Genomic DNA, 115,343 nt, shown 5'->3' with positions numbered 1-115,343 from the left:
TTACCCAATCACACACGAAGGTTTGGTTAATCATGAAGAGCGAACAGGTAGAAGGCGTTGTAGAAAAGGTTGCTGGCAAAGCGCAGAGCGCAGTCGGGAAACTTTTTGGTGATTCGAAGTTGGAAGCTGAGGGCGCTGGACGCCAGGCTGCGGGTCAACTGACGCAAACCTATGGTGACGCACTGGACAGCGTTTCTACATTCGTCAAAGAAAAACCGGTTGCTGCACTGGCAATCGGGGCTGTTGCTCTACTGGTGCTGAAGAGATTGCTTGGTCGCTGAACAGCAGTAGCGTCAATAAGATTGCTAACGCGGTAGAAACGATGGTGAACGCTAACCAGAATCAGGGGCAAATTTCTGCAGTTTCTTGCAGGCGTGGTAGGGCGTGAAGTGGAGCGGGGTATCTGCCTGTTCCTTGGGTAGCCAAGTCATGCTGCCTGGCAATCGACGCGGTCTCTATGCCCTTTGCCGAGCTTGATGGGCTGAAAAGCCCTTATGTTTTCCAGGTCCCAGAAAAGCCAATGCCCCGACAAGTCGGGGCATTGGCTTTTTTACGAGCGAGTGGTCGGTTTGTATCGTTTTGTATCTGCGCTTTGGATAGATACACAGCGATTCCTTTAAGTCGGTTGATGACACATACGGGATACCCGCGGGGCTTTAAATGAACCCATCGAGAAGGCGCAAACCTTTTCCAATGGATGACTCATTTAACTCGCGGTTATCCCTGCGCGTTTCGCGACGTTGTCGACCAATGACTTATAGGAAATTCAAAATGCCTGCAGCTACGTTCGGTTACACCTGGCGCCATTGTCTGGCTTCTTCCGTGAGAATGGGCGCTTTGGGGTTGGCCCTGATAGCCAGCAGCGGTGGTGCCTGGGCTGCTGGCCCGGCCGCCGATGCGTCAGTTGCCAGCTCGGCCTCGACCCATCCCGAATCGATTAGACCTTATCGAATTCACGTCGATGAAGCGCAATTGACCGATCTGAAAAAGCGCATTGCGGCGACCCGCTGGCCGGACAAAGAGACCGTCAATGACGTTTCCCAAGGCGTGCAGTTGGCCCAGGTCCAGGCGCTGGTGAAGTATTGGGGCAGCGGCTATGACTGGCGCAAGGCCGAAGCGAAGCTCAATGCGCTGCCTGAATTCATCACGACTATCGACGGCGTGGATATTCAATTCATCCATGTTCGCTCGCCAAACCCCAACGCGATGCCGCTGCTTCTGACACACGGATGGCCTGGCTCACAGTTTGAGTTCCTGAAGACGATCGGCCCGCTGACGGATCCCGTTGCTTACGGCGGTAAGGTTGAAGATTCGTTCGACGTGATCATTCCATCGATTCCGGGACACGGTTTTTCCGGTAAGCCAACTGAATTGGGCTGGGGGCCGGATCGGGTCGCGAAGGCTTGGGATGTGCTCATCAAGCGTCTGGGTTATACCCACTATGTTTCCCAGGGCGGAGATCACGGTTCGGTCATATCGGATGCATTGGGCCGCCTGAGTCCGCCGGGGCTGTTGGGCATTCACTTGAACATGCCGGCCACCATCCCGCCCGAATTGGTCAAGCCGATCAATAGTGGTGACCCGGCCCCTGTCGGGCTCACTGAGCCTGAACGCAAGGCGTTTGATTCCTTGAGCACCTTCTTCGGCCGCAATGCAGCATACGGCGCGATGATGGTTACGCGCCCGCAGACTATCGGTTACCTGCTGGCCGATTCGCCTACCGGAACTGCGGCGTGGATGTACGAAAAAATCGCCGCGTGGACGGACAGTGATGGCCAGCCTGAACGGGTATTGAGCCGTGACGAGATGCTGGACGATATCAGCCTGTACTGGCTGACGAACGCAGGCGCATCGTCATCGCGTTTCTACTGGGAAAACAACAACAACAATTTCAGCGCTGCCGCGCAGAACACCGCAAGCATCAAGGTGCCGGTGGCGATCACGGTCTTCCCGCACGAGATCTATCAGGCGCCAAAGAGCTGGGCGCAACGCGCTTACCCATCACTTTCCTACTACAGCGAGGTTAACAAGGGCGGCCACTTCGCTTCCTGGGAGCAACCTCAATTGTTCAGCGAAGAGTTGCGGGAGGCCTTCCGGCCGCTGCGCGCCAAGCTGAGCGCAACGAAGACAGCCCAGTAGCTCACACGCAACCCAGCCAACACACCTGGCCGCTATTCGGCGGCTCGCTACGGAGAAATACCATGGAGATGACCTTGCTGAACAATCAAAATAAATCCAGCCGCCTGCGGGGTCTTGCCCCATCGCTGTTGGCAGCAGCGGTGCTGCAATTCGCGGCGGTGGCTGTCGGTTTTTCCCAAGCCAGCGCGGCTGATGTACCCGCGTCCACCGTTGGGGCTATCACCCCGGGAGCTCACACCTCTCTCGGCGCACTTAAGCATGTGAAAGCGGGGCTGCTGAACGTTTCTTACGCGGAACTCGGCCCAGCCGATGGTCCTGTGGTCATTTTGTTGCACGGCTGGCCCTACGATATCAACGCATACGCTGATGTCGCTCCTGCTTTGGCGGACAAGGGATATCGAGTGTTGATCCCTTCTGCGCGTGGTTATGGCGATACGCATTTTCTCTCGGCCAAGACCATTCGCAATGGTCAACCTGCTGCGCTGGCGACCGACCTGATCGACTTCATGGACGCGCTGAAGATCAAGACCGCGGTGCTGGGTGGGTTTGACTGGGGCGCCCGCACTGCGGATATCGTTGCCGCACTGTGGCCGGAAAGAGTGAAAGCCCTGGTCGCTGTGAGCGGTTATTTGATAGGCAGCCAAGAGGCGGGCAAGGCGCCATTGCCGCCAGCCGCCGAACTGCAGTGGTGGTACCAGTTCTATTTCGCGACCGAGCGCGGGCGCCTGGGCTACGAGAAAAACACCCATGACTTCGCCAAGCTCATCTGGAAGCTGGCGTCGCCACAGTGGAATTTCGACGACGCCACTTATGAGCGCAGCGCGGCATCCTTGCAAAACCCTGATCACGTGGCCGTGTCGATTTTCAACTATCGCTGGCGCCTGGGGTTGGTCAAGGGCGAGGCCAGATACGCCGCGCTGGAGAAGAAACTCGCGGCATTTCCATCCATCAGCGTGCCCACCATCACCCTGGAAGGTGATGCGAACGGCGCACCGCACCCACCTGCCGAAGCGTACGCCAAGCGCTTCACTGGCAAGTATGAGTACCGATTGATCACCGGTGGTGTAGGCCACAACTTGCCGCAGGAAGCGCCGAAAGCCTTCTCCCAGGCGGTGATCGACGCCGATCATCTTTGAAAACCGGCTGAGAGGATGGCGAGAATGAAGCTGAAATTTCTGGCCGCGATGTCGGCTGCCATTGCAATCGCAGCGTTGACGGCTACCGGTGTTGCCGCGGGCGACGCCAGTAAGGGCGACGCCTCGCCGATCTATGGCGTGAAACTGCCTGAAAACTACCGCCTATGGCCGCTGATTGCGCCGGCGCAGGAAGCGGCCCCCTTGAACGAACTGCGAGCCGTGCTGGGCAATGACTTGGCCATCAAGGCTTATCAGGATTCAACGCTGCCATTCCCTGATGGCACGGTGCTGGTAAAGCTGGCCTGGAAACATGTGCAGTCCCCGGAATTCGAGCCGGCGTCCATCCCGGGGCCGGCCACGACCGTGCAGGTGATGGTCAAGGACTCGAAAAAATATGCAGCAACCGGTGGTTGGGGATTCGGGCGGTTTATCAACGGTAAACCGGCCGATGAAGCCCAACACCAAACCTGCTTCGCCTGTCACCAGGCGCGAGTGCGTAATCACGATTTTGTCTTCACGCGCTTCGCTCCCTGATTTCCCGTCAAACCCGGAGTCAACAATGAAAAAAGTATTAACCGCACTGGCCGTCGCCGTCAGCCTGAGCATGGCGACACACGCCTGGTCGCAAACTGAAAAACCCACGATTGTGCTCGTACATGGCGCCTTTGCCGATGCGTCGAGTTGGAATGGCGTCGTGAAGATTCTCGAGAAGGACGGTTACCCGGTGGTTGCCGCTGCCAACCCATTGCGCGGTGTAAAGAGCGATGGTTCAGCAATCTCGGCATTGCTGACGAGCATTCATTCGCCGGTGGTGTTGGTCGGCCACTCCTATGGCGGCAACGTTATCAGTGATGCGGCCAACGATCATGCAAACGTCAAAGCCCTGGTTTACGTCAGTGCGTTTGCACCTGAGGCCGGGGAAACCGTCGCCGGGCTGGCCGGCAAATTCCCGGGCAGTACTCTGGGCCCAACGCTGGCTGCGCCTGTACCGCTGGCCGATGGGGGCAAGGACTTGTACATCCAGCAGGACAAATTTCACAACCAGTTCGCCGCTGACGTCCCCGCGAAAGAGGCGGCATTGATGGCCGCCACCCAACGCCCGGTAACGGAAGCGGCGCTCAACGAAGCGTCCGGCAGCCCTGCCTGGAAGCATATACCGTCCTGGTACATCTACGGCGACAAGGACAAGAACATTCCCCCGCAAGCCATGGCATTCATGGCCAAGCGCGCCGCTGCCAAAGCCGTGGAAGTGGTCAAGGGCGCTTCACATGTGGTGATGGTTTCGAACCCGGAACCGGTTGCCCGCCTCATCGAAAAAGCCGCCACGGCGAAATGACACGCCAAGGGCGAAGCGGCGTTTTCAGCGCTCTACGCCGAGGCGAGTTTTGCACGTCGCCCGGCGGGTTTCGTTTTGAAGTTGTGCAACGCTGAGACTCGGGAGAGGGGGATTCGACGGGGCCAACGCCTGGGCATACCGGGCGTTGTGCTTATCGCAGGCAACCGCAATCAATCAGGTACGCCACGATGTGGAAGATCAATCACAGTTACATTGACGGAGCATTCGTTCCCGTTCAGGGCAATGAAACGGTGCAATGCATCAATCCGGCTACCGAGGCGGTCATCGGTACGCTCACTCTGGCTGATCGTGAAGATGCCAGGCGCGCGGTCGCGGCGGCTTCGCATGCTCAAGTCGCGATGGGCCGCACTTCCAAGGCCGAGCGTATCGACATGCTCGAGCAGTTGCAGGCTGCCGTGCTGGCGAGCACGAATGAAATTCGCGATACCGCCATCGAAGAGTACGGTGCGCCGTTTGCCCGTGCGCAATGGGTCAGTCGCTACGCTTCGCAGTCATTTGCCAATGCGGCGCAGGTGTTGAAACACTTCGACCTGAGTCGTTCGGTCGGTGACGCTACCGTGGTGATGGAGCCGGTCGGAGTCGCGGCGCTGTTTGCCCCCTGGAACAGCACCGCCGGGACGATATGCAGCAAACTGGCATCGGCCATCGCGGCGGGTTGTGCCTCGGTCATCAAACCGAGCGAGTTGAGCCCGTTGCAAACCACCGTGCTCGCCCAAGCGATGCATCGCGCAGAGTTGCCCAACGGGGTTTTCAATATTCTGTTGGGACGCGGCAGTGATGTGGGTGACGAAATCAGCGCCAGCCCACTCATCGCGAAAATTTCATTCACCGGGTCCACCGCCACCGGAAAGATCATTGCACGTGCCGGAATCGAGACCATGAAGCGAGTGAGCCTGTCGCTCACGGGGAAGTCGGCCTCTATCATCCTGGATGACGCCGATCTCGACATCGCCATTCCCCTGGCTCTGAATGCTGCGTTCATGAACAACGGTCAGGCATGTGTCGCTGGCACACGCCTGCTGGTGCCACGCACGCACGCCGAGGACATTATCAAGCGCGTGAAAAGCCTGGTTGAAGCGATGGTCGTCGGCGATCCGCAGGATCCGGCCACGGCTCTCGGGCCGCTGGTCAATCGCGCCCAATTCGACCGCGTACAAGCTTTCATCCGCCGCGGGCAGGCGCAAGGCGCGACGTTGATTATCGGCGGGGAGGGCAGGCCGACCGGCTTGAACAGGGGCTATTTCGTCAGGCCTACGGTCTTTGCCGACGTCAGCAGTGACATGGACATCGCGCAAGAGGAGATTTTCGGCCCGGTGCTCTCGATCATTGCGTATGACTCGCAAGAACAGGCGATCGCTATTGCCAATGCCAGTCTCTACGGTTTGCAGGCTTATGTGTTTACCCGGCAACCGGAACGTGCCCAGCGCCTGGCGGCCCAGCTGCAGGCCGGCTCGGTGTTGATCAACAGAATTTCGCCAGAGCTGCTGGCGCCGTTCGGCGGGGTAAAGCAGTCCGGTGTCGGCCGGGAGTTTGGAGTCTTTGGGCTGCAAGCATTTCTTGAGGCCAAAAGCATCGTGTCGGATTAGCCTGGGGTTGGCGGGAGAGGGTGGTCGCGCAACCCAGGCCGCAGGAGAAAAAGCTAATGGCCCACAGCACGTTGCCTGTGGGCCATGGGTTTTCAAGGGTTACGCGGCTGGAGCTTTCGCCTCCTGCAGCAGTTGCTGAATCATCTTTTCCTGCGTCTCATAGCGACCTTCTCCGAAGTGGGTGAAACGCACTTGCCCTTTGGCGTCGATCAGGTAGTGCGCGGGCCAGTACTGGTTATCGAAGTTGCGCCAGATCGCGTAGTTGTTATCGATGGCGACCGGGTAAGTGATGCCGAGCTTTTTCACCTCATCCCTGACATTGCTGGTGATGCGTTCAAAACCGTATTCCGGGGTGTGGACGCCGATTACCACCAAGCCATCCTTCTCGTACTTCTGCGCCCAGTCCTTCACGTACGGCAGGGTGTGCTGGCAATTGATGCAGTCGTAAGTCCAGAAATCGACGAGCACCACTTTGCCTCTGAGCGATTCACTGGTCAGTGCGGGCGAATTGAGCCATTCCACCGCGCCGGACAGCGACGGCATCGGGCCTTGGGCGTTGTCGAGGGTGGGTTCAGCCTTGGCCTTGCTTACCAGGTACTCGACGACTTTGGGGACGCTTTGCAGCACGCCTTTTTCCAGCACGCTGACGCCTTCGGACGACGCCCCGGCCAACAGCGTCTTGTCGGCACCGGTAGAAATCATCAGCGCTGCGGCCAGAACCGCAAAACCGGTGACACGCCGCAGCCAACCCGTGACCGGAATCGAGGCCTTCAGGCGATTGACTAAACCGCGTCCGGCGAAAATCAGCGTACCCAACGACAGTGCACTGCCCAGGCCGTAGGCCACCAGCAGCAGGCTGGTTTGCGCATTGGCGCCTTGCAGCATGGCGCCGGTCAGGATCACACCGAGGATAGGCCCGGCGCACGGCGCCCAGAGCAGGCCGGTGGCGACGCCGATCATCAGCGAACCCAGCGGCCCGGACATTTTGCGCGTCTGGGGGGCAAGGCGATTGCCCAGTAACACGAACGGGCTGGCCAGCCAGCCACTGATTCGCACCGAGATCAGCGACAAGGCAAACAGCGCCATCACCACCAGTGCCACATGACGCCCGGTGTTGTTGGCCTGAATCACCCATTCACTGCTGACCACGGCCAGGCTGGAAACCAGCGCGAAGGTCAGGACCATGCCACCAAGGGTAAGCAGGATCGAGGAGCGTGTGCGGTCGATACCGGCGAACAGAAACGGCACGACCGGCAGGATACAAGGGCTGAGGACGGTCAATAAGCCGCCCAGGAATGCGATGAGGAACATAAGGGTCTCCTGATGAAATGTGGGCCGGGCTCAGTTATCGCTGTGGCACTCGGCAAATTTTCGGTAGTTCAGGATCTCGGTCTTGCCCTGCGAATTCAGGTAGGTCAGTTGGGCATCGACAATGCCGCAGGCCGCCCCGGCATCCTCTGTCAATGCCACGACTTTCTGGATGTCCAGATGCGTGCCGTAGGTGTAGGTTTGCGGCGTGACGTCGGCTTCGGCGCGGGCCGAGAAGGTGCAGATATTCAGGGCGGCAAACAGGCAAGTGGCATAGAGGGTATTGGTGTTCATGGTCGTTTCCTCAAGGCTTCAAGGGTTGGGTCGTTCAGTTGAGCCGAGGCGCTTGGGTTGGCCTCGATGTGGCTCATTAGAAGCCCGCGAGGTATCTCGCCTGTGTCAAAAACAGGCGCGGATAAATCGGTTCGTATCAGGACCCCGTCCCGATACACAGCCATACAAAACCTAGGAAATTGTTGTTTTTGCCTCTGCATGTATCCTTCGCCACAGCAGATACACTGCAATACAAACCGCCGCGGGCGAACGGGCTCAGCCTCTATAGACTGAGCCGCAATTTCCAATGACAGAGGCTTGGCCCATGGAACACGTTGATCACATCCTCATCGTGGACGATGACCGTGAGATTCGAGAGATGGTAGGCAACTACCTGAAGAAGAACGGCCTGCGCACGACCCTGGTTGCCGATGGCCGCCAGATGCGCTCGTTTCTCGAGGCCACGCCGGTGGACCTGATCGTGCTGGACATCATGATGCCCGGCGACGATGGCCTGGTGCTCTGCCGCGACATTCGCGCCGGCAAACACAAGGCCACGCCGGTGCTGATGCTGACCGCCCGCAACGACGAAACCGACCGCATCATCGGTTTGGAAATGGGCGCCGACGATTACCTGGTCAAGCCGTTCGCCGCCCGTGAATTGCTGGCACGCATCAATGCTGTGCTGCGCCGTACGCGCATGCTGCCGCCCAACCTGGTCGTTACCGAAACCGGACGGTGGCTGGGGTTCGGGCGCTGGCGCCTGGACACCTCCGCCCGCCACCTGCTTGATGAAGACGGCACCATGGTCGCCCTCAGCGGCGCTGAATATCGCCTGCTGCGGGTGTTCCTCGACCATCCGCAACGGGTACTCAATCGCGACCAGTTGCTCAACCTGACCCAGGGCCGTGACGCTGACCTGTTCGACCGTTCCATTGATCTGCTGGTCAGCCGCCTGCGCCAACGCCTGCTTGACGATGCCCGCGAGCCGGCTTACATCAAAACCGTACGCAGCGAAGGGTATGTCTTCTCGCTGCCCGTGGAAGTGCTTGGAGCACCGGCATGAAGCCTTCGCTGCATTGGCCTCGTACCCTCATCTCGCGGCTGTCGCTGATCTTTCTGGTGGGGCTGACCCTGGCGCAGGCCTTGTCCTTCGGCGTGCAGTATTACGAGCGTTACGAAACCGCGAAAAACACCATGCTCGGTAACCTGGAAACCGATGTATCGACGTCCATTGCCATCCTTGACCGCTTGCCCGCCGAGGAACGCATGAGTTGGTTGAAACAACTGGATCGACGCAATTACCGCTATTTGCTCGACGAAGGCTCGCCAGGCGTCGCTCTGCGTGACACGCCGATTGCAGTGACCTCGATCAAGGAGGCCATCGGCAAGGATTACCCGATGACCGTGACAGACATTCCCGGGCCTATCAAACATTTCCAGGTCCATCTGAAACTGGCCGACGGCAGCCCGGTGACCATCGACGTGCGCCCCTCGATGGTGCCATTGTCGCCGTGGCTGCCGGTGGTTTTGCTGGGCCAGTTGGCCTTGATGATTCTATGCGCGTGGCTGGCTGTGCGCATTGCCATACGCCCGCTGACCCGCCTGGCCCAGGCCGTGGAGAACCTCGATCCTAATACTCACCCGGTGCATCTGGATGAACAAGGCCCGACCGAAGTCGCACACGCTGCCATCGCCTTCAATGCCATGCAGGCGCGCATTGCGGCCTATCTGAAAGAACGCATGCAACTGCTGGCGGCGATTTCCCACGACCTGCAAACCCCGATCACGCGCATGAAGCTGCGTGCCGAATTGATGGACGACTGCGGCGACAAAGACAAATTGTGGAATGACCTCGGCGAGATGGAGCATCTGGTGCGTGAAGGCGTTGCCTATGCCCGCAGCGTGCATGGCGCCACCGAGGAAAGCCGCCGTACCGATCTTGATTCATTCCTCGACAGCCTCGTGTTCGACTACCAGGACATGGGCAAGGACGTGCAGCTCAGCGGCAAAAGCAACGCAGTGATTCACACGCGGCCCCACGCGCTGCGCCGAGTGCTAGTAAACCTCACGGATAACGCGCTCAAATTCGCCGGTGCAGCGCAACTGCGGGTGGAGCCGAAGGAGGGCGACAGCCTCTCGGTGACCGTGATGGATCGTGGTCCCGGCATTGCCGAAGAGGAGCTGGCCCGTGTGATTGAGCCATTTTACCGCGTGGAAAATTCGCGCAACCGCAGCACCGGCGGCACGGGCCTGGGCCTGGCTATCGCCCAGCAACTGGCACAAGCCCTCGGCGGCACCCTGACCTTGAGAAATCGCGAAGGCGGCGGACTGTGCGCTGAACTGAGATTACCGACGCGCTTCTCGTAGGAGGCGCGAAGAGGCGCTAGTCAACTGTGCTTTGAATCTGGATGTGGAAGAGTTGATCAACGCGAGTTTCATCAAGCGCTCAGCGGTAGTCGTTGACCTGAAGAGAAACGGCATTATGGACATGGCCCGTTGAGAGAGTAGACGTCACAAACGAATTCGTCGAATCAGTGACTTACGTAGCTCATGAACCTATAAGGCATAACACTTCATTTAACAAGTGGGCGATGTCAGATGTTCATAAGTCGATCAAGGGCTCGAGATTGCTGACTCAATGGTCTCTAAATCAGCGCGACTGTTCATCGATTAGTGTTCATAGACCTAGCTTTCCCCCGTCATTAGTCTCGTCGCCCCGACCGTTATCCGTCCATCCAGTGATGGTGGAGGTATGTTCGACGGCGGCACGGGGTGCGCTTGCGTGGTGTTTCGTGACCGAATATGTCATATAGCCGCTATTGGATTTTGTTGCAGCGCCACCGCTGCATATTATTAGCGGCCATTCGCCTGCTCGGCGGGACACGGAAGGCCATTGCATGAGATCTGGGTAGATGCTGGGAGCTATCAAAAATCGTCTAGGCTTGGCGTGGGAAGCGCTTGTGGTTGGAGGGGGAGCTGCGTGGAGGGTGCTGTCCACACGGCATCAGAGAGGCAACGTTGATCCTTTCTTTGAGCCGTTGACCCCCGTCATTGTCACGGACGGCCGATCGGCCCGGTATGAGCGCGAGTTGCTACATGCCCTGGAAAACTCCGATGTTCTGAACATCGCGCTCACAGGTAGCTATGGCGCGGGTAAGAGCAGCGTGCTGAAGACATTCTTCAGCAACCATCCACAGTTCAACCACACCTATGTGTCCCTCGCGACCTTCAGCAAACCCATCTTGGGTTTGACTCCTCAGCCTAGTGGCCAACCTCCCGACCCTGACTCCGCACCTGAGGCCCCGGCTGTTACCGGGGGCGAGCACTCACCTGGGGATGTCGATCTGGTCAATCGCATTGAAGAGACCATCGTCCAGCAACTGCTCTACGCGGTGCCCGCAGCGAAAGTGCCCAAGACTCGACTGAAACGGATAGCCCAGGCCTCAAACTTCAGTATTAGCATGCGCACCCTGGGGTTCACTTTGCTTGCCGTCTGCGCCTTGAGGCTCTATGTACCCAAGCTTGCGATGATAAAAACCGTGTCGCTTGAATGGCTGATCAAGGGCTTAATGGTTCTTCCCGAGTCTGCAGCGCTGGCTGGAGTGGCGATTGGTGCAATCTATCTGTTGTACGCCGGGTTGAGGTTCATGTCCCTGTTTACCATCGATGGGCTGACCCTCAAGGGAGGCAAGCTTGAAGCGACTCACCATGGCTCGGTGCTTCATAAGAACGTCGATGAAATCATCTACTGCTTCGAGCGCAGTGATATCAACGTGGTGGTCATTGAAGACCTGGATCGCTTCGACATCCAGGACATCTTTTTCAGGCTGCGAGAGATCAACTTCATCATCCAGCGATCACCCCAGGTCAAGCGTTCTGTCCATTTCGTCTACGCCATCCGTGATGAGCTGTTCACGGTCACGGACAAGACAAAATTCTTCGACCTCATTATCCCCATCATCCCTGTGATCAACTCCGAGAACTCCAGGGAAAAGCTGGTCGAGCTCATGAAGGCCCGCCAGGTGGCCGGCAAACCGCTCGATGATGGCTTGAATCTCAAACTCATCGAGACGGTGTGCTACTACATCGACGAAATGAGGCTGATCAAGAACATCGTCAACGAGTATGACGTCTACGCGAACGTACTGGCTAAGGACGGTCTGGAGCTGGATCCAAACAAGCTGTTTGCGATGGTTGCGATCCGAAATCTGCACCCCAATGCCTATGCGGACTTGGTCAAGCGGCGTGGCACGATCTATAGCGTCATTGATGGATACGCGAAGTGGGTAAAAGCCGAAACCGACTTACTCGAAACGGCAGCTCAAGCGCTAGAGGATCAGCGGGCAGCACGTGAAGACGAGGTGGCCGATAGCGTGGAGCATCTACGTTTGTCCGTCTGGTTTGAGATTTTGAAACTTGGGAACAAACCCACTGCAAACCACGTGCGGCTAGATGGCGGGTCTGCGGTCACGCTACTGGACTTTGTATCGGATCCTGTATTCGCCCAGGTAGTAGCATGTCGAAGCGTGCAACCAACTGTGATTTCAAACTGGCAAGATAACGGCCAAGCTGTCCTGTCTAAAAAGGCTTTGCAAGAGGCACGTTACGATGAGCGCCTGCAACGCTTTCAGACCTCGCTCGATGAGTTGGATGAGCAACTTGAAACGAATCGAAGCAAAGTGCTACGCCTCAAAACGGCAGGTTTTCGGCAGATCGTTTCACTTGGGTACGGCGCAGAGCTTGCCAAACGCCTAAAAGGGCTAGAGCTCATAACGTTCCTCGTTCACCGCGGTTTCTTCGACACGGATTACGTCGATTACCTCGGATATTTCTACGAGGGATCACTCACTCAATCGGATAAGAACCTCATCATGGGGCTTGTCAGGGGGGAGGAGTACGACGTGACCACTCCAATACATAATCCGGAGCTTGTGATCAGGAAGTTGGATCTGGATTCGGTAGATGGCGGGCGCGGCATTATGGTCGATCTTATTCATGAGCTTTTGCAGTCGCGTAAGGATGAGGTGGTTGCCAGAAGGGACAAACTTCGCTTGATCCTCCGAAACGGTCATGATTACAAGGAGCGTTTCGCCGAGGCGGTAGCACCGATTGTTCCTGGGACGTACGGTTCTGTGCTTATGAGAGCAATGTATGGCGCAGACCGCGATCTCATTTCGTTACTGCTCAGCCATGATCGATTCAAAACATCCACCCTGCGGCAGCAGTTCCTCATTGCTCTTCTGGATTCGCTGACGCCTAAGGAGATGCAGACCCTCGACGATAAGTCAGGCCGGTTGAGGAAGGCTATCAATGAGCTGCGTGATACTTCGATTCTTGCGGCGAAGCTTGCGAGTAGTCAAAACGGATGGAGGTGGGTCAGGGAGTTGCCAGCGCAATTCTCCAAGCTTGATGCGAGTGCCTCGTCTGGAGATTTGCGGCAAATGGTGGAGTGGGGTTGTTTGGCACTTAATCTCAGAATGCTGCAATTGCTCTGCCAGATACTGGATCCGAAAAATCAGAGCGTTAGGGTAACGTACCATCGGCTTAGCAAGCTGGAAATCACTGGCCTGGACAGCCTGATCGAGGGAGACCCGGACAGTTTCGTGGCGCAGCTCGTGAGCCAGGAAGGATCGCTCGAAGAGACACCGGAATCGCTCGTGGCCTTGTTCGGACTTTGCAAGTTTGAAGCCTACACACTGCAGGTATTGCTCGAGCAGACAACCTGCAGTTTGACTGACCTTGACACGGTACCTACCTCGTTATGGGCGCAAATCATGATGGCGGGACGTGTTCGGCCTGTGGGCAGTGCAGCTTGGACGTACTTCAATCGCGCCCTGGTAGCAGATAAAGAATCCGAAGATTTCGTCGATTTGGGCGAGTCGGCGCTGGATAATTTCGCGGAGTTTCTCAAGCACAACACTCAAGACTTGGCTGAAGAGTTGTGGCAGGACGCCAGCCGCAACGCTGGCTTGCAAACTTTCCTCGTTCGCACGCCGCAAGTCGAGAATGCAACCCTACGAACGCTTTTCTCGAAGGTGGTGTTGAGCCCACGCGTTGTCATGGACACCGCGGCGCCACGCAATCGGTGGGCGATATTCGCCAATGGTGACATGGTCGAGTACAGGGAGGAAGTTCGGGCCTTCATCGCCGATCACGCTTTCTCTTATCTAGGGACTTACCTCATCCGCCGGTGGGGTGTCGCCCGTGAACATATGGACATGTCGGCGTTGCCGGTGTCGTTGGCCCTTGAACTGACCAACGCACAGGTGTGCTCGACTGCTGAGAGTATCAAGATATGGTCGGGCATTCCTTGCGACGCCTATGAAACGTGCGACGGTGCCGTTGAAGCATTGGCTAGAGCGTGTGATCGCGCGACCCGAGATGGATTGCGATTCCCAGAGGCCTACCTCCCGACGCTGCTGAAGTTGCTTCTGGACGGGGCGCTCTCTAGAGAGCAAAGGATCAACATGCTGATCCATGCTCTCTCGATGGGCTGCAGTTGGCCAGAAACGGCTGGAGTATTGCCGCTCGTGGGCGAGGAGTATCAGGCGTTACTCAACAAACGGCGCGTGAACCTGCCGGCTCATGATGTAGATCGCCGACTGATCGATACCCTCGCTGCAAGAGGTTTTGTGGGGGCTATTAAACCCGAGGCCAAGTGCATCGTGGTCTGGAGCAAGCGTAATTGAGTCGCCATTGGGTGGCTATTCCGTCCACCTTCACATAAGTCAGGAACTCGGCCGCTCTATGAGGCTTGGAACGTCTACGAAACTAGGGGCGATTCAGATGGATGCTGATTTTCGAAAAACAATGCTATGGGATCTGGCTGGGAATCGGGTAGTCCCTGGCAGGCTCAGTATTGAGCAGTGTGGTTTTCCCCCTGAGCTGGTTGCTCATGTCCCCTCCTAATAGCCTCAATTGTGAGGCTCGGAGGTCTCTAGGGAAGTGGCCTATTCACGTTTACTCACATCACGTGCAATAGACTCGCATTTGAAATCAGCTAACATGCCATACAATCGCCATCCTTGCCGAGGCAATTGCAGGAGCTTGTGGCGCCGGCGTGTTTGTTAATCACGCAGGTCATGAGGCAGCAGCCCCATGGTTCTGGCAGCGACGCGGTCTGGCCGTCCGGGCCGAGCTTGATCAATAAGGAGTGAGACATGAGGGATCAGGCCCATCCTTTCCCGTTTGATGCGCAGGCGGAGCTCGTCATGAAAGCGTTCATGAAAGCGACGGGGGAGAGGCTCGATCAAGCGCGCAGACAAGTGGGTGGCAGCGATGAGGTCCAGCGCTTCAGCCACGGAGGATCGTGGCAGTCACATCACAGCTACGCCCCTGACCGTGTCGACCAGATGCAGAGGATCGAGCACGAAACAAGGTTGTGCTTCGAGGACATCATGGAAGGCCGGCTCGACGTCATTGAGCGCACAGTCGATGAGATTTCCAACAGCATGGCGGACAGCTTTGCCAAAGCCTTTTACCAGATGATCTCCGATACGTGCGAAGAGAGCGGCAACGTCATTGATGGCTCCACGGGGAGCTTGGGCGAGCAGATGCTTAAGGCCATCGAGCAAGTCGAATATTTGGTGGATCGGGATGGTCAAGTATCGCTTCCAGAGTTTCGCATGCACCCCAGCCTCGCGAAACGCCTCCACTCTGACCCTTCGCTCCAAGAACCCGCACTGCTGGCGAGAGTAGAAGAGGTCAAAAAGCTTAAAATCGCCCAGGCGTTGGCAGAGGAAGCCGCGCGCAAATCCAAGTTTCGTAGCAGGGAGCAGTGATGGCCAAGGTTTTGTTGTGCATTGGTTGCGACGATTATCAGTCCCTCAATAAGCTGTCTGGGGCCGACCGTGACGCGCGCTCTATCCATGCAGCGCTTTCCACGGGGCCATTGAGCAGTATCCAGCCAGCGGATGCCTACCTGCTTAGCTCTCCGGCCCGGCATCAACTGGACGCGACGCTGCTTGATATCCAGGACCGGTACGATGAAATCGAGAGTTTTACGCTCTTCTTTGCGGGCCATGGCGGAGAAGCCAATGACAGTTATTTCCTGTGCCTGAGCGACACTCGAGTTGATCGCCTTTCAACCACTGGCTTTGCCCTCAGTCGTTTGTTCGAATACTTCAACGAGCTCAAAGCTGCGCACTGTAATGTCATCATCGATGCCTGCAACGCCGGCGGCATGGTTTCTAATCTGGGCATCCTGCTGAAGCCTGAAGTGATCGGTAAGGCCAAGACATTCGGCGTCTCATTTTTTGTGTCGTCTGCGGCAGATCAGTACGCCGGCGAGACCAGTGGTGGTGGTTATGGAACCCTCGCGTTGCTCAAGGTGCTGGATGGAAAAATCGATACGGGTTCGCGAGCCAGGATGCTCGATCTGGTGGATATAGGCCGACCCGCTGCGCAGTATGTGGCAGAGCAGACCCAGGGGGGGCAAATGCCATCCGTATGGGGCGTCAACCTATACGGTCACATGCCGCTGTTTGGTAACCCGCATGCTTCCGACAACCCAACATCCTCGTTGCTGGGGCTCACTGGGATCTTACCCACATCTCCAGCTGGACAAGCCATCAGCAGTCATTCCGCCGAGCTCTACACGCTCATGTTCGCGCCAGAGCACGAGCTTACTCCGGACAAGCTTTTTCCTGTCCTCACCAAGTTCGTTGATCGCTTGATCGACATACCCAACTCAGTCGGGGCGTTCATTGGCGGGATCTGGCAATCACTGGAGAAGAGCACAGGGCGTCATGCCAATAGTTTCTCAAGGATAGAGCTGAGCGCGACCTGCGTAGCGCTGCTTCTCCAGTCCTCCCAAAAGGACAGCACCTCACGTGACTGCATGTGGGGGCTTTCCCACGAGATAGTAAGAGAGGTTGAGCACCTGCTTTGCGATATCGTTAATGGACTTCGTGAGAATCCCGGCTCGTTGTGCCGTCATGGCATTCCCGACCTGTTCTACCTTCCGCAGCGCATATCACGGATTTTGGGCTGGGCCGGCGCAGCGCTGCACCTGGCCCGCGAGCTCGGGATTAGTGACGCTCCACTCAGAGAAACACTGGAACACCTGAGCGTCCTTCTGCTGGAGCACTACGCAAGCACGTGTGCTGGTATGAGCGAAGACGAAGCACCGTACTGGGCAGTTTTCCTTACAGCCATCAAAACCGATGACCTCAATGGCCTTGGTGAATTGGTCGTCAGCACGTTAATCAATGCGCTTGTTGAGCATGAGGGGCGGCTTGCCCGGCCCTTGCTGCCGGCGGAGGATGTGTACGCGTATATCAAGGCACGCGCAGACAAGGATTCAGTTGCCTTGAGCCCCTTGAGCAACTCACCCTCTGAAACGCTGGCCCTTGTCCTGCTTATCAGCAGGCGACACTCGCTGGAGGAAGAGTTGGATTACAACCTGGCGAGTCTCGATCACGCTCACCTCAACATTTTCATCCCGCAAAGTTACCTGGAGTTCAGCCAGCCCTTCGTTCCTAATGGCATAAACCATGTGTTTCAGATCGGCCACAAGGTTTGGACGGTAGCAGATGTTGCTCAACGTTGGGCGGAGGTGTGCAAACCGCAGATGGATAATGACCTGTCGCTTCGAGACCCTGCGACGCGGATTGGCGCCATTTGCGCGTCACTGCTTTTCCCGAATCGAGTGCCCTGGTTTCTACTCAGCGATTAAGGCCCCGAACGAGTTACGCTGAGTAGACGCCGTTTTCGCCAAAGGAATGACGATCCATGATTACCAGAATTCACATCCGTGGTTACCGCATCTACAAAGATTTCAACCTTCTCCCAAACCCGAAAATGAATATTTTGGTTGGGGGTAATGACGCCGGTAAGTCTACCCTTATGGAAGCGGTCTCCCTGGCCCTGAACGGCCGGATCGGAGGCCGGAGTGTTCTTGAAGAATTGAACCCGCACTGGTTTAACACCGAGTTCGTGCAAGAATTTCTAGCGCAGCGAGCCGCTGGCAGGAAGCCCGCACTGCCCGAAATCCTGATAGAGCTGTACCTCCGCGATGATGATGAATTGCAGGTGCTATGTGGTGCCGTGAACACAGCCGTCCCAACCCATGCATGCCCGGGCGTGTTTTTGAGGATCTACCCCAACGAAGAGTACCAAGACATGCTTGATGACTGGCTCAAGGCACCTAACGCCTTGCTGCCCGTTGAGTACTACACCTGCGAATGGCGCTCATTTGCTGACCGGGAACTGACCAAGCGTCCGCGGGTGCTGTCGGTAGCAACCATCGATTCCAGGACAGTCAAATCATCAGCGGGGGTGGATTACCACCTTCGTCAGATTTTGAGTGATCACTTAGAAACCAACGAGAAGGCTGAGATCTCGTTGGGCTTTCGGACGGTCAAAGCGTCGATGACCGATGGGGCACTGGCGACCGTCAATAAGCGTTTCTCTGCACTGGGCGCATCTTTGCAGGCTGAGCCCATTGCGTTGGCTATGGATCAGACATCCCGCACTTCCTGGGAAAGCGTTATTACGCCTCATGTAGACAATGTTCCCTTCTCGATGGCCGGCCAAGGTCAGCAGGCAGCGATCAAGATATCGCTCGCGATGAAGCGTCACTCGGCCAAAGTGAAGATCGTCATGATTGAGGAACCCGAGAATCATCTGTCACACACCAGCCTGAGTACGCTGCTTGAGCGAGTGGAGAAACTCGCCACCGACGACCAGCAACTGTTTGTATCCACCCACAGCACGTATGTGCTTAATCGCCTGGGCTTGAATGCTCTGCACCTACTGAGCCGGAACCTAGTATCAAAAATCACTGAGCTCGACCCCAGCACTGTCAGGTACTTTCAGCGTCTGCCTGGTTACGACACGCTCCGTCTAGTACTTGCGAGGAAGGTCGTATTGGTAGAGGGGCCGTCCGACGAAATCATTTTCGAAAGGGTGTTTTATGACTTGTATGGGTTGACGCCCATGGCAGCCGGCGTCGATGTCATCAGCATGCGCGGACTTGCACTGGCGAGATGTCTTGAGCTGTGCGCTGCCGTCGATAAGCCGGTCGCGGTGATGAGGGACAACGACGGCGTCGAGCCAGCCGAACTGCGTGTGGCGGTCGTGAAATGGCTGGATGGCAAGAAGCGCGAGCTTTTCATTGGCAAGGTAAGCGATGGTCATACTCTCGAACCGCAGCTGATTACGGCGAACGGCGAAGATCAACTCAGAGAAGTGCTTGGAATCACTGACAGAGCTGAACTGGTTACGTGGATGACGCGGGAGAAGACTGAAGGTGCTCTGCTTATCGCGGAGTCCGACAAAGCCCTTAAAGCCCCGGCTTACATGAGAGAGGCGGCGGGGTTCATTCAGAATGCCTAACCATCTGACGCTGGCCGTCGCGGGCGGCAGAAAGACGCAGGGCTTGGTGGATTACTGTCGGCAAGCAACTGATCGTAAGATCGCAGTGCTCACTTTCACGCAAACAAACCAGCAGGAAATCCGCTCGCGTTTAGCGAGCCAGGCGGGCGATAGCCGCACGCTGGAGGTCATGGGTTGGTACACCTTCCTGCTTCGTCATTTTGCTCAGCCATTCCTACGGTTCAAATTCCCTAAGGATCGAGTCAAGGGCTTTGACTTCGAAGGCAGACCATTCGAGCGTGCTGTGGGCAGAAGCAGGTTCATGGACTCAGGAAATCGGGTGTACGCATGCGAACTCGGCAAGCTTGCCTTTGAACTCATGGACGCGACGCCAGCGCTCCTACGCAGGCTAGAGTGCATCTACGACGAAATTTTGATCGATGAAGTCCAGGATCTCGCCAGCTTCGACTGGGAAATCCTAGAGGTGCTGCTCAGCTCTAAAATCGATGTGCGGATGGTGGGGGATGTCCGGCAGGCAGTTTTGTCTACAAATCCTCGTGGCAAAAAGAACAAGAAATTTGGATACGCCGCATCTCTTGAATGGTTCAGAGATAGAGAAGCGGAGGGGCTGCTCACCATTACCTACGCGACCATAACCTATCGGTGCAGAGGCGAGATCGCTGCTTTTTCCGACACCATTTTCGACGTGACCTGGGGCTTTCCTGGCACCACCTCGGAGAACCTCGACGAAACTGAGCATGATGGCGTATTCCTTCTACACACCCAGCATGTCGATGAGTACGTCGGCCGATATAGACCGCAGTGCCTAAGGCATTCGGTGAGCTCGGCGAAACACCTCAATCTGGATTTTCAGAATTTCAAAGGAGTAAAGGGGGCGACGTTCGACCGAGTCTTGCTCGCACCCACTGCCAACATCGAAAGCTTCATCAAAAAGGGCACAAACTTGGAGGCCACGGCTGCAGCGGCGTTCTACGTCGCGGTAACTCGCGCCCGACAAAGCCTGGCCATCGTTATCGACAAGGTTGGCACGTCGACGCTGCCGGTATGGACTCCATAGGTTTATGGCGGCTGGGTCGTAGGTTTACAGGCCTTTGGAAGGCTCTGCAGAACTTTGCAGAGCCAACGGTGGTCAGGGTATGAGACTGTCCTACTTATCGTATTTGGACGGCAGGGGGCAGTCGTAGTTGACATCGATCATGTCAAGATTTCTCAGATTGAAATTTGCGTAGTCACGTCCTTTCGACGTACGTACTGCGGGCTGGCCGTAGAGAAAAACGAACGCTGTCGGCTTGTCCTTCTCGACGATCTGGGAAAGCCGCACCGCCATTAGGTTTTTAAGCTTGTAATTTTCGATGAACGCGTCGGAGACGAAGCAGGAGGTTATAAGGCTGTCGTCTCCTCGCTTGAAATTTTTTTTGAATTTGATTCGATAGCCATTATTGGCTTTCGTGCGGTCGACATATGCCCAGCCGTAGTAAATGATGGGATGATCAGGCAGGTCGTCTAGATCCTGCTCCCAGACGCATTTGAAGATGCTGGCATAGGGCACGTCCTGCCCGGCGATGTTCAGCCGCCGAAACTCAAGGGTCTCATCGGAACGGTACCGTATGTATCTGCTAACCACAGAGCGAACCGAGTAGATGGGCCCGACTATGCCTGACTCCCCTAGCTTCGAGCTGTAGGGTCTGGTGCTTTTTGCCCGCTTTTTCGCAACATGAACGTCCGCGCCTGGCTCGACCGAATGCTCGTCGTAGTAAGAGGCAGGACGTTCGAGCTTGAAGACGTCCACGATGGATTGGTCGACTGTTCTGCGTTCCTGCCCGTCCATTTCAGCGGGCTGGAACTCTAGGTCGACGGGGTCGCCATTAGCGATTCCGCAAGCTTCACTGTGGGTTCCATAGACTTTGAAATGAGGGACTACTTTCATATTCTGGACGTCTTTGTCCAGATTCGCGCAGGTCACCTGGGCGGAGCAGTCAGCAGCTGGACACACGAATGCGCGCTTGTCAGTAATTACTCCTGACCAGAACAAATCATAGGCGCGATCAGGGTCGACGAAATCGTTAGCCTCAATGCTGTAGGCCACATCCAATGACATAGTTCACCAAGTCCTTTTGAGCTGTCTGAAGAGTGGTCACTAGTATCGGCTATTGCCCCGTTAATGAGCCAGTGCCTTGATGCGTGGCCATGGTCTAATGAGCTCGGCAGGGGCGTGGGGGGTAGCCGCGCTGCCGGAGATGGGCAGGACAGGCTTACCCAAAGCCCAGTCAGAAGTCTGACTTTGAAGTTGATTGATCTGCTAGGAGAGCAATATGCGAGTCCTTGAACCTATCGTTAAAAATGGATTTTTCTTCTCGCCTGCTAATCCTGAGAAGCGCTATCCCGGAACATTGAAAATTCTTGACGGAGGACGGATTGAGCTACATCTCACCGCAGACGAAAACGCATTCGTCTCATTGGACGAGATGTTCATAGGTCGGCTGATCGGCAAGATCGAGGGCGGGTATATGACGCTTGAGGAATGCTCCTACGAGAAGATGAACCTCTCCCTCAGTGGAGGAGCCTCAACGTCATTGATTTCCGCCCGGATTGCATTTATCGGCATGGGAATGCCTGAAGAATGCCTGTTCGATGAGCTTGAGTTTGCTGTGGAAGAGCTCAGTGAGTGGTATGGAAAATCGGTGTTCAAGCCCCGAGTTGGTGCTGACCCTTCAGACTGGACGATCGACTTCAAATTGTCCGAGCCATTTGAATGCAAGCTGCATGACGACTCAAGACTCCAGCTTCACCCAGCTCGTGTTTGAGACCTGAACCGATTTCGCTAACCGAGAGACGCCTTCCACAAGGATTGACAAATAATGGTTCACAGTCACTACCAAAACGGTGTTGAATTTCTAAAATGTGGCGTGAGATTTTCACCCCCAGGCGCGAGGTTATTTTACGGGGGCGCCGCTCAGGTTTGCGTTGGCCAACTTTTTTGGCCATGGGTAGCCATAGGGTGTAGTACTTCTCGTGATCAGCGCTTTCAATAAACTCAAAATCAGCAATGTTTAGCGAATGAAATTGAATCGATCGAGGTGCGAGTTCTAAACCTATGTGAAGTACGATATTAAACTGGACATCCTCCCAAGAGTCAGTCAAAGATTGTCGTTCAATGCGTTTAAGCAATAGAATTTCCTCATCGAGTTCCAAGCCTGACTGAGAGAGAAAAATTCGAGAGTAGGGAGATGAGCGTTCGGTTTTGAAGTCCTTGATCTTTAGATAAATATCGTTACTAAATCCGGCAATTCCTCTATCCATTACCCAGCGATAAAGCGTGCGAAAGACGACTACGTATTCTCTCGAGCTGTTCCAACTGTTGAATGCACTAATAATTTCGTCGGCTGCCCAAGGGAATTTCAAGGAAATATCAGTTTCCGAAACCCGATGGAGCATTCTGGCGGCCCTATATGCAGTTGAAGGGGAGTATTTCTCTAACATATGGGCCATAAATGCCTTTGCTATTTCGACAAACTCCGAGCTCAACTTTAGACCAGACCAGTCAATATTCATTGCCGTTCCGCCGTCGTACCACGTCCAGACGTTCAATCGAGTATCGACATACTTTGGCTGGTCATTAGTGCGAGTCCGAATCGTAACGTAAGCGGGCCCCCTGAACACGTAAGCTGGTAAAGAGGAGGGCGGTGACGCGTGTTCTTGAGCGGCTGATTTGGTCACGGCGAATCTCCTTAACTGTCAAGTCGGCTCCAGGCTGCCGAGGTGCGCTGGGCATTGTGGAGGTTGGCCGACTCGGCTAGATAACGACCTGCGTAACGACGTGGCATAGTCGAGGTCTCAGACCAACCGCAGACTCGCCGGAGTTCGTCCGTGGCCCGTTCGAGGTCATGCCCACGCTTTTCGACTAGGTAAGCCAAAAAGTGGTCTGCAAAGGTATGGCGAAAGTCATGCGCAGAAAGTGTAGGTAACAATCCTGGATGAGCCAGCTCAATGGTCAGAAACAGCTGATCAAGAACTTTAGACAACGCGCGGATCGACAGCGGGCGGCCACGATCCGAGATGAACAAATAGCGATACAGCAATTTCATCGGTTTACCATCACGCAGAGGGCGCCTGTCGCTCTGGATAAAGCGCTCGTAGACCTCATACAACTGTGCGGAGATGCCTACGGTCCGCCCATGTGTTTTGAGCGCAGGCTCTTCAACGCGCGGGTCGGGGGATCAAGTTCGCGATCATTGATGCTGACATAGGCGTGCTGAGAACCTTTATTGATATCTGTGGTGTAGAGCTTCAGAAGCTCTCCGCGACGGATGCCGGTCTCCAAGAGCAATTCAATCATTAGCCAGTTACGCAGTTGCAAACGTTCCGGGAACGGATTCTCCGCAGCGCCAGGGCGAATCAGTGTGCGAACGATCTGTAATTGCGTATCTGTCAGGCTGCGGTAACGAGTGCGGTCGGGACGAGCATTGATGATATGGCTCTCAAAGCGCCGCTCAATGACGTCAGCAACATCGGCAAATACCACGTTGATGTCTGCCTGTGTGGCTGGATTCTGACGGGCGCGCGGGATGTAACGGGTGACGCACCAAGACAGGTATTTCTTCAGCAGGCGCAGGTACTGGTCACGTGCTCGTGAACTGATCTGCTGAAAAAGTACAGTGCCAGGTTTGCCGATTCGGGCGATCAGATTATCGGCATGACGGCCACTTTGGAGCCAAATAGCGTAACCGTCCAGCAAAGCCAGACTCGCCTCAAAGTGGCAGGCCAAAATGGCCTCATCGATATCCAGATCTCGGCTTTTGGCATAGGCGTAGAAAGCCTGGATGGCGCGCAGGTGCGCCGCAGCCGTGTTGTAAGCGCGGTGCCTGAGTTTGAGTTGGACGTAGATGAACGGAATGAGTATGGGCAACGGCGTCGCATCACCAGCTTGTACAAGCAGCGGTAGTCGTTGACCTGAAGAGAAACGGCACTGAATCAGTTTCATCGCCAGCCACCTCATTCAAGGAATCGTCATGAACACTATGGACATGGCCCGTTGAGAGAGTAGGCGTAAAAACGAATTCGTCGAATCAGTGACTTACGTGGCTTATGAACATATCTGACATAGCAGCTCGTTTAACATAATATACATTATGCGTACCATCATGTACGGGACTGGGGGGCTCTGGTGATGAGATTTCGAGCCTGGCACAGGCTTCGATCACTTGGCAGCACCCCGTACCTGGATATCAGTAAAGCGTGAGTCAAACAGGCTCGCGACACCTGACGACAACTCCGTCACGGTTGGCTTATCCGAGCACGTCATGAGAATCTACACGCTCAAACCACAGCTACCGATAATTGAGGTCATGGATGAAATTCAAGTTGTCCTTCACGCGCAAGAACAAATCAGACTCAATGGAAATGGACATTTTCACACTTGAAGTCGATGCTCATGTTGAGCCAAAACGAATCGCTGATTTTGATCAAGGCACAGCTTCAGTTAGCTTTGGATACCCAGGAATCACTGAGGAATACAGTATTGTCAGTCCACCTACCCAAGATGACCTAGTAGTTTTGGAGCTGGCCGGCAAACCGATTTTCAGGCTTTGGCAGCGAGATTCGGATGATTTGAGCATTGGTGCACCGATTACGGTGAGCCAAGGCGAATTCGACCAGACTCAGGGCCGTGTTACCCGACGAACCTGGTGATACACGCATAAATTAGATGGAGGGCCATGAATTCTGGTCCCTCCGCCTCCGTACATATTCATATGCATTATAACTAAACTAAATAGTTATTTAGTTTAGTTATATATGGGTCGTCATCCATCAAAGCCTAAACCGATCCACCGACTGCGAAAGCTTCCCCGCCAAACTCGACAATTCATCCGTCGTCGACGCCGTCTCGCCAATCACCCGACTGTTACTTTCCGACATCCCCGCAATCCTCTCCACCTGATGAGCAATCTCATTACTGGCCAGGCTCTGCTCACTAATAGTGCGGGAAATATCGTTGACCAATTCAGTGGTGCTCAGCGTGGCTTGGAGGATCTCGCGAATGGCACGTTCCACTTCGGCAGTCACCGCCATGCCCTTGTCCACTTGGGCAACGCCCTCCTCCATGCTGATCACCGCTTCACGGGTGTTCTGCTGGATACTCCCGACCATGCTGGCTATTTCCTGGGTGGAGGCGCTGGTGCGTCCGGCCAGGCTGCGCACTTCGTCGGCCACGACCGCAAAGCCGCGCCCTTGTTCACCGGCGCGGGCGGCTTCGATGGCGGCGTTCAGGGCCAGCAGGTTGGTCTGGTCGGCAATCCCCTTGATCACCTGGATAATGCTGTAGATCGCCTCGGACTCCTTGTCCAGCGTGCGGATCACTTGGGCTGACTGTTGGGCAGATCGGGCGATGCCATCCATGTCGCTGACCACCTGGTGGATGACCCGGCCGCCGTCCTTGGCCAGGGTTTCAGCCTGGCTGGCCATGTCCAGGGCACGTTGGGCGTGGCGGGTGATTTCTTCGATGCTGGCGGTCATTTCGCTCGCGGCGGCGGCCATGGTGCTGGCGGCGACGCTTTGTTGCTGGCTGCTGCCTGCCACTTCATGGCAACCCTGGCTGAGGCGCTCGCTCATGCCATTCACGCCATGGGCGTTGCTGCGAACCACTTCGATCATGCCGCGCAAATCCCGCTGCATCGTCGCCAGGCTGCGAATCAGTGCACTGGCTTCGTCCTGGTTCTTGGGTTCGACAATCGGCTCGCTCAGGTTGCCATGGGCAATGCTTTGGGCAATACGGCTGGCGGTGCGCAACGGCCCCATGATGCTCAGGGTCACCCAACGCCCTTGAGCAAGCAGCAATAGCAGGCTGGCACCCAATACGATAATCAAGGTCCAGTTAGCGTTACTGATGGTTTGCCGGGTACCGGTGCTGGTGAGTTGGGTATTGTTTTCGATCAGTTCGCTCAACGCCGCCATTTGTTCTTCCAACTGGCTGAACGCGGCATTGAAGGTCTGCAGTTCCCCTCGTGCGGCCTCTGGATTCTCCAGGGCCAGCGCGACGATGCGCTCGCCGGCACTGATGTAGGTGTCCAGGCTGGGTTTGATTTTTTCCAGGCTGGCCTTGATCGAGGCGTCCAACGGCAGCTTGAGATTGTCCGCCAGCACCTCGCGAAAGTGCTCGGCATGCTCCTTGATCGAGCTGTTGACCTCGGCCGCCGTACTGGTGCTTTTGCCCAGCCCGACCAACATGGCTGACAGTACATCCGCACGCAGGGCGTCGTGCATCATGTCGGCTTCCATGTGGTTGCGCAGTACCGTCATGCTGACGTCGTTGTCCTGTACCGCATCGGCCATCCGTGTATTGCCCAGGTAGCCAGCCAGGCTCATGATCAAGGCGGTGAGCAACCCGGTCGCAATCAACAGCACCAAGCGTAATTTGATCGTCATAGTGATATCCCTGTGCCAGGACCGCCGGTTGGGAGCCCAACCGTTTCAGTGTCGTTGCTAGTTGTATCGGCAGCTGTTGCTTGTTAGTGAAGCCTAAGTTTGCGGATCTGCGCGGTTCCCTTAAGCTGACCGTCCGTTGCTCTACCTGGATCTGCCAAATGCCTCAACGTATCGCCCGCCTCGCCCTTTTGCTGGGCTTGATCACCGCCGTCGGCCCGTTTGCCATCGACATCTACCTGCCGGCGCTGCCGACCCTGGGCGCCAGCCTCCAGGCCTCGCCGGCCGCCGTGCAGATGAGTTTGACGGTGTTCTTCATGATTATCGGCGTGTGCCAGTTGTTCTACGGCCCCCTCAGCGACGTGTTCGGGCGTAAACCACCGATTTATGCGGGTTTGGTGATCTTTGCCATTGGCAGCGTCGGCTGCGCGCTGGCACCGACCATCGAAGTGTTGATTGGTTTTCGTGCGGTGCAGGCGTTCGGTGCTTGTGCGGGCATGGTGATTCCACGGGCGATTGTCCGTGACCTGTATACCGGCCATGAAGCGGCGCGTCTGATGGCTTTGTTGATGCTGGTGATGAGTGTTTCGCCGATCCTCGCGCCGCTGGCCGGTAGCCTGGTGATTTCGATCTGGAGCTGGCGCGAAGTGTTTGCCGTGTTGGCGGTGGTGGCCGTGCTGTGTCTGGTGATGACCGCCGTACAACTGCCAGAAACCCACCCGGCCGAGCGCCGCCTGGGCAAGACACTGGGCCAGGCGTTCGGCAGTTATGGCGCCCTCCTCCGCGACCCGGTCTTTACGGGTTTGTCGGTGGTGTGCGGGTTTGGCCTGGCCACCTTTTTCGTGTTCATCGGCAGCGCGCCCTTCGTGTACATCGAATTTTTTGGCCTGACACCGACCCAGTTCAGCCTGTGCTTTGCGCTCAACGCGGCCTCGTTTTTCGCCATGAGCCAACTGACCGCCCGCCTCAGCGCCCGCTTTGGGCTGGCGCCGTTGATTCGCTGGTCGGTGGTAGGCGTGGCGGCGGTCATGAGCTTGCTGGCGGGCACTACGCTGTGGGGTGACAGCCTGACCTTGATGATGGGCCTGCTGTTTATCGGTTTTGGCTTTCTTGGCCTGCTATTGCCGGCGGCCGGGGTGCTGTCGCTGGAGGATCATGGTGCGGTGGCAGGTTCTGCGTCTGCACTGCTGGGTGCGATCCAGATGGTCACAGCGGCTGTGGCGATGACCTTGGTGGGTATCTTTGCCGACCATACACCGGCGCCGATGTTGATCGGTATTGCGCTGTGTGCGCTTGCCGCGATGCTGACCACCTTGTGGACGTTGCGGCGCTTACCGGCTCACTTGACCTCAAGCGTCCCGCCTTCCTCTTGAGCACAGGAACAGGCAGATTCAACATTCTGGTTGCCTGTGAGGCCCTCTTCGCAGGCAACCCAGCTCCCACATTTGAATCGTGGTGTATCCACAAGCCTACAAATCAAATCGATCCACCGCCCGCCGCCGCTCATTGTCGTCACGCACGTCATAGCTGGCGGTGGTCTGGATATTGGTGTGATGCGCCAGTTTCTGCGCAATCGACAAATCATGCTCCTCGATCACCCGGGTGATGAATGAACGACGGAAATCATGGGGCATGATCTTGACCCCCACCTGATCACCGCGCTGGCGTGCGATGTAGTAAATCGCATGCTTGGTGATCCGCTCTCGGGTGATATGGCTGCCTCGCCGGATGCGGTTGAACAGGAAGCTATCGTCTTGCTCGCCTTCCTTGAGGTGCTCGCGACGAAACGCCAGCCAGGCCTGCAGCTTGGCAAACGCCCAGTCCGGCGCGTACTTGACCAGCTCTTTGTTGCCCTTGCCGATCACGCGCAAGCTGCGCTCGTCAAAGTTGACCTGTGCCAGGTCCAGGTTCACCGACTCCGACTTGCGCATGCCCGAGCCATATAACAGGCCGATCACTGCGGCATCCCGCAGGCCCTGAGGCCGAGGGTCGGCGGCGCAGACGTCGAGCATCTCGCGGATCAAGGTGCGGCGCAGATTGCGGCCCTGGCTCAGGCGCGTACCGGGTGTGGCCTTGACCGAGCGCATCTTCAACAGGTGGTCCTGGCTGATCAAGCTCATGCGCCACGCTTCATTCATGACCCCGCGCACCGCATTCACATACAGCGACGAAGTGTTCGGCGCTAAGCCGTCCTCGCGCAAGGCAGCCACCAGTGCGATGACGTGTTCAGGCTGCAGCAGGTGCCAGTCAATCTCTTCGAGGTTGAGGTCTTCGAAACCCAAGCGGTCGGCGGCATCCTGCAGCACGTAGCGCATGGTCAGTTGGCTGGAAGGCGCCAGGCGTGTGAGATATAGGGTCAGTGGGTTGCAAATGGACTCGGTCAAGGTAGATCAGCCTTTGGATTAAATACACCGACCAACTATTTGATTAGTCGATGTATTTAGTGGATTGGCGAAGGCCGAGTCTAACCCAGGACCGGCCCTGGCACAAAATCACGGGGCCGATTCGTCGTCTTCGCTGGCTGCCTGGGGTTGGGCCTGGGATTGGCTCCAGTCAGCGTCCTGTTGCTGCATCAGCGCGAACCACTGCTGGCGCATAAAGGCGAGGTAATGGTCCGGCGCCTTGGCAAAGTCCTTCTCGTCACCATAGCAACCCGGCAGGGGCAGTTCGGTGCCCTGCTCCTTGTATTGGCTGACCAGCGCTTGCTGCGCCGCGACGCTGCAGTCGGTGGGCAGGGGCATGCCGCGCAAGGCACCAGCGTCCTCGTCCCACCAACTGGCGCCCACGCGGTCAAGGCCACGCAGACGATACTTCTCGGACTTGCCGGCATGCATGATCAACTTGAATTCGTTGGGGCTGACATCACTGGTGCAGGCCCGCGAATAACCGACCGTGGCCTGGGTATTGCCGTCGCCCAGCAGGTCGGTGACCTTGGTGGCAGCCCGGTCAAAGCGCAGCCCTGCGTCGAATTCGCAGTGCTGCACATCGTCGTACAGCATCCACACGCGCTTGGGGCGCTCGCCACTCAGCACATATTGCGCCGCGTAGACAAAGGCCGATTGGGTACCATCGTCATCGCGCTCACCGACTTGCTCGGCGAGTACCAGCAGGTTTTTGCCTTGGCGGTCATCCCAGGTATAGGCGGCGACCTGCTTGCCGCGCACTTCCACCCCGTCCGGCACCTGGTCCAGTGGGGTCAGCGCGACGCCCTGATCAGCCCGCACGCTGGTGACACAGGCCACCGTCATCAACAATCCCATCAGCGCTGGCCGCAACTGGCCGCGTAAAAGCTGCACGCTATTCATCCGAGTACCCTGGCAAGAGAGGGCTTACTTTACCGGCACTTGAGCGCTAATGCAGAGAAGATTGTTGAAGGGCGAGCATTGGGCTGATCGCCTCGCTCAGATTGAACCAAGCGTCTTGTACGAAGCTCCGATGTCGCCCTGTGAGACCTACATGTAACGCCTTGAGTACTTAGCTGAACCCTAGCTGTCTGCCTGTCAAATAAACGAGTTTTTCATCCGCCTTTCATATTCGTTGCACATTTTTGCGCTTAACCTTATGGGCAACACTTAAGAGCAATCCGTGGATTATCGACTAACCTATTGAAAACGCATCATCTTTAGCCCCGTTTTGTAATCTGCGGGCTGTAGTTTTGCCCAATGAACGCTGCCGTTTTCACGCTTGAAGTCGCTTTAGCCCGAGGTCATGAATCTTTGAAACCCTACCCTATTCATTGCGTGTCGATCGTTATCCCGGTCTACAACGAACAAGAAAGCCTGCCTGAGTTGCTGCGTCGCACCACGGCAGCCTGCAAGCAGCTGGCCTACGAATACGAAATCATCCTGGTGGATGACGGTAGCCGCGACAACTCGGCCCAACTGCTCGAAGACGCCGCCGCGGAAGACGGCAGCAATGTGGTAGCGGTGATCCTTAACCGCAACTACGGCCAGCACGCGGCGATCATGGCCGGCTTTGAACAGTGCCGTGGCGAAGTGGTGATCACCCTTGACGCCGACCTGCAGAACCCGCCGGAAGAGATCCCGCGCCTGGTCGAGCAAGCTGCCCTGGGCTACGACGTGGTCGCCACCGTGCGTAACAACCGCCAGGACTCGGCCTTCCGCCGCTGGCCGTCGCGCTTGATCAACCTTGCCGTGCAGCGCTCTACCGGCGTGGCCATGACCGACTACGGCTGCATGTTGCGCGCCTACCGCCGCACCATTGTCGACGCCATGCTCGCCTGCCGTGAGCGCAGCACGTTCATTCCTATCCTGGCCAACGGCTTCGCCCGCCACACCACGGAAATCCTGGTGCACCACGCCGAACGTGAGCACGGCGAATCCAAATACAGCGCCATGCGCCTGATCAGCCTGATGTTCGACCTGCTGACCTGCATGACCACCACGCCCTTGCGCCTGCTGTCCATCGTTGGTTTCAGCCTGGCGGCGCTGGGCGTGCTGTTTGCCTTTGCCCTGATCGTCATGCGCCTGGCCTTCGGCGCCGACTGGGCCGGTGATGGCCTGTTCGTGTTGTTTGCGGTGTTGTTTGTGTTCACCGGTGGCCAGTTCATCGGCATGGGCCTTTTGGGCGAATACCTGGGCCGCATGTACAGCGATGTCCGCGCCCGCCCACGCTTCTTTATTGAAAAAGTGCTGCGCAACCAACCGGCAGCACCGGCTCCAGTCGTCGTGGTCGACGGCCTGGTGTCGTCCCATACTTCTACTTCTTCGGATCAGGTCCAGTCATGAGTTCAAAAGCTGTTGTATTCGCCTACCACGATATTGGCTGCGCAGGCATTGAAGCGCTGCTCAGCGCCGGTTACGACATTGCCGCCGTGTTCACCCATGCCGATGACCCCAAGGAAAACAACTTCTACGGTTCCGTCGCCCAACTCTGCGCCCGCAATGGCATCCCGGTGCATGCACCGGAAGACGCCAACCACCCGCTGTGGGTCGAACGCATCGCCAAGTTGAACCCGGAGTACATCTTCTCGTTCTACTACCGCAACCTGCTGAGCGAGCCGCTGTTGGCCACCGCCCGCAAAGGCGCGTTCAACCTGCACGGCTCGTTGCTGCCTAAATACCGTGGCCGCGCGCCGGCCAACTGGGTGCTGGTCAACGGCGAAACCGAAACCGGCGTCACCCTGCACCGCATGGTCAAGCGTGCCGATGCCGGCGCCATCCTGGCCCAGCAGAAAGTCACCATCGAGCGCAGCGATACCGGCCTGAGCCTGCACGCCAAGCTGCGTGAGGCGGCCACGGCGCTGCTGCGTGATGCCCTGCCACAGCTGGCCCAGGGCAAGCTGAGCGAAACCGCCCAGGACGAGAGCAAAGCCACCTACTTCGGTCGTCGCACCGCCGCCGATGGCAAGCTGGACTGGAAAAAACCTGCCGAGCAACTGTTCAACCTGGTACGCGCAGTGACCCAGCCGTACCCGGGCGCCTTCTGCGCCGTGGGCGAGCACAAGCTGATCGTGTGGCAAGCCGACGTGGTCAAGGGCAACGAAGGTCTGGCGCCTGGCCGTGTAATCAGCGTCAACCCGCTGCGCATTGCCTGCGGTGAAGATTCCCTGGTGGTCAAGTTCGGCCAGCGCAACGAAAACGGCCTGTACCTGGCCGGCCCGTCCCTGGCCGATGAACTGGGCCTGGTGGATGGCTCCGTGCTACGCGGCGCCGAGTCGGGTCGCAAGCCGCGCCGTACCCGTGTGCTGATCCTGGGCGTGAACGGTTTTATCGGTAACCACTTGTCCGAGCGCCTGCTGCGTGACGACCGCTACGAAGTCTATGGCCTGGACATCGGCTCCGACGCCATCGAGCGCCTGCGCAGCCACCCGAACTTCCATTACGTGGAAGGCGACATCAGCATCCACACCGAGTGGATCGAGTACCACATCAAGAAATGCGACGTGGTGCTGCCGCTGGTGGCCATCGCCACGCCGATCGAATACACCCGTAACCCGCTGCGCGTATTCGAACTGGACTTCGAAGAAAACCTCAAGCTGGTGCGCTACTGCGTCAAGTACAACAAGCGCGTGATTTTCCCGTCGACCTCCGAAGTCTATGGCATGTGCCAAGACCAGTATTTCGACGAAGACACCTCCAACCTGGTAGTGGGCCCGGTCAACAAGCAACGCTGGATCTACTCCGTCTCCAAGCAACTGCTGGACCGCGTGATCTGGGCCTACGGCGACAAGGGCCTGAAGTTCACCCTGTTCCGGCCATTCAACTGGATGGGCCCGCGCCTGGACCGCCTGGACTCGGCGCGTATCGGCAGCTCCCGCGCCATTACCCAGCTGATCCTGAACCTGGTGGAAGGCACGCCGATCCGTCTGTTCGACGGCGGTGAGCAGAAGCGTTGCTTCACCGACATTGCCGACGGCATCGAAGCCCTGGCGCGCATCATTGATAACGACAATGGCGTCTGCGACGGCCAGATCATCAACATCGGCAACCCCGAAAACGAAGCCAGCATTCGCCAGTTGGGCGAAGAACTGCTGCGTCAGTTCGAGGCTCACCCACTGCGCCACAACTTCCCGCCGTTCGCCGGTTTCCGCGACGTCGAGAGCAAGGCGTTCTACGGCACAGGCTACCAGGACGTGGCGCACCGCAAGCCGAGCATCGAAAACGCCAAGCGCCTGCTGAACTGGGAGCCGAGCGTGCAGATGAGCGAAACCATCGGCAACACGCTCGATTTCTTCTTGCGTGAAGCCATGCTTGAAATTGCGGATAAAAAGTAATGCAGGCAGGTCTTCGCATCGACGTCGACACCTACCGCGGCACCCGTGAAGGTGTGCCACGGTTGCTCGACTCCCTGGCCGAAGCCGGGGTCAAAGCGACGTTCTTCTTCAGTGTCGGGCCGGACAACATGGGGCGTCACTTGTGGCGCCTGATCCGCCCGCAGTTCCTGTGGAAGATGCTGCGCTCCAACGCAGCCGGCCTGTATGGCTGGGACATCTTGTTGGCCGGCACTGCCTGGCCAGGCAAGCCGATTGGCCGAGACCTGGGGCATTTGATGCGCCAGGCCAAGGCGGCCGGGCATGAAGTCGGCCTGCACGCCTGGGACCACCATGGCTGGCAGGCCAACACCGGGCGTTGGAGCGAGGCACAACTGGTCGAGCAGATTCGACGCGGCGTAGACACCTTGAGCGACATCCTCGGCGAGCGCATCGACTGTTCAGCGGCCGCCGGCTGGCGTGCCGATGAGCGTGTGGTGCAAGCCAAGCAAGGCTTCAACTTTCGCTACAACAGCGATTGCCGGGGCACCAGCCTGTTTCGACCAACTCTGGCCGATGGCAGCGCGGGCACCCCACAAATTCCGGTAGACCTGCCGACCTTCGACGAAGTCGTCGGGCCGGTGGTGGCTGCCAACGATTTCAACCGCTTCATTCTCGAGCGCTTCAGCGCGTCGAAGCTGAACGTCTACACGATCCACGCGGAAGTAGAAGGGATTCTGATGGCCAATGAATTTCGCCAGTTGCTCGCCCAGGCCGGGCAGCGCGGCATCGAGTTCAAACCCTTGGGCGAGCTGTTGCCCACGGATGTGACCACCCTGCCCCAGCAACAGTTGGTGCGCGGCGCATTGAGCGGCCGCGAGGGTTGGCTGGGAGTACAGCAGGCATGATCCGCCGCTGGGCTTTGCCCTTGCTCCTGCTGGCGTTTGCCGTGTTCTACCTGCTGCCATTGGCCACCCATGGCCTGTGGATTCCAGATGAAACCCGCTATGCGCAAATCAGCCAGGAAATGCTGCTGACCGGCAAGTGGGCCGCGCCGCACTTCATGGGCATTCGCTACTTCGAAAAGCCCGCCGCAGGCTATTGGATGATCGCGCTGGACCAGGCGATCTTCGGGCAGAACCTGTTCGGCGTGCGGTTTGCCTCGGCATTGAGCACCGGTTTGAGCATTCTGCTGGTGTATCTGGTCTCTCGCCGGTTGTGGAACGACCCGCAAAAAAGCCTGGTCAGCACGCTGCTCTACATGAGCTTCGTCAGCGTGGCCGCGCTGGGCGGCTATGCCAACCTGGACCCGCAGTTCACCTTCTGGGTCAACCTGACAGGCGTGGCCTTGTGGTTCTGTTTCGACAGCACCACGCGGCGTGCGCGCTTGTGGTCATGGGCCTTGCTGGGCCTGGCGTGCGGCATGGGCTTCATGACCAAGGGCTTCCTGGCCTGGTTGCTGCCGGTGCTGGTCGCCCTGCCCTACGCCGTCTGGCAAAAACGTTTTGGCGAGTTGTGCAAATTTGGCCCTGTTGCCGTGGTGGTGGCGATTGCTGTCAGCGTGCCGTGGGCCCTGGCCGTGCACCTGCAAGAGCCGGACTACTGGCATTTCTTTTTCTGGCACGAGCACATCCAACGCTTTGCCGGTGAAGACGCCCAGCACGCCGAACCTTTCTGGTATTACTTGCCGCTGCTGGTCGCGTTCGCGCTGCCGTGGGTTGCGCTGTTGCCGTCCGCGTTCAAGCAGGCCTGGCTGCAACGGCGCGTGCCGAAAACCGCGTTCCTGCTGCTGTGGCTGTTGATGCCCCTGGCCTTTTTCAGCCTGGCCAAAGGCAAGCTGCCCTCCTACATCATGCCGTGCATGCTCCCCCTGGCCTTGCTGATGGGCTCGGCCCTGAGCGACAAACTGGCTCAAGGCCACGGCCGCGTGCTGCGCATCAATGGCTGGTTGAACCTGGTGATCGGCGTGCTGGTCTTACTGGCCCTCAGCTGGTTCCAGTTGAAGAAGCCGGTCTACGAACCGGGTGAGGAAACCCTCAGCCTGGTGCTGGTGTTCATCTTTTTGTTCGGTTGGATCGTGGTCAATCTGCTGCAAGCGGCGCGCCCTTTGGCATTGTGGGCCGCGCCGCTGATCGGCAGTGGATTGCTGGTGCTGCTGGTGCCTGCGGCGTTGCCCCATTCGGTGGTTTACAACAAGACCCCGGACCAGTTCATCATTGATCACATCGACGAATTGCAACCCAGCGTTGCCCTGCTGAGCAACGACCTGGGCGCCGCCTCGGCGCTGTCCTGGCGCCTCAAACGCCCGGATATCACGCTGTACAACACCTCGGGTGAGGTCAAGTACGGCTTGGCTTACGAGGATACGGCCCTGCGTCTGGTCGACCGTAACCGCATCCAGGCATGGATGGCCGAAACCCGTCGTACCGGCGCGGTGGGCGTGGTGATGCGCGTCAATAGCACCGGCGAAAAAGAAGAACTCGCACTGCTGCCCACTGACGGCAAGCGTTATGCGCAAGGCAAGATCGTGATCCTGATTTTCCCGCAGGTCGCGCCATGATCACCCTGCTGCTACTGCTCACGGCCTGCCTGCTGACCTGCATGGGCCAAGTCTCGCAAAAATTCGCCGTGGAAAGCTGGCGCGGCCTGCCGGACGGCTGGGCACCGAAACTGCGCTCGCCGTGGTTGTGGTCGGCGCTGGTGTGCCTGGGCCTGGGCTTGCTGGTGTGGCTGCTGGTGTTGCAGCGCCTGGAAGTCGGCATTGCCTACCCCATGCTCAGCCTGAATTTTGTGCTGGTCACGCTGATGGCGCGCTTTGTGTTTCACGAACCCATTGATGGCCGTCACTGGCTGGGCGTGGGGCTGGTGATTGCCGGCGTGGTCTTGCTGGGGCGCCAGGTATGAGTCGCGTGCGGGGTTTCGCCCTGGCTTTGGGCAGTGTCGGCCTGGTGAGTGGCGCCCAATTGGGCATGCGCTGGAGCATGACGCGCCTGCCGCTGCCCACCCAATGGCTGGCTGCCTTCACGGATAACAGCATCGACCTGGGCGCCCTGGGCGTGGTGATCCTGGCGATCATCGCCTATGCGCTGTCGATGCTGTGCTGGCTCGGCGCACTGAAGCACTTACCCCTGGGCCGCGCCTATTCGCTGCTCAGCATCAGTTACGCACTAGTGTATTTGCTGGCCGCCAGCCTGCCGGTGTTCAACGAAGATTTTTCGCTTTCAAAAACCCTGGGGGTGGCCTTGGTCATCCTCGGCGTACTGGTTATCAACTCTCGTCGTGCTAGCACCTCAAGTCCCAGGAATACCCCATGAAAATCAGTGTATTTGGTAGTGGTTACGTTGGTCTGGTCCAGGCCACTGTATTAGCCGAAGTCGGTCACGATGTTATTTGCATGGACGTTGACAAGCACAAGGTCGAATCGCTGCAGAAAGGTCACGTGACCATCTTCGAGCCGGGCCTGGCAGCCATGGTCAAGGACAACCTGGAAAGCGGGCGCCTGCGCTTTACCCACGACGAAAAACTCGCCGTCGAGCACGGTGAAGTGTTGTTTATTGCCGTGGGCACGCCGTCGGATGAAGACGGCTCGGCCGACCTGAAATACGTGCTGTCGGTGGGTGATGCGGTAGCCCGCCATCGCGTGGCGCCGGTGATCCTGGTGGAAAAATCCACAGTACCGGTCGGCACTGGCGACACATTGCGCGACCACATCCTCAATAACCTGCGCGCCGCCGGCCGTGAGCTGCAGTTCGATATCGTCTCCAACCCGGAATTCCTCAAGGAAGGCTCCGCCGTTGCCGACTGCCGCCGCCCGGACCGGATCATCATCGGCTGCGAGCGTGAAGAGGTGCGCGACGTGATGCGCGACCTGTACGCACCGTTCAACCGCAACCACGACCGCATCATCTTCATGGACCTGCGCAGCGCAGAACTGACCAAGTACGCCGCCAACTGCATGCTGGCCACCAAGATCAGCTTCATCAACCAGATCGCCGAGTTGGCTGAACACCTGGGTGCCGACATCGAGTCGGTGCGCCTGGGCATCGGTGCCGACTCACGCATCGGCTACCACTTTATCTACCCTGGCTGCGGTTATGGCGGCTCGTGCTTCCCCAAAGACATGCGCGCCCTGATCCACAGCGCCAAGCAGGCCAACTGCTCCAGCGACCTGCTCGAAGCCGTGGAAGCCATCAACCAGCGCCAGAAGAGCAAGCTGTTCGAGCGCATCAACGCGTTCTTCCAGGGCAACCTCAAGGGCAAGACGTTTGCCCTGTGGGGCCTGGCCTTCAAGCCCAACACCGATGACATGCGTGACGCCCCCAGCCGCGTGCTGATGGAAGCCCTGTGGGCTGCCGGCGCCAATGTGCGCGCCTTCGACCCTGAAGCCATGCAGGAAACCCAACGCATCTACGGCGATGACCCGCGCCTGATGCTGATGGGCACCCCGGAATCCACCTTGGGCGGCGCCGATGCGTTGATCGTGTGCACTGAATGGCAGCAATTCAAGGCGCCGGACTTTGACCTGATTCACCAGCGCCTGAAAACCCCGGTGATCTTCGACGGCCGTAACCTGTACGACGGCGAGCGCCTGACGCGCAAAGGCTTCAAGTACTTCCCCATCGGCCGCGGCGACTCCTGCGAGTTACCGATCCCCCAGCAAAACTGGGTGGAACAGGTCAAGGACGCTTGCTAAGTGAACATCGCCTTACCGTCCGGGCAGCGTGCAACGATACGCCGCCAGTCCCTGGGGCTTGGGCTCTTGGCGCTGGTGCTGTTTATCGTCGGCAACTGGCACCAGGCGATCATCGGCTTCGATTCGCGCTTTGTGCTATTTGCCCAGGAAATGCTGCGCCATGGCCCGAGTTTCTTTCCCACCACCTATGGTCAGCCGTATGCCGATTACCTGGCGACCTCGACCCTGCTGACGTGGCTGCTGTCGTTGCCCCTGGGCCAGGTCACCAGCCTGACGGCGTGGCTGCCCACGGCGGTCGCTTCGGCGCTGATTGTGGTGCTGGTCTATCGCCTCACGGCGCCCTACTCGCCACGTTGGGGCCTGCTGAGTATTGCGATGCTGCTGCTCAGCAGTACGTTCATCAGCGAAACCCGTGCAGTCTCCCTCGACCAGATGCTCGCCGCCGTGGCGTTGGCGGTGTTCTACCTGGGCTACGCCCATGATCATTTTGCCGCAGCCAAGCGCCTGCATTGGGTGTTTTTGCTGTTGCTGCTGGGGTTTGCCATCCGTGGCCCGATCGGCCTGGTGATCCCTACGGGCGTGTTGTGCAGCTACTACCTGATCAACCGCCAGTGGCGCCAGCTGTTCAGCTTCGGCCTGCTGGCACTGGCGCTGCTGGCAGCCTGCGTCGGCCTGTTGCTGCTGCTGGCCAAGCTCAGCGGCGGCGAAGATTTTATGCATGACGTGATTCGCATGCAGTTCCTGGGGCGCATGGATGGCAGCGAAGGCTCCGGCGGCGTGCTGTATTACTTCACCAGCTCCCTGGGCAACTACGCCCTGGCCTATCCAATCGCGTTGTTGGTGCTGCTGGCGGTGCTGATGGGCGGTCGACGTGCGCCGGACCCGGCATTGAAGCTGGTGCTCTACTGCGCGGCAGCCGGTGTGTTGGTGATGCTGGGGCTGTCGGTGCCCCAAGCCAAGAAAGCGCGCTATATCCTGCCGATGTTGCCGATGGCCGCGATCATTGCCGCGTATCCCTTCGCGGTCACGCAAGGGCGACAGTTTGCGTGGCTACGCGCCTTGATGCTGGGCATCTGGACGCTGTTGCCAACGCTGTTGGCCATTGGCTTGATGGTGGCGCGGCGGCGCTATCCGGAACCGCTGGCCGACCTTGAGCTGATCTTCGTCGTGCTTGGCACGCTACAGATGCTGGCCCTGATGGCATTGCTCCGCTCGCGGCTGCGCACCTACGGGCCCGCCTTGGGCGCCGTGCTCGCCCTCTGGGCCACCTACATCATGGTGGTTGAACCCCTGGAACGTCAGGTGTACGACACCCGCACCTTCAGCCTCGCCGTCAAGGCGCAAGTTCAGCAACAACCGGCGCCGCTGGTGTTGCACGCACTCGGCAAAGACGCGAAAGCCATCAAGTTCATGGTCAACTTCGATTGCGACAAGGTTCCGCTGTTTACCCAATTGCCCGCCGAATTGAAACCGGTCCAGGCGCCGGCATGGTTGGTCATGAGCCAGGCTGATTTCCAGGCGCTGGACGATCCGCGCCTGCGTTCAATCACGCCAACGCTTACCGCAGCGTTCGACAAAACCCCCTATGTGTTGCTGCATTTGGCAAAAACCTCGACGCCTTGAGTGCTTTTCCGGCTGCATTGTCAGAAGAACGCCCACTCCCTCCACGAGTGGGCGACTTTCATCATAGGTACCAAGAAAACACCTACATTTGTTTGCGTAATGGCTGGTGCACTTTCCCTTCCGGTGCTCGGAGCCCAACTGTAGACTCGCTGCCACGTGCACTTACTATCTACCACCCGATCGTCAGGACTGCCCTGAAACGCTTGGGTCAGGGCACTTCACAACAAGGACGTTGTAGGCTGCCCGCGCGCGATGGCTTACTTCATTGAGAGGACAATGCCGTGCGAGAAGACCTGTTAACCGTACCCTTACCCAGGCTGGATCGTTTGATGGCATTGCGTGACGCACTGGTGGCGTTAAAGGGGCCGTTGGCCGACGACCCCAGGCTGCGCGAAGACTTGCAAGCGCGCCTGTTCAACGAAGAAACCCATAGTCGCGTGCTGGGCAAGATCAACCCCGCTGCATCCGCGTCCACCGGGGAGATAACCTATGGCGAAGCCGGTTAACTGCATTTATATTGCATTCAATGTTCATTAATATGCAGTGGCGCCACCAGATCAAGCGCGGCACACTGCGCAGGTTCCTTCCCCCAATGTTGGAACCTTCAAAGGGCTGTTCCGGGAAACCAGGCAGGCCTTTTTTTTCGCCCGCTGTTTATGGACCGTCTTTCAATGCTCGCTCGCTGGTTACCCGCTGCAATCAACACCCGTCCCGCCGAATGGAGCCGTGCAGCCATCGGCATGGCCCTGGGCACGATGCTCAGTGTCTGGGCCTGTGCCCAGGTGTTCGGCATGGAAGTGGCCCTGCACCTGCTCGGCCCTCTTGGCGCATCGGCCGTACTGCTGTTTGCCGTGTCGTCGGGGGCGCTGGCCCAACCCTGGTCAATCATGGGCAGTTACCTGTGTGCAGGCGTCGTCGCGTTGCTGGTCGCCAGAGTCTTGGGGCGGACCCTGGGCAGCGCCTGCCTGGCGGCGGGCATGACCGTGGTCCTCATCTGCTGGCTGCGCTGCCTGCACCCACCGGCCGGCGGCCTGGCCATGACCCTGGTGCTGGCCGATCCGGCATCGGTCGGCCTCGGCTGGTACGAGCTTGCGCCGGTGATGCTCGGCGCCAGCGCCCTGCTCGCCTGCGCGCTGGCCTATAACAATGCCACGCGCACGCGTTATCCCAAGGGCCTTGCCGAGCCTGCCCCGGTTATCCTGGGCTCTGCCACCGCCGTGAGCGAGCCGAGCATCACGGCAGCCGACCTCAAGCTCGCGTTGGCCGAGATGGAGCAGTTCTACGATGTCGAACCGACAGAGCTTGAACAACTGATCCACGCCGCCGAGAGCCATGCCCGGCGTCGCAGTATCGGTGAGGTTCTGGCCAGCCGGGTGGTTTGAGCGACACTGCATAAATGCAACAACGACCTGCATGATTCCAAGTTGTACGAGGCAAATTTGCACTGGTACGATCACGAGAGAGTTCGCCCGCGAACGTCTTGATAAAGAACAATAAAAGCAGGGAGTTAGAGATGACTGCTCAGGTTTCATCCCAAGCAAGCCACGCCGAGATCCAGCAGGATGCAGTTCTGGCACAGGTGCGTAACCATATCGGCCACCTCACCCTCAACCGCCCCGCAGGCCTTAACGCCATCACCCTGGACATGGTCCGTCAGTTAACCGCGCATTTGCAGGCCTGGGCCGACGACCCCGAGGTCTACGCCGTGTTACTGCGCGGCGCCGGTGAGAAGGCCTTTTGCGCCGGTGGCGACATACGTTCGCTGTACGACAGCTTCAAGCAAGGCGACACCCTGCACCAGGATTTCTTCGTCGAGGAATATGCCCTTGACCTTGCCATCCACCATTACCGTAAACCCGTACTGGCGTTGATGGACGGCTTCGTACTCGGCGGTGGCATGGGCCTGGTGCAAGGCGCGGACCTGCGGGTGGTCACCGAACGCAGCCGCCTGGCAATGCCGGAAGTGGCCATCGGGTACTTCCCGGATGTGGGCGGCAGTTATTTCCTCTCGCGTATTCCTGGCGAACTGGGCACCTACCTTGGGGTGACCGGCGTGCAAATCCGCGCGGCGGATGCCTTGTATTGCGGGCTGGCGGACTGGTATATCGACAGCGCCAAGCTGGTTGAACTGGATCAGAAGCTCGACCGTCTGCAATGGAGCGAGTCTCCCCTCAAGGACTTGCAAGGCGCACTTGCCAGGCTGGCCGTGCAGCAATTGCCCGACGCCCCGCTGGCGGCCTTGCGCCCGGCCATTGACCACTTTTTCGGGTTGCCGGACGTGCCCAGCATCGTCGAGCAACTGCAGCAAGTAACCGTGGCCGATAGTCACGACTGGGCACTGACCACCGCCAACCTCATGCAGACGCGCTCGCCCCTGGCCATGGCCGTGACCCTGGAGATGCTGCGCCGTGGCCGCCACTTGCCACTGGAACAGTGCTTTGCCCTCGAACTGCATCTGGATCGCCAATGGTTCGAGCGCGGCGACCTGATCGAAGGGGTTCGCGCCCTGATCATCGACAAGGACAAGACGCCGAAGTGGAACCCGCCCACCCTCCATGCGCTGGATGCCAGCCATGTGGAGAGCTTCTTCCGCGACTTCGCGCAGATTGAGAAATAAGCCATGCAAGATCTTGAATACACTGAAGAACAAGTGATGATCCGCGACATGGCGCGCGATTTTGCCCGTGGCGAAATCGCCCCCTACGCCCAAGCCTGGGAAAAAGCCGGCTGGATCGACGACGCCCTGGTGGCGAAGATGGGCGAGCTGGGCCTGCTGGGCATGGTGGTCCCGGAAGAATGGGGTGGCACCTATGTCGATTACGTCGCCTACGCCCTGGCCGTGGAGGAAATATCCGCCGGTGACGGCGCCACTGGCGCCTTGATGAGCATCCATAATTCAGTGGGTTGCGGGCCGATCCTCAACTACGGCACCACCGAACAGAAACACACCTGGCTGGCCGAACTCGCCAGTGGCCAGGCCATCGGTTGCTTCTGCCTGACCGAACCCCAGGCCGGTTCCGAAGCCCATAACCTGCGCACCCGTGCCGAACTGCGTGATGGCCAATGGGTCATCAATGGCGCCAAGCAGTTCGTCAGCAACGGCAAGCGGGCCAAATTGGCCATCGTGTTCGCCGTGACCGACCCGGAACTGGGCAAGAAAGGCATTTCGGCGTTCCTGGTGCCCACCGACACCCCAGGTTTCGTGGTCGACCGCACCGAGCACAAGATGGGCATTCGTGCGTCAGACACCTGCGCCGTCACCCTCAACCAATGCAAGGTTCCCGAAGCCAATCTGTTGGGTGAGCGCGGCAAGGGGCTGGCCATCGCCCTCTCCAACCTGGAAGGCGGCCGTATTGGTATCGCCGCCCAGGCCCTGGGCATCGCCCGCGCCGCGTTTGAAGCCGCGCTGGCCTACGCCCGTGATCGGGTGCAGTTCGACAAGGCAATCATCGAACACCAGAGCGTGGCCAACCTGCTGGCCGACATGCAAACCCAGCTCAACGCTGCGCGCCTGCTGATCCTCCACGCCGCACGCCTGCGCACTGCCGGCAAACCGTGCTTGTCCGAAGCCTCCCAGGCCAAGCTGTTCGCCTCGGAAATGGCCGAGCGGGTCTGCTCCAAGGCGATGCAGATCCATGGTGGGTATGGGTATCTGGAGGATTACCCGGTGGAGCGTTACTACCGGGATGCACGGATCACGCAGATTTATGAAGGAACCAGCGAGATTCAGCGGATGGTGATTGCCAGGGAGTTGAAAAACTACCAGCTCTGATAGGCATGACCCAAAGCCCCGTGGGAGCTGGCTTGCCTGCGATGCAGACACCTCGGTCCATCAGCTAACCGAGGCGATGCCATCGCAGGCAAGCCAGCTCCCACCTTTGCTATGCGGGGTTTGGCAGGGTTATTTATCCTTGAATTCCGGCGCCCGCTTGGCCACGAATGCGGCCATACCTTCCTTCTGATCCTGGGTCGCGAACGCCGCATGGAACACCCGGCGCTCAAAGCGCACGCCTTCGGACAGGCTGACTTCAAACGCACGGTTCACGCTTTCCTTGACCATCATGCTGATCGGTACGGATTTACCAGCGATCAGGGTGGCCACTTTCAGCGCTTCTTCCAGCAATTCATCGGCGGGCACGATGCGCGCCACGATCCCGCAGCGCTCGGCCTCTACCGCGTCGATAAAACGCCCGGTCAGGCACATTTCCATGGCCTTGGCCTTGCCCACTGCGCGGGTCAGGCGCTGGGTGCCGCCCATGCCCGGCAGCACGCCGAGGTTGATTTCCGGCTGGCCGAATTTGGCGGTGTCGCCGGCAAGGATAAAGTCACACATCAGGGCCAGTTCGCAGCCACCGCCCAGGGCGAAGCCATTCACGGCGGCGATGATCGGCTTGCGGCGATTGGCCACGCGATCGCTGTCGCTGAACAAGTCGTCCATATAGATCTGCGGGTAGGTCAGCTCGGCCATTTCCTTGATGTCGGCACCGGCCGCGAAGGCTTTTTTCGAGCCAGTCAGCACGATGCAGCCAATTTCAGGGTTGGCTTCCAGGCTGTCCAGCGCCTGGTTCAGCTCACTGACCAGTTGTGCATTCAAGGCGTTCAGGGCGTTGGGGCGGTTAAGCGTGATCAGCCCCACACGGCCCTGGACGTCAAGCAGGATGGTTTCGTAACTCATGTATCGGCTCCTTAAAGATTGCGTGAGATGACCATGCGTTGAATATCGCTGGTGCCTTCGTAAATCTGGCAGACCCGCACATCGCGGTAGATCCGCTCCAGGGGGAAGTCGTTCAGGTAACCGTAACCGCCCAAGGTTTGCAAGGCGGCCGAACAGACTTTCTCGGCCATTTCGGACGCAAACAGCTTGGCCATGGACGCTTCCACCAGCGCCGGCTTGCCACTGTCACGCAGGGCGGCGGCGTAATGCACCATCTGCCGGGCGACGGCGATCTGGGTGGCCATGTCGGCCAGGCGAAAGGCCACGGCCTGGTGTTCGACCAACGGCTTGCCAAAGCTTTCACGCTCACGGGCATAGTCGCGGGCCGCTTCAAAGGCGGCACGGGCCATGCCCACCGACTGGGAGGCGATGCCCACGCGGCCACCTTCCAGGTTGGCCAAGGCGATTTTGTAGCCCTCGCCCTCCTCGCCCAGGCGGTTGGCCACCGGCACTTTCACGTCTTCAAACAGGATCTGGCAAGTGTCCGAGGCATGCTGCCCCAGCTTGTCTTCCACCCGTGCCACGGTATAACCGGGCGAATCGGTGGGCACGATAAACGCGCTGATCCCACGCTTGCCTGCGGCGGGGTCGGTGACCGCAAACACAATCACGATCCCGGCGTTTTGCCCGGAGGTGATGAACTGTTTGCAGCCGTTGAGTACATAGTGGTCGCCTTCCAGGCGCGCACGGGTTTTCAGGCTGCTGGCATCGGAGCCGGCCTGGGGTTCGGTCAGCGCGAAAGCACCGAGCATGGCGCCACTGGCCAGGGGCGTGAGGAACTGCTCTTTCTGCTGGTCATTGCCAAACTTGAGGATCGGTACGCAACCCACCGAGTTGTGCACGCTCATGATCGTGGAGCAGGCACCGTCGCCTGCTGCGATTTCTTCCAGGGCCATGGCGTAGGCCAGGTAGCCGGTGTCGCAACCGCCCCACTGTTCCGGGACCAGCATGCCGAAAAAGCCCAGTTCGGCCATTTGCGCGACGGCCTCCTTGGGAAAGCGATGCTCGCGGTCCCACTCGGCGGCGAAGGGTTTCAAGCGCTCCTGGGCAAATTGCCGGGCGGCGTCGCTGATCTGCAGTTGTTCGTCATTGGGCAACATAGGTCATCCTCAATACAGGCATTCAACGGCCATGGCCGTGGCTTCACCGCCGCCAATGCAGATAGCGGCGACGCCACGCTTGAGCCCCTTCTGGCGCAGGGCCGCGAGCAATGTCACCAGGATGCGTGCGCCGGAGGCACCAATGGGGTGGCCCAATGCGCAGGCGCCGCCGTGCACGTTGACCTTGCTGTGGGGAATCTCCAACTTGCTCATGGTCACCAGGCTGACCACGGCGAAGGCCTCGTTGATCTCGAACAGGTCCACCTCGTCCAGGCTCCAGCCGGTCTTGCTCATCAGTTTGCGAATCGCCCCCACGGGCGCCACCGGAAACAGCCCAGGCTCATCAGCAAACGCGGCGTGCCCGTGGATCACTGCCAACGGCTTGAGGCCGCGCTTGAGCGCCTCGGACTCACGCATCAGCAACAACGCCGCGGCGCCATCGGAGATCGAGCTGGAGTTGGCTGCTGTCACTGTACCGCCGTCACGGAACGCCGGTTTCAGGCTGGCAATCTTGTCCAGCCTGGCTTTCGGCGGTTGCTCATCGTGCAGAATGGTTTTTTGTTCTTTGCCCACGGTGACCTGCACCGGGACAATTTCACTGGCAAAGCTGCCGTGGGTAATGGCCTCTTGTGCGCGGGTCAGGGAAGCGATGGCAAACGCGTCCTGGGCTTCCCGGGTAAAACCATTGTGCTCGGCGCAGTCCTCGGCAAAGGTGCCCATCAGGCGCCCCTTGTCGTAGGCATCTTCGAGGCCGTCGAGGAACATATGGTCGAGCACCTTGCCGTGGCCCATGCGGTAGCCGCTGCGCGCCCGATCCAACAGGTACGGGGCGTTGGACATGCTTTCCATGCCGCCTGCGATCACCACATCCACGCTGCCAGCGCGCAGCGAGTCGTGGGCCAGAATCGTCGCTTCCATACCGGAACCGCACATTTTGTTGAGGGTGGTGCAGCGCGTGCCCTTGTCCAACCCGGCGCCCAGGGCAGCCTGGCGGGCAGGCGCCTGTCCAAGCCCGGCGGGCAGCACACAGCCAAACAGCACTTCGTCAACAGCATCGGTGGCGATACCGGCACGCTCGACCGCCGCACGAATGGCGGCTGCGCCCAGTTGCGGTGCGGTCAGGCTTTTGAGGTCGCCCTGGAAACCGCCCATGGGCGTGCGCACGGCGCTGACAATAACAATAGGGTCGTTCATAGCCATTGCTCCTTATTTGGCGGCCATGCGCAAGGCACCGTCGAGACGGATCACCTCGCCATTGAGCATGCTGTTTTCAATGATGTGGCGTACCAGCGCGGCATATTCAGCAGGTTTGCCCAAGCGTGGCGGAAACGGCACGCCAGCAGCCAGGGAGTCGCGCACCTCCGGGGTCATGCCGGCCATCATCGGGGTTTCGAAAATGCCCGGTGCAATGGTCATCACGCGGATACCAAAGCGCGCCAGTTCCCGTGCGGCAGGCAAGGTGAGGCTGGCGATCGCGCCCTTGGACGCTGCGTACGCAGCCTGGCCGATCTGCCCATCGAATGCCGCCACCGAGGCGGTATTGATGATAACGCCGCGCTCGCCGTCGGCATTCGCCTCGGTTTCAGCGATAGCCGCAGCGGCCAGGCGCAGCAGGTTGAAGCTGCCAACCAGGTTGACGTTGATCACCTGGGCGAAGCTTGCCAGGCCGTGCGGGCCATTCTTGCCGAGGATCTTCTCGCCACGCACCACGCCCGCGCAGTTGACCAGGCCATGCAAGCCACCAAAGGCCTCGACCGCTGCCTTCACCGCCGCTTCTGCAGCGGCTTCCTGGCTGATGTCTGCTACGGCACTGCGGGCGTTGTCGCCCAGTTGCTCGGCCTTGGCGGCCACAGCGTCAGCGTTCAAGTCCACCAGCATCACCTTGGCACCTGCGGCGACCAGCATTTCAGCCGTGGCCGCGCCGAGACCCGACGCGCCGCCGCTGACCAGGAATACCTTGTTTTCAATCTGCATCGTTGTTTCCTTTTAAAGGGATCAAGCCACGGCCGTCTGGGCCTTGGCTATTTCCTGATTGCGCAAAATAAAGCGTTGCAGCTTGCCGCTCGGGGTCTTGGGCAAGTCGCTGACAAATTCGATTTCCCGCGGGTACGCATGGGCGGCCAGGCGCTGACGCACATGCAGGCGCAACTCTTCAGCCAGCTCCGGGGTGGCACGGTATTGCTCACTGATCACCACAAAGGCTTTGACCAGCTCAGTGCGCTCCGGGCAAGGCTTGCCGACCACGGCAGCCTCGACCACCGCAGGGTGTTCCACCAACGCGCTTTCCACATCGAAAGGGCCCACGCGGTAGCCGGATGTAGTGATCACGTCGTCGCTGCGCCCGACAAAGCTGATGCTGCCGTCCGGGTTCAGCTCCACGGTGTCGCCGCTGAGGTAATACTTGCCGACGAACGCCTTGGTTTTCACGCCGTCGTACCCGGCAAACCAGCACATAGGCGATTGCTCGCGGTCGATGGCAAGGATGCCGGGTTGGCCGGCTGGCAGCTCCTGATGGTTGTCATCCAGCACCACGATGCGATGCCCTGGCGAGGCAAAACCCGCCGAGCCGACATGCACCGGATGCGCCAAACCATGGTGATTGCACAGCACCATGCCCAGCTCGGTCTGGCCGTAATGGTCGTGGATGGTCACGCCAAGGTTGTCGGCGAACCAGCGGATCACCTCCGGGTTCAATGGCTCGCCGGCGCTGCTGACGATGCGCAGCTTGCCCTTGATCGAACGGGCGAACTGTTCGCCACCGGCAATCAACAGCCGATACGCCGTGGGCGAACCGGTCAGGTTGGTGATCGCGTATTTATTGATGACCCGGCAGGTGCTTTCCAGGGTGAACGGGCCATCGTAGAAGGTGATCGGGTGCCCCATGGACAACGGCCCGGTCACGCCGAAATAGATGCCATAGGCCCAGCCAGGGTCGGCAACGTTCCAGAATGCGTCCTCGGGGCGCAAGTCCACGGCGTCGCGCATGTAGCCCTGGAACGCGACGATGGCCTTGAGCGGTACCGACAGCGCCTTGGACGGGCCGGTGGTGCCGGAGGTGAACATCAGCAGGAACGGCTCCTCTGCGCCCAGCAGCACCGGCTCGCAGTGAGAAGAGTAGCTGGGCAGTTCGGCCCAGAAGCTGTAGTCGCCCCGCACGATACCTTCGCCCTTGGCCCCGGCAACCGTGACGATGGTCGGGCAGTCGGCGACTTCCGCCAGCTTGGGACGGTTCACTGCATCGGTGACCACCAGCGCTGCGCCCGAGCTGTTCAAGCGATGTTCAATTGCCTTGGGTCCGAACGCGGTAAACAGCGGCTGATAGACCGCGCCGATGCGCCACGTCGCCAGCACGACCACCAACAATTCGGCAGTGCGAGGCAACAGGCCCGCCACCTTGTCACCGCGCTTGACGCCCTGGGCCAGCAGGAAGTTGGCGAAACGTGCAGCCTGCTCCTGCAGTTCGGTAAAGGTAGAGGTGGCGCTGCGCCCGTCCTTGCCCTCCCAGAACAACGCGATGCGCCCCGGCAGCGCGTGACGGTCACAGCATTCAACACAGGCATTGAGCGCCTGCAGATTGCCGGCCAGTGCGGCGTCGACGGTATGCTGGTAATCAAACTCGGTGGTGGCAGCCAAATACTCACGCATCGCTTCCTATCCTTCTGTGTTTTTATTTTCAGGACGTTTACAACTCGATAAACCGCTGAAATAGTCGCTCCAGAGCGGCGCAGCGGCAATGGTCAAAGCCTTCAACTTGGCTGACTGGTTTGGCCAGTCCGTAGCGAAACGCGGGGGCTTTTTCGCTTTTCTGTGGGAGCGGGCTTGCCCGCGAAGGCGGTGGGTCAGTCACCCCGACTGTCACTGCACCGCCGCTTTCGCAGGCAAGCCAGCTCCCACAGGATTATGTTCTGCCGGCTCCCACGTCAGTCATTGAGTCGACTGATCAGACGGTCGATCCAAGTGATTGGACGCGATGCATAGCAGCTTCTAATCTGACAGCCTGCTCCGCCACAGAAGCCCTCCATGATCGTTCGCCCTAAACCCAACGTCCTGGGTATCCTGTTCTCCCTCAAAGGCTCCATTGCCAAGCGCATTGCCTGGCGCAGCCTGCTGGTCACGCTGTTGGCCTCGGTCATCGTGCTGGTGGAAACCCTGCACCCCGCCTATTTTTCCAAGGTCAACGCTACGCCCTTCACCTTGTTGGGTCTGTCACTGTCGATCTTCATGAGTTTTCGCAACAACGCCTGCTACGACCGTTGGTGGGAGGGCCGCAAGCAACTGGGGCAAATGGTCATTGACGTGCGCTCGCTGATTCGCGAGACCCAGGTGCTGGGGGACACCGCCGAGCGTGCTGGCCTGCTGCGCGGCCTGTGCGGTTTTGCCCATGGCTTGGTCGCGCATTTGCGCCATGAAGATCAAGCCCCGGCGATAAACCCTTGGATCAGCGTGCCAGCGGGCCACCCCAACCTGCCGGACAGCGTGCTGCAAACGGTCGGTGCGCGCTTTTCGGTCCTGGCACAACAGGGCATGATCAGCGAATGGCGCTACGCCCAACTGGAAGGCCGGCTAGTCAGCCTGAGCCAGGTGCAGGCGGCATGCGAGCGCATCAAGACCACGCCACTGCCCTTTCCCTACACCCTGCTGTTGCACCGCACCATTTACCTGTTTTGCATCTTGCTGCCATTCGCCATGGCCGAGCCACTTGGCTGGTTGACGCCAGTGTTCACCGCGATTGTCAGCTACACCTTCTTCGGCCTGGATGCGATTGGCGATGAATTGGAAGACCCTTTCGGCTTCGACGAAAACGACTTGCCGTGTGATGCCATCCTGCGGACATTGGAGCGCGAGATCCTCGCCGCCTTGGGTGAAGTCAACCTGCCGCCAGCGTTGGAGCCAGCGGACTACGTGCTGACCTGACGCGGGTTTGACACTCGCCTCGCACTGACCGAAGCTTGGAACTTTGCTGCCCAAGCTTTCGGACGCCTGCATGTCAAAGTCACGCCGTTACTCCATCATCGGCCTGTGCGCCCTGTTGTTGATCGTACTGATCACCTGGTTTTTCTCCCGTACCCCGGCCGTGGCCGTCCCACCGGCCATCGCCCATGGCTATTCCAAGGCCTTGAAGCAGGCGCATAACGGCGAGCCCGGCGCCGCACGTGTGTTGTACCAACAGTTGGGCCGGCCGGACCTGTCGCCCGAGCGCCGCGCCGCCTTGCATGCTGAGCTGCCCAATTACCCCAGCCCCCAGGCGCTGAAGCTGGCCGATAAAGACCTCGCCAATGAGTCGGCGCTGGTGCGCGAAGCCGCGATTCACAGCATCGTCGGCCTGGTGCCCACTGGCCAACGCACCTTACTGCTCGGCCCGGTGCTGGACGATCCGGAACAATCGGTGCGCTTTGCCGCCGCCAACGCCTTGCTCGGCCTGTCGCCCGATACCCTGGGTTTGTACTTTGGCCCACTGCAGCAGGTGCTCGACGAATTCGTGACAACGCTGAAGGCCCAGCCCGAAACGGCTGAAGGCTGGATTCAATTGGCGCGCCTGTACATCCACAGCGCCCTGCTGCCGGAGGCGCAAAACGCCCTGGAGCAGGCAATGCGCTTGCAGCCGGACAACCTGCAAGCGGTGGTATCGCAAATCGAACTGCTGGACAAGCAAGGCAAGACCGACGAGTCGCGCCAACTGCTGGCCCGGCAACTGGCGGCGCATCCGGAGTCGGCCTACCTGCAACATGCCTTGGGCATGTGGCTGTTGCACCATGGCGAGCGCCCCTACGCCCTGCTCGGCCTGTCCAAGGCGGTGGAGCTTGCGCCAGACAACCCGGATTATCGCTATGACCTGGCCACCACCCTGCACGCCCAGGACGAAGTAGAGGCGGCCCAGCGCCAGCTGGAAGAAATCGTCCAGCGGCATCCCGCCAATCGCAAAGCCCGCGTGTTGCTGGTCAATTACTGGAAAGAGACCGGGCAGTTGCAGAACGTTCAGGTGCTGCTCGCCCAACTGGAGCAACAGAACCCGGATGATCCGGCGCTACAACAGGGCCTCTGATAGGCGATCAGCTCAGCACCGCAAAAACGTGTAAAGCGACCTCTCTTCGTACAATTCATCCAAAACGTTGAACCGCTAGTGGCCACTACGGTCAAGTGAATATGGCGCGTCCCAGTCGGCGTGCCCCTCTACTTGTACGTGACCTGAGGGCACTTCTTGAGTACATCCAAACAGCTGTTGAGTGAAAAGGCGGCCACCGGCGTCGAAGGTCTTGATGACATTCTTGCCGGGGGGCTATCGCGAAGCCACGTGTTTTTGCTCGAAGGCGAACCCGGCACCGGTAAAACCACCGTGGCCTTGCATTTTCTGCGGGCCGGTGCGCAGAACGGCGAACGTTGCTTATATATCACCCTGTCCGAAACCGAGCACGAACTGCGCCAGGGTGCCAAATCCCACGGCTGGGACTTGGATGAGCATATTCATATCTTCGAGCTGACCCCTCCGGAAAGCCTGCTCAACGCCGATCACCAGCAAAGTCTGCTGTATTCCTCCGACCTGGAACTGGGTGAAGCCACCCGCCAGATCTTTGAAGTGGTAGAACGGGTCAAGCCGACCCGCGTGGTGGTCGACAGCCTGTCTGAGATCCGCCTTCTGGCGCAAAGCTCCTTGCGCTATCGCCGGCAGATCCTGGCGATCAAGCACTACTTCGTACGCTATGACGCCACCGTACTGCTGCTGGACGACCTGACCACCGAGTCACTGGATAAAACCGTGCACAGCGTGGCCCACGGCGTGATTCGCCTGGAAGAACTGACCCCCACCTACGGTGCCGAGCGTCGGCGTATCCGCGTAGTGAAATACCGTGGCCAGAAATACCGTGGCGGCTTTCATGATTTCACCATCATGGGCGACGGCATTCACGTGTTCCCGCGCCTGGTAGCGGCCGAGCATCGCGGTGGTTATAACCGTCAAACGTTGAGCAGTGGCATTGAGGAGTTGGACTCTTTGCTCGGCGGTGGTATCGAGACCGGCTCCAGCAGCCTGATTCTCGGCCCGGCGGGCACCGGCAAGTCGCTGATCTCGATGATCTTCGCCGCCGCCGCCGTGGCGCGAGGCGAAAAGGCTGCGCTGTTTATCTTCGATGAAGAACTGGGCCTGCTGTTCGAGCGCATGAAAAACATGGGCATTGATCTCGCCGCGCTACGGGACACCGGCAACCTGCTGATCGAACAGGTAGACGCCGCTGAACTCTCCCCCGGCGAATTTTCGCACCGGGTTCGTCGCTGCGTGGATGAGCGCGGCATCAAGACGGTGGTCATCGACAGTATCAACGGCTACCAGGCCGCAATGCCTGAAGAAAACGCGTTGATCCTGCATATGCATGAGCTGTTGCTGTACCTCAACCGCCGCGGTGCTGCGACCTTCATGACGGTGGCCCAGCACGGCCTGGTGGGCGACATGCAGACCCCGGTCGACATCACCTACCTGGCTGACACCGTGATCCTGCTGCGTTACTTCGAGGCTCTGGGCAAAGTTCGCCGGGCCATTTCGATCATCAAGAAAAGGACTGGCTCCCATGAGTCGACTATCCGCGAATATCGCATCGGCAGCCGTGGCATGACCGTGGGTGTTCCCCTGGATAACTTCCAGGGTGTGCTGCGCGGCATTCCAACCTATATGGGCGCCGGCTCCCCTCTGCTCAAGGATGAGGGCTAGTGCCGGCCCTCTCCCCCATCTCCGAGCGCGCCATCGTGCTGGCGCCCATGGGCCGCGATGGTTCATTGGCGCTGATGATGCTTAACGAAGCCGGCTACAGCGGGATCGTCGCCAGCAACCTGGGGCAAGTGTGCGAAGAACTGGCGCAAGGCGCCGGCCTGCTCATCATTGCCGCCGAGGCGCTGCGTGGCGTAGACCTTGAACCACTGCTCGAGCAATTGCACCAGCAGCCGGCGTGGTCCGACCTGCCGATCGTACTGATGACCCATCATGGCGGCAAAGAGCAGAACGGCTCCACCCGGCTCAGTGGCTTACTGGGCAACGTGACGTTTCTGGAGCGGCCTTTCCACCCCATTACCCTGATCAGCCTGGTGAGCGCCGCGCTGCGCGGCCGGCGCCGCCAATACGAAGCACGGGACCGGTTGATTGACTTGAGCGAGAGTGAACTGCGGCTGCAGCGCACCCTGGAAACGCTTGAGCAGCAAGTGGAAGAACGCACGGCTCAACTGCGCCACAACGAAGAGGCTTTGCGCCAGTCGCAGAAAATGGAAGCCGTCGGACAGTTGACCGGCGGCATTGCCCATGACTTCAACAATATGCTCACGGGCATTATCGGCAGCCTGGAACTGCTGCGCAGGCGGGTATCCCGAGGCAAGCTGGATGACCTGGACAGCCTGATCGACCTGGGTGTGACCTCCGCCAATCGCGCGGCCAGCCTCACACACCGGTTGCTGGCGTTTTCGCGCCGACAGTCGCTTGACTCCAAGCCCGTGCAGATCAATCAACTGGTGGCAGCCATGGGCGAGTTGCTGCAACGCAGCATCAACGAAAGCATCAGCCTGGACATGCGTCTGAGCGATGCCCTGTGGACCGCCGAAGCCGACCCGAACCAGCTCGAAAGCGCCTTGCTCAACCTGGTGATCAACGCGCGCGACGCCATGCCCACGGGTGGCACGCTAACCGTGGAGACCACCAATCGCCACCTCGACAGTGTCTTTACCGCCGCCTACGGCACCTTGACCCCGGGCGACTACGTAGAGCTGAGTGTCAGCGACAACGGTTGCGGCATACCGCAACATCTGATGGGCCGGGTGTTCGATCCGTTTTTTACCACCAAACCCATCGGCCAAGGCACCGGTCTTGGGTTGTCGATGATCTACGGCTTCGCTCGTCAGTCTCGTGGGCATGTGACCATCCACAGCGAAGTCAACCAAGGCACGACGGTCAGCCTGTTTCTGCCGCGCTTCATCGGTGAGCCCCAGGCACAGGCGCCGCTCAACCCGACACTGCTGCCGTTTGCCAATGCTGGGGAAACGGTGTTGATTGTCGAGGATGACCCCGCGGTTCGGGTGCTGGTCAGCGCTGTGCTCAAAGAACTGGGGTATGGGTTTATCGAGGCTGGGGATGCGAATACGGCGGTGCCGATCATTGAATCCGAACAGCGCATCGACCTGATGATCAGCGATGTCGGCCTACCCGGCATGAACGGTCGGCAACTGGCGGAAATCGGCCGGCAGATTCGTCCTCAACTCAAGGTATTGTTCATCACCGGCTATGCCGAGCACGCCGCCGTGCGAGGGGGGTTCCTGGATCCTGGCATGCAGTTGATCACCAAGCCGTTTACCTTCGATTTGTTGACCGCCAAGGTCCGAGAAATGATCAGGGCCTAGGGCGGTCACGCCACTTGATAAAAGGAAAACGTCGAGATGCGCAGGGTCTCAAGTTGTGGGGTATTACGCCAATAAACGCTGGATATGCTCCTGCAGCGTATCCAGATCGAACGGCTTGGCCAGGATCGGCGCATTGCGCGTGATGGGGCTGTGGCAGTCCAGAATTTCCTGCGGGTACCCGCTGATAAAGATCACCTTCAGCTCCGGACGCAATTTGATTGCCGGCTCGGCAATCTGCACGCCCGAGATCCCACCCGGCAGGCGGTAATCGGTGACCATCAAGTCCAGGTGCGGTTTGGTCGCAAGGATTTCGAAGGCCTGCTCCCCGTCGATCGCCTTCAAGACCCGGTAGCCCAAGCCTGCCAGGTACTCGCCCAGCACAAACATAATGGATTCGTCGTCCTCGACGATCAGTACGACATCTTGTGCATCTTCACTCATGGGAAGCCTTTGTCCGGTCAATTGCTGCAGTTACGACCATGGGGTCACGCAGAGGTTGCGTCGGGGTGACGATTGATTTCACTCGGCCACTTCCAAAGGCAGGCATACCCGGAACAGGGCGCCCTCACCTATCTGACTCTCGACCTCAATCGTGCCGCCATGGGCCGCCACGATCTGCTCGGAAATAAACAGGCCCAGGCCCAGGCCGGCTGCGGAATGGTTGGCCGAAACCCGTTCGAACTGTTGGAAAATACGCTTCTGGTTCTCCTCGCTGATACCAATGCCATGGTCGCGTACCTCTACCCGCGCTTCGCCATGCTCGGTATACACCCGCACCTGCACCGGGCTCTTGGCTCCGTAGCGCAGGGCGTTGGTCAGCAGGTTGGTGATCACCTGCTCGATACGGAACTCATCCCAACAGCCTTCCACCGGGCTTTCGGCCTGCAATTGCATGGACGACTCGGCGGCTGCCACTTGCGGCGCGAAGTTATCCACCAGGTTGCGTACCAGTTGCGCCAGATCGATGCGTGCCGGGCGAATCGACAGCTTGCCGGTACGGATACGCGACACGTCGAGCATGTCCTCGATCAGGCGGATCAAGCTCTGGATCTGGCGCTCATCGCGGTCAACCATGGCGCGCATTTTGTCCAGGGTAAACGCCGCGGCGTTGTCCCGGGCCAGGTGCATCTTGCGCAGTTGGGTCTCCAGAATCAGCCCGTTGAGGGGCGTACGCACTTCGTGGGCGACAATCGACATGAAGTCGTCACGCATGCGCACCGCCTGTTCCAGCTCGGCCTGGGTGGCCTGCAGGCGCGTGAGCAACAGCTCCTGCTCACGGCGGCTGCGCTCCAGCTCTTCAACTTGCAGCTTCATCGCCTTGCTTTGGCGATACAGGTCGACGAACACATTGACCTTGCTCTTGACCGCATGGATATCCAGCGGCTTGTGCAGGAAGTCCACCGCGCCGCTTTCATAGCCCTTGAAGGCGTAGTTGAGTTCGCGGCCAGCGGCGCTGACGAACACGATGGGGATGTTCTTGGTCTTTTCGGTGCCGCGCATCAGTTCGGCCAGTTCGAAACCGTTCATGCCAGGCATCTGCACGTCGAGGATCGCCATGGCGAATTCATGTTCCAGCAACAGGGACAACGCCTCGTCGGCACTCAATGCCTTGAAGACCTGGCGATCCTCACGCTTGATCAGCGCCTCGAGGGCCAGCAGGTTTTCCGGCAGATCGTCGACGATCAGCAGTTTGGCCTGGACAGTACTTAACATGGGAAGGGTTCCAGGGAAGCCAGCAATGAGCCGATTCGGCTCAAGGAAAGAATATGGTCAGGTGTATGCAAGGCCAGGGCCGCCAGGGGCATGACGGCAATGCGTGCCTCTTGTGGGTCCTGCACGATGGTAATGCCACCCGATTGCTTGACGTGGGCCAGCCCGCTTGCGCCGTCCTGGTTGGCGCCAGTCAACAAAATGGCGAGCAGGCGCGGCCCATACACATCGGCCGCCGAGGAAAACAGGTAGTCGATGGCGGGTCTGGAATGGTGCACCCGGTCTTCCTGGCTCAGGGACAGGCTGCGGTCCTGCTCTACCGACAGGTGATAACCGGGCCCGGCAAAGTACAAGGTGCCCGCCTCCAGCGCTTCTTTGTCCCTGGCCTCCTTGACCGGGATGTTCAGGCGCCGGGCAAAGACTTCTGCCAGTTGGCTGCGGCGCTCGTCCGGCAGGTGCAGCACGGCAATGATCGGCAGCGCGAAGGTGCTCGGCAACTGGCCGAAAATACTCAGCAACGCCTCTACGCCGCCGGCGGACGCGCCGACGACGATGGCTTCGATCCCCGAAATCGGGGTGTCTGGCGCGTCGCTCATGATTTCCGGTAAATCCGTTCCTGCTTGACCAAGGGCTCGAATTGCTTGCTGTAGGCGGAAAAATCCAGGGTTTCCTTGCTGCCCAGCACCAAAAAGCCGCGATGACACAGCGACTCATGAAACAAGCCAAACGCTCGATCTTGCAATTTTTTATTGAAATAAATCAATACGTTACGACATGAAATTAATTGAGTTTCTGAGAATACGCTGTCGGTTGCCAGGCTGTGGTCGGCAAAGGTCACGTTCTCGCGCAATGTCTTGTCGAAGATCGCGTAATCGTAAGCCGCTGTGTAGTAGTCGGCAAATGAACGTTGCCCGCCGGCCTGCTGATAATTGGCGGTGTAGGCGCGCACGTTCTCCAGGGAAAAGATGCCCTGCTTGGCTTTATCCAGCGACGCGGGGTTGATGTCCGTGGCGTAGATGATGGTGCGTTCCAGCAAGCCTTCTTCACGCAGCAGGATGGCCATGGAGTACACCTCCTCGCCCGTGCTGCAGCCGGCAATCCAGATCTTGATCGACGGGTAGGTCTTGAGCAGCGGCACGACTTCCTGGCGAATCGCGAGGAAGTGCGACGGGTCGCGAAACATCTCGCTCACCGGAATGGTCAAGAATTGCAGCAACTGCATGAACGCGGCCGGGTCGTGCAACACGCGCTCTTGCAGTGCGGAAATGGTCGCGCAGTCGAACTGACGCAAGGCATGGGCCACACGGCGTTTGACCGACGCGCCCGAGTAGTCGCGAAAGTCATAGCTGTACTTGAGGTAAATCGCCTCGATCAACAGGCGCAGCTCAATATCGCTGCTCTTATCCAAGAAACACTGCTCCACTTAAATGCGTTCCATCTTCGGTAGCCATACGCGAATCAGTGAGAACAGGCGGTCCAGGTCAATCGGCTTGGCCAGGTAATCGTTTGAGCCTGCTGCCAGGCAACGTTCCTGATCGTCCTTCATGGCCTTGGCCGTCACGGCAATGATTGGCAGTTTTTTCCAGCGTGGGTCCTGGCGGATCAAGGCGGTGGCCTCGTAACCGTCCATCTCCGGCATCATCACGTCCATCAGCACCAGGTCGATATCGTCCACTTCATTGAGCTTGTCGATGGCTTCCTGGCCGTTACGCCCGATCACCACCACAGCGCCTTTGTGCTCCAGGGCGCTGGTCAGGGCGAAGATATTGCGTACGTCGTCGTCCACCAGCAGGATCTTGCGCCCCTCGAAGACCTTATCGCGGCTGCGGGCAGTCTTGAGCATCTTCTGACGGTCATGGGACAACTGGGATTCGACTTTGTGCAGAAACAGCGTGACTTCATCCAGTAGACGCTCGGGCGAGCGCGCACCTTTGATGATGATCGAGCGTGAATACTTGCGCAGTTCGGCCTCTTCATCCCGGGTCAGGTTACGCCCGGTGTAGACGATTACTGGCGGGAACGAGCAGATGTCCTCGGTGGCCATACGCTTGAGCAGCTCGTTGCCGAGCATGTCCGGCAGCTTGAGGTCGATGATCATGCAGTCGTAGATAGTGGTGCGCAGCAGGTCGAGGGCTTCCTGGGCAAAGCCTACGGCGGTGATCTCGATGTCATCGTCGCCGATCAGGCGGGCAATGCTGTCGCGCTGCAGGTCATCGTCTTCCACCAGCAGGATGCGCTTGACCTTCTGGGTCAACTTGGCTTCCAGGCGCGCAAACACGTCCTTGAGCTCTTCGCGGGTAGTGGGCTTGACGGCATAACCGATGGCGCCCATGTGCATGGCGGCTTCGACGCGGTCTTCCACGGAAATCACATGCACGGGGATATGGCGCGTGTTGGCGTGTTCCTTGAGGCGTTGCAGCACGGTCAGCCCGGAATGGTCTGGCAGGCGCATGTCCAGCAGGATCGCGTCGGGGATGTACTGCTCGGCAAGGCTATAGCCCTCGTCGGCACCGTGGGCTACCAGGCAGTGGTAACCCAGTTCGTGAGCGAGGTCGAACAGGATTCGCGCAAAATTCGGCTCGTCTTCCACCACCAGGATGCAGCGGGTGCTGAACGGTGCTTTTTCTCGGTCGTCGGCAAAGCGTGGGATCAGCTTGGCGTCGGCCACCGGCAATGGCGACACCTTGACGGGCGCCGGTGCCGGCGCGACCACCACTTGGCGGGGAGGCTCGATCGGCGCTGCGTCCTCGTCGCGTTCGACGTACTGTTCAGGCAGTACAAGCGTGAAAATACTGCCTTTGCCCGGTTCGCTGGTCACACTGATATAGCCGCCCAGCAAGGTGGCCAGGTCACGGGAAATCGACAAGCCCAGGCCAGTACCGCCGTAACGGCGATTGGTGGTGCCGTCGGCCTGACGGAAGGCTTCGAAGATGCTTTCCTGTTGATCCGGGGCGATACCTATGCCGGAATCGCGCACGGTAAAGGCAATGCCCTCCCCTGGCGCGCGGGACACCGACAGGCTGACCTCGCCCTGTTCGGTGAACTTGATGGCGTTGGACAACAGGTTCTTGAGGATCTGCTCCAGGCGTTGGCGATCAGTAAACAGCAGGGTTGGCGAGCCTTGCTGCACGTCCACCTGGAAGCCCAGTTTGCGGTCCATTGCCAGCGGCTCGAACATGCCGCGCAGGCCATCCACCAGGCGTTCGACGCTAGCGTTTTCCGGGCGCACTTCCAGCTTGCCGGCTTCGACCTTGGAAATATCCAGGATGTCGTTGATCAGGTTGAGCAAGTCATTGCCGGCTGAATAGATCGATTCGGCAAACTTGACCTGCTCGGCGCTGAGGTTTTCCTGGGGGTTATCTGCCAGCAGTTTGGCCAGGATCAGCGAGCTGTTCAGCGGTGTGCGCAGCTCGTGAGACATGTTGGCAAGGAATTCGGACTTGTACTTGCTGGAACGCTGCAGCTCATCGGCGCGGTCTTCCAGCTCCAGTTGGGCCTGGTTCAGCTCGATGTTCTTGCGGTCCATGGCGTCGCGCTGTTCGGCCAGGGTCTGGGTCTGTTCGGCGAGTTGCTCGTTGGTCTGCTCCAGCTCAGCCTGCTGGGTTTCCAGGTGGGCCTGGGATTCCTTGAGGATGCGCGACTGTTCTTCCAGCTCTTCGTTGGCGGTCTTGAGCTCTTCCTGCTGTACTTGCAGTTCTTCGTTGAGCTGCTGGGTCTCGGCCAGCACTTCCTGCAAGCGCTGGCGATAGCGCGCGGCTTCGATGGAGGTGCCGATATTGCCGGCGATCAGTTCCAGCAGTTCGATATCACGCTCATCCAGCGGGCGCAGGAAACCCAGCTCGACCACGCCATTGACACGGTCATCATCGCTGGTTGGCACCACCAATACGCTGCGGGCGGCCCCTTCACCGAGGCCGGAACTGACCTTGAAGTAATCCACCGGCACATCGTCCAGGCGAATCAGGCGATCGCGCTGGGCGGCCTGCCCGACGATGCCTTCGTCGCTGTAGATCGACTGTTCCTGTTGTTCCTGCTCGCGGGAGAAGCCATACGTGGCCACACGCTTGAGGCCGCCGTGTTCTTCGCGCACGTACAGCGCCGCGACGGCCGAGCCCATGTACTGGGCGAAGAACTGCAGGATATTGCGTCCCAGCATGTTCAGGGTCAGTTGGCCCAGCACTTGCTCGGCCAGCTCGGTCTGGCCATTGCGCAGCCAGGCGGTTTGCTCCAGGCGCCGTGCAATCTTCTGTTGTGACGCGAGGTTTGCGCTGTAACTCTTTGAAAGTGAAATTAAATTCTTCCTGCCGATGTAGGCCAGAAAACCACTCAGCCCCAGTACAAACGCCAGGTACAACGTGACACTGATCACCGTCGTGCGGGTAACCTCTGCGTTACGGGTGATACGGAACTGTTGTTCCATCGCCACCGCGTCCTCATATTCCTTGCGAATTTCATCGGTGAGCCGCTTGCCCCGGCCCGCCTTGACCGCGCCCCGGTAATCACCGCTGTTGCGCTGCAGCTCAATCATCGACTGTGCGTAGTTGTTCCATTCGGTTTGCAAGGTTTCCAAGCGCTTAAGTCGGTCGACCTGCTGCGGGTTGTCGGCCACAAGATCCTGCAAATTGCGCAGGTCGGCAATGATCCGCGGCTTGGCCACTTCGTACGGATCAAGGAAGTGCTCGTCACCGGTGATCAGGAACCCGCGCATACCCGTTTCCAGGTCAACCGTCAGTTTGGACGTCTCATTGAGGTTGTTAATGACGCGGTCGGTGTGCTCCACCCACTGGATCACCGAGAGCAAATAGGTAATCAGGCAGACGAAAAACACCGCGCTGAGCACGCCCACGCCCAAGGGCAGGGCCACGTTTCGGCTCAGCAAGGTACGAAAGCTTTTTTCATCGACGGACGACGCGGGTGTCATGGGCATGCCTTGGCCAAATGCGGGAAAACCGCAAGTTTGCCCGAATAACATCGCTCAACGCTATGTTTGTGCGTTGATTGGCAGCGAATGCGGTCAAGCGCATGGCGCCGGTACCTTTGTGAGTCATTACGCAAGCTGACGGGACTTTTTGCCTCGCTAAGGTCACAATGCCAGCAATTGCTTCGGAACTTGCTGGCATTGTTATCACTCCCAATCTAGTTGCCTTTAAGCCCAGCGCTCTCACTGTTCAGGAAAGTTCACTATGTCCCACACCTCCACCATCCTTGTAGTCGAAGACGACGCCATCGTGCGCATGCTGATCGTCGATGTCCTCGAAGAGTTGGAGTTCAAGGTGCTCGAAGCCGCGGATGCTGGGGAAGCACTGGCGCAGGTGCAAAATACCGACCAGATCATCGACCTGATGATGACCGACGTTGGCCTGCCCGACATGGACGGCAAACAACTGGCAACCAAGGTCCGCGAACTGCGCGCTACCCTGCCTATCCTGTTTGCCAGCGGCTATGCCGAAAACATTGATGTACCTGACGGCATGCAGGTGATTGGCAAGCCGTTTTCGATCGATCAGTTGCGTGACAAAGTCAAATCCATGCTCTAACGCCCCTTCCCCATGGTCCTTTGCAGAGATTAACGTGACGACCGGCCAATAAAACAGGAAACTCAGCGCCTTCACGCCACGCTCTCAGATAGCACTCAGGAAGGACGCAACAACATGATTGGAAAACCGACGCGCCTGCTGTTGGCGAGCCTCTCGATACTCATGAGCTCCGGCGCCTGGGCTGACTTCACCGCAAGCCCCAGCGAAGCCAGGGCCATTGCCAAGGAAGCCTACTTGTACGGCTTCCCGGTGGTGCAGATGTACAAGACGCTCTACACCCAGGCCGTTGATAAAGGCGGTGCCCACTTCAAGGCGCCGTTCAACCGTATCGAAAACAGCGCCCAGGTGCTCACCCCCAAGGACAACGCAGTTACCACTCCGAACGTCGACACACCGTACTCGTTCGTGTGGATGGACCTGCGCAAAGAGCCGCTGGTGCTGACCCTGCCCAAGATTGAAGACAACCGCTATTACTCGGTGCAGTTGATCGACCTCTATACGCAGAATTTCGCCTACCTGGGCACCCGCAGTACCGGCAATAACGGCGGGCACTACATGATCGCCGGGCCAGACTGGAAAGGTCAGCAGCCGGTGGACATCGACCGTGTGGTCTACAGCGAAAGCAACGTCGCCTACGCCCTTTACCGCACTCAACTGTTTGACGACAAAGACCTGAGCAAGATCAAGCAGATCCAGAGCGGCTACAAGGTGCAGGCGCTGAGCAGTTATGTGAAGCAACCCGCCCCCGCCAACGTGCCGAAGATCCAATGGCCCAAGCCGATGGCGACGATGACCGAAGGCCCGCAGCTGTTTCGCTACCTGAACTTCATGCTGGCCTTTGCCGCGCCCCAGGACAGTGAAAAAGACCTGCTGGCGCGCTTTGCCAGGATCGGTATTGCGCCGGGCGCGCCGTTCAAAGTCAACCAGTTGACCGCCGAGCAGCGCAAGGCCCTGGAAGACGGCATCGCCGATGGCCGCGCTGAATTCGCCGCATTCAAGAAGGCCAAGGTCGACACCCACCAAGTAACCGGCGCAGACCTGTACGGCAGCCGCGATCACCTGCAAAACAACTACCTGTACCGCTACGCCGGTGCCGAGCTGGGGATGTTCGGCAACTCCAGTGATGAAGCCGCGCACTTGAGCTACGTCATTGACAGCGAGGGCAAGCCGGCCAATGGTGCACGCCACAGCTACACCGTGCATTTTGCCAAGGATCAGTTGCCGCCGGCTGATGCGTTCTGGTCGCTGACGATGTATGACGCAAAGACCAAATTGCTGGTGCCGAATCACAAGAAGCGCTACCTGATCAACTCGCAGATGCTGCCGACCCTCAAGCTCGATGCCGATGGTGGCTTGACCCTGGCGCTGCAGCACCACGAACCTCCCAAGGCTGAGCAGAGCAACTGGTTGCCGGCCCCACCCGGCCCGTTTTACGCGGTCTTGCGCATTTACCTGCCCAAGCCTGAAGTTGGCAGCGGCCAGTGGAAGCTACCAGCGTTGACGCCGCTTAAATAAGCTCGGCGAATAAAAAAGCGCGACGGGCGATGACCCGCCGCGCTTTTTTTTGACTCAGTGTTTTTTCAGTTTCACGTAGGACTGGTGCAGGTCCGACGCCCAACCGTCGATGACGCTTTTCACATCGTCGGCCTTCATCACTTGGGAGTCATTAGCCAACGGCTTGCCAGTACCTTTGCGCACCACTTGGGCCAGCACTTTATGAGTGGCGCCATCGAGGAACTGCGCCTCGGTGCCCAGGGTGGTTTCCTGGTCGCGAATGCCGGTGCCCGTGCTCACTGCCGCAGCCACCAGGGCGACGGGAATAAACTCATATGGCTTGAGACTCTCGGTCTTGCTGCTCACGGCGGTAATCGCCGCTCTCACAACAATTACCCCTGGGCCTGGGGCATTGGCCACGGGCAGTGACTGAGCCAGCTCGCGCTTGAGCGCCTGGTTGTAATAGTCATTGATGCCCCGCAACGTGCTCTCGGGAATTCGGGAAGTGGCCTGGGGCTTGGGATAAAACTGAGTGGGTTCGATGTAGACCGCAGTGTAGCGACTCAGGTCCAGCTCTGGATCAACCCAGCGCATCACCTCAGCCCCCGACGGTGACTTGGCTTCCTTGAGCTGACTGTAGTTGGAAAGAAACCCTGAATACTCATCCGGCTGCACCACCTTGCTGGCGCAACCGGCCATGCCTAGCGAGGCAACACACAGTGTGCTGACCATTAGCCTTAGTTTCATCAATTAAACTCCCTGGCGACCACTATCGTAAGAGTGAGTGGTAGGTATAGCACCTTATTAACGCCAGAGAAGGCGAAGGAGGTCGCCTCCCTCGCCACAGGTTATTGTCGTCTGTTCTAGCTCTGATTGGCCGCCGTCGTCCCTGGAAAATATGACACGGCTGAACGATGAACCGCGCGCTTGTTAACGTAGGCGCCGTAATCGACGTGCCACTCCTTCGACTTGGGTAGTTGGCTCTTATCCAACTTCACCTCCATGGGTTCATTCAGGCGGTCTTGTTGCAAGGTCAGGTAGACGGCAATGCCCTTGCCCAGAGGCGTACGCACGAAGAACACGACTTCTTGTCCTGCATCAACGTCAGGAATCGCTGGCGCGGTAAGGGTGATCGTGTTTTCGTTCTCGGTAATTTCAGCAGCTGGCAAATCATCGAAGCTAAGAAACTCGTATGCATTTGACATTTGGCAATCCTCGTCATCCAGGTGGACCAAGGCTGCAACACGCAGGCTTGGCCCACCTATTAACGGCTGTGGGATGCGCGTCGTCTACTGTCATAAACAACAGGTCTATACGTGCTTGGAGGGTATGTCGAACTCGGGATGTTCTGCTAGAAGACGCGGCCACTGCATTGCAAACCAGGGCGTAAATAACGCCTGACTCTGTGCAAGTTGGGCGGATATGTCGGCTCGGGTCTGCCACTTGACCTCGCTGACTTCGTCGGCAGCGGGAGAAACTTCAGCGTCCGTTTGAGCAACCAGCACATGGCAGAGTTCGTGTTCCGCACCGACAGATCCGAAGCGCGCGTGGTACTCAAAGCTGTACAGAGAGCGGCAGGAAGCCCAGACGCCTAACTCTTCGTGTAGACGACGGGACGCCGCCTCCAGAATAGTCTCGCCAGGGGCAGGATGACTGCAGCAAGCATTCGACCAAAAACCAGGCCAAAGCATTTTACCTGCCGCACGACGCTGAACCAGATGACGGCCACTGCTGTCGATCAAATGCACTGAAAAAGCGCGATGAAGCCGTCCGTTCCCCAGGTGTGCATCGCGTTTGCCACACACTCCGATCGGTCTATCTTGCGCATCAACTAACACTACATCATGGGTCATTGTGTATGTTCCTAAGTGCAATGATGTGCGCCCCCGCACAGTATCAAGCTAGAGGACGCGTCCCCAGGCACTGACTAACGTCAAGGCGGCGTCGGTGAACGTTGGATCGGCACGCAGCATGGCCATGGCATCCAGCTCTGCCTGGGTGAGTAACCCAAGTTCCAACAATGCAGGCCCTGCCTGCGCGGTGGTTGCCGCCCAGAAGGCATCTGCCGGGCTGTTGTCGCCGATTCGGCCTTCGAGGGTGCGATGCCCCACGTTGACAAGCCCCCGGTCACGTAGCCGATCAGGCAGCCGATCGGCCCAGAACATGTCAGACCCGATGGACTGCTCCAACAGTGTGATTCCGGCCTGGGCTACTTTGCGCAGCAACGGGTTCGTCGTTCTGAGGCTCGGTTGCAGGCTCACATCTTCGATCACCAACCAGCCTCCGGGACGTAACCAAGTGGCGGCTCGCGTCACTATCTCCTCGCGGTCGGTGAGGTGACACAGCAACGCCCGGGCGTGCACCACGTCAAACGATTCGGCAGGAAAATCATCGGTCGTGACATTGTGGGTCATCACCTTGATGCCGGGGATATCGACCAGGAAGCGGGTATCGATATCCGTGGCGGTAACCGTTGCGTCGGGATATCGCTGGCTCAACCAGCCGGCAAGCGATCCGGCACCGGCGCCCAGATCAAGGATGGCGGGCGCGTCCGGCAGATCCAATCGTTCAAAAACCTTATGGCTTAACGGGTCAAAGGCGCGCTCCAGGGTTTGCAACCTCGCCAATTGGCCTGCGTGTTGGTCCGCGAGATAGCTGCGGGTGTAGCCGGGTTGCTCTGTGGAAACAGATGTGGTCAAAGCACGACCTCCAATTGATCAGGGCAGCGATTGAGAAACCCGCGCTCTTCGGGCTTGAACCCCGGAGCCCAGCGCAGGTTGGGAAAGGTCTGCAGCAGCATGCGCGCACCGATCGTGATCTCCATCCGGGCGAGCATGGAGCCCAGGCAGAAGTGGCGCCCCGCTCCGAAAGCGAAATGGCTGGTCGCCTGTTCGGCGCGCAACATATTGAAGGTGTCCGGGTCGCTGAACCGGGCCGGATCACGGTTGGCTGAACCGATCAGGCAGGCCAGGGTTGCGCCACCCGGAATTGTTCCCGAGGGCAGTTGCAGCGGTTCAGTCGCCTCTCGCAGCACAAGTTGCAAAGGCGGGTTGCGTCGCAGGGTTTCGGTGAGGGCGTTGTCCATCAGTGCTGGATCAGCGATTACCGCCTCTTTCACGCCAGGTTCGCTCAACAGGTTGACAATCAGATTCGCCAGGGCGCCGTGACTGGTCTCGCTGCCTGCCGTCATCAGGATCGCGCAATAGGACCGTACAAAAGACTCGGACAATGGCTGGTCGTCAATGCGTGCCGCCAGGAGTTGTGAAATCAAGTCGTCCTTGGGTTCTACACGCCGAGCGTCGATGTAGGGCTGGATAAAGTCGTAGAAGCTGTCTCGGTTGGATAACCCTCCGGTCAACAGTGCTGGGTCCTGACGATAGTTGCCCATGTACGCGAAGCCGATGGCGCACCAACGCTTGAGCCGCTCCACCTCCTCTCGTGTGTGTGCCGGGAGGCCCAATGCATGAGCCATCACTCGCACCGGCAGCGCAGCGGTGAAATCGGCAATCAGGTCGACCTGAGGCCGGCCCTGCATACGCGCCAGCAAGTCTGCGGTCACTGCGGTGACAGACGCTTCGAGCGCCACCAGCGCCTTGCTGCGAAACGACGGGGTGAGCAATGCTCGGTGCTGGGCATGTTCGCAGCCGTCCATGGTCACAATGGTATGCCCCAGCAGCGGCCCAATCTGCCAGGTGTAGTTGCGATTGCTTGCCCCTGGGTGGGTCAGCGCGGCTTTGACATCCACATGCCGACTGACCAGCCACACATCGGTGGGCTCGTCGTACGCGATCGGAAGTGTGGTGCGTAAACGCTCATACAAGGGGTACGGGTCGATTTCGAACTGGCGGGACTTGAGGGTCGGCGGAGTCAGCGCCAGGTCCACTTGTCGGCTGTGCTGTACCGCGCAGCCATCGGCCTGTAGGTGATAGCGCGAAACGCTGCGATGCCAGTCCCCCGCCGCCCGGACAACCTGACGCAACCGGTCCGGATCGGTCGCAGCGCACGGCGGGTAATGGGCATGCTCGGTAGCGGCTGCCGTGAATTGAGCAACTGCCGTGTTGACCATCTGATGGGCTGCTTCTATCGCGCCAGGCCAGTCCAGGCCGGCGGTGTGCGCGAGTATCGACACCAGATTGAAGCGCTCGCCACACACCACATCTTTGGCAACCGAGTGGATATCGTTCGTCCACGCAATGATATCGGCAGCGTGCTTACGCAACCTGCTCCATGTTTCCACCTGCGCAGGATGCTCGTGCGGGTCCAGGGCTTCGGCACCATCGATCAGATCAAAAAAGAACAGGGCGCCGAAGGAATCCCGGCGCAACGGCAGATACTCAGCCAGGGCGAGCGCCGTATTGGTTTCTCGCATGCGTACCTGCGCCGCCTGCGCGCGCAGATGCTGGATCAAGTGCCCCGCCAGCCTCTGCCGCCAAGGCCCGCTGCCCCAACGCTGGGTCTCGGGCCACAAGTCGTCGACCAGAACAGCCAGCATCGGGTCCTCGAACCGGTCGCGTTCACCTGACGGCACAGCATCGCCGCTGTCGGTCAACGCCTGCACGGCGGCGATGAAATGCTCCAGCGCGCCGTTTTCCGCCCAGGGTCCGTCATCAATACGGTCATCCAGCGTAAGCGCCCACAGGTACCAGCACACCAGAGTCTGCGCTCGGTGCGTGGGCGCCCGCCCGCACAATGCTATTCCCAGGTCGAGCAGTGCCGTGGTGGTCAACCGATGCGCGCCACGCCTGCCGATCAAACCGTATCGCTGCGCCCAAGCAAGCGCATGCGCACGCAGCCGTTCAGTGTCGGCACGCGGCGGTGCAACGGCGAAAGGTAGCTGGATATCGGGAATCGTGAGCGGCGCCGGTGACGAATGACTGTTGTGGCGGGTATCGGTGTCGCCTTCACAGTGTTGCGGTGCCATGAAAAGCTCCTCTGGAATCAAACTTTCAGTAGGGCTGACCTTATTTGAAATCAAAAACTCTGGATGTGAGAGGTATCCGAAGGTCACTCGGCAATGGCGGTCTTTCGGCGTAGGGGAAAACGGAGCGTCGCCATCATGAGCGCTCAGGAACTGTTCGGTCGTTCGTGCTGATTAAATATGGGGTTTTCAGCAAAATATACTGTCACTTCTCACAGGTATGGACGAGTCGCCCAACACCGAACAATGACGGATCACCCACGCTTCTTGAACTGCTCCGGTGAATGGGTCGGCAACTGCGTATGACTTATCAGCCTCGAGTGGATAAGGTGAAGGCTCATCCTTTTTCAGGAGCACCCTATGCGCACCATCGGCCTTATCGGCGGCATGAGCTGGGAGTCCAGCGCTGAGTATTACCGCCTTATAAACCAGCGCGTGCGCGACCTTCTTGGCCCGCTGCGCTCGGCGCAAGTGTTGATGTACAGCGTGGATTTCGGCCCGGTGGAACAGGCTCAGCATGCCGGGCGTTGGGACGATGCCGCGCTGATCCTGGAAGATGCCGCACGGCGCTTGCAGGCCGGGGGCGCTGATTGTGTGGTGCTGTGTACCAACACCATGCACTTGGTGGCACCGCGTATTGAGGCGGCGGTGTCGATCCCCTTCCTGCATATTGCTGATGCCACGGCGGCGGCGGCTCTGGAGGCCGGGACCCTGACGGTAGGCTTGCTGGGTACCGCATTCACCATGGGGCAGGACTTCCTCAAGTCCCGCCTTGCCGCCCAGGGGCTCAACGTGCTGGTGCCAGACGCGGATGAACGCCAGGAGGTGCACCGAATCATCTATGAAGAACTGTGCGTGGGCATCATCAGTGACGCGTCACGCCAGGTGTATCAGCGGGTGATACAGGCACTCGCTGCACAAGGCGCCCAGGCGATCATCCTCGGCTGCACGGAAATCTGCCTGCTAGTCCAGCCCGAACACAGCGCCCTGCCGCTGCTGGACACCACCGCGCTGCATGCGCAGGCGGCGGTGGGGTTTGCCTTAGAGGCTTAGGTATCGACACAACTTTGTGGTCCTTACCTGAATAACGGGTATGTACTCGGTCTGATCCAACATCCTGGCGGGCTGTCAGACCGCTTTCGCGGGCAAGCCCGCTCCCACAGGGGATCTGTACCAGACGCTGATTCTGTGGGTAATGCATGACCCGTGTGGGAGCTGGCTTGCCTGCGATAGCGGTGGTTCAGTTGTAGATTCAGTGACTGACACTCCGCCTTCGCGCGCTTGCCCTAATGCCAGTCAGTTAAGAGCTAGAGCAGACAACCAGTGACTTGTGGCGAGGGAGCTTGCTCCCGCTGGACTGCGTAGCAGTCCCATTTTTGGGGCCGCTTCGCGCCCCAGCGGGAGCAAGCTCCCTCGCCACAGTTACCGATTCTGTATTAACTGACTGGCATTGGGGCAAGCCAGCTCCCACAGTTTTACAGGATCAAGCCGACGTGCGCAGGCGCGCCATGCTCAGGGTGTCGACAAACATACCGTCGCGCAGGGCGTAATCGCGCAGCCGCCCTTCCACTTCGAAGCCGAACTTGCGGTACAGGTTGTGCGCAGGCTCGTTGTCCGCGTAAACAGTCAGCTCCACACGGCGCAGGTTCATCCAGTTGTCAGCCACCTCCAGCGCAGCCTTCAACAGCCGCGAACCTACGCCCTTGCCCTGCCAGGCGGGCGCCACGCCCATACCCAACGAGCCAACGTGGCTCTGGCGGACACGCAGATATTGCTCAAGCCCCAGTTGGCCAATCACCTCACCGCCCTGCACCGCCACCAGTTGCAGGCGCCGCTCGTTATCCATCACCAGGCGCTTGCGCCACATCTCAACAGACTGAAAAGGCATTTGCAGCACCTGACGACAAACAGCCGGTTCGTTGTAGAGCGCGGCGACGCCCTCCAGGTGGGCCTCGGTAAAACGCTGGATCACGATAGACGGTTCAGGTGGGTGCATTGCATTTCATCCTTTGAAAGACAAGTGGCGGGCCAGTGTAGAGGCTAAGCGCGTGGCTGACGAGCCGGGAGTTTTCCCACCGGCCGACCAGCACCATCCTGCATCTGAACGATGGCGATCCATATGCGCAGCGCCGATACTCTGCCCAGGCCCTGCCCCGTCAACCCGACGCTTCGGCCTTCACCCTGTGACGAGAACAACAAAAAAAGTCCCACAGAGGAACACCCATGAGCCGTTTTGATCACTCGGGCCTGTTACAGGCCTTCAGCACCCTGACCCTGGACCTGCAACGGCTGGCCCAACATCAGGACATCGAACACTTCCAGCGCCATGCCCTGGCACGCGTCAGCCAATTGCTGGCCTTCGACAGTGCCTGGTGGGGACGCTCGGCTGTCATCAACGGTCTGCCGCAAGAGCACAACAGCTACCTCTATCAGTTGCCACCCGACTACCTGGCGGACTGGCAGTCGATCCGCCATCTGGACGTTACCGTTGCACGGGTGCATGCCTCGCCTGGCGAGGCAGTAATTATCGATATGCGCGACCCCGCCAACGGCAGCGCCTTGAATTGGTTGGGGCAACGCCACGGCCTGGGTGAATTGCTGTGTGTGATCCATATCGACCCGCAAACCCACCTCAGTCATCACCTGACGCTCTACCGCCAGCCCACTGCGCCCGCGTTCAACGCGCAGGATTGCCAGTTGCTCAATAACCTGATGCTGCATCTGGTGGCGGCGGTCTCGGCAAACCAGATCCGCACCTTGGTGGCCATGCGCGAAACCCTGGCCAGCCCGCGCAATCTGGCCCTGGCGGTGTGCGACCCACGGGGCGTGTTGCAATGCGCCGAGCGCGGTTTTGTCGACCTGCTGCTCAGCGAATGGCCGCAATGGCGTGGCCCCACCCTGCCGGTGTTGCTGGATGAGCGCGGGCATGACGGCAAGCGCATTCATATCCAGGCGTCACCGGTGGGCGACCAATTGCTGTTGGCCGCACGCCTCAACCGCGCCCTGCCCCAGCTCAGCCCACGGGAAAACGACGTAGCCCAAGGGTTTGGCGAGGGCAAGACCTACAAGGAAGTGGCCCGCGACCTTGGCCTCTCACCCAACACCGTGCGTCACCATATTCGCGTCATCTACGCCAAGCTCGGCGTCAAGGACAAGGCGCGCATAGCGCACCTGGTGCACGCCCCGCCCGACTGACCCTGCCCGCTTCTCCCACGGTTTTGCCACGGTCGTTTTTTACGGTCACGGGCTGCTGTTGCCCATTTTCCGGCCTCCTCTGACACGAGACGCTTCGCCATGACTTCAACGCGCCTACGTAACCTGACAGTGCTGTGCGCCAGCCTGTTCAGCCTCGACAGCCAGGCTGCCGACCTCAACGCCCGCGATTTTTTCGCCGCCCCACCGGGCACCCGCCTGGGTGTGCTGTACCTGCCCGCCACCCGTGCCAGCGATTTCCATGGCCCCGCCGACAGCACCGGCAAGGCCGACCTCAGGGTCAACGCCGTGGCCTACCGTCAGGTGTATTTCACCGACGCCTGCGGCACGTTGTGCACGCCGCAATTCATCCTGCCCTTTGCCGACATCAGCGCACGCCTTCCCGGCGCCAACCAGCGCAGCCGCGAGCGCGGCCTGGGCGATCCACAGGTGGGCGGCACGCTGTTTTTCGTCAACGACCCGGCTTCGCGCACTTACAGCGGCTTGTTGAGTCTGATCACTGTGCCGATAGGTGAGTACCACAGCCAAAACCCGGACGTGTCCCCCGGTGCCAATCGCTGGGGCGCCACCTTTGTCTACAACTACACCCACGGTATCGGTGAGAAATGGGTGCTGGAAGCCAACCTGGAAGCCCAGCTCTATGGCCGCAATGACGATTACTTCGGCAGCGAACTCAAGCAAACCCCGCTGTATCGCCTGCAGGCTTTTGCCTCGTATGACTTCAGCGCCGCCACTTACGGCGCATTGCGCCTGATCCAGGCTGACGGTGGCGCCCTGCGCCTCAACAACCGTCGCCTCGACGATACCCACAAGCGCTACACCCAAGTCGGCTTCGAACTCGGGCACTGGCTCGACCGGCAGAACCAACTGATGGTCAGCCTTTCGCAACACGTTGCGGCTTCCAATGGTTATGCCGGCACCGAAGCGCTGTTGCGCCTCGTGCATGTGTTCTGACCCCTTTCCCTGGAGCTTGAAAATGCCCATTTCCAACGCTGCGATAACGGCACGGCTGGCGGCGATCGTGCTGTTTGCCGCTATCACCCCGACCATCCTGATGACCGCTCCCGCCGTGGCCGCGCAGTTGGCCAGCCAATGGCAACTGAGCCCGGCGCGGATTGGCGACTTGTTTTCCGTGGAACTGGGCGCCATGAGCCTGGCGACCTTGCCCGCCTGGTGGTGGCTCAAGCGGGTTGACTGGCGCACTGCCGCCCGGGTCGCCGCGCTGTTGTTCATTGCGGCCAACCTGCTGTCGATGCTCGCCGACACCTACGCCGTGCTGCTGGTGTTGCGCGGGGCCAGCGCCCTGGCCGGCGGTTCGTTGATGATCCTCTGCCTGGCCAGTGCCGCCACCACCGCCAATCCCAGCCGAGTCTATGGTTTGTGGGTGATGGGGCAGTTGATCGTCGGTGCCGTCGGCCTGGTGGTGCTGCCTGGTTTGTTCGAACGGTTTGGCTTGAATGCCTGCTACCTGATCCTGGCAGGGTTGATGGCTCTGCTGCTGCCATTGGCGCGGGCTTTTCCCGCCGGTAGCCGTGCGTTGCCCACCAGCCGCGCCGCGGTTTTGCCCGGTTCACGCTGGAAAGCCGCCCTGGGGGTTGGCGCGGTCCTGGCCTTTTATATCAGCTTGGGAGGCGTCTGGACCTTTATCGGTGCCTTGGGCGCCAGTGCCGGGATTTCGGCGCAGCACAGCGGCGACATCCTCGCCATCGCCACCGTGATGGGCATTGCCGGGGCCGCGAGCGCTTCACTGATCGGGACCCGCTTGCCGCGTGGAGTGCTGTTGTTGCTGGGCTACCTGTTGATGGCGGCAGCGGTGCTTCTGTTGTTCGGCCAGCCCGCATTGCTGCGATTTGCTTTGGCGGCGCTGCTGTTCAAATTCACATGGACCTTCATTCTGCCGCTGATCCTGGCCTGCCTGGCCGACCTCGACCACAGCGGCAAGCTGATGAACGCCTCCAACCTGGTCATCGGCGGCGGCCTGGCCATCGGCCCAGCGCTCGCCGGCCGCCTGATCGAGGCCAGCGGCGGGTTCAGCCTGTTGCTGCTTGGTGCAGCCGCTATCACCTTGCTGTCTCTGGTGATGATCGTCGCCAGCCGTCCCCATTCCCCCACTGAACTGGAACCGGTATGAACCCAACCACCGCATTTTTTTTCGACGAAATGAGCCTGTGGCACAGCGCCGGCGCCCATGCGCTGACCCTGCCCGTGGGCGGCTGGGTGCAGCCGCCGGCCGGCAGCGGGCATGCCGAGTCACCGGAGACCAAGCGCCGCTTGAAAAGCCTGTTGGATGTCTCCGGATTGAGCCGCCAACTACAACTGTGTAGCGCGCCGCCCGCCAGTGAAGAGGATCTGCTGCGGGTCCACAGCCGCGCTTACCTGCAGCGTTTCAAGGCCTTGAGCGATGCGGGTGGCGGTGAGCTTGGCCCCCAGGCACCGATCGGGCCGGGCAGCTACGAGATTGCGCAACTGTCCGCCGGACTGACCCTGGCCGCCGTGGACGCGGTGCTCAAGGGCCAGGCGCACAACGCCTATTCGCTGTCGCGGCCACCGGGGCATCACTGCCTGGCAGACAGTGCCATGGGTTTTTGTTTTCTGGCCAACATTGCCATTGCCATCGAGGCCGCCAAGGCCCGCAACGGGCTGGGCAAAGTCGCGGTGATCGACTGGGATGTGCACCACGGTAACGGCACGCAGTCGATCTTCGAAGAACGGGCCGATGTGTTGACGGTATCCTTGCACCAGGACGGCTGCTACCCGCCTGGCTACAGCGGCGAGCAGGATCGAGGCCGCGGGGTCGGCGTGGGGGCCAACATCAATATTCCGTTGCCGCCAGGCAGTGGGCACGCCACCTATCTACACGCTATGGAACGCATCGTAGTGCCCGCGCTGGAGCGCTTCGAGCCGGAGTTGATCATCGTCGCCTGTGGTTATGACGCCAACGCCGTCGACCCGTTGGCGCGTATGCTGTTGCACAGTGAATCGTTCCGGCTGCTGACCCGCGCCCTGCGCCTGGCCGCCGAGCGTCTGTGCCAGGGCCGCCTGGTGCTGGTACATGAAGGCGGCTACAGCGAAGCCTATGTACCGTTCTGCGGCCTGGCGACCCTGGAGGAATTGAGCGGCGTGCGCACAGCGGTGCAAGACCCGATGCTTGAATTTGTGCAGTTGCAGCAACCCAGTGCGGAGCTACAGGGGTTTCAAGAGCAGTGGGTGGAGCGGCTGGCGCGCGGGGTCAGCGAGTAGCTGCCAGGCGCCATACCCGTGCAATGTCAGAGGCCCGCTCACGCAACAGGCGCGGCGCCTCGTGACAGGCTTGCTCCAGAGACATCGGCCCCGACGGCAAGGCGAACGCTGCATCCACACCGTGGGCGTACATCTGATCGTAGCCGTCGCCCAAGGTACCCGCGATCACGACCACCGGCACGCCGTGTCGCCGGGCAATGCGCGCCACGCCAAACGGAGTTTTTCCCCGCAGCGTCTGGGCGTCGAAGCGACCTTCACCGGTGATTACCAAGTCGGCGCCACGCACCGCTTCATCGAGGCCAACCAGTTCAGCGACTACCTCGACCCCTGGGCGAAACTGGGCGGCGAGGAACGCCTTGGCGGCAAAACCCAGTCCACCGGCGGCACCACTGCCGGGTTCGTCGCGCACATCCTTGGGCAGCACCTGAGCGCAATGGTCAGCGAAGTGCTCAAGGGCCGCGTCCAGGTGTGCCACTTGCTCGGGACTCGCGCCTTTTTGCGGGCCGAAAATCGACGAGGCACCGTGGGGGCCGCACAGGGGATTGTTGACGTCGGCGGCGATTTCAAAACGCACCTGCGCCAGGCGCGGGTCGAGTTGTTCAAGGCTGATATGGGCCAGGCGTGCCAATGCCAACCCACCCGCCGGCAGTGGCTGACGTTCGCTATCCAATAGCTGCACGCCAAGGGCCTGCATCGCCCCCGCGCCGCCATCGTTGGTAGCACTGCCGCCAATCGCCAGGATGATGCGCTGCGCCCCGGCATCCAGCGCGGCGCGGATCAACTCGCCGGTGCCATAGGTTGTACTGGAACAGGCGTCGCGCTGCCCCGGCGCGACGAGTTGCAGGCCGCTGGCCTCGGCCATCTCGATCATCGCGGTATGGCTGTCGGCCAACCAGCCCCAACGTGCTTCGACGCTGTCGCCCAGCGGGCCTCGGACTGTTTGCCGACGCAATTGCCCCTTACACGCGGCGAGCACCGCATCCACCGTGCCTTCACCGCCATCGGCCATCGGGCATTGAAGCACGTGCGCATCCGGCCAGACCTCGGCCCACCCCTCGGCAATCGCCTGGGCGACGCCTGCGGCACTCAGGCTGTCTTTGAACGAGTCAGGGGCGATCACGATTTTCATGGACGTTCTCCGGTTTTTATAACGCCCATGCTGCCAGTTGGCTGGGGCAATGACGCGGGGCCGATGCACAAGTGTGGGGCGGGTTTGTTGTTCATTTCTACAATGCCCCCTGTAGGAGCGAGCTTGCTCGCGCCTACAGGGGGTGGGGCAGCAGTTGTACGCCCAGGTACAAGGCAAGCATCCCATCTAGCGTCAGCGGGTCTACGCCGCTGAGTTCGGCTATGCGTTCCATGCGGTAGCGCAGGCTGTTGCGGTGAATGCCCAAGGCGTCGGCACACGCCTGGCTTTGCCCGTCGTGCTCGCACCAACTGCGCAACGTGGCGAGCAGTTGCCCGTTGCTGTCCTTGGCCAACACCTTGCGCAACGGGTTGAGCAATTCGTCCAGGGCGTCGTCGTTGCGATGACGCCAAAGCATTACCGGCAGGCGATAACGGTTGAGGGTCAACAGGCGTGATTGCGGCAGGATGTCGCGGCCATAAGCAAGCAGATCCCCTACCCGGCGGTAACAGCGGCGCAGCCCCGCCAAGCCCTCCGCTTGCCCGCCGATGGCCACGCGCAGGACGTTCCAACCCAGGCCGTCGAGCTTTTCCAGCAAGCGGGGGTTATCGACCTGCACCGCAGCAGGTCGGCACCACAGCAAGGAAAACTGCGCAGAGCTGACGCACCAACTGTCGGGGTAGCGGCTGGCGAGCCATGCGCTCAGGGCCTCCGCCGTTTGGCCCGGGCCCAGTTCAAACAGGTACGGCGTGCGCGCCAGTTGTGGCTTGAGCCCCAGTTGTTGGGCTTCGTCCACCAGGCGCGGGGAGTCGCCGCTGTCGGCCAACAGCAGGGCCAGCAGATCATCGCAACGCTGGCGCCGCCATTGTTGTTCGGCCTGCTGGTGGCGTTGGCTGACCAGCATTTCAGCGGTCATGCGCACCAGTTCGGCATAGGTGCGTAACCCATCCGGCTCGCCGGTGATACCCAGCACGCCAATCAGGCGCTGATCATGCAGCAGCGGCAGGTTGATGCCTGGTTGCACACCCTTGAGATGCTTGGCGGTCTGCCCGTCGATTTCCACCACCCGCCCATTGGCCAACACTAGCTGGGCACCTTCATGGCGGGTATTGATACGCTCCGGCTCGCCGCTGCCCAGGATCAAGCCCTGGCTGTCCATGACATTGACGTTATGGGGCAGGATTGCCATGGTGCGATCGACAATCTCCTGCGCCAGGGCATGATCCAGCTCGAACATGGGGCTAATTTCCTGAAAAAGGTTGTTCACCAGCACAGCGCAAAGATGGCTTGACTGTGCGCCGGCACAAAGACAGTTGCCCATCACGTCACCGAGACTGTCAGGGCGGTCAACGTTACCCTCGCACCGCGAAAAATCATAATAAAGAGAGAATCCCATGTCACAGAGCGCCACTGCCGCACTGGCCAGCGATGACGATAAAAACGCCATCTACAAGCGCATTACCCTGCGCCTGATCCCCTTCATTTTTATCTGCTATCTGTTCAATTACCTCGACCGGGTAAACGTTGGCTTTGCCAAGCTGCAGATGCTCGATGCGTTGAAATTCAGTGAAACCGTGTACGGCCTGGGGGCCGGGATTTTCTTTATCGGCTACGTGCTGTGCGGCGTGCCGAGCAACCTGGCGCTGACCCGGTTTGGCCCGCGGCGCTGGATCGCATTGATGATGATCGTGTGGGGTACGCTCTCCACATGCCTGCTGTTTGTGACCACCCCCACGCATTTCTACACCCTGCGCCTGCTCACCGGTGCCGCTGAAGCGGGCTTCTTCCCCGGCGTGGTGTTGTACCTTTCGCAGTGGTTCCCGACCTTCCGCCGTGGGCGAATCATGGCACTGTTCATGTCGGCGATACCGGTGTCCGGTTTGCTCGGCAGCCCGTTTTCCGGCTGGATTCTCAATCACTTTGCCGCAGGCCAAGGTGGCTTGGCGGGCTGGCAGTGGATGTTCCTGCTGCAAGGCATCCCGACCGTGATCCTCGGCGCCCTCGCCTACTTCCTGCTCAGTGACAGCTTCGCCAACGCCAAGTGGCTCAAACCCCACGAGCGTGCGGTACTGGAAGCGGACCAGGCCACAGACCTGGCAAACAAGCCGAAAACCACCAGCGACTCCCTGGCCGAAGTGTTCAAGAACCCGGCGATCTGGGCATTCGGTCTGATCTACTTCTGCATCCAGAGTGGCGTGTATGCGATCAACTTCTGGCTGCCGTCGATCATCAAGAACATGGGCTTCAGCGACAACCTGGTGATTGGCTGGCTCAGCGCGATTCCGTATCTGTTGGCGGCGGTGTTCATGTTGCTGGTGGGCCGCTCTGCCGATTTACGCAAGGAGCGCCGCTGGCATTTGGTGGTACCGATGTTGATGGGCGCCATTGGCCTGGTGATCGCCGTTAATTTCGCCACTACGCCCGCTATCGCCATTCTCGGCCTGACCATCGCCACCATGGGCGCCCTGACCGGCCTGCCGATGTTCTGGCCGCTGCCCACCGCCATGCTCAGCGCGGGTGCGGCGGCGGGTGGCTTGGCGTTGATCAACTCCATGGGGCAGATGGCGGGGTTTCTCAGCCCGTATATCGTGGGTTTTGTGAAGGATGCTACCGGCTCTACGGATGTGGCGTTGTACCTGCTGGCGGCGGTGATTGTGAGCGGCAGTGTTCTGGCATTGCGGATGACGCGCACGCTCAAGGCCTGACGCCTTCAACGTGGGAGGGATCTGCTCCCTCCCACTTGGGCCATGTATTTACAACAGGCCGCCACCGTCGATATCAACCACCGCACCGGTCATAAAGCCATTTTCTATGGCCAGTACATACCCCGCCGCCACTTCTTCAGCCTGCCCCACCCGCCCAACCGGCAACCCTTGGCCCGCCTTGGCAAACATTGCCAAACGTTGCTCTTGGCCAAGCCCTGCATAGGCCGGTGTGTCTATCACCCCTGGGCTGATCACATTGACTCGACGCGGCGCCAGTTCTTTGGCCAGTTGCTTGCCCAAGGCCTCGGTCGCAGCGTTAATGCCCGTCTTGATGAACTGCCCTGCCGCCAACTTGCGCCCCAACTGGCCCGAGGTCAGGGTGATGCTGCCCTGCTCGTGCAAAAACGGCAGCGCGTGTTGAATGGCGCGTAGTGCGCCCCAGAGCTTTACATCGAAGTTGTCCCGGGCTTCATCCAGGTCTGTTTCGATCAAAGGCTTGGCCCGCACCGAAGGCCCCGAGGTGTAGACCAGATGGTCAAAGCGCCCCACGGTTTCGAACAACTGCTTTAACGAGGCGCTGTCGGTGACGTCCACCGGCTCGTTGCGCAGCCCGCTGTCGGAACCTGGCGCCAAGCGGCGCCCGGCCACGATCACATGCGCGCCTCGCGCCAAGGCTGCCTGGGCAACTGCCGCGCCGATACCGCTGCTGCCACCGATGACGATGATGGTTTTACCGCTCAGAGAAGAGGTCATGAGAAAACTACCTGGGTCAGAAAGTGAACGTTCATCTTCCCAGCTTGGTAATCGATGAAAAATCCGGGTAAAACGACAAGATCTTTAAAGGATTTTTATCAATGAGCTCGATTCTCGACCTTGAAGTCTTCGTGCGCAGCGCCGACACCGGTAGCCTGACGGCCGCCGCCCGTGGCCTGGGCCTCACGCCAGCGGCCGCGAGTATCGCCCTCAAGCGCCTTGAAACCCGTCTCGGCATCCGCCTGCTTGCCCGCTCAACCCGCAGCATGCGCCTGACCGAAGAAGGCCGGCGTTATCTGGACAGCGTGCGGGTAGCGCTGGAAGCCCTGTCCGAAGGCGAACATGCCATCAAGCAACAAGGTCAAAGCCTCAGTGGTTTATTGCAATTGGCCGCTCCCTCGGACTTCGGTCGCAATGTGCTGTTGGGCTGGTTGGATGAGTTCAAGCTGGAGCACCCCACTATCCGTCTGCAACTGTTGCTCAACGACAGCAATGCCGATTTGTTTCGCGACACTGTCGACATCGCCTTGCGCTTTGGCGTGCCGAGAGACTCCAGTCTGGTGGCCCTGCCGGTGGTACCCGATCACCATCGCATTGCCTGCGCCAGCCCAGACTACTTGGCGCGCCACGGCACCCCGCATACGCCCGAAGACTTGGCCCACCACAGCACGCTGCGCTACATGCGCCGGGGCCAGGCCAATAGCACCTGGTATTTCCGCCAGGGGACCTTGCTCCAGGAGGTTGAAGTGAGCGGTGACTATCTCAGCGACGATGGCGAGATTGTCCGCCGCTGGGCGTTGGCGGGGCATGGCATTGCCTATAAAGCCAACCTGGACGTGGCCCGTGATATCCAGGCTGGGCGGCTGGTGCCCCTGCTACTCGACTGGCAAGGCGAACCCACGCCATTCAACCTGATGTGCCCTCACCGCCTGCAAGTGTCAGAACGCGTGAAAGTGCTGCATCGTTTTTTACAGGCCCGTTGCGAGACTTTGCTACGCGCATGAACAAATCCGCTCAGGGCTTGTTCCAGAGCGCTCGGGTCTGGTATTGCATCACTTACATTTGCCTGCCATGAGGAGCTTTGCATGAATTACCGCACATTGGGCCAGTCCGGGTTGAAGGTCAGCGCACTCACCCTCGGCACCATGATGTTTGGCGAACAGACCAGCACAGAAGATTCGCTGCGCATCATCGACAAAGCCTGGGACCAGGGCATCAATTTCATCGACACGGCTGACGTATATACAGGCGGACGCTCCGAGGAAATCGTCGGCGAGGCGATTGCACGCAACCGCCAGGATTGGGTGGTGGCCTCCAAGGTCGGCTTCGGCCCTACCGACGGCGTGCCCAACCGCAGCGGTTTGAGCCGCAAGCGTCTGTTCAACGCGCTGGACGCCAGCCTGGCACGCCTGGATACCGACTACCTGGACATCTACTACCTGCACCGCGAAGACCACGACACACCGTTGGAGGTCACCGTGTCCGCCATGGGTGACCTGATCCGCCAGGGCAAGGTCCGCTATTGGGGCCTGTCCAACTACCGGGGTTGGCGCATCGCTGAAGTGATTCGCGTGGCTGAACGCCTGGGCGTGGATAAACCCATTATCAGCCAGCCGCTGTACAACATCGTCAACCGTCAGGCCGAGGTCGAACAGATCACCGCTGCAGCGGCCTACGGCCTGGGTGTGGTGCCTTACAGCCCGCTGGCCCGAGGGGTCCTTAGCGGCAAGTACGCCCCGGACGTCACGCCCGAGCCCGGCAGCCGTGCCGCGCGCCAGGACAAGCGCATCCTGGAAACCGAGTGGCGGGTTGAATCACTGCGCATTGCCCAGCAGATCCAGCAATACACTCAAGGGCGTGGCGTGGGGATCGTCGAGTTCGCAATCGCCTGGGTGCTGAACAATGCGGCGGTAAGCTCGGCGATTGTCGGGCCACGGACCGAGGCGCAGTGGGACGCCTACACCGGGGCGCTGGCGGTGAAGATCAGCGCTGAAGATGAGGCGTTCATTGATTCGTTGGTCACGCCGGGGCATTCGTCCTCGCCGGGGTTCAACGATGTGGGGCATTTTGTATCCGGTCGATTGGCACGCCTGTAGACTACCCGCGCAATAATTGGCTTTCGCGAGGACAACGTGTCTAAAGGTGTGGTGTTATCGGTCTTGGCTTCGGTGTTGTTTGCCGTGATGTATTACTTCACATCACTGCTTACGCCCCTAAGTGGCCTGGAGATTTTCGGCTGGCGCATGTTGCTCACCGTGCCCTGCATGACGGTGTTCATGCTCGTCAGCGGCGAGTGGCGCCGGGTCTGGGAACTCCTGCGCATGCTCGCGGCCGAACCACGGCTGATCGGCGGCGTACTGGTGTCGTCGGCCTTGCTCGGTGTGCAGCTGTGGTTGTTCATGTGGGCGCCACTGAACGGGCGCAGCCTGGATGTGTCGGTCGGTTACTTCCTGCTGCCGCTGACCATGGTGCTCACCGGGCGCATGGTGTGGGGCGAACAGCTTTCCTACCTGCAAAAGATCGCGGTGTTTTTTGCCGGGCTCGGGGTACTCAACGAGTTATACCAGGCCGGTGGGTTCTCCTGGGCGACGCTGGTGGTGATCATCGGTTACCCGCTGTACTTTATCGTGCGTAAAAACCTCAAGACCGACCACCTGGGCGGCCTGTGGCTGGACATGGCGCTGATGCTGCCGGTGGCGTGGTGGTTTGTGCAAAGCGGCGAACAGGGCTTCGCAGTGATGGATGCCCACCCCAATTTGTATGCGCTGATCCCGATACTGGGTCTGATCAGCGCATCGGCGTTGGTGAGCTATATCATCGCCAGCCGGCTGCTTGCGTTCAGCCTGTTCGGGCTGCTCAGTTATGTCGAGCCAGTGCTGTTGCTGGTGGTGGCGCTGCTGCTGGGTGAAGGGATCAAAGCAGGCCAATGGCTGACCTACATCCCGATCTGGATCGCGGTCATGGTGCTGATGTTCGAAGGGTTCAAGCACCTGGTCCGGCAGCGTAGGGCTTGACCCGTCTTCACTTGGAACGGCCCAGCAGCGCAGAGTGAGTTTGAGTTGCACCTTGATCGTCAAGTGTGGTGAAGCGCAGTGTGGCGCTGCCCTCCTCGCCGCGCGGCAGCCTTGGCATCGCCACGATGGCTTTGGATCGAGGCGCGATCATCGGCGGGTCTTCGCTTTGGTATTCAACGCCTTCGAGTGTCACGACGATGCCGGACAGCGTGACGTGGTAGTCGCCGGGATTATTCACCTGCAGCATCGACTCATCCCCGGTAACCAGCTGCCATTGCAAGGCATTACCCGCGTCTGCCGCCGCCCCCTTCAGTTGGCTCGGTCGCAAGAACAATTTGACCCTCGTACGGAATGCCAGATTCACCTGGTTGCTTTGCGCAAGTGGCTCGACGGTCGGCCTGATCGCAAGCACGTTGAGCCAATACACTGATTCCCGGTCCTCCTTGTGTTGTGAAGAGGATTGATGGAGCACGCGCAACGCTCGTCCACTGCCGGCCTCCATGCGGAAAATCGGTTGTGTGACAGTGAACGGCACATCACTGTTTTCAGGTGACGCCTCGCTATCGTTGGCGTCGATCCACACCTGGACCAGCCGCGGGCCATCCGTTTCATTGGTCAGGTTGACCGTTACTTCACGGGCCTTTGCCGGATAGATCACACGGGTACGGTCGATGACGATTTCAGCCTGAGCCAGGGGCGCCAGCAGCGCCATCAGGAGCCCCACCACACTGAGTCGTCGCAGGCGCAACCGGTTCATCGGTAACTCATCGTGAACGTTGCCACGCCACTGGCGCTACCAGGCGTGATCGTAGGTTGGGTCTGGATATAGCGCGCAGTCAGCGGAATTTGCACCGTGGCATTGCCCGTCGTACCCACCAGCCATTGATTAGGGTTGCCCACGCTTGAGGAGTCCGCACCGTAACGAACCAGAATATTGCCGCTTCGTACCAACTGCAGGGCTACGCCCCTGGCCAGAGAACTGGCGGTCAAGGACAACACATCGCTGCGGTTCGAGCGCGAGGTATGGTCAGTGACGGTGATGAACACATCACGAGTGCCGCCGGTGCCGCCTGCGCAGGAGAGCGTGATATTGCGGGTTACGCTACCCGCATGACTACCGACGCCAGCGAATGCCTTGACCGGTACGGTCCCCAAAGGCATCGTGATGGAGGGCGTTGAAACTCGGCAGGTCGGTTTGAGCGGTGGGCTAATAACTAACGCCTGCATATTGACGGGATGATACCCAGGGGCCGAGGTGTTGGTATTTTGCACCCTGTAATGCGCGACAGTTCGTGTGGGCGCAGTCCCAGGCGAAATCGCTCCTCCCGTGGCCACCAGGTATAACCGTCCCTGCAGGCCCCAGACAACCGGCTTGGGGTACTTCACCCTCAGCAGTGATGCGGCCGATTGGCCTACGGCGGCGAAGCCATGATTCGGGTCACGGGCCATCATTGCAAACCCCACCCCTGGCAAGCCGGTGGCGAACACTGGCATCGTCATACCGTTGGCACTGAATGTCCTGCCAGTGGCGTTAGCGTTGACCGCGTTGATTGTCGCAGTTACCCAATGGAAATCACTCCAGAAGTCATAGCGGCACTGCATGACAAACGCTGGTGCATTGAAGGGATAGCCTTCCGGTAAACCTATCACCTGCCCGGCCTGAGGGTTGCTCGGGGCAATGATGGGGGCCATGTTGATAGCCGTTGCCCCTTGCGGAGAACAGTTCCCACCTGAAAAAGCATGCGCGTGCATCGCCAGCATCCAGCCGACAAACGTCGAGGTCGCAAACCAAAATAAGTTCATACACAAGTCCTCTGCTGGTGCCCCACATGCGGCACCGAATATTCACTGGGGCCGTTAAATACTGCCGGCTACCTGGCGAGCCGCGCTGGGTACGCACAATCCCTGGAGATAGTCGACGTTTTGCTGGCGGGTGGTTGTGGCATGGGCAGGCATTTGGTAATGGACGTCGCATCGTTCAGAAATCGTTTTACCCCATTTGACGGTCAACGTGCCGGCAGCCGGAATATCGCGCACAAACGCTTTGCTGGCTTGGCCCACTACGCCTACTTCACGGCCTTGCTGATCCAGAACCTGAGCCGCAAATGGCAGCGGCTTACCATTCTGCTGTTTGGCCTGGACGATCACCGCCCGACCGCTGACGGTCTTGAATTCCACCAATTGCACTGCACCCAGGGTTGGAACGACATTCACGCTCGACTCTTGAAGCTCCACATCCAGGGACATGCCTTGCGGATCGACACTCACCGTATTGTTCTGGAACGCCCTGAGCGACGGAACCACGGCATAACCGCTGCTATTGATGCGCGTGACACCGTCATGGCCCAACGCGGCGCCTTCGGCATCCGGCACATGAACCAGCGCCGAAGCCTCTCCCAGGCTTTGCGAAAACGTCACGCCTGCGCCGTGAACCACCACTCCCCCATCGGCGCCAAATGAAAGCTGCGATCTATCGCGGCTCTCGGTATAGCCCGCACGCACGCTGGCGGAGCCGGTGCGGTAGCCTGCATGGGTGTTAAATTGCCTGGACATCGAGTGATCACTGGTCGCGCGGCTGGCAGAAACACCGTAGTCGAACTCGGCGTTCTCCCCCAGGAAGCCGTTGATGCCCACCTGCTGCTGGCTGCCCCGCGTATTGCCGGTATCCCGGGACAGCGAAGTATTGATCGTCGGCGACCTCGGCTCGCTCCCCAGCGGCATCGACAGCGTGAGCATGTAGCGGTTATCGATGCGCCCGGGCTGGCCGACACGCCCGAAAAATACATCGTCACTAAGCTCGCTTTGGGTCAGTTGCCGCGTGTCCTGGACCCTGGAGCGTTGCGCCGAGAGGTTCCAGTTGAGCTGTTTCCAGGTAGAGCCGTAACTGGCGGTGAATGAAACCTGGCGGCCCTCGCTCCCCCCCCAATAGTCGACAGAGCTGCCGTAAAGGCTCAAGGTGCCGATCCCCAACTGCTGGCTGATGGTCAGGTCGATCCGGCTTTTTTGCCGGGCGTAGCCGTTGACATCACCGGACTGGTCCGCGATTTCGCGCACATTCAAGGCATCCGGAAGGTTCAGGTAACCCTCCGTGGAGAACCGGTACGCGCCCAGCGCAAAATGCGTACCCGAAGTCGGCAGGCTTTTGTTGTAACCCAGACCCAGGCTTTGCCCGGTCAGGCGCCCATGATTGGGCACTGCAGTACGAGAGGTGGCCGTGTCGAGCGAAAAGGCACCGACGGCTGTATTCAACGCAACACCGACCTTTCCCTGCTCGTAGCCTTTGGAAAGACTGCCGCCGCCATACACCGTCAAATCATCGGTCAACCCGTGTTGCAGAGTGCCTTGGAAGACGTTCGCGCCTTTGGCATCGATGCCTTTTTGCTGCACCTCACCCAAAGTGGCACTGTATTTGGTTGTGTCAGCCCGCAGTAACTGTGGGGCGACCGAGTACGGCACGACGAAGGTATTTCGACGTCCGTCGACTTCGGTCACGCTGACGATCAGATCACCACCGTAGCCGGTGGCATGTAGGTCACTGATTACAAACGGGCCGGGCGGCACTGTGGTCTCATAAATGGTGTAGCCGTTCTGGCTGACCGTGACCGTTGCATTACTGTCGGCCGTCCCCCGAACCTGCGGTGCGTAACCTTGCTGCGTCTGCGGGCGCATCCGGTCGTCGGTGGCCAGAGTGACGCCCCGCACGCGCACCCCGTCGACAATCTGTCCGTTGCTGAAGGTGTCTCCAAGGGTCAGTTGTGACTGCCAGGGGATGATGCTGCGCTGCACATAGGTGGACGTGTTCTGATAAGTCTCAAAGCCTGTGCGGTTGCTCCAGGCCTGGGCACCCTGGTGCCGCAAGCGCCAGGCGCCCAGGTTGATACCCGCATTGAGGCCCAGGTAAGTGCGGCCGTCACCTTCACCTGCGGTGACCGTATTGGTACTGAAGTTGTAATTGAGCAACCCGGCGGCAATGCCCTCATCCAACAGCTCGGGGTCAATGTAGCCACGCATGGAACGCTTCATGTAGGCCTGCGGCACGCTGGCCGCCAACTCGAGTGCACCCGGATCGAACGTGCTGGATGCCATCGGAATCCACTGCCCCAAGTCGCCGCAGTACTGGCCGGCGGCGGCAGGGTTCGAGAGTTCGCGCCCATGGGCATCGGTATCGACTTTATCCATCGCGATACCGATTTTTTCCAATACTTCACGACTCAAGCACGGCTGCGCCCCGGTCTTTGCGTGGGCCGCCACAAACTCCACCTCCCTGCGCCCCAGGGTCTGGCCGTTGACTACGATATCTACGCGGTATATCCCAGGGCTCATCTGGTTGCCGGTATTGAACCGTGACGTGTCAACCGACGACGCCAGGCCACTGGAGAATGCGTTCAGATCAAAGCTCAACTCAGACGCAAGCGCGACATCGCTTGCGATCACGGCCGCACTCATCAAACCGCCCACCATTATCGTGCGAGGCTGGAATGGCAAAATCGGGGCGCAGCGATGCACCCGTACTTGGATGTGACTAGGCATAGTTATGACTTCAGTGGACGCTGAGAAATGTACGTTTGCTTGCCATCAGCAACGTTTCGGGGCCGCGTTCAGCGGTGCAATACAGCAGGCTGCGCGGATGAAAAGCCGCCGAAATCGTTGATATAAGTGAAATCCACCCGCGCATCGGCGGGTATTACCTTCGCGGCTTTCGGCACCGGCACCTTCAACGTGCCTCCTGGCTCCACCATGCCCTCCTTCAGGGACAGTTTTTCCGCTTCGGGACCAGAGCCCATGAGCAGGACAATGTCGTTGAAGGTGACGTGATACGCCGAGGGGTTATGCACCTGTATCACGCTGCCTCGGGCGACCCGTTCCACGGACCAGCGCAACAGCCCAGGCGCCTCCTCGAGTGTTCCAGATAACTGCGCCGGACGAAAAAACACTTTGGTGCGGATACGGAATGCGAACTTGAAGTGATTCCGCTGGCTGTCTTCAAGCGTGGGGTCAAACTCACTGGTGGCGCCAGGCACTTCAAGTACGTTCAACCAGAACAGCGACTCTCTATCCGTCGGCAGCGGTGCCTTGGTGTAGGAAAGGCGCATGGCCTGGCTTTTGCCGGCGTCCAGGCGAAATACCGGAGGAGACAGCACGAAAGGCACATCGCTCAGTGTCGGCGCTTCCTGCGCGTCACCCGCGTCCAGCCACGCCTGGACCAGGCGGGGCGCGTGTTTGTCATCATTGGTTACTCGCACGGTGACCTCACGTCGCTGCTCGGGGTAAATCTGTCGCGTACCGTCGATAACCACGCCCGCGTGTACCGTGTGCGATGCCATCCCCAAGGCCAGGCTCAGCGCGACCCGCACCACACGACGACTCAAGATCATCAGTAAATCCTGCATCAGGTAATCCTTGAAAACGGTTGTCCTGCGCCCGACCACTGGGTCGAGCGAGGATCTCAGGCAACAAACGCAGTGGTCATCAGCCTGGCTGCATCAAGGAAAGGTGACCGAGTACTGCACGCTGCTGGTGACATTGCCCGCGCCTGCCGCTCCGCCGTTGGCGATGTAGCGTGCGTAAAACGGCAAGGTCGCCAGACCACTGGTAACGGTGGCAACGGTCGAGTTATTACCTGTGCGCAAGTCCATTGGCGTGTTGGAAGCCCCATCGAGAATTTGTACCTCTACCCGGGAGGCGGGTGTCGCCGTTGCCGTGTTTCGCAGGTTGCCGGTTGCCGGGTTGATGCCAGGGCTGGTCGGTTCATAACGTACGGCGACCTTGGTACCGTCCGGGCACCCGCCCGAGCCGCCTACATACACAAAGTAGCGCTTGGCGCCTGCCGTATCGCCTGCAGCCTTGAGGGACGACGTTTGCACCCGGTCAAGCACTACCGGAAAGTTAGCGCCTGAGCCTGGCGAGGCCCCGGTACCGCCGCTGATGGTGCAGGTGGTGCCACTGACCGAGCCGGTGATCGTGATGGTACCGTCTGCCGCATGCGCGGAGCTGGCAGCGAAGCCGCACAAGGCGAGCACTGCAGCCGCCAGAGTTTGTTTTGTCATAATCAGTCTTTCCTCAATTGGGGTTCGCGAAACGCAAGGTTGCGACACAGGAGAAGATCAGCTCTTGCGTCACTCCTGAGTGGAAGCCATGACAACTCCGTTCCCCTGCCCCGAGGATGTGTCTGTTACAAGATCGGTCGGACCTGTTTGGCAGGCAAAAAAAAGGCTCCGTACCTTTCGATACGGAGCCTGTGCTTGAAGCGCCGGAACAGCCTGCCCGGCCTCACATGGATCAGTCGGCGGTCAAGACCCCACGACGCACCTGGTCGCGCTCGATCGACTCGAACAGTGCCTTGAAGTTGCCCTCGCCAAACCCATCGTCGCCTTTGCGCTGGATGAATTCGAAGAACACCGGGCCCATCAGGGTTTCCGAGAAGATCTGCAACAGAAGACGCTTGTCACCGGCAATCGACGAGCCGTCCAGCAGGATGCCGCGCGATTGCAACTGGTCCACTGGTTCACCGTGGTTCGGCAGGCGGCCTTCGAGCATTTCGTAATACGTGTCTGGCGGCGCCGTCATGAAGCGCATGCCGATCTTCTTCAGCGCATCCCAGGTCTTGACCAGGTCGTCGGTGAGGAACGCGACGTGCTGGATACCCTCGCCGTTGAACTGCATCAGGAACTCTTCGATCTGCCCTGCGCCCTTGGACGATTCCTCGTTCAACGGGATACGGATCTTGCCGTCCGGCGCGCTCATGGCCTTGGAGGTCAGGCCGGTGTACTCGCCCTTGATATCGAAATAACGCGCTTCGCGGAAGTTGAACAGCTTCTCGTAGAAGTTGGCCCAATAGATCATGCGCCCGCGATAGACGTTGTGGGTCAGGTGGTCGATGACCTTCAGGCCAGCGCCTACCGGATGGCGGTCAACGCCTTCAAGGTAGACGAAGTCGATGTCGTAGATCGAGTTGCCTTCGCCGAAACGGTCGATCAGGTACAACGGCGAACCGCCAATGCCTTTGATCGCCGGCAGGTTCAGCTCCATCGGGCCGGTGTCGATGTGGATCGGCTGGGCGCCCAGTTCCAGGGCGCGCTTGTAAGCCTGCTGCGAGTCCTTGACGCGGAACGCCATGCCGCACACCGACGGGCCATGCTCTGCAGCGAAGTAGGAAGCGAGGCTGTCAGGTTCGTTGTTGAGGATCAGGTTGATCTCGCCCTGGCGATACAGGTGCACGTTCTTGGAACGGTGGGTCGCCACTTTGGTGAAGCCCATGATCTCGAAGATCGGCTCCAGGGTGCCTGGGGTGGGCGATGCAAATTCGATGAATTCAAAGCCCATCAGGCCCATTGGGTTGTCGAGTTGGTCGGTCATGTTCGGTGCCTCATCATTCTTGTGGGTAGCAATTGTTTAGTTGCAAGCAAGGATGAGGCTGGAGGGTGGCGCACAAGAAAGGCCTCGCACGCTGCGGGCGAGGAAGTCACCAAAGATGAGGGGGGAGCCAAGTAGCTTCATGGTGTCATCAGTCTCTGACGGCCGAGGCTTGCGTGAGCGCAAGTCCATATTCTTGTATGCGTAAACTGATTCTACACAGCGTAACCGGGTTTGTCCGCAGTCTTATCAAATCCCCATTACCCTGCCCTGCGCAAGGGGTTTGTTACACAGGTAGATGCCCAGCAGGATGACCGCACCCCCCACCAACATCGCCATCGTCAGCGGTTCGTCCAGCAGCACCGCGCCGCAAATGACCGCCGTCAATGGGTTGAGCGCGATGAACACCCCGGACCGTGTGGCGCCTATGCGACGAATGCCATCGTAATAGCCGATATACGCCAGCGCCGAACCCATCACGCCCAGGTACATCAGGCTGAGCAGTTGCGGCAGATCAATAGCGTGCAGCCCTGCCATGGTCACGCTGGGTGAAACCAGCGCCGTAACGCTTAGCATCAGCGTGCCCAGCAGCACCGACCAGGTCACGGTCTGCAACGGCCCCAGGCTCTGATTGAGCCCACGGGAGAACAGCGTGTAAACGCCCCACCCCGCCACGCAACCGAGGATCAGCAGGTCACCGGCCCAGGCCATGGTCGCGCCCTGCAATGCCTGGGGATTGCGACTGATGATGACGGTCGCCGCGCCTGCCAGGCACAACGCGATACCGATACATTTGATGCGGCCCAGGCGCTCCTTGAACAACCACCAGGACGCCAGGCCGATCACCGCCGGGTTCAACGCGACAATCAACGAGGCGCGTGACGCATTGGTGTACTGCAGCCCATAAAAGAAGCACAGGTTGTAAAAGAAAATCCCGAAGAACCCCAACACCGCCAATTGGCCCCATTGGCGCGTGCTGGGGCGCACCAGGGCCGTGCGCGAAGCGGCCATGAACAGCAGCAATGCTGCGCTGGCCAAGGTGAAACGCAGAGTGGCGGCCAGCAGCGGGTGGACCTGATCAGCCAGGTAGCGCCCTGCGACAAAGGTGCCGCCCCAGATCATGGTGACAGCGGCAAGCTTCAGATAAGTGAGGCCATCGGCGACGTGACGCATAAGGCGGTGCTCAGGTGAGGGACGAATGGGCGTATTCTTTGGCTAATCACTCCTCATCGTAAAATGAGCCTTTACTCATGACCCTGACCCAACTGGAAATCTTTTCTCTGGTGGCCGAACTGCAAGGTTTTACCAGTGCGGCGCATCGCCTGGGTATCAGCCAGTCGGCGGTGTCCCACGCGATCAAGGCCTTGGAGCAGGAACTGGGGGTGGAGTTGTTTCGGCGCCATCAGACGGCGGTGGAACTGAGCGAAATCGGCGCACAATTGCTGGGACGCGCCCGGGCCATGCTGGGGCTGGCCAACACCTTGCAGCAGGAAGCGGCGGATGCACGCGGCATGAAGCGTGGCACGCTGCGTATCGGCTCGTTCGGGCCGACGGCGTCGGTTCGCTTGTTGCCGCCTATCCTCAGGCGCTTTCGCCAGGTTTATCCGGGTATTGAAGTGCATGTGGATGAAGGGCCTGATCGCCAGGTCATTCAGTGGCTGGATGAGCGCCGGGTGGATATCGGTTTTGTGGTGCTGGAGCAGGAACGCTTCGATACGGTCGCGTTGCTGGAAGATCAACTGGTTGCGCTGCTACCGGCCGGGCACCGGTTGGCCGCCCTTGAGGCCGTGCCCCTGCAAGCGCTCTGCGATGAACCCTTTATTCTGACTGAAGCTGGCTCGTCGGAGCTGGTGATGCGCTTGTTCAGTCAAGCCCGATTGCAGCCCAAAGTCCGGTACCGCTGTGCGCAGTTGCTCAGTACGTTGGAGGCGGTCAGTCGGGGCGATGGTTTGAGTGTGGTTGCGCAGGCCTCCTTGCCGGAACATAGCGACTGGCGTTATGTGGCGTTGCCATTGGCGCCGCAGGTCCCACGCCGGATCGGACTGGCGGTGCTGGATCGACGACAGTCCTCCCCGGCTACCCTGGCATTCATCGAGCTGGCGCAAGGGTTGTACCCTTCGCTCACTTAGTGACCTGGCTATGCGCAGCGTCCTCTCATGCGTCGCACCCTACATAGTCACCCAATGTAGTGAAACGCAGCGTCGGCGACACCCTCCACACTCTGTACTTCAACGGACTTTGCGGGTTCGGGCGGGGGCGGTGCCTGATCCCCGCCACCACTGACCGAACGGCCAGGTCACCCGCCGAAAACATCTGAGCAGGCCTGCGTAATGCCATCTATCATCGGCTTATCTCACTCTTTTTCTCGCGACTGACTGCCCCTATGCCCCTGACTGTCAAAGGCCCACGAAGCCGAGCCGCACGCTATTTCATCAGTGCAACCAGCGGCGTGTTGCCCATCTTGCTGGGGGTTGTGATTCTGTACTGGCAAGCCGAGCGCACCCTTGAGCAAAGCACAGCGCAAACCGCTCAAGAAGCGGTGCGCCAGTTCGACCTGATGCTGGACAATACCGCCATCGCTGCCCAGGCTTTGCTGCCGCTGGCCGGCAAACCTTGTGACAGCGTCGCCAAGTTGGCGCTACGTGAACAAGTCACGCGCCGGCCGTTTGTGCGGGCCACGACGCTGTCCTGGCAGAAAAACATCTATTGCAGCTCGTTGTTTGGCGGTCGCTACCAATCGCCCGTCAACCCGGACGACTATGTGGATGGGCGCCTGTGGTTGATGAAAGGTAACCCCGTTACACCCGATACCGCCCTGCTGGTGTACCGCCTGGTGGAAGGCGATCAAGGCGCGTTTGCCTCGGTTGACGGTTACCACCTCACCAACGCCTTGCGCTTGATCAGCCGTTACGCGTACTTGGTATTGCAAGTCGGCCCGAACTGGCTGGGTGCCGACGGCAAGGTGCATCAAGGCGCGCTGCCGGTATTTGCCGTGGCGCCACAACGCCTGGCTTCCGAGCGCTATCAATACAGTGTCGAGGCAGGGATGCCCGAGGGTGAAGTCTGGCGCTACATGCAGGCGCGGTATCCGGCGCTGTTCAGCCTGGTGGTGTTCTTCGGGATATTGGCGGGGCTGCTCGCTCACTGGCTGCAAAAACGCTCGTCCGCGCCGACTTACGAGTTACAACGCGCCTTGGGAGCCAATGAGTTCATCCCGTATTTCCAACCGGTGGTACGGGGTGACACACGCCAATGGGCCGGCTGTGAGGTGCTGATGCGCTGGAGGCATCCCAAGGAAGGCCTGGTGCGCCCGGACCTGTTTATTCCCCTGGCCGAAGACTCTGGCCTGATCGTGCCGATGACCCGCGCCCTGCTGCGCCAGACCGCCGCGCAACTGGCGCCCCATGCCGCACGTTTCAGCCCCGGCTTTCATATCGGCGTGAACATCACTGCACGCCATTGCCAGGACATGGCGCTGGTGCAGGACTGCCAGGAATTTCTGGCCGCGTTCCCACCCGGCCAGGTCACCCTGGTGCTGGAGCTGACTGAGCGGGAGCTGATCGAACCTACCGAGACCACCCGCAGGCTGTTCGAGGCCCTGCATCAACTGGGCGTCATGATCGCCATTGATGACTTCGGCACCGGCCACTCCAGCTTGGGCTATTTGCGCAATTTCAATGTCGACTACTTGAAGATCGATCAAAGTTTTGTCGCCATGATCGGTGCGGATGCGCTGTCGCGGCATATTCTCGACAGCATCATAGAGTTGTCGGTCAAGCTGGATCTAGGCATTGTTGCCGAAGGCGTAGAAACAGCCCAACAGTGTGAATACCTCGTTGCCCAGGGCGTGGATTTCCTACAGGGTTACCTGTTTGGTCGACCATTACCCTGCGATGAATTCATTAAATCCTTGGGTATCGTTGAATAGCCGTGTACGACCTACCATGAAAGATTGGTCTTTCTTTAAAAGACATGATTTACTCGAGATGAATTAACTACTACAATTTTTTCTGCCTGTGCAGAACTCGCAGAAGGGTCTTTTTCGTTGACGTGGCTTAACGTTCTTGGCTTATAGCTTTGTCTGCAGTTGATATCAGCAACTACATTATTGGAGTATAGATTTTGTCCAGACTCGCCGAATTTCGCGCAGCAGAAAAAGCCCTTCAAGAGCAGCTTGCACAGCTGGAATCCTTGAAGAACGACGCTGGCCTGAAGAAAGAAATCGAATTCGAAGAAAAGCTCAAGACGCTGATGGGCAAATACGACAAAAGCCTGCGCGATGTGATCGCCATCCTCGATCCAGCGCCACGCAAAGGCGGCGCACCGGCCGCCGCGGCTCCAAAACAGCGCCGCGCACGGGTGGTCAAGGTTTACCACAACCCGCACACCGGCGAGCTGATCGAGACCAAAGGTGGCAACCACCGCGGCCTCAAAGCCTGGAAAGAGCAGTACGGCGCCGCCACTGTAGACTCCTGGCTTCGCGGCTGAAACATGTACTAAAAACAGCCCCGCATACGCGGGGCTTTTTTTGCTCTAACGGTTCGGAGTCGAACTTAACTCAGCGTTCATGTTGTTCACATTCGCTCAGCCTGAACCTGTCAAAGTTTCAGACTGTTACGCACCAGACTGACTTCCTCCTTGCTCGCCTCGTACGCTTGCGCCTGGCCCGCGTATGAAAAAACATAGGCTTTGTCGACATCCAGCGCACCGACTAATGTTTGCGACAATACGTGTCGACCGTTCTCGGTAATCACACAGGTAGTTTCCAACGCATCAAGACGACTCAATGTCGTGGGGTGCATTTTGCTGCACACGCTTTGATAACCACCACGGGCAAAGTCTTTCTGGATCGACTTGCGCATCTCCAGCAACACGCCGGGAAGATTAACTTTATGGCCGGCCTCAATCGGCGTTCCGGTCAACTCCATCACCATCAACGTGGCGCCATTTTCATCATTCTTGATCGCACGCTGCCGGGACACTGCTTGGGGTTTGGCTGGGAGCTCGCCGTCAGGCACGACTTCTTCGACCTGCCAACCGCTGGGCCAATGGACTTCCGGCTCGGCGGCCAGCACAAACGGGCTGCCCAACAACACGCACACAGCACTCAACAGCGACCTACGAAACTCGATCATTACAAAAAACACCCAAGGTTCCAGCCGCAAAGTGTGCGGCCCGGCACGCGCTGACCGCAAGGGTTGGGCGCGCTTTTTCATTTGGCGCAGCCAGTGCGGCTTGCGTATCATGGCCCGCCTGCATGGAAGCAGGCCGCAAGCCAATGGACCGCTCATCTCACATTTTTTCTGGAGGGCCCATGAGCCTGCACGAATTGAACACCTTCCCGGGCGTCACTGCCCAACCCGACAACGCCACGGCGAACTTTGTGTTCAACCACACCATGTTGCGGGTCAAGGACATCACCAAGTCGCTGGACTTCTACACGCGCATCCTGGGTTTCTCCCTGGTCGAGAAACGTGACTTCCCGGAAGCCGAATTCAGCCTGTACTTCCTGGCCCTGGTGGACAAGGCCCAGATCCCGGCCGACCCGGCCGAGCGCACCCAGTGGATGAAGTCGATTCCGGGCATCCTCGAACTGACCCACAACCACGGCACCGAAAACGATGCCGACTTTGCCTACCACAACGGCAACACCGACCCGCGTGGCTTTGGCCATATTTGCATCTCGGTGCCGGACATTGTCGCGGCGTGCGAACGTTTCGAAGCCTTGGGCTGTGACTTCCAGAAACGCCTGACGGATGGCCGTATGAAGAGCCTCGCTTTCATCAAAGACCCGGATGCTTATTGGGTGGAGATCATCCAGCCAGCGCCGATGTAATAAGCACTGCGTGACGCGGAGCGTCACCGGATGCATTCCCACGCGGAGCGTGGGAACGAGAAAAACCCCATGATCGCTCATGGGGTTTTTTATTTGCAGCCCAGGATTACGCCGGAGCAGAGGTACGGATCAAGTGATCGAACGCGCTCAACGAAGCCTTGGCCCCCTCGCCTACTGCAATCACGATCTGCTTGTACGGCACAGTCGTTACGTCACCGGCGGCGAACACGCCAGGCAGTGAAGTCTCGCCACGGGCATCGACAATGATCTCGCCACGCGGCGACAGCTCTACGCTGCCTTTGAGCCAGTCGGTGTTGGGCAGCAAGCCAATCTGCACAAAAATGCCTTCCAGGTCGATGGTCTTGAACTCACCAGTGTCGCGGTCCTTGTAGGCAAGGCCGGTGACTTTCTGACCATCGCCTTTGACCTCACTGGTCAGCGCGCTGGTGATCACATCCACGTTCGGCAGGCTGTAGAGCTTGCGTTGCAACACGGCATCGGCGCGCAGCTTGCTGTCGAATTCAAGCAAGGTGACATGGCTGACGATACCGGCCAGGTCAATGGCCGCTTCCACGCCGGAGTTACCGCCGCCGATCACCGCCACACGCTTGCCCTTGAACAGCGGGCCATCGCAATGCGGGCAGAAGCACACGCCCTTGGCCTTGTATTCCTGCTCACCGGGCACACCCATCTCTCTCCAGCGGGCGCCTGTGGCCAGGATAACGGTCTTGGACTTGAGGGTCGCACCGCTTTCGAAGCGAATTTCGTGCAGCTCACCGGCATTTTTTGCCGGAATCAAGCTACTGGCGCGTTGCAGGTTCATGATATCCACGTCGTACTGACGCACGTGGGCTTCCAGTGCGCTGGCCAGTTTCGGCCCTTCGGTTTCCTGTACCGAGATAAAGTTCTCGATGGACATGGTGTCCAGCACCTGGCCACCAAAGCGTTCAGCCGCCACACCGGTACGAATACCTTTACGTGCCGCATAGATGGCAGCCGAAGACCCGGCCGGGCCACCGCCAACTACCAGGACGTCGAAGGCATCCTTGGCGCTGATTTTCTCCGCGGCTTTCTCGATACCGCTGGTGTCGAGCTTGGCGAGGATTTCTTCCAGGCCCATACGGCCCTGGCCAAAGTTGACCCCGTTCAAGTAGACACTCGGGACCGCCATGATCTGGCGCTCATCGACTTCAGCCTGGAACAGCGCACCATCAATCGCAACGTGGCGGATGTTCGGGTTCAGCACGGCCATCAGGTTCAGCGCCTGGACCACGTCCGGGCAGTTCTGGCACGACAGCGAGAAGTAAGTCTCGAAGCTGAACTCGCCTTTGAGGGCGCGGATCTGTTCAATCACTTCGACACTGGCCTTCGACGGGTGACCACCGACTTGCAGCAGGGCCAGCACCAGCGAAGTGAATTCATGGCCCATGGGGATGCCGGCGAAACGCAGGCTGATCTCGGCACCCGGGCGGTTGATGGAGAACGATGGCTTGCGCGCATCATTGCCATCGGTGTTCAGAGTAATCAGCGTGGAGAGGCTGGTTACGTCCTGCAAAAGAGCAAGCATTTCCTGGGATTTCGCACCGTCGTCGAGGGAGGCGACGATCTCGATCGGCTGGGTGACCCGTTCCAGGTATGACTTCAACTGAGCTTTAAGATTGGCGTCCAACATACGGGCGATTTCCTGTTCATTCGGTTTATTGCAGACAAAAAAACGCCCGAGCGAATCTCGCCCGGGCGTTTTGAGGGCGGATGCAGCTTACTTAAGTGCGGATACCCGCCCTTGATACGCGTTCACAGACTTAGATCTTGCCGACCAGGTCCAGAGACGGTGCCAGAGTGGCCTCGCCTTCTTTCCACTTGGCTGGGCACACTTCACCCGGGTGGGCAGCGACGTACTGAGCGGCCTTGATCTTGCGCAGCAGCTCGGAAGCATCACGACCTACACCGCCGTCGTTCAGCTCAACGATCTTGATCTGACCTTCCGGGTTGATCACGAAGGTGCCGCGGTCTGCCAGGCCAGCCTCTTCGATCAGCACGTCGAAGTTGCGGGAGATGGTCAGGGTTGGGTCGCCGATCATGGTGTACTGGATTTTGCCGATGGCTGGCGAAGTGTTGTGCCAGGCAGCGTGGGCGAAGTGGGTGTCGGTGGAAACGCTGTAGATTTCGACGCCCAGCTTCTGGAATTCGGCGTAGTTGTCAGCCAGGTCTTCCAGTTCGGTTGGGCAGACGAAGGTGAAATCGGCTGGGTAGAAGAAGACAACCGACCACTTGCCTTTCAGGTCAGCGTCGGTCACATCGACGAAGCTGCCGTTTTTGAAAGCGGTGGCTTTAAACGGTTTTACTTGGCTGTTGATGATAGGCATCGTTGACTCTCCGTCAGGGGTTAAGAAGTTGATGAGGTGAATCCTACCGGCTCTCTCGGTCGATGGCTCATTGGCAAACCTGATGCTGACGATTGGGTTTCTCTATCAGGTGACGCTATTAATAGAAAAAATCTCAAATCAGCGGTTGGGTTGCTAGGGTCATGCCCAGAAACGGCGTCGCTTCAACATAGCGCATCGCAGATTTCATGTCGTTCCAGCCGACGTAACTCATCAGCGACTTCAAATCCCAACCACTTCGATGCGCCCAAGTGGCGAAACCCCGACGCAGAGAGTGGCTGGTGTATTGATCGGCGGGGATGCCTGCGCGCTCAAGGGCCTGGCGCAATAACGGGATTACACTATTGGGGTGCAAGCCCTCCTCACCCAGGTTGCCCCAGCGGTCAATGCCGCGAAACACCGGGCCGCGCACCAGCGCCGAGGCGCTGAGCCACTCGCTATAAGCCTGCACCGGGCACAGCCGCAGCAACGCTGGGGTCTGGTAGGTTTTGCCGAGGTTGTCACGGTCACTTTTACTGCGTGGCAAGTACAGGCTGATGCCTGCGCCTGGCACGGCTTGCACGTGCTCAATGCTTAATCGGCACAGCTCATCACTGCGAAAGCCGCGCCAGAAGCCCAGCAGAATCAGCGCAGCGTCGCGCTTGGCCCGCAGCAAGCGCGGCTGGTCGTGACGCTCGCTGGCCTGTTTGGCTTCAATGTCCAGGGCAGCGATTACTTGCTCCAACTGCGTGAGCTGCAAAGGCTCGGCCTGCCGCTCCCGCGCCGGGTGCACAGCGCGGATGCCCTTGAGCACCTTGCGTACCACCGGCGCCTTCGTCGGGTCGGCAAACCCTTGGCTGGTATGCCATTGCGCCAAGGCCGAGAGCCGCAATTTCAAGGTGTTGACTGCCAATACCCCGGCATGCGCCACGAGGTAGCGCGCCACACTCTCGCTGGTGGCCGGCAGGAACCCTCCCCAACTGACTTCGAAATGCTCGATGGCCGCGCGGTAGCTGCGGCGCGTGTTGTCGCGAGTGGCGGCGTTGAGATATCGGTCGAGGTCGCTCATAGGCGTGTTTTCGTACTGCTGAAGGGTGGATGGCTGATCAAAATGCTTATGACACGGGATAATACGCCAATATCCCATCTGTTAAATCATGAATTTCAACGAGTTTTTTTATCGTGATATAGTATGTATATACATACTATGTACCACAGTACTAAATCGATGGAGACCCCATGGCTCGTGGCGGCATAAACAAAGCAGTAGTGCAAACGGCACGCCTGGCGATCCTCGCCCGTGGCGAAAACCCCAGCATCGATGCGGTGCGTATCGAAATGGGCAATACCGGCTCGAAAACCACCATTCATCGCTATTTGAAAGAGCTGGACGAAAGCGAGACGCGCCAGACCATCACCCAAGCGCCAATCGATGATGAGCTTGGCGAGCTAGTCGCACGCCTGTCCCAACGCCTGAAAGAGAAGGCCCAAGAGCCGATCGACCTGGCCCTGGCGCAATTCGAGCAACAAAAAGCCGCCCTGCTCGCTCAGATAGAAACCCTGGAAGAAGCGCACACCCAGCTCAAACAGCAATTTGATATCCAGACCGCTGCCCTCGCTGAAGAAAGCGCGGCACTGCAAACCGCCAGCACCAGCCTGCAGACCGAGCAAACCCGTAACGCCGGGCTGAGCCAGGCGTGCAGCGACTACGAGCTAAGGCTCAACGACAAAGACGAGCAGATTCGCTCACTGGAAGAAAAACACCTGCACGCCCGCGATGCGCTTGAACATTACCGCACTGCCATCAAGGAGCAGCGTGAACAGGAACAGCGTCGCCATGAGGGCCAGTTGCAACAGGTACAGGCCGAATTGCGTCAGGCACAGCAAAGCGCGCTGGTGCGCCAGGACGAAATCACCCAACTGCATCGCGACAACGAGCGCCTGCTGAGCGAGCAGCGAGTGACAACCAAGGAATTGAATACGCTGCAGGAGCAAGCTCGCCAGGACCAGGCGCTACAGCTGAAACTCAAGGAGCAGCTCAGCCAGATCGACAGCGAGCGCACCCTGCTCCAGGAACGCCTACGGGTTGCCGTGCTGGACAGCCAATCGCGCCAAGCGTCACTGCTGGAGTATCAGCAGCACAACAAGGCGCTTGAGCTGGACCTGATCAAGGCCCAGGCAAGCATCGAAGCCCTGCGCCTGGCGACCGTCGTTGCAACGGCGCCAGAGGCGGCAGAGCCAACCTGATCAGTCCGCTACAGGCGTGCGCATGGTGACGAATTCTTCCGCCGCCGTAGGATGCACGCCGATAGTTTCATCGAAATGCTGCTTGGTCGCGCCCGCCTTGAGCGCGATCGCCAGCCCTTGCACGATCTCACCCGCATCCGGGCCAACCATGTGGCAACCCAGTACTTTGTCGGTGTCGGTGTCGACCACCAGCTTCATCAGGGTCTTTTCCTGGCAATCGGTCAGGGTCAGCTTCATCGGCCGGAACCGGCTTTCAAAGATCTGCACGTTGTAGCCATTTTTGCGTGCATCTTCTTCTGTCAGGCCGACTGTGCCGATATTCGGCAGGCTGAACACCGCCGTCGCGATATTGGCGTAATCCACCGGGCGGTATTGCTCGGGCTTGAACAACCGCCGCGCCACGGCCATGCCTTCAGCCAGGGCCACCGGCGTCAGTTGCACACGACCAATCACATCGCCAATCGCCAGGATCGACGGCTCGGCGGTTTGGTAGAAATCATCCACCGCGACGAAACCGCGCTCGTCCAGTTTGACCCCGGTATTTTCCAGGCCCAGGTTATCCAGCATCGGACGGCGGCCAGTGGCGTAGAACACGCAATCGGCTTCCAGCACGCGGCCATCCTTCAAAGTGGCCTTGAGGCTGCCGTCGGCCTGTTTGTCGATGCGCTCGATGTCGGCATTGAACTGCAAGTCCAGGCCACGCTTGGTCAGCTCTTCTTGCAGATGTTTGCGCACCGAACCGTCAAAGCCGCGCAAGAACAAGTCACCGCGATACAGCAATGAGGTTTGCGCGCCCAAGCCGTGGAAGATGCCCGCGAACTCAACGGCGATATAACCACCACCCACTACCAGCACGCGCTTGGGCAGCTCTTTAAGGAAGAATGCCTCATTGGAGCCAATGGCGTGCTCGCGCCCTGGAATCTCAGGGATCTGCGGCCAGCCGCCGGTGGCGATCAGGATGTGCCTGGCAGTGAAGCGCTCACCGTTGATCTCCACCTGATGGGCATCGACCAGGCGTGCATGCCCTTCATGCAGGGTCACGCCGCTGTTGACCAACAGGTTGCGATAGATACCGTTGAGGCGGTTGATCTCACGATCCTTGTTGGCGATCAGGGTCGCCCAATCAAAGTTCGCCTCACCCAGGGACCAGCCAAAGCCGCTGGCCTGTTCAAAGTCTTCGGCAAAATGCGCGCCGTACACCAACAGCTTCTTTGGCACGCAGCCGACGTTCACACAGGTGCCACCCAGGTAGCGGCTCTCGGCCACCGCCACCTTGGCGCCAAAGCCTGCGGCAAAGCGCGCCGCACGAACACCGCCGGAACCGGCGCCAATTACATACAGGTCAAAATCGTAGGCCATTTCACTCTCCTCGGCAGTACACCAGCATACCGACTTACATGGGGCTGAAAAACGAAAAAGCCACCCGAAGGTGGCTTTCGCTTAAAACGTGCCGGCAAGCGTGGATCAGTAAGCCTTGCCCGTCTTGTAGAAATGCTCGTAGCAGAAGTTGGTCGCTTCGATGTAGCCCTCAGCGCCGCCGCAGTCGAAACGCTGGCCCTTGAACTTGTAGGCAATCACGCAACCATCTTTGGCTTGCTTGAGCAGAGCGTCGGTGATCTGGATCTCGCCACCCTTGCCTGGCTCGGTTTCTTCGATCAGCTTGAAGATGTCCGGCGTGAGGATGTAACGACCGATGATCGCCAGGTTCGATGGCGCGTCTTCCGGCGCTGGTTTCTCGACCATGTCGCGTACGCGAATCAGGCCATCGCCAATATCGTCGCCGGCGATAACACCGTACTTATTGGTTTCGGTTGGGTTGACTTCCATCACCGCAACGATGGTGCAACGGTATTTCTGGTAGAGCTTGACCATCTGGGTCAGCACACCGTCGCCTTCCAGGTTGACGCACAAGTCATCCGCAAGGACCACGGCGAACGGCTCGTCACCGATCAGCGGGCGACCGGTAAGGATGGCGTGGCCGAGGCCTTTCATCTGAGTCTGACGGGTGTAGGAGAACGAGCACTCGTCGAGCAGTTTACGGATACCGACCAGGTATTTTTCCTTGTCGGTGCCCTTGATCTGGTTTTCCAGCTCATAGCTGATGTCGAAGTGGTCTTCCAGCGCGCGCTTGCCACGACCCGTGACGATGGAGATCTCGTTCAAACCGGCATCCAGAGCCTCTTCCACACCGTACTGAATCAGTGGCTTGTTCACCACTGGCAGCATTTCTTTGGGCATGGCTTTGGTCGCTGGCAAGAAGCGAGTGCCGTAACCGGCTGCTGGGAACAAGCATTTCTTGATCATATGAGTCCTTACAAAGGGCTGTGCGTACGGAATTCGGCGCAGTCTAATCAGGCCGCAGTCACCTTACAATGGGGTCCTGCTGGCGTTGCGATGTCATCATAGAGAAAAAATGTCGGCGTAAGTTCCGCTGATCCTGCAATGGGTGTCACCAACGGTTAGTCAGAACTCGCGTCGACCCCTTGTTTGAAAGGGCTGCAATGGTTTTAGCACGCTTTTGCCCCCCTGGCACTGACCCGCAACAACTTGCGCCCTGCCCCGGCATTTGGCGCTATCATGGGCGCCTTGAACCAAGACCACGAGATTGCCAACAGATGTCAGAACCAAAAGGTGTAAACGGCTACCTGATCACGAAGCGAGCAGACGGCTGGCACTTGATCAATTTTCACGGTGACAGCGTTGCCGGCGTATTCGAGTCCGAAAGCATGGCGATCGCCGTCGCCGAAGTGTTTGTGGATGAGGCAGGCCATGCATCGAGCAAGCGGCCGAAAACCAAGTAAGCCTCGTTGCACTGCTTTGAAAGCCCCGTTAAGCGGGGCTTTTTTGTGGCCACTGCCCAGCCAGCGTCACGCCCCCCCCCCTGCGCCTTAATGTCGGTTAGTTGTTTCGCGCCATGAATGACTATTGATTTTCACTGTATGTCATCCCATTCTTACAGCCATCACCACAACTAAATTATTTTCATTTGGCAGCATGTAGTTCAATTCTTACAGCCAAAAGAAAAGTTTTGGCAAAGTGCCACATTCTTCCTATAAGTCGCGACAACACCTGCCCACATCAAGAAGTGAATGTGACGACTTACTTTTTCAAGCCGACATTACACAATCGTTTCCGCTTCAAATGTGCACCCAAATGGCAATACAACTAGTTGGAAAGTTAAATCTTCTGACTCGCATTCGGCTGACGACCAGCCGAGCTTGCTGCAGGTCACGTTTGAGGTGAAACGTCAGTCCCACGCCAACCGGTGGCGGGGACTCTTCCATGACATTTTTATGTGGGCATCTGCAAATGAAAACTAAGTTCAAAGCTGCACTGTTAATCGGGCTGTTCGCGGGCTCTATGTCCGGGGCTCACGCGGCAGATGGAACAGTTACCTTTCTGGGATCGGTGCACTCGGGTGCCTGCTCTATCAAGCCTGAATCCGTGGATCAGACCATCCACCTGGGCGCCATCGCCAAGCATCAATTGCAAGCCGGCGGTAAGTCCGAGGCTCGCCGGGTGCTGATTGAGCTGGAAGGTTGCGACCTGACAGATCTGACCGATAACACCGTGACCACGACCTTCACCGCAGCACCCTCGACCGACGTGCCTGGCGCGATCGGTACCGTCGGTACCGCAGGCCGCGTTGGCATCATGATGACCCATGGCGGCAGCCCTATCCAACTGGGTGTGGCAACCACTCCCCAGGCCATTTCCACCGGTGACAACACCCTGGAATTCGGCGCCTTTGTCCAAGGCGCGGCTACCGGCGACATCGTGCCTGGCGATTTCAGTGCGGTCACCAATTTCACCTTGGCTTATCAGTAAGTTTCCCCTCCGCCACTCCAGGGTGGCGGGGGGAGCTGGTGGGAGATAACGGTGAAAAAATTCATACGTCTGGCCATGAGCTCGTCATTGGCGATGGTGATCAGCCCTTGGGCGTTCGCGCAGGAGCCTGCGCAAGGCGAAGGGGTCATCACGCTCGGTGGCAGGGTTGTTGACTCCGCGTGCGGACTGGAATTGACCAGTGCCGATCAAACCATCGAGATGCCCGCCGAGCCCATTGGCCGGTTGTTGCGAAATGCGCTGGGCGAGCCACACCCCTTTGATTTACGCCTGGTCAATTGCTCATTGACGCGCCCGGATCCTTCACGCCCGGGTGCAACGCTACCTGACTGGGTGCATTTGCGGGTGACGTTTGACGGCCCACGCGACCGAGACGGTCGCTCCTTTGCCGCCTTCGGGGATTCGCAGGGTGTTGCCTTTCACATCTGGGATTCGGCCGGCCAGGAGAGCGTGCCGGGCGAGCCGATGGCGCCGCATCCCTTGGCGGAAGGCGACATGACACTTCACTACACGCTGCGGCTGGTGGGTAACGGGCTGCCATTGGCGCCTGGCGCTCACCGTGTCGCCGTGCGGTTCAAGTTGGAATACTTTTGAACATTGATGGGTTGCTTTCATGCTGAATGCGTCGACGATCAAACATACGCTGTGCCCCACGCTGTTTGGCGGGCTGATGTCACTGGCAGGCACAGCCTTGGGTGCCGGGGATATCGAATTCAATACCGACGTTCTTGACCTGAATGATCGCACCAATATTGATCTGTCGCGGTTTTCGCGTAGCGGTTTCATTCTGCCGGGCACCTACACGATGCTTGTGCAGATCAACGGCCAGGCGCTTTCTGAGCAGTCAGTGGCGTTTTATCCTCCCGATGATGACCCGAAGGATAGCCAGGCGTGCTTGTCCGCAGAGCTTGTGGCACAACTGGGCCTGAAGGCGACCGAAGCAGCCAAACTCACGGGGTGGAAAGGCGGCGAGTGCCTGGATATCCTAGGCTTGCCAGGTGCCGAGGTGAGTGCAGACCTGGCCACCTCCACAGTGAGCATCAACCTGCCCCACGCCTACCTTGAGTACAGCGCTCTTAATTGGGATCCGCCTGCGCGCTGGGATGAAGGCGTACCAGGACTGCTGATTGACTACAACCTGACGGCGCAGTCCAACGCCCAGAAAAACGAGCGGACCCGCAACCACCTCAGCGGTAACGGCACCCTGGGGGCCAATGCCGGGGCCTGGCGCCTGCGGGCCGACTGGCAGGGCCGCGTCGACAGCGCAAGGGACCGTTCCGCCGGGGAGCAGAAGCTGGAGTGGAGCCGCTATTACGCTTACCGCGCCATCCCTTCATTGAAAGCGCGCCTGGTGGTTGGGGAAAACTACCTGTATTCGGACCTGTTCGACAGCTTCCGCTTTACCGGCGCCGCGCTGAATTCGGACGAAAGCCAACTGCCTCCCAACCTGCGCGGTTATGCGCCTGAGGTGGTTGGGTTGGCCAAGACCAACGCCAGGGTCGTCGTCAGCCAACAAGGGCGCGTGTTGTATGAAACCCTGGTGGCGGCCGGCCCCTTTCGTATCCAGGACCTCAACGATGCGGTCACCGGCACGCTGGATGTGCGGGTGGAGGAGCAGGACGGTTCAGTGCAGACTTTCAAGCTCAACACCGCAGGCGTGCCTTACCTGACGCGCCCTGGGCAAGTTCGATACAAGCTGGCGACCGGGCGGCCATCGGACCTTCAATACGGCGCTGACGGCAACTTTTTCGGCACCGGCGAATTCTCCTGGGGCGTGAGCAACGGCTGGTCGTTGTTTGGCGGCGCCATAACCGATAACAACTACCGGGCGGCCACTGTTGGTGCAGGCCGAGACCTGTTGGTGTTGGGCGCTTTATCGCTGGATGTCACCCAATCCCACGCCAACGTGTGGAATCAAACGCTCTCGGGTAAATCCTACCGCCTGCAGTACTCGAAGAATTTTGAACAATACGACAGCCAAGTAACCTTTGCCGGCTACCGGTTCTCCGACAAGAACTTCTTGAGCATGAGTGAATATCTCGATGCTCGTCATTACGGCAGGAATGGCGAACTCGCAGGGCGCGGACAATATGACGAGTTCGGCCAATATGCCGGTGAGTTCAAACCCATCGGTGGCAGCAAGGCGCTTTATACGGCGACCGTTAACAAACAATTTCGCGACCTGGGAGCCACGGTCTACGCCAGTTACAACAAACAAACTTACTGGTCGCGGCCAGCCAGCCAGCGCTGGAACTTATCGGTGTCCCGCTACTTCAACGTGGGCACCGTCAAAAACATAAGTTTGTCACTCAACGTTTATCGCACGCTGGATTACAACTATAAGGATAACGGCATGGCGCTGACGGTCAGCCTGCCGTTGGGACGCAGCGGCACGCTGTCGCTGGACGCCAGCCGGGCGGCAGGCAAGAATGGCTTTTCAACCCGCTACAGCGATCGCCTCGATGAGCGCAACAGTTACCAACTGACGGCCAGCGATAATTCAGCCAGTGGCTACCTGAGCCACATGGGTGATCAAGCCGACCTGACACTGGCCGCCAGCCGGCAACAAGACAGTCGCACCAGCCTCAGCCTGTCAGCCCGCGGCGGTGGCACGCTCACACCTCACGGCGCAGCCCTGCATCGTACCAACAGCATGGGCGGTACCCGTTTGATGGTGGATACCGGCGGCGTGCCTGACGTGCCGGTGCGCGGTTACGGCACGCCGACCCGCAGCAACACCTTCGGTAAAGCCGTGATCGCCGACCTGAGCAGCTACCAGCGCACGGCGGCAAGCGTTGATCTGGAGAGTCTGCCGAGCGATGTCGAAGCCACTCAGTCCGTCACCCAACTGACCCTCACCGAAGGCGCCATTGGTTATCGCGCGCTGGACGTGATTGCCGGTGAGAAGGCCATGGCAGTGCTACGCCTGCCCGATGGCAGCTCGCCGCCCTTTGGGGCGACGGTCCAGAACGCCAAGCAGCAGGACACCGGCATCGTGAATGACGGCGGCAATGTCTACCTCAGCGGCATTCAAGCCGGTGAACAGATGGTGGTCAGTTGGGGCGGTAACGAGCGCTGCACCCTCACCCTACCCGACGTCTTGCCGGCTGACGGCTTGAGTAATGCCCTGCAACTGGACTGCCGAATCGCAGCCACCGATCAACCCTTGTCCACGCCGCCAGAGCTGACCGGCAAGCCCCCCGCTACGGAGACCACATCCTCATGATCCTGTACAGACGCGTCACCCTCTCGACCCTCACCCTGCTGGCGCTCGCCCTGAGCCACAGTGCCAGCGCTGCGATTGGCCTGGACCGTACCCGCGTAATTTTCGATGGTGGCAAGGACGCCACCAGCGTGAACATCACCAATAACAACACTCAATTACCGTACTTGGCCCAGGGCTGGATCGAGAATGAAGAGGGCCAGAAACTCACCACGCCTTTGATCGTGCTGCCACCGGTGCAGCGTTTGGAACCGGGCAAACAGAGCCAGGTGAAAGTCCAGGCGCTACCGGCGGCCAAGTCCTTGCCTCAGGATCGAGAGACGGTCTACTACTTCAACCTGCGGGAAATTCCACCCCGCACCGATAAGGCCAACACGCTGCAAATTGCGCTGCAGACCCGGATCAAATTGTTCTACCGACCACAAGCCATTGCGCCCAGCCAGCAGGACCTGTCCAACCCCTGGCAGGAAAAACTGACCCTTACCCGGCAGGGCGAGCATTACCGGGTGAATAACCCGACGCCTTACTACGTGACCCTGGTGGATGCGCGCAGCACCAAGGACGGCAAGACCGTGGCCGGTTTCGAGCCGGTGATGGTGCCGCCCAAAGGCACGCTGATCCTGGGCCCGACGGCCAAAGCCCTCGGCCCTACTCCTTACTTGGCCTACGTCAATGATTACGGTGGTCGTCCGCTGCTGGCCTTCACATGCAGCGGTGAGACTTGCAAGGTCAACCTGCAAGCAGCGCCACCCAAACAGTAAGCCTGTCGCTGGAGTCAGCCATGAAGTCTCATTACATAAAGGCATTGGGCGGCCTGCTCCTGGTTTTGGGGGGGAGCGCGAAGGCCGAGGATATCGAGGGCATGAATGGCGTGCTGAATATTTCCGGGTCCATGCACGAAACCCCGTGCAGCCTGGAAATGACCTCGCTGCATCAGACCATTGAACTGGGCGACGTCTCCACCAGCCAATTACGCCGCCCCGGCGACCAGGCCAACCAGGTGGCGTTCCAGTTGCGCTTTACCGAGTGCAACCGCACCGCCGGCAGTATCCGCAGTGAACGCACGGGCAACCTGATCTGGAGCGCCTTTCAACCGGTGCTGTCGGTGGCGTTCCTCGCGCCGGCCGATGACGACGATTCGCGCCTGGTCAAAGTGCAAGGCATCACCGGCTTGGGGCTGCAGTTGACCGATGCTCTGGGGCGGGATGTACAGCTGGGCCAGCGCGGCGAACCACTGTTCCTGCCCCTGGGCGGTAATACCAAGACCTGGAACGTACGGCCTACGCGTACCGCTGCGCCATTGACCAGCGGGGCGTTCCGGGCTGTGGTGGATTTCAGGCTCAATTATGAATAAGGGCAGAACAATGGCTAAGACAATCGGCCCATGGGCCGTGTTGGCAGGCCTGCTTTGGGCGATCAGCTTGGGCGCGCAGGCCGAGACGGCCCTGACCATCCGCGCGGTGATCATTGCGCCGCCGCCGTGTGTCATCAACAGCGGAAGTACGCTCGATGTGCCTTTTGGCAATGACCTGCTGACTTCACGGGTCGACGGGGTCAATTACCGTCGTGGCGTGCCGTACACCGTCACCTGCAACTCCCCTTTCAGCAACGCGTTGACCCTGGAACTCAGGGGCACGGCCGCCGCATTCGACAGCCGAGTACTGGTCACCCGCAAGCCGGACCTGGGGGTGAAGCTGTTCATCAATGGCGCCGATTGGCCGTTGAACACGGCGGTGAACTTCACCTACCCCAACGTGCCGGTGGTGCAGGCAGTGCCGGTCAAACGCCCGGGCAGCACGCTGACCGGAGGCGCATTCGATGCCGCCGCCACCCTCGTGGTCGATTATCAATGAAGAGGAAGGATCAATGACCTGTTGGCAACAGCGAGCATTGCTCGCCTTGTGCTCCATGGGCCTGTGCAGTGGCGCGTCGGCCAACCTGACGTTCAGCGGCACACTGAACGAGCCTCCCCCTTGCACGATTGATGCGGGCAACACCATCGAAGTGGATTTTGGCGATGTCGGGATCAAGCGTGTCGACGGTGTGCAATACCGCCAGGGCATCGGCTACACCATCAACTGTGGTACCAACACGCTGCCATGGGCGCTGAAGTTGAGTGTCAACGGCACGGCAACCACGTTTGACGGTGCTGCGGTACAGACGAGTGTACCGGCGCTGGGTATTCGGGTTTTCCAGAACAACCTGCCATTTTCACTCAATACGCCACTGGATATCAGCCTGTCATCACCGCCCGCACTGGAAGTGGTGCCGGTGAAGCAGCCCGGCGCAACCCTGGCGCCCGCACGGTTTACCGCGGTGGCCACGCTGTTGGCCGAATACCAGTAGGAGCCGAATCAATGGGACATACACACCACAAAGGCTGGCAATGTGCAGCGCTGGTATTGACCTTGAGCCTGACCGCCACCGCCAAAGCAGCGGACAACCTGAGTTTCAAGGGCAACCTGGTCCAGGAGGCCTGCACCCTGCGACCGGGCGACGAGGCCGTCACCCTGGAACTCTGGGACGTTACCAGCAAGCACCTCTATCTCAACACCCGTTCACAGGGCAAGGACTTCAGGCTGCACCTGGAGAACTGCGATACCACCATTGGCGCTACGGTCAGCATCACCTTTGGCGGCAGGGAAAACACCGCGTTGCCCGGCATGCTCGCGCTGGATGGTGGCAGTGGCGCCTCAGGCATCGGGGTGGGCATAGAGACGCCGAGCAACAAGCCACTGCCGTTGAATTCGCCCAGCGATGCGCAGGTATTGATAGATGGCAGCAATGTGATCGCGCTGAAAGCCTTTGTGCAGGGCGAGCCGCAGGCCATCAGCGACCAGACCATCGGCCGAGGCGCGTACAGGGTGACCTCTACTTTTACGTTGGACTATCCGTAGCCGGTGCTGGCCTGAAAACGGCGTGGGCAAACCTTAACGCTCTTCCGGATGGTCACCCGCAGTGACGTTCGGACAGAGGAGCAAAGAGAGATCAAAATGAAACGACTCTATGGAGTGATAGCGCTTCTCGTCCTGCTGGGTGTGACCATGACCGGGCGAGCAGCAGACTGCCGCGTTAATGGCGGAAACTGGCAATACGTTGGCAACGGCGGGATCCTGAACCTGGAGGTGCCTGTCAACGTGAGTGTCGGCTCGGACAGCAGCCGCATCCTTCTCGAAGGCGCGCGGCTGGAATGCCGATTTACGCCCTCCCCTGCCCACCCGACGCGCATAGATTTTTGGGGGACATCCGCGCAAGCCGGAGCCCCCTGGGTACCTGGGCCTAAATTCAACAATCAAGGTACCGGCTTACGCATAAACGGCGCGTTTTATAACACCCCGGTGCCGTTTAACATCCGCATCGCGACCATGCCTAATAACTTTGTGGCGTATCCTATCAATGTAACCCCCTATATCCTGCTGCGTAATGATCCCAGCAACCCTATCAGCGTGGTAAGAGATGACATTCTGGGCGCGCTGAATCTGCACCAGACGAATAATTACAACCCGGGAAGCACGCGGCTCGTCCTCACGTACAGAGCCGCGAACAACTTCGGCATCTCGCCGTCAACCTGCACCATCAACAATAACAACCCCATCGAGATCAACTTCGGCAATGTACAGCAGCGGGCGATCGGCACCGATCCTTTGACCACGTCCGTGCGCGCCAACCACAGGCTCACCTACTCATGCCCCAATGGTGGGATCAATACCAACATCACCATCACCTACAAAGGCATTGCGACGTCTTTTGATGACAGGCTATTGATGATGAGCAACCCGAGCGTGGGCACCGCCCTTGTACGTGCGGGCTCTGCGGTGAAGGTCAACGGATCATTCCTGACCCGTATCAACAACAGCGTGGGGGGCGATGATGTGACGTTTTCGCTCGTAAGACGAGCGGGCGACTTTCCTGCTGCCGGGGCAATCAGCGGGAGTGGTGTGCTAGTCATGGGAGTGCCATGACCGACATCAACAGCTGACTCATCGGGTGTGCAAACGCAGTACTGGTAACCTGCGACTGCACACCCGATGGCAGTTCGCTATAATCCGCGCCAACGCCCCACGACAGTGTCAGCGCCCTCCACTCCCTCTCTACGAAGATTCCCTATGAACAAAATCCTGGCACTGACCGCGGTACTGGCACTCGCCGGCTGCACCACCGCTTCCGACACCTTGCTGAAAAATGGTGAACAAGGCTTGACCATCGATTGCTCGGGTGAGGCCAATTCATGGGCCAGTTGCTACGAAAAGGCGGACGCATCCTGCGCCGGCACCGGTTACCGCATCGTTGGCACCAATGGCACGCCGGCGCTCAAGGAAAGCGACAAGACCCTGGGCCAGGACGTGGGCAACTTCAAAGGCCGTAGCGTGGTGGTGGTCTGCAAGTAACGCTGCTACAGGTGCACTTCAGCGAACTTGATCCCCAGGCCACGCAGGGTTTCGATCAGGTCATCCAGGCGAGCAAATGACTCGACCTCATCCTGCTCGTCCACCAGGAAGTAGCTGCGCCCGCCGCTCTTCTTGAAAAACACGATCCACTCGCCCAAATCGGCGGGGTTCTGGATGACATGGGTGGCAGAAATCTGCCCTTCGGCATGGTGGGCTTTGACGTGGTCTCGTTTCATAACGGGCTTTCCAGAAAAAACAAATGCCGCTCAAACCCCGGGTTTGAGCGGCATCTTTGTAGTGAATGCCCGACAGTTTAACGGATACATACCGTCCCTGCAGGGTAAGGGCTTTTTTATCGGGTTTGAGGGATGAGTCTGGAGCTCAACCGGAAATACATTCTTCCCCAGCCTTCTTCACGTCGCCCGGGCGGATGGGCACATTAGACATGCTTTCATAAAGCTTGATGCTGCTACCGCTGGAGCGGTCTTCGATTTCAAAGATCGCCGACGGGTCTGCCGAGAACTTCTGCGGCACGATCACCTGAATGCCGTCTTTATGGGGCTCGATCTGCGGCGGCCGACGGGTCGCCTCCAATTTGCGCACCACACACGCCGCATATTCCTGCGGTTTCTTCCCTGAGATGACCACCAATGTTGGCGGGGTCTGCTTGATATCTGCAACCGAAGCACACCCACCTATTGCCAAGGCCAGCACCAACACACTCCACTTCATACAAAAACCTCCGATAAAGACCCTACGACAGCGGGGATGGTAATTTTCTCCCACCAACGTAGGATTTATCTGTGATAACTCGGTAAATAACTGTTTTAAATTGTCGAAGTCGTCGACGACGGCCCGATAATAAACGCGCTGGGGCTGATAAACTCCATCTTAACCTACGTATCGTTCTGATTTTTCAGAAAAAGCCCTTCTGGAGACACCCCCATGAAATTCATCCACCAGCGTGAGCACCTCAACGAGGGAGACATTGTCGTCATCGAATGCTCACAGACCTGCAATATTCGCCTGATGAGCGATGCGAACTTTCGCAGCTTCAAAAATGGCGGCCGCCATACCTACCACGGCGGCGCATTTGATAAATTCCCGGCCAAGATCACCGCGCCCAGCACCGGCTTCTGGAACATCACCCTGGATGTGGTGACCCGTCGCGCCATCAGCGTGACCCGCAAGCCTGCGTTGTCCCACAAGATTCGTATCGTTCGTCGTACCAGCAGCAAGCTGAGCTGACCCGAACACCTGACAGGAAAAAAGCTGTGACCACCACAACCAAATACGTCATCAAGTACAAGCTCAACGGCGAACGCCGCTTTGAATTTGCCCAGTTGCAGAACAACAGCGTCGAAGAAGCCAAGCAAGCCTTGGCAAAAATTCATGATGCCAGCGACGAAATCACCGACATCAACGTGAGCAAGGCGCTGTAAGCCATGCCAGGCCCTACCGCCGATTTGTTTGCCGATGAGGCCCTGCAACAGCCTGCCGGGCGCGAGCAAATTGGCGAAGAGTCCTATGTATTGAGGGGCTATGCCCTGCCCTGGATCGAGCGGTTATTGCCTGAACTGCGGCGTGTCCTGGCTCAATCACCGTTTCGGCAGATGGTCACCCCTGGCGGTTTTACCATGTCGGCGGCGCTGAGCAGTTGCGGCGAGCTGGGCTGGACCACCGACGCCCGTGGCTATCGCTACAGCCCAATCGACCCGCGCAACCAGCAGCCCTGGCCCGCCATGCCCGAGACGTTGCGCCAACTGGCCGTGACAGCGGCAATCGAGGCCGGCTTCAGCGGTTTTCTACCCGATGCCTGCCTGATCAACCGTTACGTACCGGGGGCGAAAATGTCCCTGCACCAGGACAAGAACGAGCGCAACTACAGCGCGCCCGTGGTCTCGGTGTCCCTGGGGCTGCCGGCGATTTTCCTGTTCGGTGGCCATGCGCGCAGCGACAAAACCCAAAAGGTCTCGCTGTTTCATGGTGATGTGGTGGTGTGGGGCGGCGTTGATCGTCTGCGCTTTCATGGCGTGATGCCGATCAAGGACGGCGTGCATCCAATCATGGGCCCGCAGCGCATCAACCTGACCTTTCGCACCGCTGGCTAATTTGACCGCAAGCTTCGGAGTGTCGATGGCGAGCGGCAGGCTTAATCTGCTCCTGAACCGTCAAGAGTGCAGGCCATGAACAACGAACACGATCCGCGCTGGGCTGCCATTATTGCCCGTGATGCCAAGGCTGACGCGCTATTTGTCTACGGCGTGAAAACCACCGGCGTGTATTGTCGCCCCAGCAGTGCTTCACGCTTGCCGCGCCCGGAAAATGTCGAATTTTTCGACACGCCGGCGCAGGCCGAGGCAGCAGGTTATCGTCCCAGCAAACGCGCTGCCGGCGACCAGACCCAGTTGGCTGCACACCATGGGCAGTTAGTGGCCGAAGCCTGCCGGCAAATCGAACAGGCCGAAACCCCGCCTAGCCTGGACGCGCTCGCCCGATGCGCCGGGCTGAGTCCGTTTCACTTCCACCGTGTATTCAAAGCCAACACCGGGCTGACCCCCAAGGGTTACGCCAGCGCCCTGCGTTCGCGCAAAGTGCGCAACGGCCTCAAGGGCCAGCATTCAGTGACAGACACCCTGTACGACGCGGGCTTTAATTCCAATAGCCGCTTTTATGAAGCCGCCGACCAGGTGCTCGGCATGAAACCGCGAGATTACAAAGGCGGTGGCGCCAATAACACCATCCGCTTTGCCGTTGGCCAGTGCTCGCTGGGGGCGATTCTGGTGGCGCAAAGCCAACGTGGCGTGTGTGCGATTTTATTGGGTGATGATCCGGACAAACTGGTGCGCGACCTGCAAGACCAGTTTCCCAAGGCTGAGTTGATCGGCGCGGATCAGGGGTTCGAACAACTGGTGGCCCAGGTCGTTGGCTTTGTCGAGGCCCCTGCGGTGGGCCTGGATTTGCCCTTGGACCTGCGCGGCACGGCCTTTCAGGAGCGGGTGTGGCAGGCGTTGCGCGAAATCCCTGCGGGCAGCACCGCCAGCTATACGCAGATTGCCGAGCGTATCGGCGCACCCTCCTCCTTTCGCGCCGTGGCCCAGGCGTGTGGTGCCAACCACCTGGCGGTGGCGATTCCCTGTCATCGCGTGGTGCGCAGCAATGGCGAGCTGTCGGGCTACCGCTGGGGCGTAGAGCGCAAGCGCCAGTTACTTGAGCGCGAAACCCAGCTCCACAAAACGCCGCTTCCGTCCAGTGAATAAAACAGACTGGCCGGGTGCTGATTGCCCTGCTAAAACAGCGAAAAGCCCTACTAACGCTGGAGAAGCACCCCATGAGCACCTGGCCAGACACCCGCATTCTTGACCTGTTGGGCATTGAGGTGCCGATTATCCAGGCTCCGATGGCTGGCGCGACGACCACCGCCATGGTCATCGCCGCTCAGCAAGCCGGTGCCCTGGGCTCCATGCCTGCGGCGGCGCTGAGCCTGGAGCAACTGCGCGAGGCCTTGGCCCTCATTCGCCAGGCCAATCATGCGCCGCTGAACGTCAACTTCTTCTGCCATCAACCGCCCGATGTCGATGACGCGCGGGATCAGGCTTGGAAGGCCT

Annotated in this window: 105 protein-coding genes and 3 pseudogenes (1 of these 108 running past the window's edge); 65 read left to right on the top strand and 43 right to left on the bottom strand. The window is 59.2% G+C overall.

The window, feature by feature from the left end; genetic code table 11:
- The first annotated feature begins 32 nt into the window (after nt 1-32).
- The 7 genes and pseudogenes from AC07S6_RS03840 (at nt 33) to AC07S6_RS03810 (ending at nt 6,218) form a co-directional block, all read left to right on the top strand.
- Nucleotides 33-281 (top strand): CsbD family protein, encoded by a 249-nt coding sequence (locus AC07S6_RS03840; RefSeq protein WP_014718439.1) that lies wholly within the window; start codon nt 33-35, stop codon nt 279-281.
- Between the two features lie 490 nt (nt 282-771).
- Nucleotides 772-2,139: an epoxide hydrolase family protein gene (locus AC07S6_RS03835; protein WP_495111746.1), complete on the top strand. Its 1,368-nt coding sequence runs from the start codon at nt 772-774 to the stop codon at nt 2,137-2,139.
- A 62-nt stretch (nt 2,140-2,201) separates the two neighbouring features.
- Entirely contained in the window at nt 2,202-3,275 is a 1,074-nt protein-coding gene (locus tag AC07S6_RS03830) for an alpha/beta fold hydrolase (protein WP_495111745.1), read from the top strand.
- Between the two features lie 24 nt (nt 3,276-3,299).
- On the top strand, nt 3,300-3,809 hold the full coding sequence (locus tag AC07S6_RS03825; RefSeq protein WP_495111744.1) for a cytochrome P460 family protein: 510 nt from the start codon (nt 3,300-3,302) through the stop codon (nt 3,807-3,809).
- Nucleotides 3,810-3,834: 25 nt separating this feature from the next.
- The gene (locus tag AC07S6_RS03820) at nt 3,835-4,611 is read left to right on the top strand and encodes an alpha/beta fold hydrolase (protein WP_054918943.1); all 777 of its coding nucleotides are present in this window, start codon (nt 3,835-3,837) and stop codon (nt 4,609-4,611) included.
- 12 nt (nt 4,612-4,623) lie between these two features.
- Nucleotides 4,624-4,701, top strand: a pseudogene (locus tag AC07S6_RS03815) (creatininase family protein); the annotation flags it as partial.
- A 98-nt stretch (nt 4,702-4,799) separates the two neighbouring features.
- Entirely contained in the window at nt 4,800-6,218 is a 1,419-nt protein-coding gene (locus AC07S6_RS03810; protein WP_495111743.1) for an aldehyde dehydrogenase family protein, read from the top strand.
- 99 nt (nt 6,219-6,317) lie between these two features.
- Here AC07S6_RS03810 and AC07S6_RS03805 read toward each other — a convergent pair whose 3' ends face one another.
- Together AC07S6_RS03805 and AC07S6_RS03800 are read right to left on the bottom strand one after the other, a co-directional pair.
- The gene (locus tag AC07S6_RS03805; RefSeq protein WP_495111742.1) at nt 6,318-7,529 is read right to left on the bottom strand and encodes a cytochrome c biogenesis protein DipZ; all 1,212 of its coding nucleotides are present in this window, start codon (nt 7,527-7,529) and stop codon (nt 6,318-6,320) included.
- Between the two features lie 30 nt (nt 7,530-7,559).
- A complete protein-coding gene (locus AC07S6_RS03800; protein WP_116667504.1) occupies nt 7,560-7,820 on the bottom strand; it encodes a DUF2790 domain-containing protein in 261 nt (86 codons plus the stop codon).
- A 304-nt stretch (nt 7,821-8,124) separates the two neighbouring features.
- On the opposite strand from AC07S6_RS03800, the gene AC07S6_RS03795 reads away from it, so the two are divergent.
- The 7 genes from AC07S6_RS03795 to AC07S6_RS03765 all read left to right on the top strand — a co-directional run bounded on the left by AC07S6_RS03795 (nt 8,125) and on the right by AC07S6_RS03765 (nt 20,196).
- Complete coding sequence (locus AC07S6_RS03795; protein WP_495111741.1) at nt 8,125-8,865, top strand: response regulator; 741 nt, start codon at nt 8,125-8,127, stop codon at nt 8,863-8,865.
- Nucleotides 8,862-10,169 carry a sensor histidine kinase gene (locus AC07S6_RS03790; protein WP_495111740.1) on the top strand — a complete coding sequence of 436 codons (1,308 nt, stop codon included), beginning with the start codon at nt 8,862-8,864 and terminating at the stop codon, nt 10,167-10,169. The genes AC07S6_RS03795 and AC07S6_RS03790 overlap by 4 nt, the downstream gene beginning before the upstream one ends.
- Nucleotides 10,170-10,714: 545 nt before the next feature.
- Complete coding sequence (locus AC07S6_RS03785) at nt 10,715-14,491, top strand: YobI family P-loop NTPase (protein ID WP_495111739.1); 3,777 nt, start codon at nt 10,715-10,717, stop codon at nt 14,489-14,491.
- 471 nt (nt 14,492-14,962) lie between these two features.
- Entirely contained in the window at nt 14,963-15,583 is a 621-nt protein-coding gene (locus AC07S6_RS03780; protein ID WP_169911952.1) for a hypothetical protein, read from the top strand.
- Complete coding sequence (locus AC07S6_RS03775) at nt 15,583-17,478, top strand: caspase family protein (protein ID WP_169911951.1); 1,896 nt, start codon at nt 15,583-15,585, stop codon at nt 17,476-17,478. Before AC07S6_RS03780 ends, AC07S6_RS03775 begins: the two co-directional genes overlap by 1 nt.
- Before the next feature lie 56 nt (nt 17,479-17,534).
- On the top strand, nt 17,535-19,139 hold the full coding sequence (locus AC07S6_RS03770; RefSeq protein ID WP_124426707.1) for an ATP-dependent nuclease: 1,605 nt from the start codon (nt 17,535-17,537) through the stop codon (nt 19,137-19,139).
- Entirely contained in the window at nt 19,132-20,196 is a 1,065-nt protein-coding gene (locus AC07S6_RS03765) for a UvrD-helicase domain-containing protein (RefSeq protein ID WP_495111738.1), read from the top strand. Before AC07S6_RS03770 ends, AC07S6_RS03765 begins: the two co-directional genes overlap by 8 nt.
- A 90-nt stretch (nt 20,197-20,286) precedes the next feature.
- On the opposite strand, the gene AC07S6_RS03760 is transcribed toward AC07S6_RS03765, so the two are convergent.
- The gene (locus AC07S6_RS03760; protein WP_495111737.1) at nt 20,287-21,237 is read right to left on the bottom strand and encodes a hypothetical protein; all 951 of its coding nucleotides are present in this window, start codon (nt 21,235-21,237) and stop codon (nt 20,287-20,289) included.
- Nucleotides 21,238-21,451: 214 nt separating this feature from the next.
- Here AC07S6_RS03760 and AC07S6_RS03755 point away from each other — a divergent pair, with 214 nt between their 5' ends.
- Nucleotides 21,452-21,943 carry an ApeA N-terminal domain 1-containing protein gene (locus tag AC07S6_RS03755; RefSeq protein WP_495111736.1) on the top strand — a complete coding sequence of 164 codons (492 nt, stop codon included), beginning with the start codon at nt 21,452-21,454 and terminating at the stop codon, nt 21,941-21,943.
- Here the strand turns inward: AC07S6_RS03755 and AC07S6_RS03750 are convergent.
- Both AC07S6_RS03750 and AC07S6_RS03745 read right to left on the bottom strand, forming a co-directional pair.
- The gene (locus AC07S6_RS03750) at nt 21,870-22,856 is read right to left on the bottom strand and encodes a hypothetical protein (RefSeq protein WP_495111735.1); all 987 of its coding nucleotides are present in this window, start codon (nt 22,854-22,856) and stop codon (nt 21,870-21,872) included. The genes AC07S6_RS03755 and AC07S6_RS03750 overlap by 74 nt on opposite strands.
- Nucleotides 22,857-22,867: 11 nt before the next feature.
- Nucleotides 22,868-24,120 (bottom strand): annotated as a pseudogene (locus AC07S6_RS03745) (tyrosine-type recombinase/integrase).
- Between the two features lie 368 nt (nt 24,121-24,488).
- On the opposite strand from AC07S6_RS03745, the gene AC07S6_RS03740 reads away from it, so the two are divergent.
- Entirely contained in the window at nt 24,489-24,827 is a 339-nt protein-coding gene (locus AC07S6_RS03740; RefSeq protein WP_089041730.1) for a hypothetical protein, read from the top strand.
- Nucleotides 24,828-24,947: 120 nt separating this feature from the next.
- Here AC07S6_RS03740 and AC07S6_RS03735 read toward each other — a convergent pair whose 3' ends face one another.
- Together AC07S6_RS03735 and AC07S6_RS03730 are read right to left on the bottom strand one after the other, a co-directional pair.
- Nucleotides 24,948-25,673, bottom strand: a complete 726-nt coding sequence (locus AC07S6_RS03735; RefSeq protein ID WP_370712708.1) for a methyl-accepting chemotaxis protein — start codon at nt 25,671-25,673, stop codon at nt 24,948-24,950.
- 132 nt (nt 25,674-25,805) lie between these two features.
- Nucleotides 25,806-26,561 (bottom strand): annotated as a pseudogene (locus AC07S6_RS03730) (MCP four helix bundle domain-containing protein); the annotation flags it as partial.
- A 158-nt stretch (nt 26,562-26,719) separates the two neighbouring features.
- On the opposite strand from AC07S6_RS03730, the gene AC07S6_RS03725 reads away from it, so the two are divergent.
- Nucleotides 26,720-27,931: a multidrug effflux MFS transporter gene (locus AC07S6_RS03725; protein ID WP_495111734.1), complete on the top strand. Its 1,212-nt coding sequence runs from the start codon at nt 26,720-26,722 to the stop codon at nt 27,929-27,931.
- Nucleotides 27,932-28,027: 96 nt separating this feature from the next.
- Here the strand turns inward: AC07S6_RS03725 and AC07S6_RS03720 are convergent, their stop codons facing one another.
- Together AC07S6_RS03720 and AC07S6_RS03715 are read right to left on the bottom strand one after the other, a co-directional pair.
- The gene (locus AC07S6_RS03720) at nt 28,028-28,942 is read right to left on the bottom strand and encodes a site-specific integrase (protein WP_034127441.1); all 915 of its coding nucleotides are present in this window, start codon (nt 28,940-28,942) and stop codon (nt 28,028-28,030) included.
- Between the two features lie 108 nt (nt 28,943-29,050).
- Complete coding sequence (locus AC07S6_RS03715; protein WP_495111733.1) at nt 29,051-29,863, bottom strand: M949_RS01915 family surface polysaccharide biosynthesis protein; 813 nt, start codon at nt 29,861-29,863, stop codon at nt 29,051-29,053.
- 411 nt (nt 29,864-30,274) lie between these two features.
- Here AC07S6_RS03715 and arnC point away from each other — a divergent pair, with 411 nt between their 5' ends.
- From arnC to AC07S6_RS03655, 12 genes are all read left to right on the top strand, one after another.
- The gene (gene arnC / locus AC07S6_RS03710; RefSeq protein WP_098951482.1) at nt 30,275-31,306 is read left to right on the top strand and encodes an undecaprenyl-phosphate 4-deoxy-4-formamido-L-arabinose transferase; all 1,032 of its coding nucleotides are present in this window, start codon (nt 30,275-30,277) and stop codon (nt 31,304-31,306) included.
- On the top strand, nt 31,303-33,294 hold the full coding sequence (arnA, locus tag AC07S6_RS03705; protein WP_495111732.1) for a bifunctional UDP-4-amino-4-deoxy-L-arabinose formyltransferase/UDP-glucuronic acid oxidase ArnA: 1,992 nt from the start codon (nt 31,303-31,305) through the stop codon (nt 33,292-33,294). The genes arnC and arnA overlap by 4 nt, the downstream gene beginning before the upstream one ends.
- On the top strand, nt 33,294-34,178 hold the full coding sequence (gene arnD / locus AC07S6_RS03700; protein WP_133633724.1) for a 4-deoxy-4-formamido-L-arabinose-phosphoundecaprenol deformylase: 885 nt from the start codon (nt 33,294-33,296) through the stop codon (nt 34,176-34,178). The genes arnA and arnD overlap by 1 nt, the downstream gene beginning before the upstream one ends.
- Nucleotides 34,175-35,830: a lipid IV(A) 4-amino-4-deoxy-L-arabinosyltransferase gene (arnT, locus tag AC07S6_RS03695; RefSeq protein ID WP_495111731.1), complete on the top strand. Its 1,656-nt coding sequence runs from the start codon at nt 34,175-34,177 to the stop codon at nt 35,828-35,830. The genes arnD and arnT overlap by 4 nt, the downstream gene beginning before the upstream one ends.
- Entirely contained in the window at nt 35,827-36,174 is a 348-nt protein-coding gene (gene arnE, locus AC07S6_RS03690; RefSeq protein ID WP_495111730.1) for a 4-amino-4-deoxy-L-arabinose-phosphoundecaprenol flippase subunit ArnE, read from the top strand. Before arnT ends, arnE begins: the two co-directional genes overlap by 4 nt.
- Nucleotides 36,171-36,584 (top strand): 4-amino-4-deoxy-L-arabinose-phosphoundecaprenol flippase subunit ArnF, encoded by a 414-nt coding sequence (arnF, locus tag AC07S6_RS03685; protein WP_200647846.1) that lies wholly within the window; start codon nt 36,171-36,173, stop codon nt 36,582-36,584. Before arnE ends, arnF begins: the two co-directional genes overlap by 4 nt.
- On the top strand, nt 36,581-37,963 hold the full coding sequence (locus AC07S6_RS03680) for a UDP-glucose dehydrogenase family protein (RefSeq protein ID WP_034127447.1): 1,383 nt from the start codon (nt 36,581-36,583) through the stop codon (nt 37,961-37,963). Before arnF ends, AC07S6_RS03680 begins: the two co-directional genes overlap by 4 nt.
- Nucleotides 37,964-39,586, top strand: a complete 1,623-nt coding sequence (locus AC07S6_RS03675) for an ArnT family glycosyltransferase (RefSeq protein ID WP_495111729.1) — start codon at nt 37,964-37,966, stop codon at nt 39,584-39,586.
- Between the two features lie 317 nt (nt 39,587-39,903).
- Nucleotides 39,904-40,092 carry a type VI secretion system contractile sheath small subunit gene (locus tag AC07S6_RS03670; RefSeq protein ID WP_269476462.1) on the top strand — a complete coding sequence of 63 codons (189 nt, stop codon included), beginning with the start codon at nt 39,904-39,906 and terminating at the stop codon, nt 40,090-40,092.
- A gap of 165 nt (nt 40,093-40,257) precedes the next feature.
- Nucleotides 40,258-40,968, top strand: coding sequence for an HPP family protein (locus AC07S6_RS03665; RefSeq protein WP_495111728.1), 711 nt, complete (start codon nt 40,258-40,260; stop codon nt 40,966-40,968).
- Nucleotides 40,969-41,099: 131 nt separating this feature from the next.
- Complete coding sequence (locus AC07S6_RS03660) at nt 41,100-42,203, top strand: enoyl-CoA hydratase/isomerase family protein (protein WP_495111727.1); 1,104 nt, start codon at nt 41,100-41,102, stop codon at nt 42,201-42,203.
- A 3-nt stretch (nt 42,204-42,206) separates the two neighbouring features.
- Complete coding sequence (locus tag AC07S6_RS03655) at nt 42,207-43,358, top strand: acyl-CoA dehydrogenase family protein (protein ID WP_014718473.1); 1,152 nt, start codon at nt 42,207-42,209, stop codon at nt 43,356-43,358.
- A 129-nt stretch (nt 43,359-43,487) separates the two neighbouring features.
- Here the strand turns inward: AC07S6_RS03655 and AC07S6_RS03650 are convergent, their stop codons facing one another.
- From AC07S6_RS03650 to AC07S6_RS03630, 5 genes are read right to left on the bottom strand one after another with little or no spacing between them, the layout of a single operon-like run.
- The gene (locus AC07S6_RS03650) at nt 43,488-44,261 is read right to left on the bottom strand and encodes an enoyl-CoA hydratase (RefSeq protein WP_495111726.1); all 774 of its coding nucleotides are present in this window, start codon (nt 44,259-44,261) and stop codon (nt 43,488-43,490) included.
- An 11-nt stretch (nt 44,262-44,272) separates the two neighbouring features.
- On the bottom strand, nt 44,273-45,400 hold the full coding sequence (locus AC07S6_RS03645; RefSeq protein WP_490614509.1) for an acyl-CoA dehydrogenase: 1,128 nt from the start codon (nt 45,398-45,400) through the stop codon (nt 44,273-44,275).
- Nucleotides 45,401-45,409: 9 nt separating this feature from the next.
- Complete coding sequence (locus AC07S6_RS03640; RefSeq protein WP_495111725.1) at nt 45,410-46,594, bottom strand: acetyl-CoA C-acyltransferase; 1,185 nt, start codon at nt 46,592-46,594, stop codon at nt 45,410-45,412.
- A gap of 12 nt (nt 46,595-46,606) precedes the next feature.
- The gene (locus AC07S6_RS03635) at nt 46,607-47,374 is read right to left on the bottom strand and encodes an SDR family NAD(P)-dependent oxidoreductase (RefSeq protein WP_198861560.1); all 768 of its coding nucleotides are present in this window, start codon (nt 47,372-47,374) and stop codon (nt 46,607-46,609) included.
- Nucleotides 47,375-47,395: 21 nt separating this feature from the next.
- Nucleotides 47,396-49,045, bottom strand: a complete 1,650-nt coding sequence (locus tag AC07S6_RS03630; protein ID WP_495111724.1) for an AMP-binding protein — start codon at nt 49,043-49,045, stop codon at nt 47,396-47,398.
- A 375-nt stretch (nt 49,046-49,420) separates the two neighbouring features.
- Between AC07S6_RS03630 and AC07S6_RS03625 the strand changes: the two genes are divergently transcribed.
- From AC07S6_RS03625 to AC07S6_RS03610, 4 genes are all read left to right on the top strand, one after another.
- Nucleotides 49,421-50,314, top strand: coding sequence for a bestrophin family protein (locus AC07S6_RS03625; RefSeq protein ID WP_495111723.1), 894 nt, complete (start codon nt 49,421-49,423; stop codon nt 50,312-50,314).
- A 70-nt stretch (nt 50,315-50,384) separates the two neighbouring features.
- Entirely contained in the window at nt 50,385-51,443 is a 1,059-nt protein-coding gene (locus AC07S6_RS03620) for a tetratricopeptide repeat protein (protein ID WP_003191245.1), read from the top strand.
- A 156-nt stretch (nt 51,444-51,599) separates the two neighbouring features.
- Nucleotides 51,600-53,099, top strand: a complete 1,500-nt coding sequence (locus AC07S6_RS03615; protein WP_034127457.1) for an ATPase domain-containing protein — start codon at nt 51,600-51,602, stop codon at nt 53,097-53,099.
- Complete coding sequence (locus tag AC07S6_RS03610) at nt 53,099-54,769, top strand: ATP-binding protein (RefSeq protein ID WP_034127458.1); 1,671 nt, start codon at nt 53,099-53,101, stop codon at nt 54,767-54,769. Before AC07S6_RS03615 ends, AC07S6_RS03610 begins: the two co-directional genes overlap by 1 nt.
- A 63-nt stretch (nt 54,770-54,832) precedes the next feature.
- On the opposite strand, the gene AC07S6_RS03605 is transcribed toward AC07S6_RS03610, so the two are convergent.
- The 5 genes from AC07S6_RS03605 to AC07S6_RS03585 all read right to left on the bottom strand — a co-directional run bounded on the left by AC07S6_RS03605 (nt 54,833) and on the right by AC07S6_RS03585 (nt 61,400).
- Nucleotides 54,833-55,210, bottom strand: coding sequence for a response regulator (locus AC07S6_RS03605; protein WP_032897270.1), 378 nt, complete (start codon nt 55,208-55,210; stop codon nt 54,833-54,835).
- Nucleotides 55,211-55,288: 78 nt separating this feature from the next.
- On the bottom strand, nt 55,289-56,482 hold the full coding sequence (locus tag AC07S6_RS03600; protein WP_495111722.1) for a hybrid sensor histidine kinase/response regulator: 1,194 nt from the start codon (nt 56,480-56,482) through the stop codon (nt 55,289-55,291).
- Entirely contained in the window at nt 56,476-57,075 is a 600-nt protein-coding gene (locus AC07S6_RS03595) for a chemotaxis protein CheB (protein ID WP_054896518.1), read from the bottom strand. Before AC07S6_RS03595 ends, AC07S6_RS03600 begins: the two co-directional genes overlap by 7 nt.
- Entirely contained in the window at nt 57,072-57,902 is an 831-nt protein-coding gene (locus tag AC07S6_RS03590; protein WP_019817062.1) for a CheR family methyltransferase, read from the bottom strand. The genes AC07S6_RS03595 and AC07S6_RS03590 overlap by 4 nt, the downstream gene beginning before the upstream one ends.
- Nucleotides 57,903-61,400, bottom strand: coding sequence for a response regulator (locus tag AC07S6_RS03585; RefSeq protein WP_054919026.1), 3,498 nt, complete (start codon nt 61,398-61,400; stop codon nt 57,903-57,905).
- A 262-nt stretch (nt 61,401-61,662) separates the two neighbouring features.
- Here AC07S6_RS03585 and AC07S6_RS03580 point away from each other — a divergent pair, with 262 nt between their 5' ends.
- Together AC07S6_RS03580 and AC07S6_RS03575 are read left to right on the top strand one after the other, a co-directional pair.
- On the top strand, nt 61,663-62,016 hold the full coding sequence (locus AC07S6_RS03580) for a response regulator (protein WP_034127462.1): 354 nt from the start codon (nt 61,663-61,665) through the stop codon (nt 62,014-62,016).
- Between the two features lie 114 nt (nt 62,017-62,130).
- Nucleotides 62,131-63,531, top strand: coding sequence for a DUF1254 domain-containing protein (locus tag AC07S6_RS03575; RefSeq protein WP_495111721.1), 1,401 nt, complete (start codon nt 62,131-62,133; stop codon nt 63,529-63,531).
- A gap of 54 nt (nt 63,532-63,585) precedes the next feature.
- Here the strand turns inward: AC07S6_RS03575 and AC07S6_RS03570 are convergent, their stop codons facing one another.
- The 5 genes from AC07S6_RS03570 to AC07S6_RS03550 form a co-directional block, all read right to left on the bottom strand.
- Nucleotides 63,586-64,257: a DUF3313 domain-containing protein gene (locus AC07S6_RS03570; protein WP_495111720.1), complete on the bottom strand. Its 672-nt coding sequence runs from the start codon at nt 64,255-64,257 to the stop codon at nt 63,586-63,588.
- A 116-nt stretch (nt 64,258-64,373) separates the two neighbouring features.
- Nucleotides 64,374-64,715 carry a hypothetical protein gene (locus tag AC07S6_RS03565; protein WP_495111719.1) on the bottom strand — a complete coding sequence of 114 codons (342 nt, stop codon included), beginning with the start codon at nt 64,713-64,715 and terminating at the stop codon, nt 64,374-64,376.
- Between the two features lie 105 nt (nt 64,716-64,820).
- Nucleotides 64,821-65,363, bottom strand: coding sequence for an isopentenyl-diphosphate Delta-isomerase (gene idi / locus AC07S6_RS03560; protein ID WP_080757692.1), 543 nt, complete (start codon nt 65,361-65,363; stop codon nt 64,821-64,823).
- Nucleotides 65,364-65,411: 48 nt separating this feature from the next.
- On the bottom strand, nt 65,412-66,209 hold the full coding sequence (locus tag AC07S6_RS03555; RefSeq protein ID WP_495111718.1) for a class I SAM-dependent methyltransferase: 798 nt from the start codon (nt 66,207-66,209) through the stop codon (nt 65,412-65,414).
- Nucleotides 66,206-68,431 carry a cytochrome P450 gene (locus AC07S6_RS03550; protein WP_495111717.1) on the bottom strand — a complete coding sequence of 742 codons (2,226 nt, stop codon included), beginning with the start codon at nt 68,429-68,431 and terminating at the stop codon, nt 66,206-66,208. The genes AC07S6_RS03555 and AC07S6_RS03550 overlap by 4 nt, the downstream gene beginning before the upstream one ends.
- 357 nt (nt 68,432-68,788) lie before the next feature.
- Here AC07S6_RS03550 and AC07S6_RS03545 point away from each other — a divergent pair, with 357 nt between their 5' ends.
- Entirely contained in the window at nt 68,789-69,481 is a 693-nt protein-coding gene (locus AC07S6_RS03545; RefSeq protein WP_495111716.1) for an aspartate/glutamate racemase family protein, read from the top strand.
- A 430-nt stretch (nt 69,482-69,911) separates the two neighbouring features.
- On the opposite strand, the gene AC07S6_RS03540 is transcribed toward AC07S6_RS03545, so the two are convergent.
- Nucleotides 69,912-70,424: a GNAT family N-acetyltransferase gene (locus AC07S6_RS03540; protein ID WP_197883668.1), complete on the bottom strand. Its 513-nt coding sequence runs from the start codon at nt 70,422-70,424 to the stop codon at nt 69,912-69,914.
- 227 nt (nt 70,425-70,651) lie between these two features.
- On the opposite strand from AC07S6_RS03540, the gene AC07S6_RS03535 reads away from it, so the two are divergent.
- The 4 genes from AC07S6_RS03535 (at nt 70,652) to AC07S6_RS03520 (ending at nt 74,881) form a co-directional block, all read left to right on the top strand.
- The gene (locus AC07S6_RS03535; protein WP_495111715.1) at nt 70,652-71,623 is read left to right on the top strand and encodes a helix-turn-helix transcriptional regulator; all 972 of its coding nucleotides are present in this window, start codon (nt 70,652-70,654) and stop codon (nt 71,621-71,623) included.
- A gap of 99 nt (nt 71,624-71,722) precedes the next feature.
- Nucleotides 71,723-72,595 (top strand): transporter, encoded by an 873-nt coding sequence (locus AC07S6_RS03530; protein WP_495111714.1) that lies wholly within the window; start codon nt 71,723-71,725, stop codon nt 72,593-72,595.
- Between the two features lie 22 nt (nt 72,596-72,617).
- Nucleotides 72,618-73,772, top strand: coding sequence for an MFS transporter (locus AC07S6_RS03525; protein ID WP_294165018.1), 1,155 nt, complete (start codon nt 72,618-72,620; stop codon nt 73,770-73,772).
- Nucleotides 73,769-74,881 (top strand): class II histone deacetylase, encoded by a 1,113-nt coding sequence (locus AC07S6_RS03520; RefSeq protein WP_495111713.1) that lies wholly within the window; start codon nt 73,769-73,771, stop codon nt 74,879-74,881. The genes AC07S6_RS03525 and AC07S6_RS03520 overlap by 4 nt, the downstream gene beginning before the upstream one ends.
- On the opposite strand, the gene AC07S6_RS03515 is transcribed toward AC07S6_RS03520, so the two are convergent.
- Nucleotides 74,871-76,010: a glycerate kinase gene (locus AC07S6_RS03515; RefSeq protein WP_072446600.1), complete on the bottom strand. Its 1,140-nt coding sequence runs from the start codon at nt 76,008-76,010 to the stop codon at nt 74,871-74,873. The genes AC07S6_RS03520 and AC07S6_RS03515 overlap by 11 nt on opposite strands.
- A 133-nt stretch (nt 76,011-76,143) precedes the next feature.
- Nucleotides 76,144-77,244 (bottom strand): sugar diacid recognition domain-containing protein, encoded by a 1,101-nt coding sequence (locus tag AC07S6_RS03510; RefSeq protein WP_054898445.1) that lies wholly within the window; start codon nt 77,242-77,244, stop codon nt 76,144-76,146.
- Between the two features lie 157 nt (nt 77,245-77,401).
- On the opposite strand from AC07S6_RS03510, the gene AC07S6_RS03505 reads away from it, so the two are divergent.
- Nucleotides 77,402-78,712 carry an MFS transporter gene (locus AC07S6_RS03505; protein ID WP_495111712.1) on the top strand — a complete coding sequence of 437 codons (1,311 nt, stop codon included), beginning with the start codon at nt 77,402-77,404 and terminating at the stop codon, nt 78,710-78,712.
- A 48-nt stretch (nt 78,713-78,760) separates the two neighbouring features.
- On the opposite strand, the gene AC07S6_RS03500 is transcribed toward AC07S6_RS03505, so the two are convergent.
- The gene (locus AC07S6_RS03500; RefSeq protein ID WP_495111711.1) at nt 78,761-79,465 is read right to left on the bottom strand and encodes an SDR family oxidoreductase; all 705 of its coding nucleotides are present in this window, start codon (nt 79,463-79,465) and stop codon (nt 78,761-78,763) included.
- Between the two features lie 101 nt (nt 79,466-79,566).
- Between AC07S6_RS03500 and AC07S6_RS03495 the strand changes: the two genes are divergently transcribed.
- The 3 genes from AC07S6_RS03495 to rarD all read left to right on the top strand — a co-directional run bounded on the left by AC07S6_RS03495 (nt 79,567) and on the right by rarD (nt 82,479).
- Nucleotides 79,567-80,469 (top strand): LysR family transcriptional regulator, encoded by a 903-nt coding sequence (locus tag AC07S6_RS03495; RefSeq protein ID WP_014718500.1) that lies wholly within the window; start codon nt 79,567-79,569, stop codon nt 80,467-80,469.
- A gap of 81 nt (nt 80,470-80,550) precedes the next feature.
- On the top strand, nt 80,551-81,561 hold the full coding sequence (locus AC07S6_RS03490; protein WP_197880527.1) for an aldo/keto reductase: 1,011 nt from the start codon (nt 80,551-80,553) through the stop codon (nt 81,559-81,561).
- Nucleotides 81,562-81,597: 36 nt separating this feature from the next.
- Nucleotides 81,598-82,479, top strand: coding sequence for an EamA family transporter RarD (rarD, locus tag AC07S6_RS03485; RefSeq protein WP_495111710.1), 882 nt, complete (start codon nt 81,598-81,600; stop codon nt 82,477-82,479).
- Between the two features lie 7 nt (nt 82,480-82,486).
- Here rarD and AC07S6_RS03480 read toward each other — a convergent pair whose 3' ends face one another.
- From AC07S6_RS03480 to AC07S6_RS03450, 7 genes are all read right to left on the bottom strand, one after another.
- Nucleotides 82,487-83,236, bottom strand: coding sequence for a fimbrial biogenesis chaperone (locus AC07S6_RS03480; RefSeq protein ID WP_490614487.1), 750 nt, complete (start codon nt 83,234-83,236; stop codon nt 82,487-82,489).
- Nucleotides 83,233-84,282, bottom strand: coding sequence for a fimbrial protein (locus tag AC07S6_RS03475; RefSeq protein ID WP_495111709.1), 1,050 nt, complete (start codon nt 84,280-84,282; stop codon nt 83,233-83,235). Before AC07S6_RS03475 ends, AC07S6_RS03480 begins: the two co-directional genes overlap by 4 nt.
- A 54-nt stretch (nt 84,283-84,336) precedes the next feature.
- Nucleotides 84,337-86,913 (bottom strand): fimbria/pilus outer membrane usher protein, encoded by a 2,577-nt coding sequence (locus AC07S6_RS03470; protein WP_495111708.1) that lies wholly within the window; start codon nt 86,911-86,913, stop codon nt 84,337-84,339.
- A 164-nt stretch (nt 86,914-87,077) separates the two neighbouring features.
- Nucleotides 87,078-87,869, bottom strand: a complete 792-nt coding sequence (locus tag AC07S6_RS03465) for a fimbrial biogenesis chaperone (RefSeq protein WP_232103939.1) — start codon at nt 87,867-87,869, stop codon at nt 87,078-87,080.
- Between the two features lie 93 nt (nt 87,870-87,962).
- Complete coding sequence (locus tag AC07S6_RS03460; protein ID WP_197880531.1) at nt 87,963-88,526, bottom strand: fimbrial protein; 564 nt, start codon at nt 88,524-88,526, stop codon at nt 87,963-87,965.
- Between the two features lie 232 nt (nt 88,527-88,758).
- Nucleotides 88,759-89,835 (bottom strand): 4-hydroxyphenylpyruvate dioxygenase, encoded by a 1,077-nt coding sequence (gene hppD, locus AC07S6_RS03455; protein ID WP_197880532.1) that lies wholly within the window; start codon nt 89,833-89,835, stop codon nt 88,759-88,761.
- A gap of 246 nt (nt 89,836-90,081) precedes the next feature.
- Nucleotides 90,082-91,005 carry a DMT family transporter gene (locus tag AC07S6_RS03450; RefSeq protein WP_060767795.1) on the bottom strand — a complete coding sequence of 308 codons (924 nt, stop codon included), beginning with the start codon at nt 91,003-91,005 and terminating at the stop codon, nt 90,082-90,084.
- 77 nt (nt 91,006-91,082) lie between these two features.
- Here AC07S6_RS03450 and AC07S6_RS03445 point away from each other — a divergent pair, with 77 nt between their 5' ends.
- From AC07S6_RS03445 to AC07S6_RS03435, 3 genes are all read left to right on the top strand, one after another.
- Nucleotides 91,083-91,961 carry a LysR family transcriptional regulator gene (locus AC07S6_RS03445; protein ID WP_014718506.1) on the top strand — a complete coding sequence of 293 codons (879 nt, stop codon included), beginning with the start codon at nt 91,083-91,085 and terminating at the stop codon, nt 91,959-91,961.
- A gap of 254 nt (nt 91,962-92,215) precedes the next feature.
- Nucleotides 92,216-93,760, top strand: a complete 1,545-nt coding sequence (locus AC07S6_RS03440; RefSeq protein ID WP_495111707.1) for an EAL domain-containing protein — start codon at nt 92,216-92,218, stop codon at nt 93,758-93,760.
- 194 nt (nt 93,761-93,954) lie between these two features.
- A complete protein-coding gene (locus tag AC07S6_RS03435) occupies nt 93,955-94,320 on the top strand; it encodes a histone-like nucleoid-structuring protein, MvaT/MvaU family (RefSeq protein ID WP_014718508.1) in 366 nt (121 codons plus the stop codon).
- 110 nt (nt 94,321-94,430) lie between these two features.
- Here the strand turns inward: AC07S6_RS03435 and AC07S6_RS03430 are convergent, their stop codons facing one another.
- A complete protein-coding gene (locus AC07S6_RS03430) occupies nt 94,431-94,967 on the bottom strand; it encodes a DUF4946 domain-containing protein (protein ID WP_197880632.1) in 537 nt (178 codons plus the stop codon).
- Between the two features lie 179 nt (nt 94,968-95,146).
- On the opposite strand from AC07S6_RS03430, the gene gloA reads away from it, so the two are divergent.
- On the top strand, nt 95,147-95,668 hold the full coding sequence (gene gloA, locus AC07S6_RS03425) for a lactoylglutathione lyase (protein WP_197880537.1): 522 nt from the start codon (nt 95,147-95,149) through the stop codon (nt 95,666-95,668).
- A 106-nt stretch (nt 95,669-95,774) separates the two neighbouring features.
- Here gloA and ahpF read toward each other — a convergent pair whose 3' ends face one another.
- The 3 genes from ahpF to AC07S6_RS03410 all read right to left on the bottom strand — a co-directional run bounded on the left by ahpF (nt 95,775) and on the right by AC07S6_RS03410 (nt 99,100).
- Nucleotides 95,775-97,340 carry an alkyl hydroperoxide reductase subunit F gene (gene ahpF / locus AC07S6_RS03420; protein WP_034127491.1) on the bottom strand — a complete coding sequence of 522 codons (1,566 nt, stop codon included), beginning with the start codon at nt 97,338-97,340 and terminating at the stop codon, nt 95,775-95,777.
- Between the two features lie 130 nt (nt 97,341-97,470).
- Entirely contained in the window at nt 97,471-98,034 is a 564-nt protein-coding gene (ahpC, locus tag AC07S6_RS03415) for an alkyl hydroperoxide reductase subunit C (RefSeq protein WP_003191303.1), read from the bottom strand.
- Nucleotides 98,035-98,167: 133 nt separating this feature from the next.
- Nucleotides 98,168-99,100 (bottom strand): site-specific integrase, encoded by a 933-nt coding sequence (locus AC07S6_RS03410; protein WP_072446581.1) that lies wholly within the window; start codon nt 99,098-99,100, stop codon nt 98,168-98,170.
- A 170-nt stretch (nt 99,101-99,270) separates the two neighbouring features.
- On the opposite strand from AC07S6_RS03410, the gene AC07S6_RS03405 reads away from it, so the two are divergent.
- The gene (locus tag AC07S6_RS03405; protein ID WP_495111706.1) at nt 99,271-100,278 is read left to right on the top strand and encodes a DNA-binding protein; all 1,008 of its coding nucleotides are present in this window, start codon (nt 99,271-99,273) and stop codon (nt 100,276-100,278) included.
- On the opposite strand, the gene gorA is transcribed toward AC07S6_RS03405, so the two are convergent.
- Nucleotides 100,279-101,637 carry a glutathione-disulfide reductase gene (gene gorA, locus AC07S6_RS03400; RefSeq protein WP_495111705.1) on the bottom strand — a complete coding sequence of 453 codons (1,359 nt, stop codon included), beginning with the start codon at nt 101,635-101,637 and terminating at the stop codon, nt 100,279-100,281. It lies immediately after the preceding gene.
- A gap of 105 nt (nt 101,638-101,742) precedes the next feature.
- A complete protein-coding gene (galU, locus tag AC07S6_RS03395) occupies nt 101,743-102,582 on the bottom strand; it encodes a UTP--glucose-1-phosphate uridylyltransferase GalU (protein WP_003173830.1) in 840 nt (279 codons plus the stop codon).
- 311 nt (nt 102,583-102,893) lie between these two features.
- Between galU and AC07S6_RS03390 the strand changes: the two genes are divergently transcribed.
- From AC07S6_RS03390 to AC07S6_RS03340, 11 genes are all read left to right on the top strand, one after another.
- Entirely contained in the window at nt 102,894-103,079 is a 186-nt protein-coding gene (locus AC07S6_RS03390; protein ID WP_034127495.1) for a hypothetical protein, read from the top strand.
- A 508-nt stretch (nt 103,080-103,587) separates the two neighbouring features.
- Nucleotides 103,588-104,106 (top strand): fimbrial protein, encoded by a 519-nt coding sequence (locus tag AC07S6_RS03385; RefSeq protein ID WP_495111704.1) that lies wholly within the window; start codon nt 103,588-103,590, stop codon nt 104,104-104,106.
- 51 nt (nt 104,107-104,157) lie between these two features.
- Nucleotides 104,158-104,718 carry a fimbrial protein gene (locus tag AC07S6_RS03380; RefSeq protein WP_495111703.1) on the top strand — a complete coding sequence of 187 codons (561 nt, stop codon included), beginning with the start codon at nt 104,158-104,160 and terminating at the stop codon, nt 104,716-104,718.
- 19 nt (nt 104,719-104,737) lie between these two features.
- Entirely contained in the window at nt 104,738-107,350 is a 2,613-nt protein-coding gene (locus tag AC07S6_RS03375; protein WP_495111702.1) for an outer membrane usher protein, read from the top strand.
- Entirely contained in the window at nt 107,347-108,108 is a 762-nt protein-coding gene (locus AC07S6_RS03370) for a fimbria/pilus periplasmic chaperone (protein WP_495111701.1), read from the top strand. The genes AC07S6_RS03375 and AC07S6_RS03370 overlap by 4 nt, the downstream gene beginning before the upstream one ends.
- 20 nt (nt 108,109-108,128) lie before the next feature.
- A complete protein-coding gene (locus AC07S6_RS03365; RefSeq protein WP_495111700.1) occupies nt 108,129-108,701 on the top strand; it encodes a fimbrial protein in 573 nt (190 codons plus the stop codon).
- A gap of 10 nt (nt 108,702-108,711) precedes the next feature.
- On the top strand, nt 108,712-109,200 hold the full coding sequence (locus tag AC07S6_RS03360; protein ID WP_495111699.1) for a fimbrial protein: 489 nt from the start codon (nt 108,712-108,714) through the stop codon (nt 109,198-109,200).
- A gap of 13 nt (nt 109,201-109,213) precedes the next feature.
- A complete protein-coding gene (locus AC07S6_RS03355) occupies nt 109,214-109,693 on the top strand; it encodes a fimbrial protein (protein ID WP_495111698.1) in 480 nt (159 codons plus the stop codon).
- A gap of 11 nt (nt 109,694-109,704) precedes the next feature.
- Nucleotides 109,705-110,244 carry a fimbrial protein gene (locus AC07S6_RS03350; RefSeq protein WP_495111697.1) on the top strand — a complete coding sequence of 180 codons (540 nt, stop codon included), beginning with the start codon at nt 109,705-109,707 and terminating at the stop codon, nt 110,242-110,244.
- Nucleotides 110,245-110,340: 96 nt separating this feature from the next.
- Nucleotides 110,341-111,309: a fimbrial protein gene (locus tag AC07S6_RS03345; protein ID WP_495111696.1), complete on the top strand. Its 969-nt coding sequence runs from the start codon at nt 110,341-110,343 to the stop codon at nt 111,307-111,309.
- Nucleotides 111,310-111,453: 144 nt separating this feature from the next.
- Nucleotides 111,454-111,735 (top strand): hypothetical protein, encoded by a 282-nt coding sequence (locus AC07S6_RS03340; protein ID WP_032897198.1) that lies wholly within the window; start codon nt 111,454-111,456, stop codon nt 111,733-111,735.
- A gap of 5 nt (nt 111,736-111,740) precedes the next feature.
- On the opposite strand, the gene AC07S6_RS03335 is transcribed toward AC07S6_RS03340, so the two are convergent.
- Nucleotides 111,741-111,971 (bottom strand): hypothetical protein, encoded by a 231-nt coding sequence (locus tag AC07S6_RS03335; protein WP_116666090.1) that lies wholly within the window; start codon nt 111,969-111,971, stop codon nt 111,741-111,743.
- A 145-nt stretch (nt 111,972-112,116) separates the two neighbouring features.
- Nucleotides 112,117-112,467 (bottom strand): hypothetical protein, encoded by a 351-nt coding sequence (locus AC07S6_RS03330; protein ID WP_003191317.1) that lies wholly within the window; start codon nt 112,465-112,467, stop codon nt 112,117-112,119.
- A gap of 213 nt (nt 112,468-112,680) precedes the next feature.
- Here AC07S6_RS03330 and AC07S6_RS03325 point away from each other — a divergent pair, with 213 nt between their 5' ends.
- The 5 genes from AC07S6_RS03325 to AC07S6_RS03305 all read left to right on the top strand — a co-directional run.
- Nucleotides 112,681-112,983, top strand: coding sequence for a DUF1883 domain-containing protein (locus AC07S6_RS03325; protein WP_003191319.1), 303 nt, complete (start codon nt 112,681-112,683; stop codon nt 112,981-112,983).
- 26 nt (nt 112,984-113,009) lie between these two features.
- Nucleotides 113,010-113,177: a hypothetical protein gene (locus AC07S6_RS03320; protein ID WP_014718516.1), complete on the top strand. Its 168-nt coding sequence runs from the start codon at nt 113,010-113,012 to the stop codon at nt 113,175-113,177.
- A gap of 3 nt (nt 113,178-113,180) precedes the next feature.
- Nucleotides 113,181-113,846: a DNA oxidative demethylase AlkB gene (alkB, locus tag AC07S6_RS03315; protein WP_495111695.1), complete on the top strand. Its 666-nt coding sequence runs from the start codon at nt 113,181-113,183 to the stop codon at nt 113,844-113,846.
- 75 nt (nt 113,847-113,921) lie between these two features.
- Nucleotides 113,922-114,995 (top strand): bifunctional DNA-binding transcriptional regulator/O6-methylguanine-DNA methyltransferase Ada, encoded by a 1,074-nt coding sequence (gene ada / locus AC07S6_RS03310; protein WP_495111694.1) that lies wholly within the window; start codon nt 113,922-113,924, stop codon nt 114,993-114,995.
- Nucleotides 114,996-115,066: 71 nt separating this feature from the next.
- Nucleotides 115,067-115,343, top strand: the start of a protein-coding gene (locus AC07S6_RS03305) for an NAD(P)H-dependent flavin oxidoreductase (RefSeq protein WP_495111693.1). It continues 788 nt past the right edge of the window; only the first 277 of its 1,065 coding nucleotides appear in the window; the start codon lies at nt 115,067-115,069; its stop codon lies beyond the right edge, outside the window.

This window comes from Pseudomonas sp. GW821-FHT07B01 (assembly GCF_059419065.1).
This window is presented reverse-complemented; position numbering and strand designations above follow the sequence as displayed.

Coding starts and splice junctions, on each gene's coding strand:
- AC07S6_RS03840 (WP_014718439.1), top strand. CDS start 33: ATGAAGAGCGAACAGGTAGAAGGCGTTGTAGAAAAGGTTGCTGGCAAA.
- AC07S6_RS03835 (WP_495111746.1), top strand. CDS start 772: ATGCCTGCAGCTACGTTCGGTTACACCTGGCGCCATTGTCTGGCTTCT.
- AC07S6_RS03830 (WP_495111745.1), top strand. CDS start 2,202: ATGGAGATGACCTTGCTGAACAATCAAAATAAATCCAGCCGCCTGCGG.
- AC07S6_RS03825 (WP_495111744.1), top strand. CDS start 3,300: ATGAAGCTGAAATTTCTGGCCGCGATGTCGGCTGCCATTGCAATCGCA.
- AC07S6_RS03820 (WP_054918943.1), top strand. CDS start 3,835: ATGAAAAAAGTATTAACCGCACTGGCCGTCGCCGTCAGCCTGAGCATG.
- AC07S6_RS03810 (WP_495111743.1), top strand. CDS start 4,800: ATGTGGAAGATCAATCACAGTTACATTGACGGAGCATTCGTTCCCGTT.
- AC07S6_RS03805 (WP_495111742.1), bottom strand. CDS start 7,529: ATGTTCCTCATCGCATTCCTGGGCGGCTTATTGACCGTCCTCAGCCCT.
- AC07S6_RS03800 (WP_116667504.1), bottom strand. CDS start 7,820: ATGAACACCAATACCCTCTATGCCACTTGCCTGTTTGCCGCCCTGAAT.
- AC07S6_RS03795 (WP_495111741.1), top strand. CDS start 8,125: ATGGAACACGTTGATCACATCCTCATCGTGGACGATGACCGTGAGATT.
- AC07S6_RS03790 (WP_495111740.1), top strand. CDS start 8,862: ATGAAGCCTTCGCTGCATTGGCCTCGTACCCTCATCTCGCGGCTGTCG.
- AC07S6_RS03785 (WP_495111739.1), top strand. CDS start 10,715: ATGCTGGGAGCTATCAAAAATCGTCTAGGCTTGGCGTGGGAAGCGCTT.
- AC07S6_RS03780 (WP_169911952.1), top strand. CDS start 14,963: ATGAGGGATCAGGCCCATCCTTTCCCGTTTGATGCGCAGGCGGAGCTC.
- AC07S6_RS03775 (WP_169911951.1), top strand. CDS start 15,583: ATGGCCAAGGTTTTGTTGTGCATTGGTTGCGACGATTATCAGTCCCTC.
- AC07S6_RS03770 (WP_124426707.1), top strand. CDS start 17,535: ATGATTACCAGAATTCACATCCGTGGTTACCGCATCTACAAAGATTTC.
- AC07S6_RS03765 (WP_495111738.1), top strand. CDS start 19,132: ATGCCTAACCATCTGACGCTGGCCGTCGCGGGCGGCAGAAAGACGCAG.
- AC07S6_RS03760 (WP_495111737.1), bottom strand. CDS start 21,237: ATGTCATTGGATGTGGCCTACAGCATTGAGGCTAACGATTTCGTCGAC.
- AC07S6_RS03755 (WP_495111736.1), top strand. CDS start 21,452: ATGCGAGTCCTTGAACCTATCGTTAAAAATGGATTTTTCTTCTCGCCT.
- AC07S6_RS03740 (WP_089041730.1), top strand. CDS start 24,489: ATGAAATTCAAGTTGTCCTTCACGCGCAAGAACAAATCAGACTCAATG.
- AC07S6_RS03735 (WP_370712708.1), bottom strand. CDS start 25,673: ATGGCCGCCGCCGCGAGCGAAATGACCGCCAGCATCGAAGAAATCACC.
- AC07S6_RS03725 (WP_495111734.1), top strand. CDS start 26,720: ATGCCTCAACGTATCGCCCGCCTCGCCCTTTTGCTGGGCTTGATCACC.
- AC07S6_RS03715 (WP_495111733.1), bottom strand. CDS start 29,863: ATGAATAGCGTGCAGCTTTTACGCGGCCAGTTGCGGCCAGCGCTGATG.
- arnA (WP_495111732.1), top strand. CDS start 31,303: ATGAGTTCAAAAGCTGTTGTATTCGCCTACCACGATATTGGCTGCGCA.
- arnD (WP_133633724.1), top strand. CDS start 33,294: ATGCAGGCAGGTCTTCGCATCGACGTCGACACCTACCGCGGCACCCGT.
- arnT (WP_495111731.1), top strand. CDS start 34,175: ATGATCCGCCGCTGGGCTTTGCCCTTGCTCCTGCTGGCGTTTGCCGTG.
- arnE (WP_495111730.1), top strand. CDS start 35,827: ATGATCACCCTGCTGCTACTGCTCACGGCCTGCCTGCTGACCTGCATG.
- arnF (WP_200647846.1), top strand. CDS start 36,171: ATGAGTCGCGTGCGGGGTTTCGCCCTGGCTTTGGGCAGTGTCGGCCTG.
- AC07S6_RS03680 (WP_034127447.1), top strand. CDS start 36,581: ATGAAAATCAGTGTATTTGGTAGTGGTTACGTTGGTCTGGTCCAGGCC.
- AC07S6_RS03665 (WP_495111728.1), top strand. CDS start 40,258: ATGCTCGCTCGCTGGTTACCCGCTGCAATCAACACCCGTCCCGCCGAA.
- AC07S6_RS03660 (WP_495111727.1), top strand. CDS start 41,100: ATGACTGCTCAGGTTTCATCCCAAGCAAGCCACGCCGAGATCCAGCAG.
- AC07S6_RS03655 (WP_014718473.1), top strand. CDS start 42,207: ATGCAAGATCTTGAATACACTGAAGAACAAGTGATGATCCGCGACATG.
- AC07S6_RS03650 (WP_495111726.1), bottom strand. CDS start 44,261: ATGAGTTACGAAACCATCCTGCTTGACGTCCAGGGCCGTGTGGGGCTG.
- AC07S6_RS03645 (WP_490614509.1), bottom strand. CDS start 45,400: ATGTTGCCCAATGACGAACAACTGCAGATCAGCGACGCCGCCCGGCAA.
- AC07S6_RS03640 (WP_495111725.1), bottom strand. CDS start 46,594: ATGAACGACCCTATTGTTATTGTCAGCGCCGTGCGCACGCCCATGGGC.
- AC07S6_RS03635 (WP_198861560.1), bottom strand. CDS start 47,374: ATGCAGATTGAAAACAAGGTATTCCTGGTCAGCGGCGGCGCGTCGGGT.
- AC07S6_RS03630 (WP_495111724.1), bottom strand. CDS start 49,045: ATGCGTGAGTATTTGGCTGCCACCACCGAGTTTGATTACCAGCATACC.
- AC07S6_RS03625 (WP_495111723.1), top strand. CDS start 49,421: ATGATCGTTCGCCCTAAACCCAACGTCCTGGGTATCCTGTTCTCCCTC.
- AC07S6_RS03620 (WP_003191245.1), top strand. CDS start 50,385: ATGTCAAAGTCACGCCGTTACTCCATCATCGGCCTGTGCGCCCTGTTG.
- AC07S6_RS03605 (WP_032897270.1), bottom strand. CDS start 55,210: ATGAGTGAAGATGCACAAGATGTCGTACTGATCGTCGAGGACGACGAA.
- AC07S6_RS03600 (WP_495111722.1), bottom strand. CDS start 56,482: ATGTTAAGTACTGTCCAGGCCAAACTGCTGATCGTCGACGATCTGCCG.
- AC07S6_RS03595 (WP_054896518.1), bottom strand. CDS start 57,075: ATGAGCGACGCGCCAGACACCCCGATTTCGGGGATCGAAGCCATCGTC.
- AC07S6_RS03585 (WP_054919026.1), bottom strand. CDS start 61,400: ATGACACCCGCGTCGTCCGTCGATGAAAAAAGCTTTCGTACCTTGCTG.
- AC07S6_RS03580 (WP_034127462.1), top strand. CDS start 61,663: ATGTCCCACACCTCCACCATCCTTGTAGTCGAAGACGACGCCATCGTG.
- AC07S6_RS03575 (WP_495111721.1), top strand. CDS start 62,131: ATGATTGGAAAACCGACGCGCCTGCTGTTGGCGAGCCTCTCGATACTC.
- AC07S6_RS03570 (WP_495111720.1), bottom strand. CDS start 64,257: ATGAAACTAAGGCTAATGGTCAGCACACTGTGTGTTGCCTCGCTAGGC.
- AC07S6_RS03565 (WP_495111719.1), bottom strand. CDS start 64,715: ATGTCAAATGCATACGAGTTTCTTAGCTTCGATGATTTGCCAGCTGCT.
- idi (WP_080757692.1), bottom strand. CDS start 65,363: ATGACCCATGATGTAGTGTTAGTTGATGCGCAAGATAGACCGATCGGA.
- AC07S6_RS03550 (WP_495111717.1), bottom strand. CDS start 68,431: ATGGCACCGCAACACTGTGAAGGCGACACCGATACCCGCCACAACAGT.
- AC07S6_RS03545 (WP_495111716.1), top strand. CDS start 68,789: ATGCGCACCATCGGCCTTATCGGCGGCATGAGCTGGGAGTCCAGCGCT.
- AC07S6_RS03540 (WP_197883668.1), bottom strand. CDS start 70,424: ATGCACCCACCTGAACCGTCTATCGTGATCCAGCGTTTTACCGAGGCC.
- AC07S6_RS03535 (WP_495111715.1), top strand. CDS start 70,652: ATGAGCCGTTTTGATCACTCGGGCCTGTTACAGGCCTTCAGCACCCTG.
- AC07S6_RS03530 (WP_495111714.1), top strand. CDS start 71,723: ATGACTTCAACGCGCCTACGTAACCTGACAGTGCTGTGCGCCAGCCTG.
- AC07S6_RS03525 (WP_294165018.1), top strand. CDS start 72,618: ATGCCCATTTCCAACGCTGCGATAACGGCACGGCTGGCGGCGATCGTG.
- AC07S6_RS03520 (WP_495111713.1), top strand. CDS start 73,769: ATGAACCCAACCACCGCATTTTTTTTCGACGAAATGAGCCTGTGGCAC.
- AC07S6_RS03515 (WP_072446600.1), bottom strand. CDS start 76,010: ATGAAAATCGTGATCGCCCCTGACTCGTTCAAAGACAGCCTGAGTGCC.
- AC07S6_RS03510 (WP_054898445.1), bottom strand. CDS start 77,244: ATGTTCGAGCTGGATCATGCCCTGGCGCAGGAGATTGTCGATCGCACC.
- AC07S6_RS03505 (WP_495111712.1), top strand. CDS start 77,402: ATGTCACAGAGCGCCACTGCCGCACTGGCCAGCGATGACGATAAAAAC.
- AC07S6_RS03500 (WP_495111711.1), bottom strand. CDS start 79,465: ATGACCTCTTCTCTGAGCGGTAAAACCATCATCGTCATCGGTGGCAGC.
- AC07S6_RS03495 (WP_014718500.1), top strand. CDS start 79,567: ATGAGCTCGATTCTCGACCTTGAAGTCTTCGTGCGCAGCGCCGACACC.
- AC07S6_RS03490 (WP_197880527.1), top strand. CDS start 80,551: ATGAATTACCGCACATTGGGCCAGTCCGGGTTGAAGGTCAGCGCACTC.
- AC07S6_RS03480 (WP_490614487.1), bottom strand. CDS start 83,236: ATGAACCGGTTGCGCCTGCGACGACTCAGTGTGGTGGGGCTCCTGATG.
- AC07S6_RS03475 (WP_495111709.1), bottom strand. CDS start 84,282: ATGAACTTATTTTGGTTTGCGACCTCGACGTTTGTCGGCTGGATGCTG.
- AC07S6_RS03465 (WP_232103939.1), bottom strand. CDS start 87,869: ATGCAGGATTTACTGATGATCTTGAGTCGTCGTGTGGTGCGGGTCGCG.
- AC07S6_RS03460 (WP_197880531.1), bottom strand. CDS start 88,526: ATGACAAAACAAACTCTGGCGGCTGCAGTGCTCGCCTTGTGCGGCTTC.
- hppD (WP_197880532.1), bottom strand. CDS start 89,835: ATGACCGACCAACTCGACAACCCAATGGGCCTGATGGGCTTTGAATTC.
- AC07S6_RS03450 (WP_060767795.1), bottom strand. CDS start 91,005: ATGCGTCACGTCGCCGATGGCCTCACTTATCTGAAGCTTGCCGCTGTC.
- AC07S6_RS03445 (WP_014718506.1), top strand. CDS start 91,083: ATGACCCTGACCCAACTGGAAATCTTTTCTCTGGTGGCCGAACTGCAA.
- AC07S6_RS03440 (WP_495111707.1), top strand. CDS start 92,216: ATGCCCCTGACTGTCAAAGGCCCACGAAGCCGAGCCGCACGCTATTTC.
- AC07S6_RS03430 (WP_197880632.1), bottom strand. CDS start 94,967: ATGATCGAGTTTCGTAGGTCGCTGTTGAGTGCTGTGTGCGTGTTGTTG.
- gloA (WP_197880537.1), top strand. CDS start 95,147: ATGAGCCTGCACGAATTGAACACCTTCCCGGGCGTCACTGCCCAACCC.
- ahpF (WP_034127491.1), bottom strand. CDS start 97,340: ATGTTGGACGCCAATCTTAAAGCTCAGTTGAAGTCATACCTGGAACGG.
- ahpC (WP_003191303.1), bottom strand. CDS start 98,034: ATGCCTATCATCAACAGCCAAGTAAAACCGTTTAAAGCCACCGCTTTC.
- AC07S6_RS03410 (WP_072446581.1), bottom strand. CDS start 99,100: ATGAGCGACCTCGACCGATATCTCAACGCCGCCACTCGCGACAACACG.
- AC07S6_RS03405 (WP_495111706.1), top strand. CDS start 99,271: ATGGCTCGTGGCGGCATAAACAAAGCAGTAGTGCAAACGGCACGCCTG.
- gorA (WP_495111705.1), bottom strand. CDS start 101,637: ATGGCCTACGATTTTGACCTGTATGTAATTGGCGCCGGTTCCGGCGGT.
- galU (WP_003173830.1), bottom strand. CDS start 102,582: ATGATCAAGAAATGCTTGTTCCCAGCAGCCGGTTACGGCACTCGCTTC.
- AC07S6_RS03390 (WP_034127495.1), top strand. CDS start 102,894: ATGTCAGAACCAAAAGGTGTAAACGGCTACCTGATCACGAAGCGAGCA.
- AC07S6_RS03385 (WP_495111704.1), top strand. CDS start 103,588: ATGAAAACTAAGTTCAAAGCTGCACTGTTAATCGGGCTGTTCGCGGGC.
- AC07S6_RS03375 (WP_495111702.1), top strand. CDS start 104,738: ATGCTGAATGCGTCGACGATCAAACATACGCTGTGCCCCACGCTGTTT.
- AC07S6_RS03370 (WP_495111701.1), top strand. CDS start 107,347: ATGATCCTGTACAGACGCGTCACCCTCTCGACCCTCACCCTGCTGGCG.
- AC07S6_RS03365 (WP_495111700.1), top strand. CDS start 108,129: ATGAAGTCTCATTACATAAAGGCATTGGGCGGCCTGCTCCTGGTTTTG.
- AC07S6_RS03360 (WP_495111699.1), top strand. CDS start 108,712: ATGGCTAAGACAATCGGCCCATGGGCCGTGTTGGCAGGCCTGCTTTGG.
- AC07S6_RS03355 (WP_495111698.1), top strand. CDS start 109,214: ATGACCTGTTGGCAACAGCGAGCATTGCTCGCCTTGTGCTCCATGGGC.
- AC07S6_RS03350 (WP_495111697.1), top strand. CDS start 109,705: ATGGGACATACACACCACAAAGGCTGGCAATGTGCAGCGCTGGTATTG.
- AC07S6_RS03345 (WP_495111696.1), top strand. CDS start 110,341: ATGAAACGACTCTATGGAGTGATAGCGCTTCTCGTCCTGCTGGGTGTG.
- AC07S6_RS03340 (WP_032897198.1), top strand. CDS start 111,454: ATGAACAAAATCCTGGCACTGACCGCGGTACTGGCACTCGCCGGCTGC.
- AC07S6_RS03335 (WP_116666090.1), bottom strand. CDS start 111,971: ATGAAACGAGACCACGTCAAAGCCCACCATGCCGAAGGGCAGATTTCT.
- AC07S6_RS03330 (WP_003191317.1), bottom strand. CDS start 112,467: ATGAAGTGGAGTGTGTTGGTGCTGGCCTTGGCAATAGGTGGGTGTGCT.
- AC07S6_RS03325 (WP_003191319.1), top strand. CDS start 112,681: ATGAAATTCATCCACCAGCGTGAGCACCTCAACGAGGGAGACATTGTC.
- alkB (WP_495111695.1), top strand. CDS start 113,181: ATGCCAGGCCCTACCGCCGATTTGTTTGCCGATGAGGCCCTGCAACAG.
- ada (WP_495111694.1), top strand. CDS start 113,922: ATGAACAACGAACACGATCCGCGCTGGGCTGCCATTATTGCCCGTGAT.